General features: G+C 69.2%; 117 protein-coding genes and 1 pseudogene (1 of these 118 cut by a window edge). 42 read left to right on the forward strand and 76 right to left on the reverse strand.

The annotated features are described in order from the left end of the window. Positions 1-38 precede the first annotated feature (38 nt). Positions 39-443, reverse strand: a complete 405-nt coding sequence (locus NMI01S_RS21530; RefSeq protein ID WP_063000010.1) for an RsbRD N-terminal domain-containing protein — start codon at positions 441-443, stop codon at positions 39-41. A gap of 414 nt (positions 444-857) precedes the next feature. Here NMI01S_RS21530 and NMI01S_RS21535 point away from each other — a divergent pair, with 414 nt between their 5' ends. The 3 genes from NMI01S_RS21535 to NMI01S_RS21545 all read left to right on the forward strand — a co-directional run bounded on the left by NMI01S_RS21535 (position 858) and on the right by NMI01S_RS21545 (position 3,172). Then, positions 858-1,769, forward strand: coding sequence for a helix-turn-helix domain-containing protein (locus NMI01S_RS21535; RefSeq protein WP_063000874.1), 912 nt, complete (start codon positions 858-860; stop codon positions 1,767-1,769). Between the two features lie 44 nt (positions 1,770-1,813). Beyond that, positions 1,814-2,638, forward strand: a complete 825-nt coding sequence (locus NMI01S_RS21540; RefSeq protein ID WP_063000012.1) for an SAM-dependent methyltransferase — start codon at positions 1,814-1,816, stop codon at positions 2,636-2,638. A gap of 141 nt (positions 2,639-2,779) precedes the next feature. Further along, entirely contained in the window at positions 2,780-3,172 is a 393-nt protein-coding gene (locus NMI01S_RS21545; protein ID WP_063000014.1) for a hypothetical protein, read from the forward strand. A gap of 75 nt (positions 3,173-3,247) precedes the next feature. On the opposite strand, the gene NMI01S_RS21550 is transcribed toward NMI01S_RS21545, so the two are convergent. Both NMI01S_RS21550 and NMI01S_RS21555 read right to left on the reverse strand, forming a co-directional pair. Next, on the reverse strand, positions 3,248-3,601 hold the full coding sequence (locus tag NMI01S_RS21550; RefSeq protein ID WP_063000016.1) for a PNPOx family protein: 354 nt from the start codon (positions 3,599-3,601) through the stop codon (positions 3,248-3,250). 77 nt (positions 3,602-3,678) lie between these two features. Then, positions 3,679-4,755 (reverse strand): phosphatase PAP2 family protein, encoded by a 1,077-nt coding sequence (locus NMI01S_RS21555; RefSeq protein WP_218021086.1) that lies wholly within the window; start codon positions 4,753-4,755, stop codon positions 3,679-3,681. A gap of 104 nt (positions 4,756-4,859) precedes the next feature. Between NMI01S_RS21555 and NMI01S_RS21560 the strand changes: the two genes are divergently transcribed. Further along, a complete protein-coding gene (locus tag NMI01S_RS21560) occupies positions 4,860-5,591 on the forward strand; it encodes a TetR/AcrR family transcriptional regulator (protein WP_167669927.1) in 732 nt (243 codons plus the stop codon). A 276-nt stretch (positions 5,592-5,867) separates the two neighbouring features. Beyond that, positions 5,868-7,391 (forward strand): MFS transporter, encoded by a 1,524-nt coding sequence (locus tag NMI01S_RS21565; RefSeq protein ID WP_063000022.1) that lies wholly within the window; start codon positions 5,868-5,870, stop codon positions 7,389-7,391. Positions 7,392-7,405: 14 nt separating this feature from the next. On the opposite strand, the gene NMI01S_RS21570 is transcribed toward NMI01S_RS21565, so the two are convergent. From NMI01S_RS21570 to NMI01S_RS21580, 3 genes are read right to left on the reverse strand one after another with little or no spacing between them, the layout of a single operon-like run. Further along, entirely contained in the window at positions 7,406-7,633 is a 228-nt protein-coding gene (locus tag NMI01S_RS21570) for a CDGSH iron-sulfur domain-containing protein (protein ID WP_063000023.1), read from the reverse strand. Then, on the reverse strand, positions 7,617-8,267 hold the full coding sequence (locus tag NMI01S_RS21575) for a HemK2/MTQ2 family protein methyltransferase (RefSeq protein ID WP_063000025.1): 651 nt from the start codon (positions 8,265-8,267) through the stop codon (positions 7,617-7,619). The genes NMI01S_RS21570 and NMI01S_RS21575 overlap by 17 nt, the downstream gene beginning before the upstream one ends. Before the next feature lie 27 nt (positions 8,268-8,294). Next, entirely contained in the window at positions 8,295-9,389 is a 1,095-nt protein-coding gene (locus tag NMI01S_RS21580; protein ID WP_084513147.1) for an iron-containing redox enzyme family protein, read from the reverse strand. A 142-nt stretch (positions 9,390-9,531) separates the two neighbouring features. Between NMI01S_RS21580 and NMI01S_RS21585 the strand changes: the two genes are divergently transcribed. The 4 genes from NMI01S_RS21585 (at position 9,532) to NMI01S_RS21605 (ending at position 12,128) form a co-directional block, all read left to right on the forward strand. Then, complete coding sequence (locus NMI01S_RS21585; protein WP_063000027.1) at positions 9,532-10,179, forward strand: flavodoxin family protein; 648 nt, start codon at positions 9,532-9,534, stop codon at positions 10,177-10,179. A 449-nt stretch (positions 10,180-10,628) separates the two neighbouring features. Next, positions 10,629-10,892: a hypothetical protein gene (locus tag NMI01S_RS21595; protein WP_036503210.1), complete on the forward strand. Its 264-nt coding sequence runs from the start codon at positions 10,629-10,631 to the stop codon at positions 10,890-10,892. Between the two features lie 27 nt (positions 10,893-10,919). Continuing rightward, a complete protein-coding gene (locus NMI01S_RS21600; protein ID WP_063000031.1) occupies positions 10,920-11,477 on the forward strand; it encodes a type 1 glutamine amidotransferase domain-containing protein in 558 nt (185 codons plus the stop codon). Between the two features lie 24 nt (positions 11,478-11,501). Next, entirely contained in the window at positions 11,502-12,128 is a 627-nt protein-coding gene (locus NMI01S_RS21605) for a UdgX family uracil-DNA binding protein (RefSeq protein ID WP_063000033.1), read from the forward strand. A gap of 84 nt (positions 12,129-12,212) precedes the next feature. On the opposite strand, the gene NMI01S_RS21610 is transcribed toward NMI01S_RS21605, so the two are convergent. The 7 genes from NMI01S_RS21610 to NMI01S_RS21640 form a co-directional block, all read right to left on the reverse strand. Continuing rightward, on the reverse strand, positions 12,213-13,358 hold the full coding sequence (locus NMI01S_RS21610) for an acyl-CoA dehydrogenase family protein (protein ID WP_063000034.1): 1,146 nt from the start codon (positions 13,356-13,358) through the stop codon (positions 12,213-12,215). Between the two features lie 152 nt (positions 13,359-13,510). Next, entirely contained in the window at positions 13,511-14,425 is a 915-nt protein-coding gene (locus tag NMI01S_RS21615; protein WP_245716969.1) for a lysophospholipid acyltransferase family protein, read from the reverse strand. 77 nt (positions 14,426-14,502) lie between these two features. Further along, positions 14,503-16,104, reverse strand: a complete 1,602-nt coding sequence (gene hflX, locus NMI01S_RS21620) for a GTPase HflX (RefSeq protein ID WP_084513149.1) — start codon at positions 16,102-16,104, stop codon at positions 14,503-14,505. Positions 16,105-16,198: 94 nt separating this feature from the next. Continuing rightward, a complete protein-coding gene (gene dapF, locus NMI01S_RS21625) occupies positions 16,199-17,080 on the reverse strand; it encodes a diaminopimelate epimerase (protein WP_063000882.1) in 882 nt (293 codons plus the stop codon). A gap of 63 nt (positions 17,081-17,143) precedes the next feature. After that, the gene (locus NMI01S_RS21630) at positions 17,144-17,974 is read right to left on the reverse strand and encodes a TrmH family RNA methyltransferase (protein WP_063000036.1); all 831 of its coding nucleotides are present in this window, start codon (positions 17,972-17,974) and stop codon (positions 17,144-17,146) included. Further along, positions 17,971-18,894 (reverse strand): tRNA (adenosine(37)-N6)-dimethylallyltransferase MiaA, encoded by a 924-nt coding sequence (gene miaA, locus NMI01S_RS21635; protein WP_063000038.1) that lies wholly within the window; start codon positions 18,892-18,894, stop codon positions 17,971-17,973. Before miaA ends, NMI01S_RS21630 begins: the two co-directional genes overlap by 4 nt. After that, positions 18,891-19,652 carry a class III extradiol ring-cleavage dioxygenase family protein gene (locus NMI01S_RS21640; RefSeq protein ID WP_063000039.1) on the reverse strand — a complete coding sequence of 254 codons (762 nt, stop codon included), beginning with the start codon at positions 19,650-19,652 and terminating at the stop codon, positions 18,891-18,893. Before NMI01S_RS21640 ends, miaA begins: the two co-directional genes overlap by 4 nt. A gap of 199 nt (positions 19,653-19,851) precedes the next feature. Between NMI01S_RS21640 and NMI01S_RS21645 the strand changes: the two genes are divergently transcribed. Then, complete coding sequence (locus NMI01S_RS21645; RefSeq protein ID WP_063000041.1) at positions 19,852-21,360, forward strand: DUF349 domain-containing protein; 1,509 nt, start codon at positions 19,852-19,854, stop codon at positions 21,358-21,360. Positions 21,361-21,448: 88 nt separating this feature from the next. Beyond that, a complete protein-coding gene (locus NMI01S_RS21650; protein WP_063000043.1) occupies positions 21,449-21,850 on the forward strand; it encodes a nitroreductase/quinone reductase family protein in 402 nt (133 codons plus the stop codon). Positions 21,851-21,875: 25 nt separating this feature from the next. On the opposite strand, the gene NMI01S_RS21655 is transcribed toward NMI01S_RS21650, so the two are convergent. Then, positions 21,876-22,457 carry an Rv2732c family membrane protein gene (locus NMI01S_RS21655; RefSeq protein WP_063000884.1) on the reverse strand — a complete coding sequence of 194 codons (582 nt, stop codon included), beginning with the start codon at positions 22,455-22,457 and terminating at the stop codon, positions 21,876-21,878. 136 nt (positions 22,458-22,593) lie between these two features. Continuing rightward, on the reverse strand, positions 22,594-24,240 hold the full coding sequence (gene miaB, locus NMI01S_RS21660) for a tRNA (N6-isopentenyl adenosine(37)-C2)-methylthiotransferase MiaB (RefSeq protein ID WP_084513150.1): 1,647 nt from the start codon (positions 24,238-24,240) through the stop codon (positions 22,594-22,596). A 297-nt stretch (positions 24,241-24,537) separates the two neighbouring features. On the opposite strand from miaB, the gene NMI01S_RS21665 reads away from it, so the two are divergent. From NMI01S_RS21665 to NMI01S_RS21680, 4 genes are all read left to right on the forward strand, one after another. Further along, positions 24,538-25,266 carry an amino acid ABC transporter ATP-binding protein gene (locus NMI01S_RS21665; RefSeq protein WP_063000886.1) on the forward strand — a complete coding sequence of 243 codons (729 nt, stop codon included), beginning with the start codon at positions 24,538-24,540 and terminating at the stop codon, positions 25,264-25,266. An 85-nt stretch (positions 25,267-25,351) separates the two neighbouring features. Then, entirely contained in the window at positions 25,352-26,182 is an 831-nt protein-coding gene (locus tag NMI01S_RS21670) for a glutamate ABC transporter substrate-binding protein (protein WP_063000045.1), read from the forward strand. Between the two features lie 66 nt (positions 26,183-26,248). Beyond that, on the forward strand, positions 26,249-26,935 hold the full coding sequence (locus NMI01S_RS21675) for an amino acid ABC transporter permease (RefSeq protein WP_063000047.1): 687 nt from the start codon (positions 26,249-26,251) through the stop codon (positions 26,933-26,935). After that, positions 26,932-27,837: an amino acid ABC transporter permease gene (locus tag NMI01S_RS21680; RefSeq protein WP_063000049.1), complete on the forward strand. Its 906-nt coding sequence runs from the start codon at positions 26,932-26,934 to the stop codon at positions 27,835-27,837. Before NMI01S_RS21675 ends, NMI01S_RS21680 begins: the two co-directional genes overlap by 4 nt. Before the next feature lie 195 nt (positions 27,838-28,032). On the opposite strand, the gene NMI01S_RS21685 is transcribed toward NMI01S_RS21680, so the two are convergent. The 6 genes and pseudogenes from NMI01S_RS21685 to NMI01S_RS21705 form a co-directional block, all read right to left on the reverse strand. Then, on the reverse strand, positions 28,033-28,233 hold the full coding sequence (locus NMI01S_RS21685; RefSeq protein WP_063000051.1) for a DUF6186 family protein: 201 nt from the start codon (positions 28,231-28,233) through the stop codon (positions 28,033-28,035). Then, complete coding sequence (locus tag NMI01S_RS21690) at positions 28,230-28,589, reverse strand: hypothetical protein (RefSeq protein WP_063000053.1); 360 nt, start codon at positions 28,587-28,589, stop codon at positions 28,230-28,232. Before NMI01S_RS21690 ends, NMI01S_RS21685 begins: the two co-directional genes overlap by 4 nt. Positions 28,590-29,098: 509 nt before the next feature. Continuing rightward, positions 29,099-29,737 (reverse strand): regulatory protein RecX, encoded by a 639-nt coding sequence (locus NMI01S_RS36560; RefSeq protein WP_245716997.1) that lies wholly within the window; start codon positions 29,735-29,737, stop codon positions 29,099-29,101. Next, a pseudogene (recX, locus tag NMI01S_RS36005) lies at positions 29,714-30,334 on the reverse strand (recombination regulator RecX); the annotation flags it as partial. The gene NMI01S_RS36560 and the pseudogene recX, both read right to left, overlap by 24 nt. Before the next feature lie 747 nt (positions 30,335-31,081). Then, complete coding sequence (gene recA, locus NMI01S_RS21700; RefSeq protein WP_025351561.1) at positions 31,082-32,125, reverse strand: recombinase RecA; 1,044 nt, start codon at positions 32,123-32,125, stop codon at positions 31,082-31,084. A 216-nt stretch (positions 32,126-32,341) separates the two neighbouring features. Continuing rightward, complete coding sequence (locus NMI01S_RS21705) at positions 32,342-33,376, reverse strand: Lrp/AsnC family transcriptional regulator (protein WP_063920813.1); 1,035 nt, start codon at positions 33,374-33,376, stop codon at positions 32,342-32,344. A 96-nt stretch (positions 33,377-33,472) separates the two neighbouring features. Between NMI01S_RS21705 and NMI01S_RS21710 the strand changes: the two genes are divergently transcribed. After that, entirely contained in the window at positions 33,473-34,882 is a 1,410-nt protein-coding gene (locus NMI01S_RS21710) for an MFS transporter (RefSeq protein ID WP_063920814.1), read from the forward strand. Between the two features lie 86 nt (positions 34,883-34,968). On the opposite strand, the gene NMI01S_RS21715 is transcribed toward NMI01S_RS21710, so the two are convergent. From NMI01S_RS21715 to pgsA, 10 genes are all read right to left on the reverse strand, one after another. Then, positions 34,969-35,442: a nuclear transport factor 2 family protein gene (locus NMI01S_RS21715; RefSeq protein WP_063000058.1), complete on the reverse strand. Its 474-nt coding sequence runs from the start codon at positions 35,440-35,442 to the stop codon at positions 34,969-34,971. A gap of 67 nt (positions 35,443-35,509) precedes the next feature. Then, on the reverse strand, positions 35,510-35,704 hold the full coding sequence (locus tag NMI01S_RS21720) for a DUF3046 domain-containing protein (protein WP_063000887.1): 195 nt from the start codon (positions 35,702-35,704) through the stop codon (positions 35,510-35,512). 46 nt (positions 35,705-35,750) lie between these two features. Then, positions 35,751-36,914: a glycosyltransferase gene (locus NMI01S_RS21725; RefSeq protein ID WP_036503299.1), complete on the reverse strand. Its 1,164-nt coding sequence runs from the start codon at positions 36,912-36,914 to the stop codon at positions 35,751-35,753. Positions 36,915-37,022: 108 nt separating this feature from the next. After that, positions 37,023-37,736: a PIG-L deacetylase family protein gene (locus NMI01S_RS21730; protein ID WP_063000888.1), complete on the reverse strand. Its 714-nt coding sequence runs from the start codon at positions 37,734-37,736 to the stop codon at positions 37,023-37,025. Between the two features lie 170 nt (positions 37,737-37,906). Further along, a complete protein-coding gene (locus tag NMI01S_RS35375) occupies positions 37,907-38,080 on the reverse strand; it encodes a hypothetical protein (RefSeq protein ID WP_030513209.1) in 174 nt (57 codons plus the stop codon). Between the two features lie 211 nt (positions 38,081-38,291). Next, complete coding sequence (pspM, locus tag NMI01S_RS21740; RefSeq protein WP_084513213.1) at positions 38,292-39,041, reverse strand: phage shock envelope stress response protein PspM; 750 nt, start codon at positions 39,039-39,041, stop codon at positions 38,292-38,294. Between the two features lie 746 nt (positions 39,042-39,787). Next, a complete protein-coding gene (gene pspA / locus NMI01S_RS21745; protein WP_036503267.1) occupies positions 39,788-40,600 on the reverse strand; it encodes a phage shock protein PspA in 813 nt (270 codons plus the stop codon). Positions 40,601-40,819: 219 nt separating this feature from the next. After that, positions 40,820-41,191: a helix-turn-helix domain-containing protein gene (locus NMI01S_RS21750; protein WP_063000060.1), complete on the reverse strand. Its 372-nt coding sequence runs from the start codon at positions 41,189-41,191 to the stop codon at positions 40,820-40,822. Positions 41,192-41,338: 147 nt separating this feature from the next. Beyond that, a complete protein-coding gene (locus NMI01S_RS21755) occupies positions 41,339-41,875 on the reverse strand; it encodes a CinA family protein (RefSeq protein WP_439956290.1) in 537 nt (178 codons plus the stop codon). Beyond that, positions 41,872-42,534: a CDP-diacylglycerol--glycerol-3-phosphate 3-phosphatidyltransferase gene (pgsA, locus tag NMI01S_RS21760; RefSeq protein ID WP_439956291.1), complete on the reverse strand. Its 663-nt coding sequence runs from the start codon at positions 42,532-42,534 to the stop codon at positions 41,872-41,874. The genes NMI01S_RS21755 and pgsA overlap by 4 nt, the downstream gene beginning before the upstream one ends. Positions 42,535-42,653: 119 nt before the next feature. Between pgsA and NMI01S_RS21765 the strand changes: the two genes are divergently transcribed. The 4 genes from NMI01S_RS21765 to NMI01S_RS21780 all read left to right on the forward strand — a co-directional run bounded on the left by NMI01S_RS21765 (position 42,654) and on the right by NMI01S_RS21780 (position 44,459). Continuing rightward, positions 42,654-43,196, forward strand: coding sequence for an amino-acid N-acetyltransferase (locus NMI01S_RS21765; RefSeq protein ID WP_063000062.1), 543 nt, complete (start codon positions 42,654-42,656; stop codon positions 43,194-43,196). Between the two features lie 17 nt (positions 43,197-43,213). Next, positions 43,214-43,516: a YciI family protein gene (locus NMI01S_RS21770; RefSeq protein WP_063000064.1), complete on the forward strand. Its 303-nt coding sequence runs from the start codon at positions 43,214-43,216 to the stop codon at positions 43,514-43,516. Positions 43,517-43,580: 64 nt separating this feature from the next. Then, positions 43,581-43,997 carry a nuclear transport factor 2 family protein gene (locus NMI01S_RS21775; protein ID WP_063000892.1) on the forward strand — a complete coding sequence of 139 codons (417 nt, stop codon included), beginning with the start codon at positions 43,581-43,583 and terminating at the stop codon, positions 43,995-43,997. Between the two features lie 36 nt (positions 43,998-44,033). Continuing rightward, the gene (locus NMI01S_RS21780; RefSeq protein WP_063000066.1) at positions 44,034-44,459 is read left to right on the forward strand and encodes a TIGR03668 family PPOX class F420-dependent oxidoreductase; all 426 of its coding nucleotides are present in this window, start codon (positions 44,034-44,036) and stop codon (positions 44,457-44,459) included. Positions 44,460-44,476: 17 nt separating this feature from the next. Here NMI01S_RS21780 and NMI01S_RS21785 read toward each other — a convergent pair whose 3' ends face one another. The 4 genes from NMI01S_RS21785 to dapA form a co-directional block, all read right to left on the reverse strand. Next, positions 44,477-47,068 carry a DNA translocase FtsK gene (locus NMI01S_RS21785; protein WP_063000068.1) on the reverse strand — a complete coding sequence of 864 codons (2,592 nt, stop codon included), beginning with the start codon at positions 47,066-47,068 and terminating at the stop codon, positions 44,477-44,479. A 114-nt stretch (positions 47,069-47,182) separates the two neighbouring features. Then, on the reverse strand, positions 47,183-47,806 hold the full coding sequence (locus NMI01S_RS21790; RefSeq protein WP_036503315.1) for a TIGR03085 family metal-binding protein: 624 nt from the start codon (positions 47,804-47,806) through the stop codon (positions 47,183-47,185). 133 nt (positions 47,807-47,939) lie between these two features. Next, positions 47,940-49,976, reverse strand: coding sequence for a ribonuclease J (locus NMI01S_RS21795; RefSeq protein ID WP_063000070.1), 2,037 nt, complete (start codon positions 49,974-49,976; stop codon positions 47,940-47,942). Beyond that, the gene (gene dapA / locus NMI01S_RS21800) at positions 49,973-50,881 is read right to left on the reverse strand and encodes a 4-hydroxy-tetrahydrodipicolinate synthase (RefSeq protein ID WP_063000072.1); all 909 of its coding nucleotides are present in this window, start codon (positions 50,879-50,881) and stop codon (positions 49,973-49,975) included. Before dapA ends, NMI01S_RS21795 begins: the two co-directional genes overlap by 4 nt. Positions 50,882-51,028: 147 nt before the next feature. Here dapA and NMI01S_RS21805 point away from each other — a divergent pair, with 147 nt between their 5' ends. Continuing rightward, a complete protein-coding gene (locus tag NMI01S_RS21805; RefSeq protein ID WP_063000074.1) occupies positions 51,029-51,475 on the forward strand; it encodes a hypothetical protein in 447 nt (148 codons plus the stop codon). Position 51,476: 1 nt separating this feature from the next. On the opposite strand, the gene NMI01S_RS21810 is transcribed toward NMI01S_RS21805, so the two are convergent. The 10 genes from NMI01S_RS21810 to NMI01S_RS21855 form a co-directional block, all read right to left on the reverse strand. Then, a complete protein-coding gene (locus tag NMI01S_RS21810; RefSeq protein ID WP_245716971.1) occupies positions 51,477-52,508 on the reverse strand; it encodes a DUF8320 family protein in 1,032 nt (343 codons plus the stop codon). Beyond that, the gene (locus NMI01S_RS21815) at positions 52,498-53,766 is read right to left on the reverse strand and encodes a sensor histidine kinase (protein ID WP_063000081.1); all 1,269 of its coding nucleotides are present in this window, start codon (positions 53,764-53,766) and stop codon (positions 52,498-52,500) included. The genes NMI01S_RS21810 and NMI01S_RS21815 overlap by 11 nt, the downstream gene beginning before the upstream one ends. Next, positions 53,763-54,419: a response regulator transcription factor gene (locus NMI01S_RS21820; RefSeq protein WP_063000083.1), complete on the reverse strand. Its 657-nt coding sequence runs from the start codon at positions 54,417-54,419 to the stop codon at positions 53,763-53,765. Before NMI01S_RS21820 ends, NMI01S_RS21815 begins: the two co-directional genes overlap by 4 nt. A 125-nt stretch (positions 54,420-54,544) precedes the next feature. Continuing rightward, positions 54,545-54,997: a flavodoxin family protein gene (locus NMI01S_RS21825; RefSeq protein WP_030513190.1), complete on the reverse strand. Its 453-nt coding sequence runs from the start codon at positions 54,995-54,997 to the stop codon at positions 54,545-54,547. Between the two features lie 30 nt (positions 54,998-55,027). After that, entirely contained in the window at positions 55,028-55,516 is a 489-nt protein-coding gene (locus tag NMI01S_RS21830; protein ID WP_063000084.1) for a hypothetical protein, read from the reverse strand. Beyond that, positions 55,513-56,268, reverse strand: a complete 756-nt coding sequence (dapB, locus tag NMI01S_RS21835; protein WP_167669928.1) for a 4-hydroxy-tetrahydrodipicolinate reductase — start codon at positions 56,266-56,268, stop codon at positions 55,513-55,515. The genes NMI01S_RS21830 and dapB overlap by 4 nt, the downstream gene beginning before the upstream one ends. Before the next feature lie 37 nt (positions 56,269-56,305). Next, positions 56,306-56,506 carry a hypothetical protein gene (locus NMI01S_RS21840; RefSeq protein ID WP_063000086.1) on the reverse strand — a complete coding sequence of 67 codons (201 nt, stop codon included), beginning with the start codon at positions 56,504-56,506 and terminating at the stop codon, positions 56,306-56,308. A gap of 31 nt (positions 56,507-56,537) precedes the next feature. Then, positions 56,538-57,653 (reverse strand): alcohol dehydrogenase catalytic domain-containing protein, encoded by a 1,116-nt coding sequence (locus NMI01S_RS21845; protein ID WP_063000088.1) that lies wholly within the window; start codon positions 57,651-57,653, stop codon positions 56,538-56,540. 99 nt (positions 57,654-57,752) lie between these two features. Next, complete coding sequence (locus NMI01S_RS21850; protein ID WP_063000090.1) at positions 57,753-59,099, reverse strand: pentapeptide repeat-containing protein; 1,347 nt, start codon at positions 59,097-59,099, stop codon at positions 57,753-57,755. 132 nt (positions 59,100-59,231) lie between these two features. After that, entirely contained in the window at positions 59,232-60,437 is a 1,206-nt protein-coding gene (locus tag NMI01S_RS21855; RefSeq protein WP_063000092.1) for an MFS transporter, read from the reverse strand. Between the two features lie 96 nt (positions 60,438-60,533). Between NMI01S_RS21855 and NMI01S_RS21860 the strand changes: the two genes are divergently transcribed. Continuing rightward, the gene (locus NMI01S_RS21860; RefSeq protein ID WP_030513184.1) at positions 60,534-60,878 is read left to right on the forward strand and encodes an ArsR/SmtB family transcription factor; all 345 of its coding nucleotides are present in this window, start codon (positions 60,534-60,536) and stop codon (positions 60,876-60,878) included. Position 60,879: 1 nt separating this feature from the next. Here NMI01S_RS21860 and NMI01S_RS21865 read toward each other — a convergent pair whose 3' ends face one another. The 4 genes from NMI01S_RS21865 to NMI01S_RS21880 form a co-directional block, all read right to left on the reverse strand. Further along, positions 60,880-62,196, reverse strand: a complete 1,317-nt coding sequence (locus tag NMI01S_RS21865) for a M16 family metallopeptidase (RefSeq protein ID WP_063000897.1) — start codon at positions 62,194-62,196, stop codon at positions 60,880-60,882. A gap of 181 nt (positions 62,197-62,377) precedes the next feature. Continuing rightward, entirely contained in the window at positions 62,378-64,663 is a 2,286-nt protein-coding gene (locus NMI01S_RS21870) for a polyribonucleotide nucleotidyltransferase (protein ID WP_063000094.1), read from the reverse strand. Between the two features lie 404 nt (positions 64,664-65,067). After that, positions 65,068-65,337 (reverse strand): 30S ribosomal protein S15, encoded by a 270-nt coding sequence (rpsO, locus tag NMI01S_RS21875; RefSeq protein WP_036503331.1) that lies wholly within the window; start codon positions 65,335-65,337, stop codon positions 65,068-65,070. A 171-nt stretch (positions 65,338-65,508) separates the two neighbouring features. After that, entirely contained in the window at positions 65,509-66,492 is a 984-nt protein-coding gene (locus tag NMI01S_RS21880) for a bifunctional riboflavin kinase/FAD synthetase (protein WP_063000096.1), read from the reverse strand. 236 nt (positions 66,493-66,728) lie between these two features. On the opposite strand from NMI01S_RS21880, the gene NMI01S_RS21885 reads away from it, so the two are divergent. Then, positions 66,729-67,391 carry a metal-dependent transcriptional regulator gene (locus tag NMI01S_RS21885; protein WP_051042822.1) on the forward strand — a complete coding sequence of 221 codons (663 nt, stop codon included), beginning with the start codon at positions 66,729-66,731 and terminating at the stop codon, positions 67,389-67,391. Positions 67,392-67,457: 66 nt separating this feature from the next. Here the strand turns inward: NMI01S_RS21885 and NMI01S_RS21890 are convergent, their stop codons facing one another. Together NMI01S_RS21890 and NMI01S_RS21895 are read right to left on the reverse strand one after the other, a co-directional pair. Next, positions 67,458-68,519: a tartrate dehydrogenase gene (locus NMI01S_RS21890; RefSeq protein ID WP_063000098.1), complete on the reverse strand. Its 1,062-nt coding sequence runs from the start codon at positions 68,517-68,519 to the stop codon at positions 67,458-67,460. Next, the gene (locus NMI01S_RS21895; protein ID WP_063000100.1) at positions 68,519-69,994 is read right to left on the reverse strand and encodes an NAD-dependent succinate-semialdehyde dehydrogenase; all 1,476 of its coding nucleotides are present in this window, start codon (positions 69,992-69,994) and stop codon (positions 68,519-68,521) included. The genes NMI01S_RS21890 and NMI01S_RS21895 overlap by 1 nt, the downstream gene beginning before the upstream one ends. A 149-nt stretch (positions 69,995-70,143) precedes the next feature. Between NMI01S_RS21895 and NMI01S_RS21900 the strand changes: the two genes are divergently transcribed. Genes NMI01S_RS21900 through NMI01S_RS21915 form a run of 4 tightly spaced genes read left to right on the forward strand, consistent with a single transcriptional unit; the run spans position 70,144 to position 72,912 of the window. Beyond that, positions 70,144-71,385: an aspartate aminotransferase family protein gene (locus NMI01S_RS21900; RefSeq protein WP_063000102.1), complete on the forward strand. Its 1,242-nt coding sequence runs from the start codon at positions 70,144-70,146 to the stop codon at positions 71,383-71,385. A 36-nt stretch (positions 71,386-71,421) separates the two neighbouring features. Beyond that, positions 71,422-71,937: a DUF3830 family protein gene (locus NMI01S_RS21905; RefSeq protein WP_063000103.1), complete on the forward strand. Its 516-nt coding sequence runs from the start codon at positions 71,422-71,424 to the stop codon at positions 71,935-71,937. Between the two features lie 29 nt (positions 71,938-71,966). Then, positions 71,967-72,560, forward strand: a complete 594-nt coding sequence (locus tag NMI01S_RS21910) for a hypothetical protein (RefSeq protein WP_063000105.1) — start codon at positions 71,967-71,969, stop codon at positions 72,558-72,560. After that, positions 72,547-72,912 (forward strand): hypothetical protein, encoded by a 366-nt coding sequence (locus NMI01S_RS21915; protein WP_157126307.1) that lies wholly within the window; start codon positions 72,547-72,549, stop codon positions 72,910-72,912. The genes NMI01S_RS21910 and NMI01S_RS21915 overlap by 14 nt, the downstream gene beginning before the upstream one ends. Positions 72,913-72,961: 49 nt before the next feature. Here the strand turns inward: NMI01S_RS21915 and NMI01S_RS21920 are convergent, their stop codons facing one another. Both NMI01S_RS21920 and NMI01S_RS21925 read right to left on the reverse strand, forming a co-directional pair. After that, positions 72,962-74,353, reverse strand: coding sequence for an amidase (locus NMI01S_RS21920; protein WP_245716972.1), 1,392 nt, complete (start codon positions 74,351-74,353; stop codon positions 72,962-72,964). 11 nt (positions 74,354-74,364) lie between these two features. Next, positions 74,365-75,330 (reverse strand): D-2-hydroxyacid dehydrogenase, encoded by a 966-nt coding sequence (locus tag NMI01S_RS21925; RefSeq protein ID WP_063000109.1) that lies wholly within the window; start codon positions 75,328-75,330, stop codon positions 74,365-74,367. A gap of 85 nt (positions 75,331-75,415) precedes the next feature. Between NMI01S_RS21925 and NMI01S_RS21930 the strand changes: the two genes are divergently transcribed. From NMI01S_RS21930 to NMI01S_RS21940, 3 genes are read left to right on the forward strand one after another with little or no spacing between them, the layout of a single operon-like run. Further along, positions 75,416-76,156: a maleate cis-trans isomerase family protein gene (locus tag NMI01S_RS21930; RefSeq protein WP_039779557.1), complete on the forward strand. Its 741-nt coding sequence runs from the start codon at positions 75,416-75,418 to the stop codon at positions 76,154-76,156. 8 nt (positions 76,157-76,164) lie between these two features. Continuing rightward, complete coding sequence (locus tag NMI01S_RS21935; protein ID WP_245716973.1) at positions 76,165-76,911, forward strand: maleate cis-trans isomerase family protein; 747 nt, start codon at positions 76,165-76,167, stop codon at positions 76,909-76,911. Beyond that, positions 76,898-77,572 (forward strand): GntR family transcriptional regulator, encoded by a 675-nt coding sequence (locus NMI01S_RS21940; RefSeq protein WP_063000110.1) that lies wholly within the window; start codon positions 76,898-76,900, stop codon positions 77,570-77,572. The genes NMI01S_RS21935 and NMI01S_RS21940 overlap by 14 nt, the downstream gene beginning before the upstream one ends. Positions 77,573-77,580: 8 nt before the next feature. Here the strand turns inward: NMI01S_RS21940 and truB are convergent, their stop codons facing one another. Both truB and npt read right to left on the reverse strand, forming a co-directional pair. Beyond that, positions 77,581-78,504, reverse strand: coding sequence for a tRNA pseudouridine(55) synthase TruB (truB, locus tag NMI01S_RS21945; protein WP_063000112.1), 924 nt, complete (start codon positions 78,502-78,504; stop codon positions 77,581-77,583). After that, on the reverse strand, positions 78,504-79,142 hold the full coding sequence (gene npt, locus NMI01S_RS21950; protein WP_281186736.1) for a 4'-phosphopantetheinyl transferase Npt: 639 nt from the start codon (positions 79,140-79,142) through the stop codon (positions 78,504-78,506). The genes truB and npt overlap by 1 nt, the downstream gene beginning before the upstream one ends. A gap of 260 nt (positions 79,143-79,402) precedes the next feature. Here npt and NMI01S_RS21955 point away from each other — a divergent pair, with 260 nt between their 5' ends. Then, complete coding sequence (locus tag NMI01S_RS21955; protein WP_062962442.1) at positions 79,403-79,633, forward strand: DUF6374 family protein; 231 nt, start codon at positions 79,403-79,405, stop codon at positions 79,631-79,633. A 12-nt stretch (positions 79,634-79,645) separates the two neighbouring features. On the opposite strand, the gene NMI01S_RS21960 is transcribed toward NMI01S_RS21955, so the two are convergent. The 9 genes from NMI01S_RS21960 to rimP all read right to left on the reverse strand — a co-directional run bounded on the left by NMI01S_RS21960 (position 79,646) and on the right by rimP (position 89,324). After that, a complete protein-coding gene (locus NMI01S_RS21960; RefSeq protein WP_157126308.1) occupies positions 79,646-80,605 on the reverse strand; it encodes a metallophosphoesterase family protein in 960 nt (319 codons plus the stop codon). Between the two features lie 112 nt (positions 80,606-80,717). Beyond that, positions 80,718-82,091 (reverse strand): MATE family efflux transporter, encoded by a 1,374-nt coding sequence (locus NMI01S_RS21965; RefSeq protein WP_063000116.1) that lies wholly within the window; start codon positions 82,089-82,091, stop codon positions 80,718-80,720. A gap of 75 nt (positions 82,092-82,166) precedes the next feature. Further along, the gene (locus NMI01S_RS21970) at positions 82,167-83,183 is read right to left on the reverse strand and encodes a DHH family phosphoesterase (protein ID WP_063000118.1); all 1,017 of its coding nucleotides are present in this window, start codon (positions 83,181-83,183) and stop codon (positions 82,167-82,169) included. Positions 83,184-83,265: 82 nt separating this feature from the next. Next, on the reverse strand, positions 83,266-83,709 hold the full coding sequence (rbfA, locus tag NMI01S_RS21975) for a 30S ribosome-binding factor RbfA (protein WP_063000119.1): 444 nt from the start codon (positions 83,707-83,709) through the stop codon (positions 83,266-83,268). A 23-nt stretch (positions 83,710-83,732) separates the two neighbouring features. After that, on the reverse strand, positions 83,733-84,023 hold the full coding sequence (locus tag NMI01S_RS21980; protein ID WP_063000120.1) for a DUF503 domain-containing protein: 291 nt from the start codon (positions 84,021-84,023) through the stop codon (positions 83,733-83,735). 100 nt (positions 84,024-84,123) lie between these two features. Then, on the reverse strand, positions 84,124-87,099 hold the full coding sequence (infB, locus tag NMI01S_RS21985; RefSeq protein WP_063000121.1) for a translation initiation factor IF-2: 2,976 nt from the start codon (positions 87,097-87,099) through the stop codon (positions 84,124-84,126). 120 nt (positions 87,100-87,219) lie between these two features. Beyond that, complete coding sequence (locus tag NMI01S_RS34315; protein ID WP_084513154.1) at positions 87,220-87,600, reverse strand: YlxR family protein; 381 nt, start codon at positions 87,598-87,600, stop codon at positions 87,220-87,222. A gap of 63 nt (positions 87,601-87,663) precedes the next feature. Further along, positions 87,664-88,692: a transcription termination factor NusA gene (gene nusA / locus NMI01S_RS21990; protein WP_063000122.1), complete on the reverse strand. Its 1,029-nt coding sequence runs from the start codon at positions 88,690-88,692 to the stop codon at positions 87,664-87,666. Next, positions 88,689-89,324, reverse strand: a complete 636-nt coding sequence (gene rimP, locus NMI01S_RS21995) for a ribosome maturation factor RimP (RefSeq protein ID WP_063000123.1) — start codon at positions 89,322-89,324, stop codon at positions 88,689-88,691. The genes nusA and rimP overlap by 4 nt, the downstream gene beginning before the upstream one ends. A gap of 390 nt (positions 89,325-89,714) precedes the next feature. Between rimP and NMI01S_RS22000 the strand changes: the two genes are divergently transcribed. The 3 genes from NMI01S_RS22000 (at position 89,715) to NMI01S_RS22010 (ending at position 91,238) form a co-directional block, all read left to right on the forward strand. Then, the gene (locus tag NMI01S_RS22000; protein ID WP_245716975.1) at positions 89,715-90,254 is read left to right on the forward strand and encodes a hypothetical protein; all 540 of its coding nucleotides are present in this window, start codon (positions 89,715-89,717) and stop codon (positions 90,252-90,254) included. Continuing rightward, the gene (locus NMI01S_RS22005) at positions 90,251-90,682 is read left to right on the forward strand and encodes a ferritin-like domain-containing protein (protein ID WP_063000126.1); all 432 of its coding nucleotides are present in this window, start codon (positions 90,251-90,253) and stop codon (positions 90,680-90,682) included. The genes NMI01S_RS22000 and NMI01S_RS22005 overlap by 4 nt, the downstream gene beginning before the upstream one ends. A gap of 127 nt (positions 90,683-90,809) precedes the next feature. Next, positions 90,810-91,238: a hypothetical protein gene (locus tag NMI01S_RS22010; RefSeq protein ID WP_063000128.1), complete on the forward strand. Its 429-nt coding sequence runs from the start codon at positions 90,810-90,812 to the stop codon at positions 91,236-91,238. A 66-nt stretch (positions 91,239-91,304) separates the two neighbouring features. On the opposite strand, the gene NMI01S_RS22015 is transcribed toward NMI01S_RS22010, so the two are convergent. Further along, positions 91,305-93,062 (reverse strand): proline--tRNA ligase, encoded by a 1,758-nt coding sequence (locus tag NMI01S_RS22015; protein WP_063000130.1) that lies wholly within the window; start codon positions 93,060-93,062, stop codon positions 91,305-91,307. A 58-nt stretch (positions 93,063-93,120) separates the two neighbouring features. Between NMI01S_RS22015 and yaaA the strand changes: the two genes are divergently transcribed. From yaaA to NMI01S_RS22030, 3 genes are all read left to right on the forward strand, one after another. Then, positions 93,121-93,885: a peroxide stress protein YaaA gene (yaaA, locus tag NMI01S_RS22020; RefSeq protein WP_063000132.1), complete on the forward strand. Its 765-nt coding sequence runs from the start codon at positions 93,121-93,123 to the stop codon at positions 93,883-93,885. Positions 93,886-94,097: 212 nt separating this feature from the next. Further along, positions 94,098-95,864, forward strand: a complete 1,767-nt coding sequence (locus NMI01S_RS35655) for a three-helix bundle dimerization domain-containing protein (protein ID WP_218021087.1) — start codon at positions 94,098-94,100, stop codon at positions 95,862-95,864. 68 nt (positions 95,865-95,932) lie between these two features. Next, entirely contained in the window at positions 95,933-96,328 is a 396-nt protein-coding gene (locus NMI01S_RS22030) for an ankyrin repeat domain-containing protein (protein ID WP_063000134.1), read from the forward strand. 25 nt (positions 96,329-96,353) lie between these two features. Here the strand turns inward: NMI01S_RS22030 and NMI01S_RS22035 are convergent, their stop codons facing one another. From NMI01S_RS22035 to NMI01S_RS22050, 4 genes are all read right to left on the reverse strand, one after another. Further along, complete coding sequence (locus tag NMI01S_RS22035) at positions 96,354-97,814, reverse strand: MFS transporter (protein WP_063000136.1); 1,461 nt, start codon at positions 97,812-97,814, stop codon at positions 96,354-96,356. Between the two features lie 132 nt (positions 97,815-97,946). Continuing rightward, on the reverse strand, positions 97,947-99,206 hold the full coding sequence (gene cobA, locus NMI01S_RS22040; protein WP_063000138.1) for a uroporphyrinogen-III C-methyltransferase: 1,260 nt from the start codon (positions 99,204-99,206) through the stop codon (positions 97,947-97,949). A gap of 70 nt (positions 99,207-99,276) precedes the next feature. Continuing rightward, entirely contained in the window at positions 99,277-99,882 is a 606-nt protein-coding gene (locus NMI01S_RS22045; RefSeq protein ID WP_084513156.1) for an LGFP repeat-containing protein, read from the reverse strand. Between the two features lie 155 nt (positions 99,883-100,037). Next, complete coding sequence (locus NMI01S_RS22050; RefSeq protein WP_063000140.1) at positions 100,038-100,445, reverse strand: PPOX class F420-dependent oxidoreductase; 408 nt, start codon at positions 100,443-100,445, stop codon at positions 100,038-100,040. An 86-nt stretch (positions 100,446-100,531) separates the two neighbouring features. On the opposite strand from NMI01S_RS22050, the gene NMI01S_RS22055 reads away from it, so the two are divergent. Then, entirely contained in the window at positions 100,532-101,500 is a 969-nt protein-coding gene (locus NMI01S_RS22055) for a poly(ethylene terephthalate) hydrolase family protein (protein WP_063920836.1), read from the forward strand. Between the two features lie 2 nt (positions 101,501-101,502). Here the strand turns inward: NMI01S_RS22055 and NMI01S_RS22060 are convergent, their stop codons facing one another. Next, positions 101,503-102,843, reverse strand: coding sequence for a DoxX family protein (locus NMI01S_RS22060; RefSeq protein ID WP_084513157.1), 1,341 nt, complete (start codon positions 102,841-102,843; stop codon positions 101,503-101,505). Between the two features lie 390 nt (positions 102,844-103,233). Between NMI01S_RS22060 and NMI01S_RS22065 the strand changes: the two genes are divergently transcribed. The 3 genes from NMI01S_RS22065 (at position 103,234) to NMI01S_RS22075 (ending at position 106,152) form a co-directional block, all read left to right on the forward strand. Next, positions 103,234-104,370 (forward strand): phosphotransferase family protein, encoded by a 1,137-nt coding sequence (locus NMI01S_RS22065; RefSeq protein ID WP_063000144.1) that lies wholly within the window; start codon positions 103,234-103,236, stop codon positions 104,368-104,370. A gap of 8 nt (positions 104,371-104,378) precedes the next feature. Then, entirely contained in the window at positions 104,379-105,509 is a 1,131-nt protein-coding gene (locus NMI01S_RS22070; RefSeq protein WP_063000146.1) for an Rv3169 family protein, read from the forward strand. Positions 105,510-105,642: 133 nt separating this feature from the next. Next, positions 105,643-106,152, forward strand: a complete 510-nt coding sequence (locus tag NMI01S_RS22075) for a hypothetical protein (RefSeq protein ID WP_063000148.1) — start codon at positions 105,643-105,645, stop codon at positions 106,150-106,152. 185 nt (positions 106,153-106,337) lie between these two features. Here NMI01S_RS22075 and NMI01S_RS22080 read toward each other — a convergent pair whose 3' ends face one another. The 5 genes from NMI01S_RS22080 to purN all read right to left on the reverse strand — a co-directional run bounded on the left by NMI01S_RS22080 (position 106,338) and on the right by purN (position 112,009). Further along, positions 106,338-106,718 carry a cobalamin biosynthesis protein gene (locus NMI01S_RS22080; protein ID WP_063000150.1) on the reverse strand — a complete coding sequence of 127 codons (381 nt, stop codon included), beginning with the start codon at positions 106,716-106,718 and terminating at the stop codon, positions 106,338-106,340. Between the two features lie 217 nt (positions 106,719-106,935). Next, entirely contained in the window at positions 106,936-108,561 is a 1,626-nt protein-coding gene (locus NMI01S_RS22085; RefSeq protein WP_063000152.1) for a cobyrinic acid a,c-diamide synthase CobB, read from the reverse strand. Positions 108,562-108,574: 13 nt separating this feature from the next. After that, the gene (gene cobO, locus NMI01S_RS22090) at positions 108,575-109,189 is read right to left on the reverse strand and encodes a cob(I)yrinic acid a,c-diamide adenosyltransferase (protein ID WP_063000911.1); all 615 of its coding nucleotides are present in this window, start codon (positions 109,187-109,189) and stop codon (positions 108,575-108,577) included. A gap of 117 nt (positions 109,190-109,306) precedes the next feature. Further along, complete coding sequence (locus tag NMI01S_RS22095; protein WP_084513158.1) at positions 109,307-111,358, reverse strand: magnesium chelatase subunit D family protein; 2,052 nt, start codon at positions 111,356-111,358, stop codon at positions 109,307-109,309. Between the two features lie 54 nt (positions 111,359-111,412). After that, positions 111,413-112,009, reverse strand: a complete 597-nt coding sequence (purN, locus tag NMI01S_RS22100; protein WP_063000156.1) for a phosphoribosylglycinamide formyltransferase — start codon at positions 112,007-112,009, stop codon at positions 111,413-111,415. A 77-nt stretch (positions 112,010-112,086) separates the two neighbouring features. Here purN and NMI01S_RS22105 point away from each other — a divergent pair, with 77 nt between their 5' ends. Further along, positions 112,087-112,854 carry an EI24 domain-containing protein gene (locus NMI01S_RS22105; protein ID WP_245717000.1) on the forward strand — a complete coding sequence of 256 codons (768 nt, stop codon included), beginning with the start codon at positions 112,087-112,089 and terminating at the stop codon, positions 112,852-112,854. Between the two features lie 79 nt (positions 112,855-112,933). Here the strand turns inward: NMI01S_RS22105 and NMI01S_RS22110 are convergent, their stop codons facing one another. After that, a protein-coding gene (locus tag NMI01S_RS22110) for a GNAT family N-acetyltransferase (RefSeq protein ID WP_039779600.1) crosses the window boundary here: on the reverse strand, positions 112,934-113,377 show its 3' portion. 6 nt of this gene lie beyond the right edge of the window; only the last 444 of its 450 coding nucleotides appear in the window; the start codon falls outside the window, past its right edge; the stop codon is at positions 112,934-112,936.

Genomic DNA, 113,377 nt, shown 5'->3' on the forward strand with positions numbered 1-113,377 from the left:
ACGCCCTACCGGCACCGCGAGCGGCAGCGTGCCGGTGGTCAGCGCGCGGGGTGATTGCGAATTTCCGCGACGTAGGCGCGGGAGACGGTGCAGGTCAGCAGATCCAGCATGTCGACCAGGAAGCTGCGATCGGCCACCGGATCGGTGGTTCCGGTGCCGCCGGCCGGGTCGATGCGGTTCAGGGTCAATTTCACCCCGTCGTGAATCGCGTGCTGCACCATATCGATCGGAACTCCGTCACGCGCCCACACCGCCGCGGCGTATTCCAGTCGCCGCAGCGCGCGCGTCGCCCCGGTGGGCGCATCGCCGAGCAGGATGAGCGCCAGTTCGAATCCCATCCGCATGACTATCGCGGGATCGGAATGCGTTGCACTCCTGGCATTTCCGGAATCGAATCCATCGCCCTCCGCGGATTCCGCATCCCAGGAGTCGTAGGCCGGCATCGCGCTCCTTCCGTGCGCCCGATCCCCATCGCACTGACGAAGGTATCGGTGACGCGCGGTGATTACGAGCAGTCGGCGCGGGTTGGCCCAAACATCCGAACCACAGGGGTCCGACGTTGTGAGATTTCCCAATAATCGGTCGAATTCGGGCCCTGCGTCCGCAATCCGGACGATGCGGTCCGACATTCGGGAGCCGACGGATATTCCGGCGAATCCCTTCGTCACAGCGGCTCCGGCCGCATTCGATTGGCGCCGAAACCGTGATAGCCTGAACGTGATACACGCTAGCGTGATTATCACGCGAAGGAAAGCGATTGGGGCGGAAGAGATTTCGTCGAGCGTATGATCATCACGCAGCAGTGCCTCGTTTCGTCGACCTCCCGGGCCGCGCGTCGCGCCGATACGCTGGCACCCATGGGAGCCCGATTACGTACCGCGCGAAAATTGCTGCTGGGCCGCGAGATCGACCATATGATCAGCACGGCGGGAGTGAATCAGGCGGAGGCCGCCCGGATCATCGACACCAGCCAGAGCCGGATCGCGATGTTGATCAACGGCGCCAGCTCGATCACCGTCGGCGATCTCGAACGGCTCGCGGTCGCACTGGGTTTCACCGACCCCGGTTATCTGGAAAGCCTCGAGGCATTACGCCGGGACAACCACAAACGTGGTTTCTGGAACACCGGCCATCGCCGCGCCTACCTCGAGGAATTACGTCTGCTGGTGGATCTCGAGGCTCATGCCAGCCTGCTGAGGGTCACCGAGGCCGAGATCGTGCCCGGACTGGTCCAATGCGAGTCCTATATCCGGGCCCTGCACGAGCCCCCGCACGACGCGCAACCGGCGTCCACCGATCCCGGTACGGTCACCGTGGAGGATTCGGTACGCGCGCGGCTGGCCCGCCAGGACGTCCTCACCGGCCCCGACGCCCCGCGATTCCACGCCGTGCTCTCGGAATCGTGCCTGCGCCGCGAATACGGCGGCCGTGCGGTGATGGCCGACCAACTGGAATACCTGCTCGAACTGTCGCATCGGCCCAACATCATCCTGCAGGTGCTGCCGTTCACCGTTCCCACCCGGGGCGCGGGGATGGAGGACCGCTTCACGCTGGTGCGGGTTCCCTCCCCCGGCGCGGCGGGCGACCTGGACATGGCGATCGTGGAGAGCCAGGGCGACATCCGCTACATCGACGACAAGCCCGCGGTACGTGCCCGGGAGACCGTCTGGGACCGATTATCCGCGGCCGCAGCGGATCCCGATCGGTCGCGAGCGTTCATCGACCGGATCGCGCGTTCGTTCCGACGCGAGAGCGTCACCGGGACGTGACTCACCGTCCGTAATCTGCAAAGCCTAAGGAGTGCCGGGCAGCTATGAGCGACAACGACTTTCCCTCACGCGATATCGACACGAGCCGGCCCTCGGCGGCGCGGATGTACCACTACTACCTGTCCGGCCAGGCGCTGTTCGACGTCGACAAGGTCTTCGGTGAGCGAGTGTTCGCGGTGTTCCCGCACGCCGATGCCTGGGCGCGGCACAACCGCGAATTCCTGCGCCGCGCGGTCGATTTCATGGCATCACGCGGGATCCGGCAGTTCCTCGACATCGGCGCTGGAATGCCGACAGCGGACAACACCCATGAGATCGCACGTGCGCACGAGCCGCGGATCCGGGTGGTGTACGTGGACAACAACACCGAGGCCGTGGCGCGCTGGCTCGATGTGCTGCGCGACACCGACGCCCTCGCCACCACCGCGGTCCTCGATGCCGATCTGCGATGTCCCGACGATATTTTCGACCATCCCGAGACCCGGCGCCTGATCGATCCGGATCAGCCACTCGGACTGCTCATCGTCGGCGTCTGGCCGTTCGTGCCCGACAGCGACCGCCCGTACCGGCTGATGGCCCAGCTGCGTGATCGCCTCCCGCGCGGCAGCTGCGTGGCGATGAGCCATGCCGGCCTCGACGACGCGTCCGAGGATGTCAAACGCGGAATGGCCGCCGCGGCGGAGCTCTACAAGCAGACCTCGGATCCGTTGACGCTGCGCCGCCGTGACGATTTCGCCGCCTTCTACGACGGCTTCGAGCTCCTGAACCCCGGGATCGTGCACGCCCCCGATTGGCGACCCTCTGCACCGGTGGACATGGAGGATCCGGCACGGCCGTGTAATTTCGCGGCCGTCGGCTACAAGCCTTAGCCGGCACGGTCGGCGCGGCGGTCCGCGCATCGGTGCGCCGGCAGCTTTACTCCGTAGAAAGGGCATCCGATGACGCGGCCACCGACCTTCACCGTAGGCGAATTCCGAAAAGCCTCAGCCAGTTCCCCACACCAGAACTGCGTGCGCATCGCGCGCAAACACGGATGGACCGCCGTCTGGGACGACAAACGCGCTACTGCCGCCACCACCGCCGGCACGGCTGTGACCGGCACCGACATACTGTTGCTGCACGACGAGCAGTTCGACCGATACCAGGCCGGTATCCGCGCCGGGCGCACCGAGCGATTACCGATCACGCAGTTCCGGCGCCCCGACGGACGCTACGTGCTGCGTGCCGAAACCGACCGTCCCACAGCGGGTGTGGAGCTGATCTTCGATCGAGCCGAGCTCGACGCCTTCCACCACGGTGTGCGGACCCACGAATTCGATCTGCACAGATTCACCGCACCGGCACTCGACGACACCGAATGCGGCACTCGCGCAACCGGTCTCACGGCTCGAATACCGGCCTAGCGGTTCACACGTTCCGGTGCCCGCCCACGCGGGCACCGTCACCCTCGAAAACTTCTGCGCCGCAGGGGATCCGGTTCAGTCCGAACCGGGGGCGTCGTCCAGGTGCACCCGCACCCGCACCCGGCCCTTGTCGTCGCGGGTGGCCACGGCGTGGCCGCGTCGGTCGCCACCGTCCAGGTGCAGTGTGATGGGGCCACCCTCGCCGGTGAAGTTGCGCCACCAGCTCTTGCGATCGGGCATCGCGACACCGATGAGGATCGAATCGCCGGAACGCCGATAGTTCACCGGTGTGCTGAACGTCTTACCGGACTTGCGCCCGACATAGCTGATCTCGACGAATCCCTTCCGCATCAGCGGGCCGAGAACCGGCGCCTCCGTCAGCGTGAGTACCACCGAATTGAAGCCGCGCACGGCCGATTTCACGTCCACCTGTTGCCTCCTGACTGGCCGACCGAGAGTTTTCACTCTACCGGCGGCCGGTGACATCGCCCGGCGGGCGAGGCCGTTCATCCCACGCCCGGCCCGGAGCGGGTCTCGGCCCCGAGCGGATGCCCGGCACGCCCCGGGTGCCGGCCGTACCCCCGGCACCCGGCGGCGCCGCGACCCCCGGCGGAGGCGTCGGTGACACGGCCGGTGATCCGCCCCGGGCCGCGAGCGGGCGGCTCCTCGACCGGCTCCGGCATCGCAACCGCCAGACCGGCGCCGATTCCGAGCGCCGGCCCCGCGACCGCGCCCGGCGCGAACGCGGCGACCACCGCACCGCGCCACGCGGGCCACGGGGAATTCGCGCGCAGCATCGCCCACCAGACACCGACGCCGTCGGCGACCGCGTCACACAGACGCAGATACGGTGCGGCGGCGTAGCCGGCGGCGAGGATCAGGGCCGCACCGGCGGCACAGTCGAGCAGGTAGTGGTTGGCGGTCCCGATCACCACGAGCGTGATCACAATCGGATAGCCGACCCCGGCCCACCGGATGAGCGGGGTCCGGCCGAAGCGGTACAGCATCAGCCCGCACCACAGCGCCCAGCCGACGTGCAGACTCGGCATCGCCGCGAAATCGTTGGTGAGCGAATCCAATCCGCGTGGTGTGCTGGCGTCGCCCTGCCACCAGCCCACCGAGGCGTGCAGGGCCATCACATCGATGAAGCCGTGCGAGTCCTCCAGCAGGCGCGGTGGCGCGGTGGGCAATGCCACGAAACCGATCAGGCCCGCGACCGTCGCGATGCCCAGTTGGGTGCGAGCCGCCCGGTACTGCTCACGATGCGCCCACCACATCCAGATCAGGATCGCGGGGGTCACGACATAGTGCAGCGTGGCGTAGGCGAAGTCGGCCGGTATCGCGATCCAGGAATGGCCGGCGAAGATCCGGTTCAGCCACAGTTCCGGGTCCAGCCGCAGCCAGTCCTCGACGCGCAGCAGCGCGTGCGCGTCGCGGCGGGCATGGTCGAGACCACTGCCGACCAGCAGCCGGGCCCCGTCGTAGGCGAAATACACCACGACCACCAGCACCATTTCCCGCAACCAGCCCCCGGCTCGCGCCGGAACCTGCGCGAGCGGACCCGAGATGGTTGTTGCAGTCACGACCCGACCTCCACGACGAGGGCTGACGTACAACGTACGGTACGTCGTACGTGCATACTACAATGGCGTCGAGACCGGATTTCATCCCGACCGGAGACGTTGCCGTGACATCTGAGCCCGCCCGACGAACCCGCACCGGGGGCGGCCGCCGCCGAGTACCGCGCCATACGCTCAGCGCCGAGGCGATCGTGGACGCCGCGCTGCGCATGCTCGACGACACCGACTGCGAGGGCATCTCCATGCGTGCTCTGGCCGCCGAACTGGGCGTCGGCACGATGACGCTCTACACCTACTTCCGCAGTAAGGACGAACTGCTGCAGGCCGCGCGCGACCAGGTGCTCGACAGCTTCCATCCCCCGGCCGTCTCCGGCGACTGGGCCGACCGCGTGCGGGCGTGCTGCCAGGCGCTGTACCGGCTGCTCGTGGAACGCCCGGCGGTGCTTCGGGTGCTGGCGGTGAAACCCGACGGCGACGGCGATTTCGCCGATACCGCCACGGCCGCCCTGGAATTGGTGCTCTCCCAGTTACGGGCCGCCGGGCTCGGCCGGCAGGAGACCGCGCGCGGCTACGTGGTGCTGTTGCAGTACACCTTCGGCTCGGCGCTGCGCCACGTGTTCGTTCCGGCGCGGCGCAACGGCGAGACCATTCCGAGCCGCCTGCAGATGTTGGATCCGGTGGCCCATCCCACGATCGCCGATCTGATGCCGGAGCTGGTGATCACGCACGGCGGCGGCGAGGAGCAATATCTGTACGGCCTGGACCTCATCCTCGACGGGTTGCGCAAGGCCGCCGCGGCAGCCCACCAGCCCTCCCCAGGCGCAGTGCCACGTCGATGATCACCGCCGCGGCATCCGGGCGCCGCGACCGTGGATGTCCGAGTACCGCACCACGTATCGGCAGGCGTCGATCACCCTGTGCCCCCAGCGATTCGGCATGGCGACCGGATCGAATCGGCCACCGGCGACCAGATGTGCGGGCGGGGGCCGATCATCGTGACCGGCGGTCCGCGGCCGGCGTAGACCGCGCGGGTACCGTCCGGGTCGGGTCGTCGAGCCCGGATTTGTAGGATTGCCGGAAAGTAGCAGGAGCTGTTTCGGCAATCGGGAGGCCCGATGATCGACCGGAACCGGACGGCGACACCGGTACGCGGCCGCTGGGGAATGCTGGCGGTGCTGTGCGCGAGCCTGCTCCTGGTGGCCATGGACGCCACCGTGCTCAACGTCGCGCTGCCCTCGCTGATCGAGGATCTGCAGCCGGGCGCGGTCGCCCAGTTGTGGATCGTCGACATCTACGGTCTGGTCCTGGGCGGGCTGCTCATCACCTTCGGCGCGATCGGCGACCGGATCGGCCGCAAGCGGCTGTTCCTGACGGGATTCGCGCTGTTCGGCGTCGCTTCGGTGGTCGCGGCCACCGCTCAGGTCACTGCTCAGCTCATCGGCGGGCGCGTGCTGCTGGCCGTGGGTGGCGCGATGGTGATGCCCTCGACGCTCTCGCTGATCCGCAATATCTTCGACGATCCGCACGAACGTACCCGGGCCATCGCGATCTGGGCGGCCATCGCCGGGGTCGGCGCCGCGGTGGGTCCGATCGTGGGTGGCGTCCTGGTCGAACACTTCGGCTGGGCGGCGGCGTTCTGGATCAATGTGCCGGTGGTGGTGCTCACGCTGGCGGCCGGCATCGGTTTGCTGCCCGAATACCGGGCGCCGTCCACCACCCCGTTCGACTGGCCGAGTGTCCCGCTGTCGGTGCTCGGCATCGTCGGGTTCGTCTGGGGCGTCAAACATCTCGCGCGCGGTGAGGACATCGTGGTGAACGTGTGCGTCCTGCTGGCCGGGCTCGCCATGCTGTTCTGGTTCGCGCGACGGCAACTGCGGCTGACCGATCCGCTGCTCGACATCCGGTTGTTCCGGCGCCCGGTCTTCCTCGCCGCGGCCCTGGCGACATTGATGGCGATGATCGCGATCGGCGCCGCCCTGTTCCTGATCTCGTTGTGGCTGCAGTACATTCACGGCTACTCCCCCGCCGAGGCCGGTATCCGTACGGCACCCGCCGCGGCCGCGACCCTGATCGGCTCACTGACCACACCGGCGTTGCTGCGCCGGACCGGGGTACGCGGGGTGATGGTCACGAGTCTGCTCATCCTCGCCGCCGGGTTCGCGGTGCTGGCGATCTCGCCCGAGCCCACCAGCTACGCCGTGGTGGCGCTGGTACTGGTCTGCCTGGGCATCGGCGACGGGATCGCGGTCACCGCCGCCGCGGCGGTTCTGGTTTCCTCGGTGCCGGCCGAACGCGCCGGACAGGGCGGCGCGGTCGAGGAGACCAGCTACGAATTGGGCAACGGCCTGGGAGTGGCGCTGCTCGGCAGTGTGCACGGCGCGCTGTTCACTCACTACATGAGCGACGTCCCGCTGGCCGGAGCTCAGGGCGAGACGGCTCGTGAATCGGCCGGCGGCGCGATCGCGGTGGCCGGCGACATCGGCGGCGCACTCGGGGCGCGAGTGCACGAGATGGCCTCGGCGGCATTCGATTCCGCGCTCACGATCACCTCGTACGCGGCCGCGGGGGTGGTGGCGGCGGTCGCGGTTCTCACCGCGATACTGATCCCGCGGCACACCAGCGTGACACCGCGGCACTGACGCCTGGTGCGCGCTCAGCCGCGCTTGCGGCGATGACGGCGATGGGTGGTGTCGCAGAGCGGATAGATTCCGGACCGGCGGCAGGTGCACACCGCGACCACGAACCGATCGCAGCGCACGACGCGGCCGTCGTCGGTCACCAGCTCCACCGGCCCCTCGATGAGCGCCGGACCGTCCTTGGTCAGCGTGACCCGGGTGCGACGGCCCGGACCGGGCGTGGGGTCGTCATTCTCGATCGGCACGGATCACCACCAACTCCTCTTGCCGCGCCCCCGGTTCGATGAGGCGCTGTTGCTCCAGCCAGTGCGCGCGCCCCCGCAGAACGGGCCCGAATTCGCACGTTTCGCGGACGACGATCGCGGCCTTGAGCCCACCGTCGCGCAGTTGACGCACGGTGAGATCCGGATCGCACAGCGACGAATGCACGATCAGCGCGATTCCCTTGGCCCGCAACAGCTCCGGCATCAGCCGGCACAGCGGATCCAGCAGCGCCCGGCCGTGCGGTCCGCCCTCCCAGGCCCGCGCCCGGCCGTGGGCCGGAATGCTCGCAGGGCCCGGCACATAGGGGGGATTGGCCAGCACCGCGTCGAAGGTCCGCCGACGCAGCACCCGGCCGAAATCGCCGTGCAACAGTTCCAGCGGTACTCCGTGCAGCCTGCTGTTGAGCCACGCCGAGGCCAGCGCCCGGCGCGAGATGTCCACCGCGGTGACCGCGGAAGCGCCGGCCCGTCCCGCCTCGATAGCCACGGCACCGGTACCGGTACACACGTCCACCACCTTGGACCCCTCCGGGATGGCGGCGGCGCCCAGCGCTCTGATCAGCAGTCCGGTATCGGCTGTCGGGGCGTAGACGCCCGGTGCGCGGAACAGTTTCATGATCGCCGAATACCCGCCTTCCGATGATCAACCCGCGCGATCTCGCGGGATCGCCTCCGGGTCGCGCAGCGAGCTGTGCCCGGCCGACCAGCTGTCGAGCATGGTCCGGTCGATGGCGTTCTCCAGCAATGTCGTCGCCTGGATACCGAAGACCATCGGTGCGATCAGCTCGGGCTCGCGGGCCGACAGGTCACCGATGACGTCGCGGCGCATCACCTGCTCGTGCACCGCGTCGGCCTCCACATGCTCGGCGTAGAAGCGCACGCACGCCGGATGCGCGTCCAACCGCCGCAAGGTGTCGACCATCCGGCGCGACGCGGGCGGCGAGCTGATCTCCACACTCGCGAAGTGCCCGACCAGCTCGCCCCGGAACTGCCGGTGCAGGCCGAACAGCGACATCATGTTCACCAGCGCCAGCATCGGCGCGGGGACGGCGTCGAGGTAGTGCAGGTAGGTGTCGTCGAGGCCGGCGCCGGCCAGCAGGTCGGCGAACAGCTGAGCGTGGACGTCCTCACCACGACCGGCGCCGAACTCGTCGTATTCGACCGCGACCAGCGCCGCCTTCGCCTGACCGCGCAGCCGGGGAATCACCCACGCGTACGGGTCGGCCTCCTTGTGGTGGTAGATCGAGCGGTGCGCGAAGTATTCGCACACCTGCCACCACTGGCCCTGCTCGTTCAGGAAATGCCCGACGCCCGCGCCCTCGACCGGCTCGACGAGCAGATCGTCGAGTTCGCCGTCGAGATCGTCGCCGCCGGGCACGTCGCGTCGCATCGCGGCCAGGAACCGGTCCTCGAGGTGGGCGCGCATGCGCAGCAACTTCGGGTCCCATTCCCACCGGGGGTCGACGGAATCGAAGCCGCGGTAATGCAATTCGTAGCACAGGTGCAACGCCAGCTGCAGGTCCTCGCCGTATGGATCGGTGCTCGCGGTGTCGAAATCGACATGGCAGGCGGTGCCGCTGAGCAGGGCGCAGATGCCTGCGGAGAGTTCGCCGCGCGGCTCCGGCAGCGGTGGCGCGCCGGTATTGGCCGTCACCGGCGCCGGGGTGGGCCGATGCCGGGACGCCGAGCGAGGGCGGTGGCCGGATGTTCGGCGCACGTCGGGGTGCGGAATCTCCATAGGCGCCGCATACCCGGTGCCTGGCGCCTCAATCGGCGGCCCGCGCCGGTTCGATCGGCCGCGCCGGCCGGCCGGGTTCGAGCGCGGATCGGCGGGTATGCGCGAAACAGAGCATCCTGTCGCCCGTCGAAAGGAGCAGATTGTGAACGACCCGACCGGTTCCCGAGCTCCCGGGGACGGCCTCACCGCCATCGCGATCAGTTGCACGTTGAAGAAGTCGCCGGATCGATCGAGCAGCGAGCTGATCGCCGAGCAGGTCCTGCGCGAACTGTCGAACCACGGGGTCACCGGCAAGACCGTGCGTGCCGTCGACCTCGATATCCGGCCCGGCATCACCGCGGACGAAGGCGACGGCGATCAGTGGCCGCAGCTGCGCGAGCAGATCAGCGCCGCCGATATCGTGCTGATCGCCACGCCCACGTGGCTGGGCCACATGTCCTCGGTCGCCCAGCGTGTGCTCGAACGCCTCGACGCCGAACTCTCGGTCACCGACGACGAGAACCGGCCCGCCATGGTGGGCAAGGTGGGCATCGCCGCCGTCGTCGGCAACGAGGACGGCGCGCACAAGATCTGCGCCGATACGTTCCAGGCGCTCAACGACATCGGCTTCACCGTGCCGGCACAGGGCTGCACCTACTGGAACGGCGAGGCCATGAGCGGCGTCGACTATCTGGACTTGGACAACACTCCCGAGGCCGTCGCGACGACCACCGCGGGCATGGCGCGCAATGCCGCGCACCTGGCGCGGACCCTGAAGGCCGCGCCCTACCCCGCCTATCCGTCGTCGTAGCGCGCCGGCCACCGCGCGGCCGACCACCATCGTTCGAGGAGTCGACATGTACACCGACAACGCCGGACCGCGACTGCGTGCCGGCGAACCTCCGATTCCGGAACCGGTTCCACCGCAGCCGGTTCCGGATCCCACACCCGAACATCCGATTCCGGCGCCGGACCCGGATCCGCGCCCGCCGATTCCGGAGCCCGATCCCGTTCCGGGCCGGCCGCCCGAGCCGGGCCGGCCGATTCCGGGGCCGAGCCCCGATCCGATTCCCGGTCATCCGCCGCCCGATCCCGGCCGGCCGGTCCCGCCGGAGCCGACCCCCGAGCCGCCTCCGGACCCCGGTCGGCCCATCCCCGGACCCGCACCCGATCCCGGCCCGGATGTACCCGGCCGCGACCCGCGGCCGCCGGTTCCACAGGCCGGTGTTTCGCCCGCTGCCGGCCGGGCACCCGCCGGACATGACATCCGATGAGCAGACCCCTGGAACTCATCCGCAGGTCACCGCCGAGGATCTGCGGATGCTGCTGGACGCGGGCAGCCCCGGCACCCGACTGGTCTTGTCGGAGGGCCGGGTGAGACTCGCCACCGACAGCGGCGAGGACGGACTGGAGTTGATCCGGCGTCCCGAACTGGCCGACCGCATCGGCAACCACCCCGATCAGCACGAACTGGCCGAACAAGCCGAACTACTCAACACACTGATCCGCCTGCAGGGCGCCTGAACGCCCGTGAGCCGAGAAGGAGACGAGATGAGCCGACCCGACCGAGAGCCCGCCGTCCTGGTGGTGACCTCGCAGACCGGTGTGGAACGTGACGAACTGCTGGAACCGCTGAAACAGTTGCGCGACAATGGCATTCGCGTCACCCACGCCGCCCCGTCCACCGACGCGGTGCAGACCTTCGTCCACGACACCGACGCCGACGTCACCGTCGACCCTGACACCGATCTGGCCTCGGTGTCGGTGAGCGATTTCGACGCGCTGGTGGTGCCCGGCGGCACGGTCAACGCCGACAAGTTGCGCACCACGAAGGAGGCCGTCGACCTGGCGCGCGGATTCGCCGACGCCGGAAAGGCGATCGCCGCGATCTGCCACGGCCCGTGGCTGCTGGTGGAGGCCGACCTGGTTCGCGGCAAGACCATGACCTCGTATCCGTCGCTGCAGACCGATGTGCGCAACGCGGGCGCTCAGTGGGTCGACGAGCAGGTGGTCCGGACGCAGGACGGCTGGACGCTGATCACCTCCCGCAATCCGCGCGATCTGGACGCGTTCTGTTCCGCGATCGAGAGCGAAGTAGGCGCGAGGTGACGAAAGAAAGGTGAAGGCGCGGTCATGGTAAAGGTCCCGGGCGCAGCGGAATTCGTGCCGGACACCACGGATCTGGCGCGATTGCGCGAGGCCGCCTGCGGATGTCACGGCTGCGACCTGTACCGGCATGCGAACCGGACCGTCTTCGGTGAGGGCCCGCCGAACGCTCCGATGGTGATGATCGGCGAGCAACCCGGCGACCGCGAGGATCTGGCCGGACATCCGTTCGTCGGCCCCGCCGGAGCGCTGCTGAACCGCGCCCTCACCGACGCCGGAATCGACCGCGACGCCGTTTATCTCACGAACGCGGTGAAACATTTCAAATTCACCGAGCGCGGTAAGCGCCGCATCCATCAGAAGCCCGGGCGCACCGAGATCGTCGCGTGTACGCCCTGGCTGACCGCCGAACTCGACGCGATCCGTCCACAGTTGGTGGTCTGCCTGGGTGCGGTGGCGGCGCAGGCCGTCTTCGGTCCCGACTTCCGGATCACCCGCGACCGCGGGCGGCTGATCGCGCACGATGATCTCCGTGCGCTGGCCACCATCCATCCGGCCGCCGCGCTGCGCGCTCCCGATCGTACCGAGGCCTACGACGGTCTGGTCGCCGACCTCACCGAGGCGGCCACCGCACTGTCGGGAACGAGCTCATAGGGCGAAAATCCTTGCGGCACACCACGGCCGCCGCCGGTTGTCCGGCGGCGGCCGTTGCTGCCGGGGACGGTAAGCGCAGGTGCGTCAGCTCAGCTTCAAGGAGCGGCCGATGATTTCCTTCATGATCTCCGTGGTGCCGCCGTAGATGGTCTGCACGCGTGCGTCCATGTACGCCTTGGCGATCGGGTATTCGCGCATGTAGCCGTAACCGCCGTGCAGCTGCAGGCATTTGGTGATCAGGTCGAGCTGTTCCTCGGTGCTCCACCACTTGGCCATCGCGGCATCCTCGGCCGAGAGAGTGCCGGCGTTGAGGGCCTCGATGAAGCGGTCGACCAGCACGCGCACCGCGGTGGTCTTGGTGGCCAGCTCGGCCAGCACGAACCGCGTGTTCTGCTGGGCGCCGATCGGCTTGCCGAAGGCCTTGCGGTCGCGCACGTACTGGATGGTGGTCTCCAGACAGCCCTCCATCGCGGCGGCGGCCATCACAGCGATCGACATCCGCTCCTGCGGCAGGTTCTGCATCAGGTGGATGAAGCCCATGCCCTCGGTGCCGAGCAGATTCTTGGCGGGGACCCGCACGTCGGTGAAGCTGAGTTCGGCGGTGTCCTGGGCCTTGAGGCCGATCTTGTCCAGGTTGCGGCCACGCTCGAAGCCTGGCATGCCGCGCTCGACGACCAGCAGCGAGAAGCCCATCGCTCCCTTCTCGGGATCGGTCTGCGCGACCACGATCACGATGTCGGAGTTGATGCCGTTGGTGATGAAGGTCTTGGCGCCGTTGATGACCCAGTCGTCGCCGTCCTTGACCGCGCGGGTCTTGATGCCCTGCAGATCCGAACCCGTGCCCGGCTCGGTCATGGCGATGGCGGTGATGATCTCACCGGAGCAGAACCCGGGCAGCCAGCGCTGCTTCTGCTCGTCGTCGGCCAGCTCCAGCAGATACGGCGCGATCACGTCGTTGTGCAGCGAGAAGCCGAGGCCCGAATACTGCCCCTTGGTGGTCTCCTCGGTGATCACCGCGTTGTAGCGGAAATCCTTGACGCCGCCGCCGCCGAACTCCTCGGGCACCGCCATGCCGAGGAACCCCTGCTTACCGGCCTCCAGCCACAGCTGCCGATCCACGACCCCGGACTGTTCCCACTCGGCATGGTGCGGCGCGACATGCTGATCCAGAAATTTACGGTAGGACTCCCGGAACAGATCGTGTTCGGGCTCGAAAAGGGTGCGCTCCACGCCAACCTCCTAGTGACCACATCGGCAACTCGCCTGCCACATACGGTACCCGGAAGGGGAATCGCGGTTCACTTCAGATCCGAAAAAAGTCGCGTACCTGTGCGAAAAGCTTCGGAGCGCGGTCTCAGCGCATCCTGAACGCGGGTAAACCTCTACAGCCCCACGGCGCCGCGCACCCGGCCCCAGAGCGTGCGGCCGCGGTCACGATCGCGCTCGGCCAGCAGAGCGGTGATCTCCTCCTCCAGCGCCTTGTGCACCACCTGCTGCAACTCCTCGGCGGCGGCGTCGAGATCGGTGGCGTCCTGCCACGGCGTGGTCTCGATGGGCGTACCGATCGAGTAGTAGAACCGTTCGGGCCGCGGCACCACGGTGGGGCCGATGCCGCGCATGAGCGGCGGGGTGAGGTTGGCGCGGATGCCGAGCGCCTCGACGGTCCAGCGCAGCGGGCTCATCACCGGATGATCGCCGTCGAAGACCACGTCGAATACGTCGTCGGCGCCGATCATCGCGGTCGGCAGGATCGGCGCGCCGGCCTCGATCGCCATCCGCGCGAAGCCCGTGCGGCCCTCCCACTTCAGGTGGTACTTCTCGCCCTTGCGGCGCATCGCCTCGCGGCCGCCGCCCGGAAAGACGATGACGGCCTCGCCGTTGTCGAGCAGAGTGCGGCAGTTGTCGCGCGAACCGCGCACGCTACCGATCCGGTGCACGAGCTCGCGCACCGGCGGTACCCGCATCAGCACGTTCTCCGCCAGGCCACGCACCACCCGGCCGGTGCGGTGGTAGATCTCGTGCACCAGCAGCGGCGCGTCCACGCCGCCGAGCAGCGTGTGGTTGCCGACGAGCATGACCGAGCCCGTCTCGGGAATGTTGTCCAGACCGTGGAAGACCGGACTGTTCCACAGCCGCACCGGCGTCGACAGCGCGTCGAAAATCCGAAGATCGATGGCGGGCACCGTCATTCGCAACGGCGCGCCGTCACTGAGCTGCCGCACGGACTCCACCGGCGAGCGCTCGGCGGTGGAGTCGTCGGGCATGACATCGACAGGTGTGGACTCGTTCCCGGACATTTGCACCCTCCCTGCAGCCGTTCGGTGAAAGACGCGATTCTACCGAAAACGACTGTGGCACACAGACTACGAAAGCTTCAGCGCGAAGGCCCCGCTGCTTCCGCACTGCCGATGGTGCCCGCGTGCGCATACTGCGACAGGGTCGGCGCGAGCGCCCGGGGAACCCGGGCCCGCACCCGCGTACCACCCTCCTCGTGCGAGGAACTGATGATGCGGCCGTCGGAGTGGATGCGCGCGAGCAGATCACCACGAGTGTACGGGAGCAGCACACTCACCTCGACATCGAGCCCGCCGAGGATCTCGGCCAGCCGTTCGCGCAACTGGTCGATTCCACGTCCGGCGCGGGCCGAGACGAACACCGCCCCGGGCAACTGGGCACGCAGATGCGCCAGCTGCGTCGCGTCCAGCGCGTCGATCTTGTTCACCACCAGCAACTCCGGCGGTCCGGACCCCTCCCCCTGCTCACGCAGCACATCGGTGATCACCTCACGCACGGCCTTGATCTGCTGATCGGGCAGCGCATCGGAACCGTCGACCACGTGCAGCAGCAGATCGGCGCCGGTGACCTCCTCGAGTGTGGACCGGAACGCCTCCACCAGCTGAGTCGGCAGATGCCGGACGAATCCGACCGTGTCGGTGAAGACGACCTCGCGGCCGTCGTCGAGCGCCGCGCGCCGGGTGGTGGGATCCAAGGTGGCGAACAGGGCGTCCTGCACCAGGATGCCCGCACCGGTCAGGGCGTTCATCAGGCTGGATTTTCCGGCGTTGGTGTAGCCGACGATCGCGACCGCCGGAATGCCGCTGGAGGTCCGCCGCGATCGTTTGGTGTCGCGTGCGGTCTTCATCTCCTTGATCTCGCGGCGCAGTTTGGCCATGCGCTCGCGGATCCGGCGGCGATCGGTTTCGATCTTCGTCTCACCGGGGCCACGGGTACCCACACCGCCACCCGCACCACCGGCCCGGCCACCGGCCTGCCGCGACATCGATTCACCCCAGCCGCGCAGTCGCGGCAGCATGTACTCCATCTGTGCCAGCGACACCTGCGCCTTGCCCTCACGGGAGGTGGCGTGCTGGGCGAAGATGTCCAGAATGAGCGCGGTGCGGTCGATGACCTTCACCTTGACGACCTTCTCCAGCGCGTTCAGCTGCGCGGGGGTCAGCTCGCCATCGCAGATCACCGTGTCGGCGCCGGTCTCGAGCACCACCGACCGCAGTTCGTCGGCCTTACCCGAGCCGATATAGGTGGCCGGATCGGGCTTGTCGCGGCGCTGGATCAGCGCGTCGAGCACCTGAGAGCCGGCGGTTTCGGCGAGCGCGGCCAATTCGGCCATGCTGGCGTCGGCCTGCGCGGCGCTGCCCTCGGTCCACACGCCGACCAGCACGACCCGCTCGAGTCGTAGCTGCCGGTACTCGACCTCGGTGATATCGGTGAGCTCGGTCGAGAGCCCGGCGACACGACGCAGCGCGCTGCGTTCGTCGAGTTGCAGTTCACCGACCGTGGGCTCGGCGGCCCAGCCGTTGCCGGAAAAACCGCTGCCTTCGGTGTCGTCGGCGTCGTAATCGGTCACGCCGGTGTCGGCGTCGTCATCGCCGATGCTGTAGTCCTGGTCCGCGTAGCCGTCCGTGTCCGAGTCGAGCTGCTCGATCGGGGTGAACTCGTACGTTTGTGATTTCCTCATACACCTCCATGGTCCCACGCCACAACCACCGGGCGCACTCGGATATTTCCGGCCCCGGCCGGGCAGGGCCCGATACGGCGCACCTCACACGGATTCAGGCGCCGGCCCACCACTCCCCGGCGAGGTGTCCGGAACCGACCAGCACCGACGGGCCGCGCAACCACGCCTGCCCGTGATCGATGCCCACGGTGACCGCGCCGCCGGGCACCCGGACCCGTACCTGCGCGGACTCCGTCGCCGGATCGATCCCCGCGCGCGTGAGCGCCGCGGCGGCCGCGGCGACCGTGCCGGTGCCGCAGGAGCGGGTTTCGCCGACGCCCCGTTCGTAGACCCGCATATCCACCGCGCCGTCCTCGCCGAGCGCGGTCAGGATCTCCACGTTCACGCCCTGCGGGAATAGCTCCGGATCGAATCCGGGCGGCACGGTGAGGTCGAGTGCGGCCAGACCGTCGGCGGTGAGCCCGGGATCGACACAGGCCAGATGCGGATTGCCGACGTCCACCCCGACCCCGGGCAGCGCGCTGCCGGCGACGGTGGCGGTGGAATCGCCGAGCATCCGCACCGAGCCCATACCGACGGTCACCTCGCCGAGTACCTCGTCGAAGGAGTGCACGACCACCGAACGCGCGCCCGCACGAGTGCCGACCACGAATTCGGTCTCCCGCTGCAAACCGGTGGCGAGCAGATAGTGGGCGAAGACGCGGACACCGTTGCCGCACATCTCCGCGATCGACCCGTCGGCGTTGCGGTAGTCCATGAACCAGTCCGCCGCGGCCACACCGTCGGGCAGTCCGGCCAGCTCGCCCCGCTCCACTAGCGCCCCTGCCCGGGCGACGCGCAGCACACCGTCGGCGCCGATGCCCTGGCGCCGGTCACACAGCACGGCGACGGTGTCGGGCGCCAGGCGCAGGCGCGCGTCGGAGTCCGGCAGCACCACGAAATCGTTCTGGGTCCCGTGGCCCTTGCTGAACTCGATGTCGGCCGCGCCGGACACCCGCTGCTGCTCGCTCATCGACGTCGATCCTCCACCTGTCCCGCACTATTCGCCGACAGCGCCGGCGTTCATCCTCGATACCGACACCCGGCGCTGCCGGGATATTTCGTACAGCACGACCGATACGGCGCAGGGGGTGACCGGCATCGCGCCCGCCGGAATCCGCACCATCTCGTCGCATGCGTCGCGCCAGCGCGCGTCGAGCTCGCCGTCGTCGGCGAACACCATGATCGTCGCATCCGCGAAGGTGTGCGCGTCGACCGGCCGGTCCCCGGGTTCGGTCGCGACACCGACGAGCCGAGCGGGGACGTTCGCACCGGTCCGCAATTCGGCGACGCCGGCCGGGCCGGACACTCGCACCACCGGCACCGCGAACAGCGCACCGGCCGAGGCGCGTACACATCGTGGGTCGTATTCGTCCGCCCCGGATCCGCTGATCACCACCGCGGCGGCACCGAAGGCCTGCGCGGTGCGCAGCACGCTGCCCAGCCGCAACGCGGAGGACGGACGATCGATCACGACCACCGGATGTGCCGGATCGAGGCGAATCCGCGACGGGTCCCGCGCGCGGGTGTGCGCCAGGGCCACCAGTTCCGGTGTGCCGGTGCCGGGTTCGGCGAGTTCGTCGAGGGCGTCGCCGACCAGTCCGATCGCCGGCACCGCGTCGTTGTCGAGTACCTCGCGCGCCCACGGCGGCAGCGGGGCGCCGAGGCGGTACAGCACCGCTTCCAGGGGCCAGTTGTTCGCGACTGCCGCGGTGATCGGTTCCCGGCCGTGCACGAGAAAGCGGCCGTCGCTACGGCGCCGGGCGCGGTTGCCGAGATAGGCGCGCCACTCCCCCACGGAGGCGTTGCGGGTGGTCGATGGGCGGGTCACTGCCGAATCGATTCCTGTTCGTCGAGCACATGGGCCAGTACCGAATCCGCCAGCCGCGGATCGGCGCCGTCGACCCAGTGCACGCGCGGGTCGCGGCGGAACCACGAGCGTTGCCGGCGCACGTAGCGGCGGGTGCCGATCAGCGTGCGCTCACGCGCATGACTCAGGTCGTATTCGTTGTCGAGGTGAGCCAGGACTTGTGCGTATCCGATCGCGCGACGTGCCGTCAGGCCCCGGCGCAAGCCGCGGCCGATCAGTTCTCGCACCTCGTCGACGAGACCCTGCGCGAACATGGTCTCGGTGCGCGACTCGATGCGCGCGTCGAGTTCGGCCGTCTCGCGGTCGACGCCGATGATCGTGGTGTTCCAGCGCGGTATGCCGCGTTGCGGCTGGGAGGCGGCGAAGGGGCGGCCGGTGAGTTCGACCACCTCGAGCGCCCGCACGATCCGCCGACCGTCGGTGGGCAGAATGGTCTGCGCCGCAACCGGATCCGCGGCCCGCAAGGCGGCGTGGACGGCCGCGACACCCTCGCGTTCGAGAATCCCCTCCCACTTCTCACGAACGCGGATGTCGGTGGCCGGGAACTCCCACTCGTCGAGCAGCGCCTGCACGTACATCATCGAACCGCCCACGATGACCGGCACCCGGCCGCGGGCGAGGATGTCCTCGACATCGGCGGAGGCCGCGGCCTGATATGCGGCGACGGTGGCCGTTTCGGTCACCTCCAGCACGTCGAGCTGGTGGTGCGGGATGCCGCGGCGCTGCGGCGGCGGCAGTTTGGCGGTGCCGATATCCATGCCGCGATACAGCTGCATGGCGTCGATGTTGACGATCTCGCCGCCCAGGCGACTCGCCAATTCCAGTGCCAGATCGGACTTTCCGGTCGCGGTCGGGCCGATGACGGCGATGGGCGCCGTCATCGCGCACCCGCCGGGTACCAGACCGACGCGTGATATCCGACACCGAAAGGCGCTGCGCGATACAGGGTTTCGACCTTCGGATCGGCGGTGTCGATGCCGAACAGGCCGGCCAGCACCTGAAAGCCGGGACGGCCGGCCACCTCGAGTTCGGCGCACAGCCTGGGGTCCAGCGCGCCGAGTGCCGCGCGGTCACCGGCGTCGAGGGCGTCGTCGATCCGCCGCTGCTCGCCCTCGGCCCGGGGATCCAGATATCCGGGGGAGGTGGTGGACAGGGTGGCGGCGCCGTCGGCGACGACCAGCACACCATGCGGACGAGGGTCGGCGTCCAGCTCACCGCGCAGCCGGGATCCCAGTTCCACGCAACGCGCCGGCTCGGCGCCCGGGTCGACCGGCAGCGCCCGCGCCTCGATGTCGTCGCCGTCCTCGGCCTCGACCCGGCCGCGCAGCCAGGCGCCCACCAGCAGTGCGGCCGGCCAGTCGAGTCGCGGTTCACCGCCGGGTTCGGTCGCCGACAAGGTAACCCGGACGTCCGCGCCGAAGCCCCGCAAACTACCCACACCGGTCGGCGGCTCGGTCCCCGCGCCGACGATGGTCCAGTGCCGGGCCTGCCGGGCCAGCATCCGCCCGGCCGTCAGTACGGCCTCGCGCAACTGCGGCACCTGCGCGGCGGGATGGGTGGAGTCGGTCAGCGGCGTCGCACCGCTCAGTTCGGGAATCAGCACGAGCGGCGAGGGAATCAACGCGGCGACACGAAACACTCGTCAACGGTAGCGGCCGCCGGGAAAACGGCGGCCGAGGCCGTCGCTCACCGCGGGTGAGCGGGTTCCCACCACCCTCAACCGTCACTCGCTGCACGCCACCGTTCGCAAGAGAGGGCAATTCTGTCTATTGGCTGGTTGAATGGGATCTGCTAGGGCGTAACCAGGCAGCCGTGACGCGCGGCAGGGATGAGGAGCGATGACCGACAACAGCGGAACCGAGAAGGCAGTGCATCCGGAAACCGGCGCGGCGCAGCAGTCCAGCAATCCCGCCGCGAAGCGTCCGACTCCGGCCGACGCCGCCCCGAAACCCGGCGCGGCACCACGACCGGGAGTACCCAAGCCGGGGGCGCCCAAACCTCCCGCGGCGCAGCGTACCGAACCGGCGGCGAAACCCGCGGCGACGCACCACGTCAAACCGGCTCCCGTCCCCGGCCCCGCCCACGAGCATCCGCATCCGGTGGTCGTGCCGACGGTCAGCGATCCCAGTGAGTGGGGCCGGGTCGACGACGACGGCACCGCCTGGGTCAAGACCGCCGGCGGCGAACGCGTCGTCGGCTCATGGCAGGCCGGTGACGCCGCCGAGGGGCTCGCGCATTTCGGGCGTCGCTTCGACGATCTGGCCACCGAGGTCGCGCTGCTCGAGGCTCGCCTCGCGGCCGGCACGGACGCCCGCAAGACCAAGGCCGCGGCCGTCGCGCTCGCCGATTCCCTGCCCACCGCGGCGGTGATCGGCGATGTGGACGGTCTGGCCCAGCGGCTGCAGGCGATCATCGAACATTCCGACGAGGCGGCCGCCCACGCCAAGGAGGAGAAGGAACGCACGCGGCACGAGCACACCGAGCGCAAGGAGGCGCTGTGCGCGGAGGCCGAGCAGATCGCCGCCGAGTCCACGCAGTGGAAGGCGGCCGGTGACCGGCTGCGCGAAATCCTCGAGGAGTGGAAGTCCATCCGCGGGGTGGACCGCAAGGTCGACGATGCGCTGTGGCGGCGCTTCTCCAAGGCGCGCGAAGCGTTCAACCGCCGCCGGGGCGCGCACTTCGCCGAACTCGATCGCGAACGCGCCGCCGCGAAGGCGCGCAAAGAGGAGCTGTGCGCGCGCGCCGAGGAGCTGTCCGATTCCACCGACTGGGTGGGCACCGCCGCGGTCTTCCGCGATCTGCTGACCGAATGGAAGGCGGCCGGGCGCGCGCCCCGCGAGGCCGACGAGCAGTTGTGGCGGCGGTTCAAGAGCGCCCAGGACGTGTTCTTCGCCGCGCGCAATGCCGCCGCGTCCGAACGCGATGCCGAATTCGGGCAGAACGCGGCGGCCAAGGAGGAGCTGCTGCACCACTACGAGGACCGCATCCCCGAGCACATCGAACCCGATTCCGCGACACTGGATTCCGCCCGTGCGGCCCTGCGCGAACTGCAGGAGCGGTGGGACGCGATCGGCAAGGTGCCGCGCGAGCGCATGCACGAACTCGAGGGCAGACTGCGAGCGCTGGAGAAGCGGGTGCGCGAGGCGGTGGATGCCCAGTGGCGGCGCACCGATCCCGAGGCCATGGCTCGGGCGGCGCAGTTCCGTGAACGGGTCGCCCAATTCGAGGAGCAGGCGGCCAAGGCCGAGGCCGCGGGCCGGCCACGCGATGCCGAGAAGGCGCTCGAACAGGCCAAACAGTGGCGTGAATGGGCCGATGCCGCGGAGGGCGCGGTCAGCCGGCGCTGAGACGTTCGTCGCCGGTCGGTGGTGTCGAATTCGCCGCCGACCGGCGATGTGAGCCCCTGCCCGCAGCAATCCGGACGAGGAGCCGACCATGGATGTCCGCGAGATCAATCGAGGCGTCATCGAGCAGTTCCGGGCCGGGGGCCCGATCGAGGGAATGCACCGGGAGCGTCTGGTGCTGCTCACCACCACCGGCCGCCGGTCCGGGACGCCGCACACCACGCCGATGATGTTCCATCCCGACGGCGACCGGCTGCTCGTCGTCGCCTCGAACGTAGGCGCCCCGCAGCATCCGGACTGGTATCTGAACCTCGTCGCCGATCCGGCGGTGACGGTCGAGGTCGATCGGGAGACCTATCCGGCCACCGCCGTACCGTTGCGGGGCGCCGACTACGACCGGGCGTGGAGCGAGCTCACGGCGTTGTATCCATTCTTCGCCGAGCACGCGACCAAGACCGCGCGCACCATCCCCGTGGTGGCGCTGCGGCGCTGACAACGCCGCCGAGAGCCGGCCCCGGCTACTTGTCGTCGCCGAACAGCCGGCGCCGGTCCTGCTCTTCCTGTTCGGCGGCCGCGATGCGCCGGCGCTCCTCGGCCTCGAGCTGCAGCGCGGTGCGGCTCCACACCACGCGGATCCAGTGGAAGGTCAGCACGACGATCGCGATCGTGGCCAGGATCAGTCCGATGCCGGGGCCGGCGCCGTGGTAGTTGCCGAGACCGGGGGTCTGGCGGTGCCAGATCGAGAGCACTCCGAACACGCTGCCCACCGCGGATCCGGCGACCGCCACCCACGCCAGCGCCCAGCGGCGGGTGACCAGCGCGAGCGACGAGAACCCGATTCCGAAAATCACCACGAACCATTCGAAAACCCGCGAGGGCAGCCCGATGTGCTCGTCCTGCGCGTGGGTGTCGAAGGCCAGCACGTCGAGACCGCGGGCGGCGCCGGCGTGCGGCAGGATCAGCGACAGCAGCAGCACGAAGACCGCGATCGCGACCACCATGGCGCGCGTCCCGGGGTCGATCTCGCCGGCGATCTTGCGTTCGACGGCCTCGAGGTCGCCGCGGAACTGCTCGAAGACCTTCGACTCTGCGGGGTTCATGCTCTCCTCATTCGGCTCGGTCGCATCCTTCGGCTCGTCCGCCGGCTGGTGCGGGTGCTGCGGCGCGGGCGAGGCGTCCCCGGAGCGCTCCGGCGTGACGTCGCGATCGGCATCCTCGTTCCCGCGTTCGGGCATGTCAGACCCCGCATCCGGTGTCACAACCGGCGGCCGCCGGCAGAGTCTCACAACCGGCGGCCGCCGGCAGAGTCTCACAACCGGCGGCCGCCGGCAGCGGCTCCGGCGCGCCGATCCGCGGCAGGCCGAGCCCCACTCCGATCGGTGCGGTCTTGGGCAGCACACCGCGTTCGTGCGCGTCGCCGGCGCGGGTGCGGCGATGGCTGTGGATCGGGCCGTCGGCGATCAGGTGGTGCGGCGCCGCTTCGGTGATGTCGACGGTGACGATATCGCCGGGCCGGATCGCCGCCTCGCCGGGCCGGAAGTGCACCAGGCGGCCGTCGCGCGCCCGGCCGCTCATCCGCGCGGTGGCCGCGTTCTTCTTGCCGGCGCCCTCGGCGACCAGCAGTTCGACCTCGTTGCCGATCAGCGCGCGATTGGCTTCCAGGGAGATTTGTTCCTGCAGTTCGATCAGCCGGTCGTAGCGCTCCTGGACGACCGCCTTGGGCACCTGATCGGCCATGGTGGCCGCGGGCGTGCCGGGACGGATCGAATACTGGAAGGTGAAGGCGCTGGTGAATCGGGCCTGCCGGACCACATCCAGGGTCTCCTGGAAATCCTCCTCGGTCTCCCCGGGGAAGCCGACGATGATGTCGGTCGTGATCGCGGCGTGCGGCATCGCGGCGCGCACCTTCTCGATGATGCCGAGATAGCGGTCCTTGCGGTAGGACCGGCGCATCGCCTTGAGCACCCGGTCCGAACCCGATTGCAGCGGCATGTGCAGCTGCGGGCACACGTTCGGAGTCTGTGCCATCGCCTCGATGACGTCGTCGGTGAATTCCGCCGGATGCGGCGAGGTGAACCGCACCCGCTCGAGCCCGTCGATGCTGCCGCAGGCGCGCAGCAGTTTCGCGAAGGCGCCGCGATCGCGGTGGTCGGGCGCGAAATCGGCCGGATGTCCGTGCGGCAGTGCGGGTTCGGCGAAGTTCACACCATAGGAGTTGACGTTCTGCCCGAGCAGCGTCACCTCGAGCACCCCCTGATCCACCAGCGCCTGCACCTCGGCCAGCACATCGCCGGGCCGCCGGTCGACCTCCTTGCCGCGCAGCGAGGGCACGATGCAGAACGTGCAGGTGTTGTTGCAGCCCACCGAGATCGACACCCAGCCGGCGTAGGCGGATTCGCGGCGAGCGGGCAGGGTGGACGGGAACGCCTCCAGCGATTCCAGGATTTCGACCTGCGCCTGCTCGTTGTGGCGGGCGCGTTCGAGCAGCACCGGCAGCGACCCGATGTTGTGGGTGCCGAAGACGACGTCCACCCAGGGCGCCTTGCGCACGACGGTGTCGCGGTCCTTCTGCGCCAGACAGCCGCCGACCGCGATCTGCATACCGGGTCGCTCGGCCTTGATCGGCGCCAGATGCCCGAGCGTTCCGTACAGCTTGTTGTCGGCGTTCTCGCGCACCGCGCAGGTGTTGAACACCACCAGATCGGCGGTCTGCCCGCCTGTGGCCTTGGTGTATCCGGCGTCCTCGAGCAGGCCCGACAACCGTTCGGAGTCGTGCACGTTCATCTGGCAGCCGTAGGTGCGCACCTCGTAGGTCCGCGGGGACTGCGGATCGGTGGCCGAACCGGGGGCGCGTCCCGCAGCCGAATGCGCTGCAACCTGCATGGACGAATTCACGGGTCCAGGGTAGACGCTGTGCGAAATCGGGCGCCCACCCCGGTCGCCACGATCGGGCAGCCGGTGACGCCGGTCACGTGGCCGGGCGCCCAGGTCACCACCGGGTTAAGCGCAGGCGGCGACGGTGCGACGCACACGCCAAAAGTGCGCATTTCGCGCAGGACCGCTCTAGGGTCGACTGTCATGACCGATGCTGCCGACGCAACACCCGGCACCGCCAGCGCTGGGAACACCTCCGACCTGGGCGCTGCCACCGCGGCCGCTGCGCCCGCCACCGTTGCGCCGATGATCTCGATGCGCAACGTGGACAAGCACTTCGGTGATCTGCATGTGCTGCGTGATGTGAATCTGGAAGTGCCACGCGGGCAGGTGGTGATCGTGCTCGGCCCGTCCGGGTCCGGCAAATCCACGTTGTGCCGCACCGTCAATCGGCTCGAGCCGATCGATTCCGGCACCATCGCCGTCGACGGCGTCGAGTTACCCGCCGAAGGTCGCGCTCTGGCGAAATTGCGCGCCGACGTGGGCATGGTGTTCCAGTCGTTCAATCTGTTCGCGCACAAGACGATTCTGGACAACGTGATGCTCGGCCCGGTCAAGGTACGCCGCGTCGACAAGAAGCAGGCCCGCAGGCGGGCGCTGGAACTGCTCGATCGGGTCGGCATCGCCGATCAGGCCGACAAGTACCCGGCGCAGCTGTCGGGCGGTCAGCAGCAGCGCGTGGCCATCGCCCGGGCATTGGCGATGAATCCGAAGGTGATGCTGTTCGACGAGCCCACCTCCGCCCTGGATCCGGAAATGGTCAACGAGGTGCTGGAGGTGATGGTCGCCTTGGCCAAGGAGGGCATGACGATGCTGGTGGTCACGCACGAGATGGGATTCGCCCGCCGCGCCGGAGACCGCGTGCTGTTCATGGCCGACGGCCGGATCGTCGAGGACGCGGCGCCCGAAACCTTCTTCACCGCACCCGCATCCGAGCGAGCCAAGGATTTCTTGGGCAAAATTCTGAGCCATTGATCGCTGTGCACGACCGCGGCGGGAGCGATGACCGCTCCCGGCACCGCGGAGGACCCTTCACACTTCACGAGAGAGAAGGCATTCGATGAGGATCACCCGAGCGCTGCGGTTCGGCATCGGCGCGCTGGCCATCGCGGTCGTCGCGACCGGATGCGGCGGCGGCAGCAACAAGACCGCCACCGAACACGCGTCGGAAGGCAAACTCACCATCGGCATCAAATTCGATCAGCCGGGTCTGGGCCTGCGCAATCGGGACGGGTCGTTCTCCGGATTCGACGTGGACGTGGCGACCTATGTCGCCGGGAAACTCGGCGTGAGCCCGGACAAGATCACCTTCAAGGAGGCGCCGTCCGCGCAACGTGAGACGCTGATCCAGAACGGGCAGGTGGATTACGTGGTCGCCACGTATTCGATCACCGATCAGCGCAAGCAGAAGGTCGACTTCGCCGGGCCGTATTACGTTGCGGGCCAATCCTTGCTGGTGCGCGCCGACAACACCGATATCACGGGTCCGGAATCGCTGAAGGGCAGCAAGAAACTCTGCTCGGTGAAGGGATCCACACCGGCGCAGAACATTCAGAAGAATTTCGCCAACGATGTGCAGCTGCAGGAATACGACACCTATTCGCTGTGTGTGGAGGCGTTGAAATCCGGGGCGGTGGACGCGGTGACCACCGACAACATCATTCTGGCCGGTTACGCCGCGCAGTCACCGGGCCAATTGAAGGTGGTCGGGCAGCCGTTCACGACCGAGAACTACGGCATCGGCCTGAAGAAGGGCGACAAGGACTCTCGCGACAAGATCAACGATGCGATCGAATCGATGATCAACGACGGGTCCTGGAAGGCGTCGCTGGAGAAGAACTTCGGCAACAGCTTCCCGATCCCGGCGCCGCCGCAGGTCGACCGCTACTGAGCCGGCACGGGTTCCGGCCGCGCCGGAACCCTGTCCGGCACACAGAAATAGGAGGGCGCGTCCACCGTGTTCGACTTGATCTCCCGATACGACAATCAGCTGTGGGACGCCTTCTGGGTGACCATCAAACTGACCGTGTTCTCCGCGATCGGGGCGCTGATCATCGGCACCCTGGTGGCGGCGATGCGGGTGTCGCCGATTCCGGTGGCGCGGTGGATCGGGACGGCGTATGTGACCATTTTCCGCAATACCCCGCTCACCCTCATTCTGGTGTTCTGTTCACTCGGCCTCTACACCACCCTCGGCATCAAGCTCGCGAGTGAGAGTTCGGGACTGGATTTCCTGCCCACCAACAATTTTCGCTTCGCCGTCCTCGGCTTGAGTGTGTACACGGCGTCGTTCGTCTGTGAATCGCTGCGGGCGGGAATCAACACCGTGCCGCTGGGGCAGTCCGAGGCGGGACGGTCACTGGGCCTGACCTTCGGCCAGAATCTGCGACATGTGGTGTTGCCGCAGGCCTTTCGGTCGGTGATCGCGCCGCTGGGCAGCGTACTGATCGCGTTGACGAAGAATTCCACCATCGCGTCGGCGATCGGCGTGGCCGAGGCGGCGGCGCTGATGGCGTCCATGAACGAGACCGAGGCCGATATCCTCGCCATCGGCGCGATCTTCGCCCTCGGTTTCGTCATTCTCACACTGCCCACCGGATTGCTGTTCGGCTGGCTGGCCAAGCGATTCGAGGTGCAGCGATGAGCGCGAACACCTCGGTCCTCTACGACGTCCGCGGCCCGAAGGCCCGCCGGCGGCATGCGTTGTATTCGGTGCTGGTGCTGGCGGCCCTGGTGGTGCTCGGCTGGCTCGTGTGGCGGGCGTTCGACGAGAAGGGCCAGCTCACCGCCGAGAAGTGGAAGCCGTTCGTAGAGTCGGAAGTCTGGCAGACCTACATCCTGCCCGGCTTGCGCGGCACCGTGATCGCCGCCGCGCTGGCGATCGTGTTCGCGATGGTGATCGGCGTGATCTTCGGCTTGCTGCGCCTGTCCGACCATCGCGTCGTGCGGTGGGTGGCGGGTGCGATCGTCGAGGTGGCCCGAGCCGTCCCGGTGCTGATTCTGATGATCTTCCTCTACAACTGGTTCGCCAAGGACAATCTGTTCGCCTCCGACCAGCTGGCACTGGCGGCCGTGGTGATCGCGCTGACTGTGTACAACGGGTCGGTGATCGCCGAGATCGTGCGCTCGGGGATTCGGTCGCTGCCGCGCGGGCAGACCGAGGCGGCGCAGGCCCTGGGATTGCGCAAGGGTCAGATGATGCGGATGATCCTGCTGCCGCAGGCGGTGACGGCGATGCTGCCGGCGCTGATCTCGCAGATGGTCGTGGCGCTCAAGGACACCGCGCTCGGCTACCAGATCACGTATCAGGAGATCGTGCGCCAGGGGCAGCAGTTGGGCGCGGCCGAACAGAACACCGTGCCGGCGCTGATCGTGGTCGCCGTCATCATGATCGCCCTGAACTGGGCGCTGACCTTCCTCGCCACCCGCGTGGAGCAGCGGTTGCGGTCGCGGCGCCGGGGACGGACGGTGCTGGGCGCGGATTCGATACTCACCGATGCCGCACCGGGCGTGGATCTGTCGCTGAGCCGGACCACCTCGCCCTAACCGGACAGTTCGGCGATCGCGGCGGATATGCGCGGGCAGGGCGTCGGTGCCGACGTCCCGCACGGGACGAGTTGCGCTCGCACCGAGCACAACCCTCGCACTCGCCGGCTCGATGGTCGATCCTTGGTCACGCACCGCCCCGGTCGCCGGGCCACGCCACTCGCCGCGACCGGGGAGGGGTGTCCAACCGGCGACTCATCTGGCCAGGAAATGCCAGCCCAGCCAGGCCCACAACACCACCGCGACGATCCGGACGGTGCGGGTACGGGTCAGTGCGCGCACCGTGTCACCCAGGCCGGCGAGCCACGTGCGCCGCAGGCATGCGACGAGCGCCGCGAGGATCATCGCGACGACGAGGACTCCGAATCCGGTGATCACCACCGCGCGATCGGTCATTTCCGTACCAGCCACCATCCGGCCCCCAGCCAGATCAGCCATCCGGCGAAACGCCCCGCCCCGTCTTCCAGCGCGGGGCTGATCAACGTCGACAGAGTGGGATGGGCGGCATCCGGCACGAGCAGCGCGGGCTGGGACAGCCAGGCGTAAAGCTCCCACGCCAGCACCGCTGCCAGCAGGATCGACCACACCACCACCGCGCGGCGAACCGGTGGAGTGAACGAGACAGGGCGCGTTCCGAGCGCAACGGCGCGGACGGCGACCACGACAGCGACACCGGCGATCAGCACCGTCGCGGCCAGACCGAACGGACGTGTGAACGACCCCGCCACCGCCACCCCGACCCAGACAGCCACCGGACCGACACGTCGGTGCCCACTACCGCCACTCCGAACGTCGGTGGTCACCAGCGCAGCATAGGAGCTCCGCCGGGTACCAGCCGAGTCACGCGGCGTGTCGCACCGGCGCCCGAGGGCCGGTCCGCGATGGCGCAGCCCATGGTTTCCCGTCGTTCGAGCGCATCGATCTCGATGTCCGGTGCCGTCGACTGCCTGAGTTCGGCTGGGTGGTGTGGGACGCAGCCGGTGCGGTGTCAAGTCGCCCATTCGATGAGGCGGGGCAGGGCGAACTCTTGCCGGAAGGCGTGTGCGTGAGCTGTAAGGGTCAACGGTCGTGTGCGTATGGCATTCTCGTTGTCGCCTCCAGGGCATTCGCGGTAGTAGTTGGCGCGGTGGTGTAGCGCGGCGGACGTGGACAGGAACAGGGCCCGCTTCAACAGCTCCGGTCCTGACTCCGTCGCAGGCCTGGCGAACGTAGCCCTAGTTCTAGGCCACGAAAAAACGGGAACGGGGTGGGCCCGCGCTGTTCAATCGGGCGGGTAACCCTGCGCGAGCTCGGCGCGGACGGCGGCGTAGGCGGTCGACTGGCGAAATCCCTGGCGGGCGAGCATGCCGATCAGGCGGTTGACCACCTTGTCCTCGGACAGACTTCGCGGCATCGTGCGCATTTTGCGGCGTACCAGTTCCGCGGCTCGCTCCGCCTCGTCGTGATCGGAATCCGCCGCTACCGTCTCCACGTCGGCGCCGTCCTCGGCGACGTCGGCCTTCTCGGTCCGGTTCGGCTGTGGCGCAAAGGATTGCGCGGTCGCGGCATATTCGTCCTTCACCACGGCATACGCCATGGACCGCGGGTAACCGCGGCGGGCGAGCATGCCGACCAGTCGCGCCATGGCCTTGTCCTGCGGGATGTCACGGGCCAGCGACGCGAGCTTTTTCCGTACCAGCTGGGCGGCGTGCTCGGCGTCGTCGGACGCGGACTGCCGCGACGCCGAGCCGGTCGCGGTGCGGCCGGATCCTTCCGCGCGCTGGGCCTTCGGCGAATGTCGTTCCGCTACAAGGGGACGGATACCGTCGGCCGGTTCGTCGACCGCGACGTGATCGGTGTGCTCAGAACCGTCGGGACCGCAGCTCGTGGTGGCAACGGCGGCGAGTTCGTCCTTGACCACGGCGTAGGCCATGGACGGGTTGTAGCCGCGACGGGCGAGCATGCTGACCAGCCGGTTGGTCGCTTTGCCGGTAGGGAGGTCCGGCGGCAGAGTGGTGAGTTTACGGCGGACCAGTTCGGCGGCGCGGGCGCTTTCGTCGGCGGGAGTGATGGCGGCCAGTGCGGGCCCGGCATCGGCGTCGGATACACCCTTGCGTCGAAGTTCTTGCGCGAGAACCTTTTTCCCCTTGCCGGAGAAGGTGTGGCGCGAATGCACCCACTGTTCGGCGAAGGCGGCATCGTCGATCAGTCCGACCTCGGCGAGGCGGTTCAGTGCCCGTTCGGCGACCTCGGGTGCGAACCCTTTGGCTGCCAGTTTGTCCGCCAGTTCGGCGCGACTGCGCGCCCGATCGGTGAGCAGCCGCAGGCAGATGTCCTTGGCCTGCGCCTCGGTCCCCGCCTTCGGCGCAGCGGACTGCGCAGCGTCGGAACGCTTCCCACCGTCGGTGCCGGATCGAGGCCGCGCACCCCGGCGCCCTCCCCCGTCGGCGCCGTCTCGGCGTGACCGCCTCCTCGAGCCGCGGTCGTCCGCCCCGTCGTCCGGCCGCGTGTACGCCACGGGGCTGTCGTCCGGAACGAACGAGCCACTGTCGCCACCCTTCGGCCGCCCCTCCGCCCGGTGGGCGCGGCCGGCCCGATGATCCCCGTCAGCACGCTCGCCCCACCCCCGCTGCAGCGCGTCGGCCTCGGCCTGCAGTGCACGAATCCGATTGCGCGCCTGGGAGTCCTGTGTCGCAGAGCCATCACCGGGACGACCGGAGATCGCGGCTTCGACACTCGACCGCGTCCGCTCCTCGAGCTCGGAAACGACCCGCTCCTCGAGCCTGCCGCGAGGCTGAGCGTCAGGCTCGGAACCGGACGGAACCTCCGGCCTACCGGGAGGTAGAGCCTCGGTCTGGGAACCGAAGCGAACATCGGGCCCCCCATGAGATCGACCGTCTGGCCGAGAAGCAGAGTGAACCTCCGGCTCGATGCGGGACGGCAACTCGGGCTCGAGGACCGGCCGGTCCGCGGGTCCGGATGTGCCCGTGTCATCGACCGAATCATGCTGGGGCACCGGGCCGTCATCGGAACGCCATACACCGGCGGGCGAATCCCCGGCGTCCGGCTTCGATCGTCGGCGACGGGGCGAACCGCCCTGTCGGCGAACGGGTTTCGACCACGACTCGTCGTCCGGGTCGCCGGTGTGCCGGGAGCGGGATTCGATTTCTTCCAGTTGTCGCCGCAGGCGTTCGACCGCGTCGAGCCGAGAGGCGCCAGGGTCCGGGAGGGGGGTGGACCCCGGCGCTTCCCGGTGCGGCATCGGTTAGAAGTCGACGGGCGCCTCGGCACCCGCGTCTGCGGTGACGTCGGCACCGATGCCGAGCTTCTCCTTGATCTTCTTCTCGATCTCGTCGCGCACGTCGGTGTTCTCCAGCAGGAACTTGCGGGCGTTCTCCTTGCCCTGGCCGAGCTGATCGCCCTCGTAGGTGTACCAGGAACCGGACTTACGGATGAAGCCCTGATCGACACCCATATCGATGATCGAGCCCTCCTTGGAGATGCCGGCACCGTAGAGGATGTCGAATTCGGCCTGCTTGAACGGCGGCGACACCTTGTTCTTGACGACCTTGACGCGGGTGCGGTTACCCACCGCGTCGCTGCCGTCCTTCAGCGTCTCGATGCGGCGCACATCCAGACGTACCGAGGCGTAGAACTTCAATGCCTTACCACCCGTGGTGGTTTCGGGCGAGCCGAACATCACGCCGATCTTCTCGCGCAGCTGGTTGATGAAGATGGCGGTGGTGCCGGAGTTGTTGAGCGCACTGGTCATCTTGCGCAGCGCCTGGCTCATCAGGCGGGCCTGCAGACCGACGTGGCTGTCGCCCATCTCGCCCTCGATTTCCGCGCGCGGCACCAGCGCCGCGACGGAGTCGATGACGATGATGTCCAGCGCGCCGGAGCGCACCAGCATGTCGGCGATCTCCAGAGCCTGCTCACCGGTGTCGGGCTGCGACACCAGCAGGGCGTCGGTGTCGACGCCGAGTTTGCGGGCGTATTCCGGATCCAGCGCGTGCTCGGCGTCGATGAAGGCCGCGAGTCCGCCGTTGGCCTGCGCGTTGGCGATGGCGTGCAGGGCGACCGTGGTCTTACCGGAGGATTCCGGACCGTAGATCTCCACGACGCGGCCACGCGGCAGACCGCCGATGCCCAACGCCACATCCAGCGCGATCGAACCTGTCGGAATGACCGAGATGGGCTGATGCGCCTCCTCGCCCAGGCGCATGATCGCGCCCTTACCGAAACTCTTCTCGACCTGCGCCAGAGCGAGCTCGAGCGCCTTGTCACGGTCGTAGGCCTGTGGTGCCATCGTCTGTTCCCCTTCTGACGGGTAAGTCTCGTTGTGTGGTTGGCGCCCACGGTAGAGGGCGGCACCGACAAGTTCTGATGGCAAGCTTAGACGAACACGTGTTCGAGGCAAGCGACGCGCCCGCCGACACGCACGGCAGCCACACAGCCGCACCCCGTCCCCGGCAATCGCCGCGCTATCGGGCCGGTCACGCGGCCCCGATCCGGTCGTGCTCCGTCATCGAGTCGCCGTCGGCACCACCGCGATCCGGTCGGTCTGCATCAGCGCCTGCGCCTGTTTCAGCATCCGCAGCGTCGGCGTCACCTCCACGTCGACGATCCCGTCCAGCGCCCCCAGCCGCTCGGTGAGGTAGCGGTACAGATGCGAGCTGTCGCGGCAGACGACGGAGGCGACCAGATTGGTGGGCCCGGTGGTGGCCGCGACGAACGCCGTCTCCGGATGGGTGGCGATCGCCCGGCCGATGGCGTCGAGCTCGGCCGGATGCGTCCGCACCCACAGCGACGCCCGCACCGCGTACCCCATGCGCTCGACGGCGAAATCGAGATCGAAATACAGCACACCGGCCGCCGTCAGTTCGGACATCCGCCGCGCGACCCGGGTTGGGCTCCAGCCGGTTTCGGCCGCCAGCCGGGCATAGGAGGCGCGCCCGTCGCGGGCCAGCAGGGCGAGCATCGCCTCGTCGGCCGCGGACAGCTCCATCGGCGCGTCGGGGCCGCGCTGATCGTTCATCGCGGGCCTCGGCCCCAGCTGCCGCAACTGTTGCGCGGTCAGCAACCGGCTGTACCGCGGCCACTCCTCCACGAGCGGGAATCGGTGGATGATCTCGTAGGCCATCAATCCGGTGACCTGGCTGGCTCGCGGAAGGACGTTGAGCAGCAACGCGTCTCGCTGTTCGATCGAGCGCGGGCGGCTCACGCAGGTGACCTCCGAACCGGTCGACAGCAGCGCCACCCAGCTCACGTCCGGCAGCCGCGCCAGTGATTCGGCGAGCCGCAGCGCCTTGTCCGGGGTCGACCGCACCCGCAGCATCCAGCGGGTATTCCCCAGCGGCATGGCGTTGACCTGACCGGAGACGTGCAGGATGCCGCGTTGGCGCATCGACCGAAAGCGGCGGGCCACGGTCTGTTCGGACACACCGAGGATCGCACCCAGGGTGGCGAACGGGATGCGGGCATCGGTGACCAAGCCGTGCACGATCTGTTTGTCGAGCGGATCGAGAATGGAGGATTCGAGTTCGTCTTCGGGGTTCACAGGCGGAATCTCACATCGACGGCCGGATAGTTGGATGGATATTCAAACATCTCGCACGCTTGGCGTCGATATCATTCGCCCTACCCGGAGGTCGCCATGCGGAAATGGCTCCCCTTGTTCGCGGCGTGCCTCGGCACGCTGATGCTGCTCATCGACGTCACCATCGTCAACGTCGCACTCCCCGACATCGCCGCCGATCTCGGCACCGGACTGTCGGGCCTGCAGTGGGTGGTCGACGGCTATGCGCTGGGCCTGGCCGCACTGCTGCTGGTCCTGGGCTCGTTCGCCGATCGGTTCGGCGCCAAGCCCACCTATCTCGCCGGCCTCGTGGTTTTCGCCGCCGCCTCACTGGCCTGCGGACTGGCCCAGTCCTCGACCCTGCTGGTGGCGGCGCGGGCCGTGCAGGGCATCGGCGGTGCGGCCATGTTCGCGACCACGCTGTCGTTGCTGCACGCCACCTACACCGGCCGTGATCGCGGCACCGCGTTCGGCGCCTGGGGCGCGGTCGCGGGTGCGGCCGCCGGCATCGGTGTGGTGCTCGGCGGGGTGCTGACCGACCTGCTGTCCTGGCGCTGGATCTTCCTGGTGAACCTGCCGATCGCGGCCGTCACCATCGCGCTGTCGCTGTACGCCTTCGGTCCCTCGCCGCGCCGCCCCGGCCGCGGCGTGGACCTCGCCGGGATGGCCGCCTTCGCCGTCGCGGCGACCGCGCTGACCTACGGCATCATCCGGGGCGGGGAGGACGGGTGGGGCGACGGCGCGTCGGTCGCCACGCTGATCCTCGGCGCGATCGCGATCGGCTGCTTCGTCCTCGTCGAATCACGCAGCGCCACACCGATGTTCCCGCTCGCGCTGCTGCGCAACCGGGAGTTCGCGGCCACCCTGGTGGCGGCGGCGGGTTTCAATTTCGCCGCCTTCGCGAGCAGCCCCCTCATCTCCCTGTGGCTGCAGCAGCCGTTGCAGCTCAGCCCGCTGCGCGCGGGTCTGTCCATGCTGCCGATGGCGGCGACGGCGTTCGTGGTATCGGGCGCGTTCGGACGGTGGCTGCACGACGCGGCACCCCGCTGGACCATCGGCGGCGGCTTGGTGATCACCGGCATCGGCGCGGGATTGCTGGGCGTGATCGATGACGGATCGACCTGGAGCGCACTACTTTTCGGCTACGTGGTGATCGGCATCGGCATCGGTGTGCTCGCGCCGCCGCTGGTGGCGGTCGCGATGGCCGCGGTGCCCCCGCAGCAGAGCGGAACGGCGGCCGGAGCGGTCAATACCGCCCGCCAACTGGGCCTCGCCCTCGGGGTCGCGGTACTCGGCACGGTATTCCGCAGCGCGGCCGGCGAGGGCCGGAACACGGTGTCGCAGTTCGTATCCGGGCTCGACGCCGCAGTCGCCGTGGCGGCGGGTGTGGGCATCGTTCTCGGCCTCCTCGCCTTCGTCCTGTTCCGACCGCGTACCCGGAGCGCCGAGACGGCGGAACCGGCCGCCGCCGAGATCCCGGTCCGCTGAATCTGCACCGCCGCGGCGCGGTACCGATTCCGCGCCGCGGCGCAGTACCGATTCCGCGCCGCGGTGCCCATCCGGTGAAGGTGCGCTCACCCTTCGGGGCCGAGCCCCGCCGGCAGTCGCGGCGGGGTTCCCTGAGTCCAGGTGATGCGCAGCGACGACGCCCGGATCCGCCAGCCGTCGGCCGTCCGGGCCAATTCGTTGTCGGCATGACCCGCGGAGATGAACACCGCCTCGGAACCGTCGGCGAGCACATGGGTGCTGAGCTGAGCGCCGCGCGCCGTGGCGCGGTCGCCGTCGAGTTCGATCACCGCGTTGGTCCCCAGATGGACGGTCCGGTCGAACAGTGCCATTCCGCGCCGGATGTGCGCGAGTACGGCGTCGCGGCCGCGGACGGTGCCGATCGGCATCTCCGCGACCGCGTCCTCGGTGTAGTAGGCCCGCGCCCACCGATCGTCGAATACGCCGTCGTCGAGCGACCGCAGATAGCGGTCCAGCAGGTCGGTTATCTCGGACCGGTCCAGTAGTTCCCGAATCCGGTTCTCGGTGATCTCGGTATCCATGTGACCACCCTGCAACCTCGAGCGAGCTCGAGGTCAAGGCCGCTGTGACGCAGTCGACCGCTACCGGTCACCAGCGGTTCTTCGGTACGTCGAATTCGGCGCACAGGGCACGCCAGACCTCGCGGGGGTCGACACCGTCCTCGATCGCCTGGGAGCCGGTACGGCCGTTCATCGAGGGCAGGACATGATCGGCCAGCAGCAGGTCGCCGCGGGCGACGCCGAATTCGGTATGCAAGAGTTCCTGAAATTCAGTCAACCGCACCGTGCCGAGGGTACCGGTCGCCTGCGCACCGTCGACGGTGGCGCGGTCAGCTCGCGCGCGCTCGGTCCAGAGTGCGGTGACAGATGTCGATCGGATCGGCGACATCGGAGGCGGTGGCCGCGGCCGCCGCAGCGGCCTTGCGATAGGACTCGTCGCCGAGGACGGTGCGCACCGCCGCGCGCAGCGATTCGGGAGTGAAGGGCCGCACCAGCAGCGAACTACCTTGACGGACGGCACGATTGGCGAGCTCCCATTGGTCGCCACCACCGGGCACGGTCACGATCGGCACGCCGGCGAGCAGAGTTTTGGCCAGCAACCCGTGCCCTCCGCCGCCCACCACCACGGCGGCATGGCGCAACAACTCGTCCTGCCGTCCCAGCCCTGCCGTCGCCCACGGCGGAAGGTCCTCCGGCGGCGTATCGAGCATCGAGATCGCGACGCGCACATCGCTGTCCGCGAGCGCCTCCAGCGCACCGGTCGCCAGATCACCGAATCCGGTCCGGGCCGTGGACGGCGCGACCACGACCAGCGGCCGGTCACCGGGTGGCGGCGCCAGCACCTCCGACGTCGGCTCCCACAGCAGCGGCCCCACCACGTGCGCGTCCTCCGGCCAATCCGGCCGATCGACCTCCAGAGCGGGCAGTGTGGCGATCAACCGGGCATCGGGGCCGGGATCCAGCTCCGGCAGCCCCACGCTCGCCCGCGCCGCCCCTCGCTGCCGGTCGCCGCGGGTGATCGCGCGCGCGGTCAGCCCGCGCAGCACCGTATCGCGCATCCGCCCACGCAGACCCTCACCCGGAGCGAGCCCACTGCCGATGGGCGGCAACGCTTTCGACGGCAGATACAGCGGATGCGGCGACAGCTCGACCCACGGCACCCCCAGCCGCTCGGCGGCCATCCCCCCGCCGGCGGTGAGCACATCCGAGACCACCAACTCCGGCAACATCGCACTGAGGTCGGGCAGGATCTCCGAGGAGATATGGGCCGCTCGGTCATGGATGCGCGCACCCGCGTCGGCGTCGTCGTCCTGCGGGCGCGGCGCCAAACCCTTCAACCGCCGCACCGCGATCCCCGCCTCGCGCGCCGCGTCGAACCAGCGCGGACTGGTGAACAACACCGGATCATCGCCGGCCTGGAGAAACCGCAGGCACAGCGCGATCGCCGGAAACGCATGACCCGGATCCGGACCCGCGACGACAGCCACTCGCATGCGCCCCACCATGCCATACCCCGTCACCACCCGATGCCGGGCGGGCACAGCTACCCGACGGTCATGAACGCCGCCCGAGCCGATCGTGGCCGCTCACAGTACCGGCGATCAGTCGGCGAAGTGGTAAAGCTCGAACCCGACCGCCCGCTCGGCGGCGAAACCGGCGTGCGGCCCCGTGGCCCGATCCACGATGGCGCGAGCCTGATCGGCTACCGGCTCGTCACTGAGCGCGCTCAGGTAGCGGCTGTGCTGCATCAGCGAATCCACCGCCGCCCGAACGGTATCGGTGACGTCCACGGCATGCGTCACCACCGGACCCACCACCGCGGCCCAGCGCGGCGTCCAGATCGGCAATTCGTTCAGCTCCGGAAAGATCCATTCGTTGCCCGCATCCGAGATAGCGTCCAGCGCACTGCGCCCCACCGCGCGATGATCGGCGCTGTTCGCATGTCCGGGCGCCCACGTGTCGCCGAAGTTGAACAACACCACCATCTCCGGACGATGCCGCCGGATCGCCGCGGCCAGATCGCGGCGCAGACCGAGCCCACCCTCGATGCGCCCGTCCGGATAGCCCAGGAACTCCACCTTCTCGACACCGACCGCGCGCGCCGAAGCGATCTCCTCCTGCTGCCGCAACGGGCCGCACTCGGCCGGCGGCAGGCCGGCGATCCCGGCCTCACCGCTGGTGGCCAGCAGATACCGGATGTCCTTGCCTTGCTTCGTCCAGCGAGCCACCGCGGCCGCGGCACCGTACTCGATATCGTCGGGATGGGCGACGATCACCAGACCGCGCTGCCAATCCTCGGGTAGTTGGGGGGTAATCTCGGCCTCCGTGTTCGATTGCGTCGGCTCCGTCGCCGCGGGTTCTCGGCCGCGAACCACGAGGGTGCACCGGCAGCGAAACGCTAGCACGACGTGGGTCACCGCTCCGCCATCGCGAAACAGCAACGGGCCGTTCGGCTTTCGTACCGAACGGCCCGGGTGGTGACTCGCTACAGTTTGGTGACCGTCGACTTGTTCGAGCCGGAGACAGCCTTGTACAGCAGGTACAGGCCGAAGACCACGACGCTGATCATCAGGATCGGGAACAGCGCCTTGACCAGCGCGCCGATCACGATCAGCGCCAGCCACACGAGCGCGACGACGCCCAGAATCTTCCAGAACATGTCCATTCCTCCCGAAGGTTTCCGAACCGCCGTCAGCGCGATCCGACTCCTCCATACTGTCAACTCGGCGCCGGAAAATCACCAGGTCACGACCGATATCCGGGAAATCTCAGGGTGAACCCCTAGCCGGATCACCCGCAAGGATCGGTCCGCGAACCGGATATCACCCGTCGCGGCCGCGAAGGACCGGATGCCGCCGGGGCGGCCGCGTTCAGTGCCGGTCGGCGAGGTCGGTGAGCGCCTGGGCCCAGCCGTCCAGGCGGTCGGCCGCCTCGCGCAAGGTGAACATGGCCCAGCCGAAGTCGTCCGCCGGTGCCGCGACTTCGCTCGCTCCGGCCGCCAGCATCTGACCGGCCGCGGCGACGAGCCGCTCGTACTCGGTCACGCCGGCTTCCAGCCGCTCGACCATCGCGCCCGATTGCTGCCGCAACCCCGCCCCGGCATGCGAGGTCGCGACCACCTCGAGCGCCTTCTCCATCGCCGCGATGTCACCGGCGAGAGCATGCAGCGCGGCCGCCCCGGAGTCCGCGGTCGCCACGGTGTCGGCGAAATCGTCGGCCGGCACTCGGCCGCTCGCCTCGATCTGACGGCCGAGAGCGTGAAAAGCCCGTTCCGCCCGGACCAGCCGGGCGATGGGCGCCCGCGCCGCGGACTGCACCGCGGGCAGCCGGCGCGGTACGAACGCCGCGGGCGGCAAGGGGTTTCGACGCAACTCCAGGTATCGGCGGGTACTCACCGCAGCGCCGGTCACCAGCGCGGCCGCCCCGCCGCCGACCACGACAACCGCCCAGGCTGGTGCCGAGATCGCCACCAGTCCGGCCGTTCCCAGCGCGGTCACACCCGAGGCCGCGCTCCAGCGAAGGCTGCGCCGCCGCACCCGCCGCCGGCGGCGAAGTTCCCGCTCTCGCGGGTCGGCCCACTTCCGGACCGCGTGCAAGGCGAATTCCCCGGCGTCGCGCAATGCGCCCGGAACCCGCCTGGCGCGTGCGAGCTGATCGTCCTCGGTCGGGCTGTGGGTCGAAGGATTCCGAAACGCGCTCGGGCCGGACGGACGACGGCGCTCGCGCGGGTTTCCACCGGCTCCGCGTGGTCCGGTGTGCGACCCGGCGGCGGGTCCACTGTCCGGTTCATGGGTTTCGTGGATGACGCCGTGAACGCGGGGGCTGGCCGTGTCCGATGCGCGATCGACTGTCGGTCGGCCGCCGTCGGATTCGATATCGGGGGCCATACCGCGCCGGCGAGACCGGCGGCCGGGCGGCGCCGGCCGACGACCGCGCAGCATCCCGCGGCGCTCGGCCCGGGAGCGCCGGTCCGCGCCCGTATCGTCCCCTGCGCCGGATGCGACCTCGGATGAGCGACGTCGCGCGGCACCGCTGTCGGGCCGCGCGGACACAGCGGACCCGGTCATGCCCGGCGGGGAAGGATCCTCGACTCCGGTCGCAGCGCTTTCCGTGGGAGCCGGCGTAGGCGGGACCGTACCGGAAACCCGATGCCGCTCAATGGATTCGGCGATCGACTGCCACGCGGCCGCGTCGGCGACGGGTGGAGCGGTCCGCGCCGCATCGGCCGACGGCGCGGCGGAGGCGGGCGGCGCGGACGCGGCGCTGCGAGCAGATCGCGACCAGGGCCGCGCACGGGTCGGCGCGGGCTCGTTACCTGCCCGCGTACGCCCCATCTGCCCAGCCTTCCGATCGACCCGCGACGCGCTTACTGCTGCGCGGCCTGGCCCTTGTTCACCTGCGGCTGAGCCGGGTTGGCGATGGACTGACCGGCGGAGTCACCCGACGGCAGCGCGTCGCCGCGCATGGAGGCGCGAATCTGCTCGAGGCGGTTGTGGCCGGCCATCTGCACGCTGGCCTGCTGCACCTCCATCATGCGGCCCTGCACGGTGTTCTGCGCGAGCTCGGCGGCGCCCAGCGCGTTGGCGTAGCGACGCTCGATCTTCTCGCGCACCGCATCCAGGCTGGGGGTGCTGCCGGGGGCGGACAGCGTCGAATCCATCTGCTGCAGCGAGGCGGAGACCTGCTCCTGCATCTTGGCCTGCTCGAGCTGGCTGAGCAGCTTGGTGCGCTCGGCGACCTTCTGCTGCAGCAGCATGGCGTTCTGTTCGACCGCCTTCTTGGCCTGGGCGGCGGCCTGCAGCGACTGGTCGTGCAGCACCTTCAGGTCCTCGACGGACTGTTCGGCGGTGACCAGCTGGGCGGCGAACGCCTCGGCGGCGTTGGTGTACTGGATCGCCTTGTCGGTGTCGCCGGCGGCGTTGGCCTGGTCGGCCAGCTGGACGGCCTGGCGGGCGTTGGCGTTGAGCTTCTCGACCTCGTCGAGCTGACGGTTGAGCTTCATCTCCAGCTGGCGCTGGTTACCGATCACCGACGCCGCCTGCTGCGACAGGGCCTGGTGCTGACGCTGGGCTTCCTCGATAGCCTGCTGAATCTGCACCTTCGGATCCGCATGCTCCTCGATCTTCGAATCGAAGAGGGCCATCAGGTACTTCCAGGCCTTCACGAACGGATTAGCCATCGATTGATCCCGCCTCCATCTGACTACGCCGCGCCCCAGCACGGCGGCGGTGCGCGACCGTCACGCACCCCTGTGTCCCTATCCTCCACGGCGTCGGATCCGGGCTGCCGAACCACCCGTAACCGACGCTTACAGAGAATCTATCGGTTTCCGCTCCGTCGTACAGCCCTGCCGGCGCCCATCCGGCGCCGGCAGTCGTGATCGCCGGTTCGCGGCGAGTCACTTCGCTTGCACCAACACCAGTTTCTCGGCCTTCGGGGCCGGAATCACGATCCGGGTGTCTCCGGCGATCCCGGCGCGCGCCGACACGCTCGCCGCGGGTGTGGCGGCGGCCGTCTCCGGCGCGGGTGCCGGGGTGTCGGCGTCGGCCATGGTGGCGCTCACGTCGACCAGCACCTGCGACAGCGGCACGTCCAGCGCCTGGCAGATCGCGGCCAGCAGTTCGCTCGAGGCTTCTTTCCGGCCGCGTTCGACCTCGGACAGATAGCCCAGGCTCACGCGTGCCGACGTCGACACCTCGCGCAGGGTCCGGCTCTGGGCGATCCGAGCGCGCCGCAGACTCTCGCCGATGGCCTCTCGTAGCAGCGTCATCTCGTTCTCCTCACGTTCTCGCCTCACCGGGCCGAGCGCGACCGCCGTCGAGCGTGACGCACCCCTCCGTCTACAGTGCCAACGTCGCACGCCACCCCGTTGGTTCCCGGGGGCGGGAACCGATCGGCATCCACCGGGCAGCCGTCGTCAGCCGGTGCCGTTCGGGTCGCCGCCACCGACGCGGCGCAGCAGCTCCGCGACGGCCGTGCGCACCGCGTTCATCCTGATCGTCCACCGATCCCCGGCGAGCTGCAACCGCATCACCTCGGTCCCTCCGGGGCCGCTCAGCCCGAGGAAGACGGTGCCGACCGGGCAGCCGTTCTGCGCGTCCGGCCCGGCGACACCGGTGAGCCCGATCCCCCAGTCGGCCTCGCACTCCGCGCGGGCGCCGACGGCGAGCTGTTCGGCGGTACCCGCCGCGACCGGCCCGTCCGCGGCCAGCGTGTGTTCGCTCACGCCGGCCAGGCGGTGTTTGAGGTCGGTGGCGTAGACGATCAGCCCGCCGCGCAACACCACGCTCGCGCCCGGCACCCCCGCGATCGTGGCCGCGAGCAGACCGGCGGTCAGGGATTCGGCGGTGGCCACGGTCTGTCCGGTGCGGGTCAGCGTCGCCACCAGCTCGACGGCCTCGGGAACAGCGCTCAGCGGATCGGCGGCGGCCACGTCGGTGCCCAGCGTGGTCACCGCCGCTCGACCGGCCGCGCCCACAACCGGGCCGCCTGCACCACGTAATCCAGTCCGGTGACCACAGTCAGCACCACCGCGACATACATCAGCGCCATGCCCGCGCTCGCCCACGCGTCGGCGAGCGGCAGCAGCAGGACGCCGATCGCCACCGACTGCACCAGCGTCTTGGCCTTACCGCCGCGGCCGGCGGGTATCACGCCGCGGCGCACCACGGCCAGCCGCAGCAACGTCACGCCGATTTCGCGGGCACAGATCACGGCCGTGATCCACCAGGGAAGGTCGCCGAGTGCCGACAACCCGATGAGGGCAGCGCCGATCAGCGCCTTGTCGGCGATCGGATCCGCCAATTTGCCGAAGTCGGTGACCAGTCCGTACTTGCGCGCGAGTTGGCCGTCGATGCGGTCGGTGACCGCCGCGATGCCGAACAGCGCGGCCGCGGCGATCCGCCATCCGGTGTCGTGGCCGCCCCCGGCGAACAATGCCAGCAGGAAGATCGGCACGATCAGGATACGCAGGACCGTGAGGATGTTGGCGATGTTCATCAGTGGCACCGCGGAGGGCTCGACCGTCCGGTTCGGTTGCGGCGGAACGAGATTCGCCCGCGCTCTGCCGGCTTCGGCCCAGGTCCGGTCCATATCGTCGCTCTGCACGCTCACCGGCACCCCCGGCCGGAACGCACGCAGCCGCGGCCCCCGGCGGATCGAGGCAGGCGGGCGGACGAGATGTGCGGCACTCCACCAGACTATCGGTTAACGACCCGACTACTGTGCACCCCATGACCACGCGGGCACATCACAGTGATTCGATCGGCGCCACCGACCCCGGCACCGTGCGAGTCCGACGCGCCCGCACCTCGGATGTGCCCGCCATCAAAAGCCTCGTCGACGTCTACGCCGGCCGCATCCTGCTGGAGAAGAATCTCGTCACGCTCTACGAGGCGGTGCAGGAATTCTGGGTCGCCGAGGTCGGCGAGAGCCTCGTCGGATGTGGCGCATTACACGTACTGTGGGCCGATCTGGGCGAAGTGCGCACCGTCGCGGTCCACCCCGACGCCAAGGGTCGCGGCGTCGGGCGGCTGATCGTGGACCAGCTGATCGCGACCGCCCGCGAACTCCAGCTGCAGCGGCTGTTCGTGCTGACCTTCGAGGTGGAGTTCTTCTCCCGGCACGGGTTCGCCGAGATCGACGGCACGCCCGTCACCGCCGAGGTCTTCGCCGAGATGTGCCGCTCCTACGACACCGGTGTGGCCGAATTCCTCGACCTCAGCTACGTCAAGCCGAACACCCTCGGCAATACTCGGATGCTGTTGACCCTCTGAACCTTTCGGGAGCGCCCGTGCCGATCTTCGCCGTCCACTACACCTATTCCGACGCCACCGTCGCCGGGCGCGACGAGCATCGGCCCCGGCATCGGGAATGGCTGTCGAATCTGGTCGACCAGGGTGTGGTCCTCACGACCGGGCCGTATGCCGACGGATCCGGTGCGCTGCTGCTGTTCCGCGCCGCCGATGCCGCGGCATTGGAGGAACTGCTCGCATCCGATCCGTTCGCGCAGGAGGGGCTCATCGATGCGAAGCGCTTCCTGGAGTGGACCCCGGTGATGGGCGCCTTCTCGGCACAGGAGGCGCCGAACCCCTAGGCGGGGCCGCGAGAGCCCGCTACGATGCTCGGCATAGTCAACCAGTTGCATATGCGAGGTGGCGATGCAGGCATTCCGACAGGCCGTGGAGGCACGTGACAGCGCGGCGATCGAGGCGTTGCTCGCCGAGAACGTCGTGTTCACCAGTCCGGTGGCGTTCAAGCCCTATCCCGGCCGGGCCCTCACCGCGGCGATTCTGCGCGGCGTCCTGCGAGTGTTCGAGGACTTCCGCTACGTCCGCGAGATCACCGACGCCGGCGGGCACGACTCGACGCTGATCTTCGAGGCGACGGTCGACGGGAAGCACGTGACCGGCGCCGATTTCATCCACACCGATGAGGCGGGCCGGATCGACGACCTGATGGTGATGGTGCGCCCGCTCTCGGCGGCCAATGCCCTGGCCGCGGCGATGGGTGCGCAATTCGAGCGCATCCAGGCCGAGGCCGCCGAGCAGATCGAGCGGGAGAACGCGCCGCTGTAGGCCGCACCGTCGCGTCCGGCGATCTACCGTGAACCGGTGCGCTTGGATCCGAATACCGCGCTGGCGCGAGCACGCGCGGCGCGCGTGGCCCGGCTGGGTACGACCGACCCGACGGGCCGGCCCCACCTGGTGCCCGTGACCTTCGCGCTCTCGCCCTCGGGCCGGATTCTGGTGACCGCGGTCGATCAGAAACCGAAATCGACGACCGACCTGCGGCGGTTGCGCAATATCGCGGTCGAGAACCGGGTCTCGGTGCTGGCCGACGACTACGACGAGGACTGGACCCGGCTGTGGTGGGTCCGGCTCGACGGCACCGCCGCCGTCGCCACCACCGATACCGAGCGCGCCGAGGCGATCGCCTGGCTCACCGCGAAATACCCGCAGTACCAGGACAACGCCCCGCGCGGACCGGTCATCCGGGTCGAGATCCGGACCGTCACCGGCTGGGCGTACACCGGGTAGGGCCTACGCCGGGAACCCTAGGCGTCGATCGCATCGGGTTCGGCCGCTTCCTCCGCCTCTCCCCCACCGCGGATCGAATACAGCAGTCCGTCCAGCTCATCGGGTTTGACGAGCACGTCGCGCGCCTTGGAGCCTTCGCTCGGGCCGACGACACCGCGAGTCTCCATCAGATCCATCAGGCGGCCCGCCTTGGCGAATCCGACGCGCAGTTTGCGCTGCAGCATCGAGGTGGAGCCGAACTGCGAGGTGACGACCAGTTCGACGGCCTGCAGGAAGACGTCGAGATCGTCGCCGATATCCGGGTCGACGTCCTTCTTCTCCCCGGCCTTCGCCGTGGTGACGCCCTCCTGATACTCGGGTTCGGCCTGATTCTTGGCGAAGTCGACGACGGCCTGGATCTCCTCGTCGGAGATGAACGCACCCTGCAGTCGGGTCGGCTTGGACGCGCCCATCGGCAGGAACAGGCCGTCGCCCATACCGATCAACTTCTCCGCACCCGGCTGATCCAGGATGACCCGCGAGTCGGTGAGCGAAGAGGTCGCGAACGCCAGCCGGGAGGGAACGTTGGTCTTGATCAGACCGGTCACCACGTCCACCGAGGGCCGCTGGGTCGCCAGCACCAGATGGATACCGGCCGCGCGCGCCTTCTGGGTGATACGCACGATGGCGTCCTCGACGTCGCGCGGCGCGGTCATCATCAGATCGGCCAGCTCGTCGACGATCGCCAGAATGTAGGGGTAAGGCCGGTATACGCGCTCGCTGCCCAGCGGTGTGGTGATCTGGCCCGATTTCACCTTCTTGTTGAAATCGTCGATGTGGCGGACCTTGCTGGCCTGCATGTCCTGATACCGCTGCTCCATCTCCTCCACCAGCCAGGCCAGCGCGGCGGCGGCCTTCTTCGGCTGGGTGATGATGGGCGTGATCAGATGCGGAATGCCCTCGTACGGCGTGAGTTCCACCATCTTCGGGTCGATGAGGATCATCCGCACCTCGTCCGGGGTGGCGCGGCCCAGCAGCGAGACCAGCATCGAGTTGACGAAACTCGACTTACCCGAACCGGTGGAACCGGCGACCAGCAGATGCGGCATCTTCGCCAGATTCGCGGAGACGAATTCGCCCTCGATGTTCTTGCCGAGTCCGATCACCAACGGGTGGTGGTCGTTTCGCGTGGAGGGAGCCTTGAGCACATCCGCCAGCCGGACCAGTTCGCGGTCGGCGTTGGGCACCTCGATACCGACCGCCGATTTGCCCGGAATCGGGGCTAGCAAACGCACATTCTCGGTGGCCACCGCATAGGCGATATTGCGCGCCAGGGCGGTGATCTTCTCGACCTTCACGCCGGGCCCGAGTTCGACCTCGTAGCGGGTGACCGTCGGACCGCGCACGAAACCGGTGACCGCCGCGTCGATCTTGAACTGCACCAGCACCTCGGTGATCGCCTCGATCATCGATTCGTTGGCGGCACTGCGCTTCTTCGGCGGATCGCCGTCGGTCAGCAGCGTCAGCGGCGGCAGCTGATAGTCGCCGTCGACCTCGCGGTCGGTGACGAATTCCAATTGCTGCGCGGGCGGCGGCTCGGGTGTCTGGTCGACGACCTTGGGCGCCTTGCGCGTCTTGGGTTTGGTTGCGGGAGGCGGGATTTCGTCCGCCTCGGCGATATCCTTCGCGTCACGCAGCGGCGGTTCGCCGAGGACCTCGGTCACCGCGTCGGCGCCGCCGAATTCGTCGGCCGGGTAGTTCTCCTCCGGGGTGCGGCCGCGCCGCGACGAACGGCTCTTGTGCACCGGAAAACCGTCGGCGTCATAGTTTTCCGGGTCGTAGAGCCCGTATTGCCCGTCGTCGTCGGCGAATTCGGCATCGGGCAGGCCGAACAGTTCCCGCAGCCGATGCGGAACCTCACGCACCGTCGTACCGGTCACCAGCAGCAGTCCGAAGAGCATGGCCAGCAACAGCAGCGGCACCGCCAGCCACGCGGTGAGCCCGTTGCGCAGCGGCCCGCCCAGCACGTAACCGACGAAACCCGCCGCATGGGCGCGCCCGTGCGCGTCGGCCGGCGCGCCCGCGAAGATATGCCAGATTCCCAGCGCCGACAGACCCACCAGCACCCCGCCGAGGACCAGGCGGGGCCGGATCTCGGGCCGCGGTTCGGTGCGCATCAGCACCACCGCGATACCGGAGGCCACGAAAGGCAGCACGGCCGCGGCGGATCCGGCGATCGCCCGCACCGCGGTGTCGACCCAGTGCCCCACCGGGCCGCCCGCCGACAACCAGACCGCGGCCGCGATGACGACGCTGAAAGCGACCAGTGCCAACGCGATTCCGTCGCGGCGGTGACCGTGTTCGATCTCCCCCGCCCGGCTGATGGTGCGGGTGGTGGCGCCGAATCCGCGCGCCAGCACCGACCAGCCGTTGCCGATACCGCGGCCGAGCACGGCCAGCGGTGCGGTCTGCGGTGACCGGCGCACCGGCCTGCGGGTCGCGGTGGTGGTGCGGCCGCGCGGCGCCGATCGGGCGCGCGAGCCTCCCGAGCGAGTCCGCGCCGGAGCCCGCCCCCGGGTGGATCCCGCCCGCGAACTCGACGTCGTGGTGCCGCGGGACTTACCTGCCATGACCTCAGGCTAGCCGCAACAGCCCCATCGGGACCATCCGCAACACCCATCCCAACCACATCATTGCCGACCTCACAACGCCGTCAGCGGCCGGAAACGACGCGCGCGACGGCCTCAGACGCTGCGATCGGAGGCGAAGACCGCGGCCACATCGTCGACACCACCGGCAGCGTCGACGCGGACCTCGTTGCGGCCGAACGCGTGAAGCAGCAGTTCGGAGGGCTGCCCGGTGAGGACCACCGCATCGCCGCCGACGTTGTGCGCCGTCACGCGTTCGCCCTCCGGCGTCGCCAGCACGACGGTGACCGGCGATTTGCGATACGCCATCCGCGCCATCCGCCGCGTCGCCGACCACAACTTGCGCTCGTCCTCGGCCGGCAGCGGGCGCGGCTTCCATTCGGGGTCGGCGCGGCGCACGTCCTCGTGGTGGACGAACATCTCGGTCAGGTTGACCACGGCGTCGACCGGCTTCAGCGGCGACCACCACGGCGGTCCGGTGCGAATCTGCTCCAGCAGTTCGGTGAACGGCTTCTCCGACACCTTGGCCTGCACCGAATCCAGGTATCCCGCAAGGGGTTTCAGCAGGATCCCCGGTGCGGCCGCGGGATGACGCTCGCGCACCACCAGATGCGCGGCCAGGTCGTGCACCGTCCAGGTGCCGCACAGGGTCGGGGCGTCGGGACCGACCGCCGTCATGGTCGACACCAGGGCCCGGCGTTCCCGTTGAGCCATACTCATGGGCCGAGCGTAATGGGTCGGGGCCGGAGGAGGTAGCGAGTGCGACTACGCAGGTGTTCCGCTGCGATCCATCGGCACTGCGTAGCGGCCCCGCCCGAATCCATCACTGTGGGCGGGGCCACATCCAGCAGTCTCAGACGCCCATGACGGTCGGCACGATCATCGGGCGGCGGCGGTAGGTGTCGGCAACCCAGCGACCCACCACGCGCCGCACACCCTGCGCGATGCGGTGCGTATCGGTGACGCCCTCGCCGGCCAGCCGCAGCAGTTCGGCCTCCACCAGCTCCTGAGCACCCAGCAGCGCACCCGGATCGTCGGAGAAACCGCGGCCGCTGACCTCCGGCGTGCTGACCGCCTTACCGGTGGTCTCGTCGACGACCACGGTGATCGCGATGAAACCGCCCTCACCGAGCACCAGGCGGTCCGACAGCGTCGATTCACCGACGTCGCCGACCGACAATCCGTCGACGTACACCTGCCCGACCGGATAGCGGCCGACGATCGAGGCGATTCCGTCGACCAGGTCGACCACCACACCGTCCTCGGCGAGCATGACCCGTTCCTCGGGCACGCCGGTCGCGACCGCGAGCGCGGCGTTGGCCCGCAGATGCCGCCACTCCCCGTGCACCGGCATGGCGTTGGTGGGGCGGACCGCATTGTACAGATAGAGCAGCTCGCCGGCCGAGGCGTGCCCGGAGACGTGCACCTTGGCGCTCTGCTGGGTCACCACGGTGGCGCCCAGCCGGGCCAGGCCGTTGACCACCGCGAAGACCGCGTTCTCGTTACCCGGGATCAGCGAGGAGGCCAGCACCACGAGATCGTCGGCGCGGATGTTGATCTGGCGATGGTCGCCACGCGCCATCCGCGACAGCGCCGAGAGCGGTTCACCCTGCGAGCCGGTCGAGATCAGCACCAGTTTGTGCACGGGCAGATTCGCGGCCTGGTCCAGATCGACCACGATGCCCTCGGGAATGTTCAGGTACCCGAGATCCTGCGCGATCTGCATATTGCGGACCATCGAACGACCGACGAAGCACACCCGGCGGTTGTAGCGCTGGGCCACATCGACGACCTGCTGGATGCGATGGACGTGGCTGGCGAACGAGGCCACGATGACGCGACCCTTGGCTTTGCCGATCACACTGTCGAGGACCGGGCCGATCTCGCGCTCCGGGGTGACGAAGCCGGGCACCTCGGCATTGGTCGAATCGACCAGGAACAGGTCCACACCCTCGTCGCCGAGACGGGAGAACCCGGCCAGGTCGGTGAGGCGGCCGTCGAGCGGCAGCTGATCGAGTTTGATGTCACCGGTGTGCAGGGCCAGCCCGGCCGGCGTGCGCACCGCGACCGCGATCGCATCGGGAATGGAGTGGTTGACCGCGAAATACTCGCAGTCGAACGGGCCGTGGGTGGTCCGCTGGCCCTCGGTGACCTCGATCAGCTTGGGCTGCAAGCGATGTTCGCGGCATTTCGCGGCGACCAGCGCGAGGGTGAATTTCGAGCCCACGACCGGGATGTCGGGCCGCAGCCGCAGCAGGAACGGCACCGCGCCGATGTGGTCCTCGTGGCCGTGGGTCAGCACCACGGCGGCGACCTCGTCGATCCGGTCCTCGATGGGCCGGAAGTCGGGCAGGATCAGATCGACGCCGGGCTGCTGATCCTCGGGGAACAGCACACCGCAGTCGACGATCAGCATCGCGCCGCCGTATTCGAACACGGTCATATTGCGGCCGATTTCGCCGATGCCGCCGAGCGCGTAGACGCGCAGGCCCTGCTTCGGCAACCTGGGCGGCAGACCGGCCGGCAATCCCGCCGAAACAGGTTGCGGCGCGGACTGTTCCGCCCGCCCGCGGCTGCCCGACTGGCGGCCACGGCCGGAACGGCGGGAACGACCCCGGTCACCGGCCTGTTCGCCACGCTGGGCGGCGGGAGCCGCTTCACGCTGCGCCGCGGGAGCGGCTTCACGTTGCGCTGCGGACGTGGTCTCGCGTTGCCCGGCGGCAGCGCGACGCTCGGCGGCCGGTTCGGCACGCGCGGGCTCCGGCGGCGAAACCTGTTGCACCGCAGGCTTTTCGGGCTCCACCGGCGGCGCGGGCGGCGGCGCCGGAGCCGGTGCTCCCGCCGCTCGGCTCGCGGTCCGGCGCGGACGACGGTTCACCGGTTCACTCATGCGAGCACCCCCGCCAGTCGCAGTTCGGCGACGATCGATTCCAGATTCACACCTATGGGCATCAGCTGCGGCAGCCGCGGCTCGCCGACATCCATTCCGAGCAACCGCAGCGACGACTTGATCAGGGCCACGCCGCCGACCCGGGCCATCGCGCGGTTGACGGGCAACAGGCCGGCATTGATGTCGCGAGCCAGCGTGACCTCACCGGCCGCGTACGCATCACGCAACTGCACCAGCCGCTCCGGCACCAGATGGCCGATCACACTGATGAATCCGACCGCACCCACCGACAACCACGGCAGATTGAGCACGTCGTCGCCGGAGTAGTAGGCCAGCCCGGTGTCGGCGATCAGTTCCGCTCCCGCGCCCAGGTCGCCCTTGGCGTCCTTCACCGCGACGATGTTCGGGTGTTCGGCCAGGCGCCGCAGCGTATCCGGGGCGATCGGCACGATCGAGCGCGGCGGAATGTCGTACAGCGTCACCGGCAGATCGGTCGCGTCGGCGACGGCAGTGAAATGCGCCAGCAAACCTTCCTGCGACGGGCGCGAGTAGTACGGCGTCACCACCAGCAAACCGTGCGCACCCGCACGCTCGGCGTTGCGGGCGAGCTCGATGCTGTGGGCGGTGTCGTAGGTGCCGGCGCCCGCGATGACGGTGGCGCGGTCGCCCACGGCGTCGACGACGGCGTGCAGCAGGTCGAACTTCTCCGATTCGGTGGTGGTCGGCGATTCTCCGGTGGTGCCGGAGATGGCGAGCAGGTCGACACCGCGGTCGACCAGGCTTGCGGCCAGGGCGACGCCGGCATCGACATCGAGCTTGCCCTCGGCGGTAAAGGGGGTCACCATCGCGACACCGACCGTGCCGGACGCGCGCAGCTCCGTTCGCGTCGATTCACCGTTCGTCATGGTCAGAAAGGCTACCCGGTCGCGGATACGACACCGAACCGTCGTCCGTGATATCGGCGGACATTCCGGTCACATTCCAGCAATGACAGCGACCGTGACGGCATTTCGGCGCTGGCGCGATGTCATTGATGACGTCATACTGATGTCATGGACCTGAACAAGTACACCGCCCGGCTGCGCGACGATCTGATCGCCGCGGCCGCCCTGGGCGACGAGAAGACCCAGGCCACCGCCGCCGCATTGGCCGCCGCCACCGAGAATTCGCTGCGGCTGACGTTGCTGGCCGCGCTCTCGGATCTGGCGAACGAGGTCAACGCGACCCTCGACGATCGCACCGTGCACGTCTCCCTGTCGGGGACCGACGCCCAGGTGGAGGTGCGCCGCACGGCATCCGAGGAGTCGCATCCGACCTTCGAGGAGATGACCGGCGACATCAGCCGCGTCACCCTGCGCATGGTCGAGAATTTGAAGGCCCGCGCCGAGGAGGCCGCTACGCAGAGCGGTCAATCGCTGAACTCCTGGCTCGCCGGTGCGGTACAGGGCGCCCTGCGCGACCAGATGCGCAAGGGCGGCCCCGGCCGCTGCGACAGCTGAGTCAGTCCATCACCGTCACGGTGCCGGTGGGACCGATCTCGATGCGGCGGTCCCGATCGGGCGCCTGCGCGAGGACAGTCGACAGCGCCCGCCGCCCCGGCGGCAGGATGCGCACCGTCACCGAGCCGGCGTTCGCCGCGTCCAATTCCCTTGTGGCGACGTCGATGACGCGCTCGCGCAACCATTTCGGCGCGTCGGTGAAACCGCCGTCGTCGAGGAGCACGACCTCCACCCCGCGCGCTCGCGCACCCCGCGCGGCCCCGCTGAGTCCCTCGGTCACCAGCTGCGGGGCGCGCAGTCCGTCGCGCAGTTCCGCCTCCAGCAGCCGGCACTGCTCGCGTTCGCCGACGGTGAGGACCGCGCCGTCGGCGATGCGTTCCAGAATCGGGCGAGCCACCCGGTCCAGGCGCTCCAGCTGCCGGGCGCGTTCGCCGTCGGCCGCCGCCATCGTCGCCTCGGCGGCGGCCTGGGCGCTCGCCTCCTCGCGCAACATCCGCAGCGAACGCTGAGTGGGCCGCATGATCTGCGCGAACACCGAGATGGCGATGACGGTGCCGATGGGAACGATCGCGGCGACGATCGCGCTCGCGCTCAGCCACGCCAGCGCGCCGCCGACACCGATGACGACCGCGACTCCGGCCACGCCCAGCCACGCCGTGCCCATCCGGCCCCGCAGCACCAGCACGGCCAGCACATACGAGGTCGCGAAGGTGGTCCACACCATGTGCCGGGTTTCCGGCGTGCCGGGATCGGCCGAGGTCAGCGCGGTGGCGACCGGCCCGGCGGCGGCGACGAAGATCGTGACGGTCCAGGGCAGCGGATCACCGGGGGCCACCAGCACCAGCGCACCGGCCACCACCATCACGATCAGCGCGGTCACCGCCGACAGCGCATTCGTGGTGTCGAGGTTGCGGACCATATAGAGGGTGATGGTCACTTCGAGAAGGACCAGGAACAGCCACGCGGTACCGCCGCGCAACCCCAGCATCTCCCCCAGTCCGAACGCCTGTTCCCGACCGGTTTCAGTGCGCACCGTCACCACCCCAGACCAAGGTCACCGCGGTGCCCTCCCCCGGTTGCGATTCCACGAATCCGGCGCCGCCGGCCAGCTGGCGCATGCGGCCCAGAATGCTCACCGAGATGCCGAGCCGGTCCGCGGAGACCGCGTTCACATCGAATCCCGCGCCGTCGTCGGTGAAGACGACCCGGATGCTGCCCGCGCTGATCGTGCAGGTCACCGTGCGTGTCACCGCGCGACCGGGCACCGGGGCGTGGCGCAGACTGTTGCGGACCGCCTCGGCCAGGGCGGCGGCGAGGGTGCGCGCGGCGGCGGCGGGCATGCGCAGGTCGTCGAAGCCCGGCCAGGTCCTGGTGGTGAAGCGAATGCCGGCGTTCACCTCGTGCACCGAGGCGCGCAGGAAGTTCACGGCCGCGGGGGCATCGAGCACATCGGGTTCGCGCGATTCGACCCGGATCTCGTCGAGTTGGTCCAGGGTGCGTTCGGCCTGCCGTCGCAACACGGCCGAGGGTTCGCTGCCGCGCGAGGCGTCCAGCAGCGTGGACAGGACGGCGTCGTGGATGAGGGCGGCGAAGCGGGCGCTCTCGTTGTCGCGCGCCGCGGCCGCGGCGGCTTCGGCGGCCTGCCCGCTCGCCGCCACCGATTCGCGATCCACCCGGGCCGCGGCCGACAGCGCCGAGACCACACACCACAGGAACAGCGCCGACAAGCCGACCGCGCGGGCGAACGCGCTGAGCGCCGACGCCGCCGTGAACTGTTCCGCCAGATAGATATTCGTCAACGCGACGGCCGCCGAGCCGATCAGCAGATAGGCCCCCGCGACGAGCGTCGGCCACGCCAACGTGGCCGCGAGCACCCCCAGCGGCAGCATCCGGTACAGCCATACCGAATTCGCGCCGATGCTGTGGGTGTCGAGTCCGATCAGCATGGTCGCCACCGCGGACAGGAAGGCCACCGCGGCGCAGCCCGACACCAGCCGGATGGTGCGCGGCCTCGACCGGATCGAGAGCAGGGCCAGTACCGGGAACAGTCCGAATGCGAGCGCGCCGGCGGCCGGGGTCCACCAGGCGGGCGTGAACTGCGCCTGCTCGGTGATCTCCGGAACGTCGGCCAGGCCCATGATCACCCCGCCCGCGCCGACCGAGAGCCCCAGCCGGCGCATGACGCGCTCCACCGCGGGAGTATCGGTGCGCACCTGGGCGCGGCCGGGAACCCGGAGGCGGGCCGCGGCCGCGGTGCGCGCGAAGACTCCGGGCGCGTCGATCGCGATCATGCCTGGTTGTTGCGCTCGGGCACCGGCAGCCACCCGTCCTCCACCGCACGCTTGTAGAGGTCGGTCTTGGTGGGCGCCGGGCGACCGGCGTCGGCGTACTTCTGGCGGATCCGGCCCAGGTAGTCGTTGACGGTCTGTTCCGAGAGCCCGGTCAACCGCGCCACCCGCGAGGCCTTCTCGCCGGAGGCGTAGAGGGTCAGCACCTCCTGCTGGCGTGGACTCAGGCCCACATCGGGCAGCTGCGGATCCCCGTCGATGGCGGCGGCCCAATCGGTGGTGACCACCTGTTCGCCGCTCGCGGCGGCGCGCACCGCGGCGACCACGGTCTGCACATCCTCGGATTTGCGCACCACGCCCAGCACTCCGGCCCGCGCGGCCGAGCGCACCAGGAACGGATTGTCGGCGCCGGTGAACACCAGCACCTCGAGCCCGCGATCGCGCAGGGCCTGCACGTTGGACTGCGGGGTGGAGCCGTCGGCGAGCCGCAGATCCAGGATCACCAGATCCAATTGCGGTGCCGCCGAGAGCAATTCGGACACCGTTGCGGCGGTGATGACCAGTTCCAGATCGCTTTCGCCGGCCAGCATGCTGGCCAGCCCGAGCGCGACCGACTCGTGGTCCTCGACCAGACCGATCCGCCGCGATGGCGTCATATGGTCCTCACCCTTCCCCAAACCCGAACACAACACCGCGCCCCACCCGGGAGGGCGGCGTCCTGCCGTCGAGTATGACGGTGCCGGTGATCTCCGTGTGAGACACCAGAAATCGGGTCACGGGCTCACGCGGTCAGCTGCGCCGCGATCGTGGCCCCCAGTTCCCAGCACTTCTCCCGGTCGTCCTTGCCGGGCTGACCGGTGACGATCACCGGTGCGGCGGCCTGCTGCCATCCCATCCCGGTCGTCACGGTCGTGATGCTGCGCTCGGCGCCCTCGGTGCCCTGATTGCCGTGGATGTACACCCCGAACGGCCGGCCACGGGTGCTGTCCAGACACGGGTAGTAGAAGGTGTCGAAGGCGTGTTTCAGCGCGCCCGACATGTAGCCCAGATTGGCCGGCGTGCCCAGGACGTAGCCGTCGGCGGCGAGCACATCGCTCGCGGTCACCGCCAGCGCCGCCCGCCGCACCACCTCGACCCCCTCGATCTCGGGGTCGGTCGCGCCCGCGACCACCGCTTCGAACATGTCCTGCAGGAACGGCGAAGGCGTGTGGTGGATGATCAGCAACGTCGGCACCCAGGCGAGCCTAGTGGGGCCGACCGGGTGTCAGGACCCGGTCCGGCGTTCGACCCGCTCGAGTTCCACCGCGCGGCGCATGGTGTCGCGGGCGCGGGAGCGGTCGCCGGCGTAGTCGTAGGCGCGGGCGGCGCGGTAGTTGGTGCGCCAGTTGTCGGGATCGGCTTCCCACTCCTTCTTGACCTGTTCGAACAGCTCGTCGGCCGCGGCCTTCTCCAGCCGGCCGGAGGGGCGGCGGGGCAACTCGGAGACGTCGAGTTCGAGGCCCTCGTCGTGGATGCGCCGGGCCAGATGCTGGTGGGCGAGGGCGGCGCGAATGCTGGTGGCCACCACCCACACCCCGAGGATCGGCAGGATCAGCACGCCCACGCCCATCGCGACGGCGGCCGCCTTGCCCGAGGTCATCAGTTCGATCGCGATGCGCCCCAGCAGCAGGAAGTAGAAGGCCAGCGCGATGACCAGGAAGGCGATGAAGGCGACGATGCGCAGCACCTGCCGCCCGCTGTCGCGCTCGTTCACAGGTCCAGCAGCGGATCGAGCCCGACGGTGAGTCCGGGGCGGGCGCCGATCTGCCGCACACCCAGCAGCACGCCCGGGGCGAAGGAGGTGCGGTCGATCGAGTCGTGGCGGATCGTGAGCGTTTCGCCCTGGGTGCCGAACAGCACTTCCTGATGCGCGACCAGCCCGGCCAGCCGCACCGAATGCACCCGCACCCCGTCGACGCTGCCCCCGCGCGCGCCGTCGAGTTCGGTGGTGGTGGCGTCGGGGCTCGGGCCCACACCGGCCTGTTTGCGGGCCTCGGCGATGATGCCGGCGGTCCGGTAGGCGGTGCCGGAGGGCGCGTCGGCCTTGTTCGGATGATGCAGTTCGATGACCTCGACCGATTCGAACCAGCGCGCGGCCTGTTCGGCGAACCGCATCGACAGCACCGCGCCGATGGCGAAGTTGGGGGCGATCAGCACGCCCACCTCGGGATTGTCCGCCAGCCAGGAGCGCACCTGCGCGAGCCGGGATTCGTCGAATCCGGTGGTGCCGACCACGGCGTGAATACCGTGCTCCACCAACCACTTCAGATTCGGCATCACCACATCGGGATGAGTGAAGTCGACCACGACCTGGGTGCCGGCCTCGGTGAACGCCTCCAGCGCGTCGTCCCTGTCGACGCCGGCGACCAGCTCCAGATCGTCGGCGGCCTCGACCGCCGCGCAGATCGCCTGTCCGACCTTGCCCTGCGCGCCGAGTACGCCCACCCGGATCCGGTTCGTCGCCACCGTGAACTCCTCACATACCGTTCGATGCCCGTTGCGCTCAGAGCCTATCGGCAGGGCCGCCGGCCGCCGCCACACCGGTCACCCGGAAGTCGCCTACGTCACCCGCCGCGACCACCGAGAGCCGATCCGGCAGCCGTGCGGACGACGGCGCCGCGTCGTCGTCTCGACCGATCGGCGAGCCGCAGCGTCGTCCGGCGACGACCACGCGGTGAGGGCGGCGACGGGCGACCTTCGACATGCGAGGGCACCACGGGCGCGAGGCCCGCGCCTCAGTCGAAAATGATGACCTGGCGCAGGGCGTGCCCGGCGGCCAGCTCGTCCATCGCGTGATTGATCTCGTCGAGCCGGATGCGCGAGGACACCAGGCGTTCGACGGGAAGCCGCCCCTCCCGCCACATCCGCACATATTCCGGGATGTCGCGCGCCGGGACCGCGGAACCGAGGTAGCTGCCCACGATCGAACGCCCCTGCGCGACGAGCCCGAGCGGTGAAATGCTCGCGCGCGCTTCCGGATTCGGCAGTCCGACGGTCACCGTGGTGCCGCCGGGCGCGGTGGCGGCCACCGCGGTCTCGAAGGCCCGCACATTCCCCGCCGCCTCGACCACGACCTCGGCCGCGATACCACGCTCGGCCACCTCCGCCGGTGTGTAGACCTGGGTGGCGCCGAGTTCCTTTGCCAGCGTGAGCTTCTCGGGGACGGTGTCGACGGCGATGACCTCTGCGCCGAGACTTTCCCGCAGCGATGCGGCCACCAGCACGGCGGCCATACCCACGCCACCGAGACCGACCACCATGATGCGGTCCCCCGCGCCGGGCCGGGCCGAATTCAGCAAGGCCCCACCGCCGGTGAGGACCGCGCAGCCGAGAACGGCGGCGACTTCCGGCGGCACGTCGTCGTCGACCGGCACCACCGACCGCCGATCGACCACGGCGTGGGTGGCGAATCCGGAGACGCCGAGATGGTGATGCACCGGCCCGTCCGCGCCGCGCAGCCGCCGCCCGCCGCCCAGCAACTCGCCCTCGTTGTTGGCCACGCTGCCCGGGACACACGGGGTGCGGCCGTCGGTGGCGCAGCCCTCACACTGCCCGCAACGCGGCAGGAAGGTCATCACGACGCGCTGGCCGACCCGCAGATCGCTGTCACCGGGGCCCACCTGCTCGACCCGTCCGGCCGCTTCGTGTCCCAGCAGCATCGGCACCGGCCGCACCCGGTTTCCGTCCACCACCGACAGGTCCGAATGGCACAGCCCGGCCGCCTCGATCCGGACCAGCAACTCCCCCGGCCCCGGCTCCGCCAACTCCAGATCCTCGATCACGATCGGGTTCGAATCGGCGTAGGGAGCCGGGTCACCGATCCGCTCCAGCACAGCACCACGAATCTTCATGGCACCGACGGTACCGGGCGAGCGCGACGCCGAGTATCACTCGGCCGGCCGCGATCATCCGGAGCCGCCGCGGGCACGGTGAGTACCGGCCGCGGCTACTCATGCGTCCGGTTGTCCCGCGACGACAGGGCCGGCGCCGTCAGGATCTCGCACTCCGTCCGGTGTCGGCGTCTCCTCCGGCGCCACGGGGCCGAACGGGCAGCCGGGGATCGCAGCACCCTCGGTCGACACGCTGCCTCGAAAGGTGACGCCACGAAAATCGGCCGGCCGCGAATCACCGTCGGCACCGATGCGGGCGTTGTCGAACACAGTGCGGGAGGCATCGAAACGGGTGCCGGCGAACGTGATGCGCGAACCGCCGATCACGGCGTCGTCGAAACGGGTGTCCGCGCCCGCGAAGCGGACGTCGTCGAAATGCGTCCGGCCCCCCTCGAAACGGGCCTGCCGGAAATCCGTCATGTCGGCCCCGAACTTCGCGCCACTGAACGACGTCGGTTCCCCGGCGAAGCGGGCGCGCAGGAATCGTGTTCCCGGACCGAGGAATTCGGCGCCGGTGAAGTCGGCGCTCCGATGGAAGACGGCGTCCACGAAACTCGTTCCGGCCCTGGCGGTGTGGTCGGTGTAGGCGGTGGTGGCGAAGTGCGCGTTGTGGAACAGCACGTCGTTGTCGAATCGCGCGGCATGAAAGGTCACATGCTGGCCGACGAACTTGACGTCGGTGAAGTTGGCCGAGCGGCTCCCGGTGAAACGGGCGCCGCGCAGATGTGTGTGCCGGCCGGCGAAGACCGCCCCCCGGAAGTCCACATCCTCGAGCACCGCGTCGTCGAAGTTGAAATTATGTGTGGACCACGATATTTCGGCCGTCGGGCGCAGCCGCGAGGCGATCACCGAGACGATGGTGCGACGCACTTCACGATCGTTCTGACGCAGTTGATAGGCCCGCTCCACCTGGGAGCTCCCCGCCTCCTCGGTGACCTTGCGCGAGCTCAGGTGGGTGGCGCCCTCGTCGGGGTCGTAGGGCAGTCGCAGATAGCCGCACAGGACGTCGATGCACTGCTGCCGCATGCCGCGCGTCGCGAACTCGTCCGCCACACCGGCCATCGCGTAGACGCCGGCGATCCGCACCGCGACATCGGCATTACCCAGTTGCGCCGCCGCTGCGCCGAACAGTTGCGCGAAGCGGCCGCGTTCGTTGTCGCGCTGCTTGCGATAGGCCACGACCAGCGCCACCGCACCGCCGACGCCGGCCGAGACCGACAACGCGATCTTCGTCAGATCCAGCTGATTCGGCGTATCGGCCTTCGCGCCGAGCGCGAGCCACAGCGCCCACCACGCGACACCCGCGATCGCCAAGCCGCCGAGCACCACCGTGACGACCGATACCAGCAGTGCCGAGCGCTGTATCCGCTGAGCCTGCCGGTGCAGAAATGTCCCCCGCCGAACCATGTGCGCATAGTAACGAGAATTCGAATCCGCCACAGCTCCCGCGGGATTCGGCCCGGCCGCGACGCGGCGATGCGGTGCACGCCTTTCCGGTGCGCACCGCATCGTTGTGTCCGGCAACCAGTTTCGCGCCGATCAGGCCGCCGCGCGACTCCCTCGCACACCGATCGCGGCCGCGGTCAGGCACGCCAGTGCGACCACCACCACGAACCACGGGAAGATCGTGCCCATCCCCCACTGGGTGGCGGCCCAGCCGGCCAGGACGGTCGGCAGCGCCATCGCGGTATACGCCAGCAGGTAGTAGGCGGACATGGTCTCGCCGCGCTTGTGTTGCGGCACCACATTCGACAGATGTCGCAGGGATCCGCCGAAGCCCAGGCCGAAGGTGGTGCCGAGCAGGACCCCGGCCAGCAGGACGACCACCCAGTTGTGGGTCGCCAGCGCCGGAATGGTCAGCAGCAGGGCGATCGCCATCCCGGTGTCGCCGCCGACGGCCGCGCGACGCGCCGGAATCGCGGTCGCGAACAGCTGAGCCAGCGCCCCGGCCGTCGCGGTGGAGGCGACCACGGCGCCGCCGAAGACCAGATTGTGCACGCCGGTCTTCTCCGCAGCCAGCGAGGGATACAGCGACAGCAGCACACCGAGCACCGACCAGGCCGCCATCACGCCGAGCGCCGAGAACCAGAAGTCGGCCCGGATCTCCTGCGGCACCGCCGGTTTCGCGATCCGGATCGGACCCGACATCCGCGCGGTGTGGGTTTCGGTCATCACCACCACGCCGACCCCGATCAGCAGGCAGAACACCGTGATCACCACATACGGCGTGCGCAGCGGATGCGGGACGTACTGTGCCAGCAGCGCCGAACCCAGAATGGCCACGGCCATACCGACATTGAAGGCCACACCGGTCAGCTGTCCCGATCGCGCACCGTGCTGCGGACGCAGATCCAGCAGAGCCGCCGCCCCGGCGACCACGGTGGCGCCGACGGCCACTCCGTGCAGCGCCCGGGCCACCAGCAGCATCGCGACATTGTCGGCGAACAGGAAGACGATCAGCCCGATCACCATCGTCGCCAGCGCGCCCAGCAGCACCGGCTTGCGGCCGACCACATCGGAGATCTTGCCCGACACCAGCACCGCGGCCAGGGCGGCGACGGCGTAGACGGCGAAGACGATGGTGGTGGTCAGCGGCGAGAAATGCCATTGCTTCTGGTACAGGCCGTAGAGCGGGGCGGGAACACCGGACACACCGAGCGCTACTCCACTGGCGACCAGAATCAGTGCATAGGCCCAGGACTGCGTGGTCCGCTGAGCCGGTGCAACCGTGACAGTTGCGGCCATCGATTCTCTCCATCAGGTAAGTTTGATTGCGATCGAACTCAACCACCGTAGCGATGGTTTGATTCCCATCAAACTGAATTTCCCGTGAGAAAGATCATGAGCGATAGCAACAAGACCGTGGAATCTCATCCGGTCGCCACCGTGCAGGAGGTGCTCGGTGCCCTGCACGACCCGGTCCGGCTCGAGATGGTGCGCAGGCTCAGCAATGCCGGCGGCCCGGTGCGCTGCGGCATGCTCTACGACACCATCAACAAATCGACCGCGACCCACCACCTGAAGATCCTGCGCGAGGCCGGGGTCACCGAACGCATCGTCGCCGACGGCCAGACCTATGCCCGGCTGCGCTCCGAGGAGGTCGAGCACGCCCTGCCCGGACTGCTCGCGGCGGTGGTGGGCGCCGCCAATCGCGCGGGCGACTCCGGCGCCGCACCGCGCGACTGACTCAGTCCACCAATCGCTTCACCGCACCGGGCAGATCGCGCGCCCGCCGATACGGCCCCGCCACCGAGGCCGCGTACGGCCGCGCCAGCAGGGTGCGGGCGATCGCTGAGACCTCAGCGGTGGTGACGGCGTCGATGCGCGCCAGCGTCTCCGAGACGCTGCGGTGATTGCCGTAGCTGAGTTCGCTGCGGCCGATGCGGTTCATCCGAGAGCCGGAATCCTCGAGGCCCAGCACCAGCCCACCACGCAACGAGCCCTTGGCCCTTGCACATTCGGCGTCGGTGATCCCGTTCGCGGCCACCTCGTCGAGCACCTCGCACGCCAACGTCGTCACCTCGGCCAGGTTTTCCGGCTGACATCCCAGATAGACCGAGAACGCGCCGGTGTCGGCGAAGGTGTCGACACTGGAGTACACCGAATACGCCAGGCCGCGCTCCTCCCGAATCTTCTGGAAGAGACGGGAACTGAGCCCGCCGCCGAGCACGGTGTTCAGCACCGACAGCGGCCAGCGCTTATGCCCTTCGTGCCGGCCGAACGCGCGCACCCCGAACACCAGATGCGCCTGTTCGCTGTCGCGGTAGGTCCACTGCAGCTGCGGTGACGTGCGCGGGCGGAAGTGGCCCTCCCGGCGCGGCGCCGGTTCCCGCAACGGATCGAGCCGGTCGGCGAACGCACGCTGCACCAACTCCACGGTGTGTTCGTGCTCGATATTGCCGGCCACCGCCACCACCATCCGGTCCGGACGATAGCGCCGCAGGTGGAACCCGCGCAGCTGCGCGGCCGTCATCTGCTCGATCGAATCGACGGTGCCGATCACCGGCCGCCCGATCGGATGATCGCCGAACAGCGCGGTCAGGAACGAGTCGCCGACCAGGTCCTCCGGATCGTCGTCGCGCATCGAGATCTCCTCGAGCACCACCTGACGTTCCACGTCGACGTCGACCGGACGGCACAGGCCGTTCAGCACCACATCGGAGACGACGTCGACCGCGAGCGGCAGATCGTCGTCCAGGACGTGCGCGTAGTAGCAGGTCTGCTCCTTGGCGGTGAACGCGTTGAGTTCTCCGCCGACCGCGTCCACGGCCTCGGCGATGTCCAGCGCCGTCCGAGTAGGGGTCGCCTTGAACAGCAGGTGCTCCAGGAAATGCGCGGCGCCGGCCACGGTGGGGCCCTCGTCGCGCGAACCCACACCCACCCAGACGCCGATCGATGCCGATCGCACGCCGGGCACATGTTCGGTGACCACCCGTAATCCGCCGGGCAGTACCGTACGCCGCACCCCCGTGTCGGAGAACGAACCGTCCTCGGCGAGCACCAGCGAAGAGCCCCCCTGCTCGAGCGCGAGCAAGGGGGCGTCGGCGCTGGGGGGCTTCGCCGGAGTCCTCGCGCGCGAGGCTTGCTTCGTCTTCGGCGCGCGAGCTGTGCTGCCCGGCGCGCGCGTCGAAACCGAGGGCTTCGCGGCGCGCGCCGAGGACTTCTTCTTCGTCACATCCAACTATTTACTCGGCCGCGGCCTCGGCTGCAGCCGGAGCCTCGTCGGCGGCGGGGGCGGATGCCTCTGCGGTGTCTTCTTCGGCGACCGGGACCAGCGAGATCTTGCCGCGGTTGTCGATATCGGCGATCTCGACGCGGATCTTGTCGCCGACGTTCACCACGTCCTCGACCTTGCCGACCCGCTTGCCGTTGCCCAGCTTCGAGATGTGCACCAGACCGTCGCGGCCCGGCAGCAGCGACACGAACGCGCCGAAGGCGGTGGTCTTGACGACCGTGCCCAGGAAGCGCTCGCCGACCTTCGGCAGCTGCGGGTTGGCGATGGCGTTGATCGCGTCGATCGCGGCCTGCGCCGACGGGCCGTCGGTCGCGCCGACGAACACCGTGCCGTCGTCCTCGATGGAGATGTTGGCGCCGGTGTCCTCGGTGATCTGGTTGATGACCTTGCCCTTGGGCCCGATCACCTCGCCGATCTTGTCGACCGGGATCTTGATCGCGGTGACGCGCGGCGCGTAGGGGCTCATCTCGTCCGGGGTGGCGATGGCCTCGGCCATCACGTCCAGGATGGTCAGGCGCGCGTCGCGAGCCTGGTTCAGCGCACCCGCCAGCACCTTCGACGGAATGCCGTCGAGCTTGGTGTCCAGCTGCAGCGCGGTGACGAAGTCGCGGGTACCGGCGACCTTGAAGTCCATATCGCCGAAGGCGTCCTCGGCGCCGAGGATGTCGGTCAGCGCGACATAGCGGGTTTCCGACTCACCGTTGTCGCCGGCGACCTCGTCGGACACCAGACCCATGGCGATACCGGCGACCGGCGACTTCAGCGGCACACCCGCGTTCAGCAGCGACAGCGTGGAGGCACACACCGAACCCATCGAGGTGGATCCGTTGGAGCCCAGCGCTTCCGACACCTGACGGATGGCGTAGGGGAACTCCTCCTGGCTCGGCAGCACCGGCACCAGCGCCCGCTCGGCGAGCGCGCCGTGGCCGATCTCGCGCCGCTTGGGCGAGCCGACGCGGCCGGTCTCACCGGTGGAGAACGGCGGGAAGTTGTAGTGGTGCATATAGCGCTTGCTGGTTTCCGGCCCGAGCGAGTCGACCTGCTGGGCCATCTTCACCATGTCGAGGGTGGTGACGCCCAGGATCTGGGTCTCACCGCGCTCGAACAGCGCCGAACCGTGCGCCCGCGGCACCACGGCGACCTCGGCGGACAGCGCCCGGATGTCGGCCAGGCCACGCCCGTCGATACGGAAGCCGTCGGACAGGATGCGCTGGCGCACAAGCTTCTTGGTGACCGAGCGGAACGCCGCGCCGATCTCTTTCTCGCGGCCCTCGAAGTCCTCGGCCAGCGCCGAGAGCACCTCGAGCTTGATCTCGTCGATGCGCTCGTCGCGCTCCTGCTTGCCGGCGATCGAGAGCGCCTGGCCCAGCGGGGTCTTCGCGGTGCCCTCGACGGCGGTGTAGACGTCGTCGGCGTACGGCGGGAAGAGCGGGAACTCCTCGGTGGGCTTGGCGGCGAGCGCGGCCAGGTCGGCCTGCGCCTTGCACAGCCGGGCGATGAACGGCTTGGCGGCCTCGAGGCCTTCGGCCACAACGGTTTCCGTCGGCGCCTGGGCGCCGCCCTCGACCAGGGCGATCACCTTGTCGGTGGCCTCGGCCTCGACCATCATGATCGCGACATCGCCGGATTCGACGACGCGCCCGGCCACGACCATGTCGAAGACCGCGTTCTCGAGCTGCTCGACGGTCGGGAAGGCGACCCACTGGCCGTCGATGAGCGCGACCCGCACGCCGCCGACCGGGCCGGAGAACGGCAGGCCGGAGATCTGGGTCGACGCCGAGGCAGCGTTGATGGCGACCACGTCGTAGAGATCGTTGGGGTCCAGGCTCATCACCGTGACCACGACCTGGATCTCGTTGCGCAGGCCGTCTACGAACGACGGGCGCAGCGGACGGTCGATCAGGCGGCAGGTCAGGATCGCGTCGGTGGAGGGGCGGCCCTCGCGACGGAAGAACGAGCCGGGGATACGACCCGCGGCGTACATGCGCTCCTCGACGTCGACCGTCAGCGGGAAGAAGTCGAACTGGTCCTTGGGGTGCTTACCGGCCGTGGTCGCCGACAGCAGCATGGTTTCGTCATCCAGGTAGGCGACGACGGAGCCGGCGGCCTGCTTGGCCAGACGCCCGGTCTCGAACCGGACGGTGCGGGTGCCGTAGCTCCCGTTGTCGATCAGGGCCACCGATTCGAACACACCGGGTTCGACCTCGATGGCGGAGCTCGTCTGGGATTCGGTCATATTTCTGTCTCAACCTCTCGTCTCGCCGGATCGAACGCCCTCGCGGCGCGATCCGGCTGGGTGTCCCTGCGCTGTTAATCCCTGCCCGAAGGCAGCGGCTTCCCTGCACAGGGGCAGCCGTACCCGGGTTCGGGCGCGCGACAGCCCTCCTGGCTGTGGCGCGACACCCGGCCGATCCCCCATGGAACCGGCGACGCGGAGGCGGTCATCGATCGAAGCCCGCCGGCAACTCTCGCCGAAAGGCCACTACCGAAGACCGACGCCACGCGTGCGGGTGCATACGGCTGGTGCGGTGCCGATATACGACTAGCCGACGGGGAGATTCTATGCCTCCCCATCGGCTGCGCGTTAACTACCTGTGATTGTCAGCGCGTCTGTCTCGCGTCCGTGCGGGCGCGAACAGATCAACGCCGCAGTCCGAGCCGCTCGATCAGCGAACGGTAGCGCTCGATGTCCTTGTCCTGCAGGTACTTCGACAGCCGCCGGCGGCGACCGATCAGGCCCAGCAGGCCGTGGCGGGTGTGGTGATCGTGCTTGTGCACCTTCAGGTGCTCGGTCAGATCGGAGATCCGCTTGGACAGCAGCGCGATCTGGGCCTCCGGCGAACCGGTGTCCTTCTCGTGCAGGCCGTACTCCTTGAGGATGGCCGACTTCTGCTCGGTGGTCAGAGCCACGAAACACTCCTTGATTCTCAGTCCGCGCTCGAGGAAACCGGGAAATCCCGGGCGGGCGCCACCGCGGACCGCAGCAGACCCGACGAGCCAGCCTACCGGATCGGCGCGGCCGGACCGAATCGGGCCGACCCGGACCTCGATCCGGCCGGCCCGTCCATGCAGCGGATTCGCTCAGCGCTGGGCTTCGCTCGCCTCGGCGGCGGCGAGCACCTGCCGCGTCTGCTCGACGTCCTCGCCCATGGCCCGGACCAGATCGTCGATCGAGTCGAAGCGGCGCATACCGCGCAGATGCTGGACGAAATCCACCGCCACATGCTGGCCGTACAGATCCGCCTCGGTATCGAGGACGAAGGCCTCGACGGTGCGGGTGCGGCCGGAGAAGGTCGGATTGGTGCCCACCGAGATCGCAGCCATGGCCCGCTTGCCCGGATGCGTGACGCCGACCGTCTCACCGGCGGCCAGCACGGTGAACCACCCCGCGTACACACCGTCGGCCGGGATCGCCGCATGCATCGGCGGAGCCACGTTGGCGGTCGGGAAACCGAGTTCGCGACCGCGACCGTCGCCGTGGACCACGACACCCTCGACCCGGTGCGGACGGCCGAGCGCATCGGCCGCCGCGGCCATGTCACCCGCGTCGACACAGGCGCGGATGTAGGTGGAGGAGAAGGTGACCGCGTGTTCGCCGACCAGCCTCACACCGTCGACCTCGAACCCGAACCGGCCGCCCAGCTCACGCATGGTCTCCACGGTCCCGGCAGCCTTCTTGCCGAAAGTGAAGTTGTCGCCCACCACGACCTCGGCGACGTGCAACTTCTCGACCAGCAGGTCGTGCACATAGCGGCCCGGGGTGAGTTTCATGAAGTCCTGGGTGAACGGCATCACCAGGAACACATCGATACCGAGTTCCTCGACCAGTTCCGCGCGCCGGGTCAGCGTGGTGAGCTGCGCCGGATGCGATCCGGGACGCACCACTTCCATCGGATGCGGGTCGAAGGTCATGAGAACCGAGGGAACACCGCGCACCGCAGCGGATTTCACCGCACGGCTGATCAATTGGGCGTGACCGCGGTGCACACCGTCGAACACGCCGATGGTGAGCACACACCGGCCCCAGTCCGGTGGCATTTCCTCGAGACTTCGCCATCTCTGCACACACCGAAGCCTACGCAAGCACGGTCACGAACCGGGATTCGGCGGGGCGGTTGTTCACCCGACCGTCACCCGCCCGCGGCGGCCTGCGGGGTTACGCAGGCTGCCTCCTCCGGCCGCGTCGCTCCCCCCGCTAAGCTCGATACGTGCCCGGAAAACGTGATGTCGCCACCCGGCGTGAGCTGGCAGATTCCGCTGCGTCACAACCCGATGGGGGTGCGGCCGGGCGCGCGGCGAATGTGGCTCCCTCGCTGTCGTCGGTCGCCCAGGATTATCTGAAGGTGATCTGGAGTGCGCAGGAGTGGTCGCAGGAGAAGGTGTCGACCAAACTGCTGGCCGAGCGGATCGGCGTGTCGGCATCGACGGTGTCGGAAGCGGTGCGCAAACTCGCCGATCAAGGCCTGGTCGAACACGCCCGCTACGGCGCCATCACCCTGACCGACAACGGCCGGCGGGCCGCCGTCGCCATGGTGCGCCGCCACCGGCTGATCGAAACGTTCCTGGTCAGCGAGCTCGGCTACGGCTGGGACGAGGTGCACGACGAGGCCGAGGTGCTCGAGCACGCGGTGTCGGAGACGCTGGTCGAACGCATCGACGCCAAACTCGGCCATCCCGACCGCGATCCGCACGGCGACCCGATTCCCTCCGTCGACGGCGCGGTCCCCACTCCGCCCGCCCATCAGCTCAGCGACTTCCAGGCCGGACAGTCCGGCCGGGTGGCGCGCATCTCCGATTTCGATCCCGCCATGCTGCGGTATTTCGATTCCGTCGGCATCGCACTGGATACCGTGATCACCGTGGTGGAGCGGCGCGATTTCGCGGGCACCATCGCCGTGCGGATCGGCGAGCAGACCATCGACCTGGGAAGCCCTGCGGCAGAAGCGATCTGGCTGACATCCTGACCGGCCGGCGACACGCGCCGGCCGCCGCGGCGCCCAGGACGGAATGGCCCTCGCGTATCGCCGCCCCTAGCGCGTGACGAGCGCCGCGGCCCGCTCGGCCACCGCGGTGCCCAGGTCGGCCGTCGTCGCCGTACCGCCCAGATCCGGTGTGAGGACCTCCCCCGCGGCCAGCACATCGCAGACCGCGCGGTCGACGGCCGCGGCCGCCGCGGATTCGCCCAGGTGGCCGAGCATCATCGCGCCGGCGAGGATCTGCGCCACCGGATCGGCGATACCCATTCCCGCGATATCGGGCGCGCTGCCGTGCACCGCCTCGAACATCGAGGGCGCGTCGCGCTCGGGATTGATGTTCCCCGACGGAGCCAGTCCGAGCCCTCCGGTCACGGCGGCGGCGAGATCGGAGAGGATGTCGCCGAACAGATTCGAACCGACGATCACGTCGAGCCGATCCGGGTGCAGCACGATCTCGGCGGCCAGCGCGTCGACGTGCATCTGCCGCGTCTCGACGTCCGGATACTCGGCGGCGATCCGCTCGAACACGCTGTCCCAGTACGGCATCGAATGAATGAGCCCGTTGGATTTGGTGGCCGAACACAGTCTGCGGTCGCGGCGGCGCGCCTGTTCGAAGGCGTACCGGATGATGCGTTCACATCCGGTACGGGTGAATATCGATTCCTGAACCACGAATTCGTCGGGACGCCCGGGATTGTGCATTCCTCCGATCGCGGAATACTCGCCCTCGGAATTCTCCCGCACGATGAGAATGTCGAGATCGTCCGCGCCGCGCCCGCGCAACGCGGATTCGGTGCCGGGCAGCAACCGGACCGGGCGCAGATTCACGTACTGCCCGAAGGCACGGCGCAGCGGGATCAGCAGGCCCCACAGCGAAATATGGTCGGCGACACCGGGAAAGCCCACGGCGCCGAGCAGAATCGCGTCGAAATCGGCCAGCTGCTGCGGACCGTCGTCGGGCATCATGGCGCCGGTGCGCAGATATTGCTCACAGGACCAATCGAATTCGGTCCAGGCGATGCCGGGCAGCACCGCGTCGAGAACCTTGACCGCCTCGGCCGTGACGTCCACGCCGATACCGTCGCCGGGAATGGTGGCAATGCGATACATCGGCATCACAGTGCCACACCGATGTATTTGGTCTCCAGGAATTCGTCGATGCCGCCGAAGCCGCCCTCGCGTCCGAGACCCGATTCCTTCACCCCGCCGAACGGCGCCGCGGGATTCGATACCACGCCCTGATTGAGTCCGACCATTCCGGTGTCGAGCGCCTCGCTCACCCGCAATCCGCGCCGCAGATTCTCCGTGAACACGTACGCCACCAGTCCGTACGGGGTGTCGTCGGCGCGTTCGATCACCTCGTCCTCGGTGTCGAAGACCGCCAAACCCGCCACGGGACCGAAGATTTCGGTGCCGAACATCGCGGCGTCGTCCGGCACGCCGGTCAGCACCGTGGGCGGATAGAAGTATCCGGGCCCCTCGGCGGCGGTTCCGCCGAGCAGAACGGTGGCGCCGCGCCGGCGCGCGTCGGCGACCAGTTCCGACACCTTCGCCACCGCGGCGGCGTCGATCAGCGGTCCGACCACCACGCCCGGGTCGGCACCGCGTCCCATCGGCAGGGCCGCCATCCGCTCGGTGAAGCGGCGGGTGAACTCCTCGGCGACGCCGCGCTGCAGATAGATCCGGTTCGCCGCGGTGCACGCCTGACCGATGTTGCGCATCTTCGCCGCGAGCGCCCCCTCGACCGCGGTGTCGAGATCGGCGTCGTCGAACACGATCAGGGGGGCGTTGCCGCCCAATTCCATCGAGGTGCGCATGACCGATGTCGCGCACTGTTCCAGCAGGATCTTGCCGACCGCGGTCGATCCGGTGAACGACAGCTTGCGCGAGCGCGGGTCGGCGATCATCGCGCCGGTCACCGTCGCCGGATCGGAGGTGGTCACGACATTGACCACCCCGTCGGGGACGCCTGCGGCGGCGAGTATTTCCGCGATCGCGAGAGTGCACAGCGGCGTCTGCTCGGCGGGTTTGACCACACAGGTGCAGCCCGCGGCCAGCGCCGGGCCGATCTTGCGGGTCGCCATAGCCATCGGGAAATTCCACGGGGTGATCAGGATGCTGGGCCCGACCGGACGCCGCGTCACCACGAAGCGGGACCCACCGGCCGGCGCCGGCATGTATCCGCCGTCCAGCCGCACCGCCTCCTCGGCGAACCAGCGGAAGAACTCCGCCGCGTACGCGACCTCGCCACGCGCCTCGGCCAGCGGCTTGCCCATCTCGGCGGTGGCGATGCGGGCGAGCCGCTCGGTGTCGTCGAGCATCGTCCGGTGGGCGCGCATCAGGATCTCGGACCGGGTTCGGGCGGGCACATCCGCCCAGGCGGCCTGCGCCGCCGCGGCGGCGGCCAGCGCGGCGACGCCGTCCTCGGGCGTGGCGTCGGCGACAGCGGTCAGCTTCTGCCCGGTGGCCGGATCCTCGACCAGCAGCCGCGCGGTGGTCTCGTGCCATCGGCCGCCGATGAACAGGCCGGTCGGCACGCTGTCGATCGCGGCGATCGTCGCCTCGTCCGATTCCGTCACGGTGTGCGTCATCGCTCGCCCCTCAGCTCGGAACAGCATCTCGGATCAGCGCTGTCATTGCCGTCACCATCGCGGTCATGTTATACACATTGTCAACAATCCGACAATAAGAATTCGGCCGTCGCAGGCCGGATTTCCCCGTCGCCGGGAGGCGGATCACCATGACTGCACTTTCCCCCGTTCTCCGGCAGGCCACGCCGGTCACCGTCGACCACGGCGAGGGCTGCTACCTGTACGGCACCGACGGGCGCCGGTATCTCGACTTCACCGCCGGGATCGGCGTCACCAGCACCGGGCACTGTCATCCGCGGGTGGTGGAGGCCGCGCGCGAACAGATCGGCAGCCTCATCCACGGTCAGTACACGACGGTCATGCACCGGCCGCTGCTCCGACTGACGGAACGACTCGCCGATGTGCTTCCCGCGCATCTGAATTCGGTGTTCTTCGCCAATTCCGGAAGCGAAGCGGTGGAGGCGGCGTTGCGGCTGGCACGGCAGGCCACCGGCCGGCCGAACGTGGTGGTCTTCCACGGCGGCTTCCACGGCCGCACGGTCGCCGCCGCGACCATGACCACCTCCGGAACCCGGTTCTCGGCCGGCTTCAGCCCGCTCATGGGCGGGGTGCACGTGGCGCCGTTCCCCACCGCCTACCGCTACGGCTGGTCGGAGGAGGAAGCCACCGACTTCGCGCTGCGCGAACTCGACTACATCCTGACCACGCTGACCGCGCCCGCCGAAACCGCGGCGTTCGTCGTCGAGCCGGTGCTCGGCGAGGGCGGCTACATCCCGGGCAACACCCGGTTCTTCCAGGGCCTGCGCGAACGCGCCGACCGGCACGGCATCCTGCTGATCTTCGACGAGATCCAGACCGGCTTCGGGCGCACCGGAAAGTTCTTCGGACATCAGCATTTCGATGTGCGGGCCGACGTCATCACCATCGCCAAGGGGTTGGCGAGCGGATTTCCGCTGTCCGGAATCGCCGCACCCCAGGAACTGATGGCCCGGGCCTGGCCCGGGTCCCAGGGCGGCACCTACGGTGGCAATGCCGTGGCGTGCGCGGCCGCGGTCGCCACGATCGACGTCATCGAATCGGAAGGGCTGGTGGACAACGCCGCCGCCCGCGGCACGCAACTGCTGGCCGGAGCACGGGCCGGGGCCACCAAGGCGATCGGCGACGTGCGCGGGCTGGGACTGCTCGTAGGATGCGAATTCACCACGGCCACAGGAGAACCCGACACGGCGACGGCGACGGCCGCGCAGCAGCTGGCGGCTCGGCGCGGCCTGCTTCTGCTGACCTGCGGCGCCTACAGCAATGTCGTGCGGATGATCCCGCCGCTGATCGTGACCGCCGAACAGGTCGACGAGGCACTGGCGCTGTGGAACGGAGTCCTCGACGAGCTGTAGCGCCACACCGGCATCCGATCGGAACAGGAGAACCCGATGGCCCGTTACCTCACCATCACCCTCACCAAGGCCGGCGTGCGCTGCCGGGCGCGACTGCTGGACGAGCAGGCGCCCCGCACCTGCGCGGCGGTCTGGGAGGCCCTGCCCCAGGAGGGCGACGCGTTCCACGCCAAATACGCGCGCAACGAGGTGTACACCCTGGTACCGCGCATCACCGCGGCACCGCATCGTGAAAACCCCACGGTCACACCGATTCCCGGCGACGTCTGCCTGTTCGATTTCGAACCGTGGGAGATCGGCAATCCGGCCTACGGCTACGAACCCGGTTCGGCCGCGCACGCCGAGCAGGGCGCCACCGATCTGGCCCTGTTCTACGACCGCAACAACCTGCTGATCAACGGTGATATGGGCTGGGTGCCCGGGAACGTCTTCGCGACCATCGACGAGGGCCTGCCCGAACTGGCCGCGGCATGCAACGCACTGTGGCTGCGCGGCGTCGAGGGCGAAACCCTGTCCTTCGCACGGTCTCTCGACACAGGCCAAGTCATCTGATCCGAACCGCCACGCCGGCAACCGATTTCGTGACCGGCCCGGAAATTCGATTGGCGGACCTCGCCGACAGTCGTACTCTGATCCGTGTAGTCACCGCAGGGGGCGGTGACGACATGGATCGGCACCGATCGGTGCTCGATGGAGGGGTACGCAAGTTGAAGATTCGTGTATTCGTCATGGCCGCGGCCGCACTGGCCGCCCCGATGGTGCTGTCCGCACCCGACCCGGTGGCCCACGCCTCGTCGCCCTGGGGCGCCTGCGGGATCAGGACGGACGAGTCGAAGGTGGTCAGTACCTACGGCGATTGGAAACTGTTGTGCGGGAACAAGAATTACGGTTACCGCCATATCCAGGATAGGCACCAGGCCGAGTGGGAGGGGCTTGCGGATATCGAAGGCCGCAACTGGCGCGACATAGCCGATATGGCCATCGCCAAGGCACACGACGCCCCGGACTGGCATGGCCCGCAAGGCTCCGGCAAGTACTGTTACACCGGCCAGATCTATCTGGTCAACCATGTCACCGGAGCGATCGTGAAGACGGTCCAGCCCACCGTGATCGTGGCGGAGAACGGGCAGGTGGTCACCGCTTTTCCTGGAGGAGCATGCCGTGGACAAGTCTGAACCGAGTGCTGACGACCTCGTGGAGTCGGTGATTCGTGCCGGTGCGGAAGCCGGGTATCGGGTCGACCGGGATGAGGCGGGGCGATTGCGAATCACGGCGGTCCGCGAGGCGCCGATCGACCCGGCCTTGGTATTCAGGGTGACCGACGGGGAGTTGCGCGATTACTACACCCGGTTGTCGGCGGAATCGGGTGGACCGTTGGGAGCCCGAACTCCGTGGGAGGCATGGATGCTCCTGATGTCGACTCATCTCGACGAGGCCGTCTACGAGGCAGGACGGTTGGACGGTCCTGGCGTGATCGTGATCGGTGACACGGGTTTCCGGGCGGTGTCTCGGTCGACCACCGACTAGGAGCACAGCACGGCACCAGCGCTTGCGACGAAGCCCGCTCGCCCCAGATTCAGGCCAGGACCAGTTCGGCGAAGCGGGCCAGCGCCAGGACGAAATCGTCGGAGTGGCGCGGCCCGACGATCTGCAGTCCCACCGGCATCCCCGCCGCGGTCGTGCCCGCCGGAATGCTGATCGCCGGTTGCTGAGTGAGGTTGAACGGATAGGTGAACGGCGTCCATTGCGGCCAGCTGTCCATCGAACTGCCCGGCGGCACATCGTATCCGGCCTCGAAGGCGGTGATCGGCATCGTCGGAGTGATCAGCACGTCGTAGACGGTGTGGAAGGCGCCCATGGCGATTCCGATCTCGGCGGCCACCGCACGGGCGTTCAGATAGTCGACCGCGCCGAGCGCCAGACCACGATCCCACATGGCCCCCAGTCCGGGATCGACGCGGTCGCGCGAACCCGGCGGGAAGGTCGACAGCAGGGTCGCCGCACCGGCCGCCCACATCCGTTCGAACGCCTCCCGCGGATCGGCGAAGCCCGGATCCGCCTCCACCACCCGCAAGCCGGCCTCGTCCAGTTTTCGCACGGCCGCAGCGACGACCGCCGCGACCTCCGGATCCACCTGGGCGAAGCCGAGATTCGCCGAATAGCCGACCGTCGCTCCGCGCACCTCGCGCTGTAGTTCACCCCGGAACGTCGTCAGCGGCGGTGCCCCCGCGGTCGGATCCCGCGGATCGGGCAGCGACAGGATGTCCATCAACAGCGCCACATCCTCCACCGATCGGGCGATGGGCCCCGCATGTGCCAGCGGTCCGAACGGACTGGCCGGATACAGCGGGATGCGGCCGTGGGTGGGCTTGAAACCTACGACACCGCAGAACGACGCGGGAATCCGCACACTGCCGCCACCGTCGGTGCCTATCGACACCGGCCCCATCCCGGCCGCGACCGCCACCGCCGAACCGCCGGACGAACCGCCGGACGTGGTAGCCGGATCCACCGGGTTGCGGGTGATGCCGGTGAGCGCGCTGTCGGTTGTCGCCTTCCAGGCGAGTTCCGGCGTGGTGGTCTTGCCCAGGAAGACGAGCCCGTCCTCGCGCAGCCGCGCGGTCGCGGGGCTGTCGACCGGCCACGGCGCGTCCGGCCGGATGGAGGTCGAGCCGCGCAGGGTGGGCCATCCCTGAGTGAGGAAGACGTCCTTGATCGAGATCGGCACGCCGTCGAGCAGTCCCTGCGCATGTCCGTTGTGCCAGCGGGCCTCGGATTCCTTGGCCTGGATCAACGCTCGCTCGGGATCGACCAGGCAGTACGCGTTGAGGGCGGCGTCGCGCGCGGCGATCGCGTCCAGCGCCGCCTGCGTGGCCTCGACGGGAGACAACGCCCCGGTCGAATAGGCGGAGGCCAACTCGGCCGCGGTCATCGCCGCGGGGTCGGTCCCGGTTCCGGGGTGGGCCATCGTGACTCCCTTCAACTGGGCACGTAACCCAGCTTCTTGTCGACCACATTCTGTAAGGGCTGACCGGTGATCCAGCGCTGGAAGTTGTCGGTGAACGCGGCGACGATCTCCGATCGCCAGCCGATGAAGTCGCCGCTGTTGTGCGGGGTGACAACCACATTCGGCAGATCCCACAGCGGATGACCGGCCGGCAGCGGTTCCGGATCGACCACGTCCAGCGCCGCACCGGCGAGAGCGCCACCGCGCAGCGCGGCGACCAGATCGTCGGTGACGACCGACTCCCCCCGGCCCACATTGATGAAACGCGCATGCGGTTTCATCGCCGCGAACGCACTCGCGTCGAACAGACGCCGGGTCTGCGGCGTCAGCGGCGCCACGCAGATCACGTAGTCGGCGCCCGGTAGTTCGGCGCGCAGATCGGTTGCGACGGTACCGAAGTCGGGATCGTCGGTGCGGTCGGTGCGGCCCAGCCCGCGGACCCGCATACCGGCGGCCCGCAGCAGGCGTGCGATGGCGCGCCCGATGGAGCCGGTGCCGACCACCAGCGCCGCGGCTCCGGCGACGCGCTCGGATTCGCGATGGTGCCATTGGTGGCGCTGCTGCAGACGCAGCGATTCGGGCAGATCCTTGGCGAACGCGAGGATCTGTGCCAGCACGTATTCCGCGATGGGCTGATCGAACAGACCGCGGGTGTTGGTCACCAGCACATCGCTGTCGATCAGTTCGTCGAACATCACGGCATCGACCCCGGTGCCTCCGACGTGAACCCAGCGCAACCGATCGGCGCGATGCCAGGCACCGGGCAGGGCGGTGCTCTGAAAGTCGTAGACGAACAGCGCCTCCGCGCCGGGCAGCGCGCCCGCGAGGTCCGCACCGTCGGCGAAGCGAACGGTGGCCTGCTGCGACACCGGACGCAGATATGCCGCGTCGGGCTCGACGCCGTCGTGCAGGACGGTGACAACTGGGCCCGCGTTCATATTGACAGGCTAAAAACCCATCGTATGCTTGTCAACAATCCGATTGTGTGCGGAGGTTCGTCGCCCGAACGCGAGAGGGGCCCTCGTGGAACTGAACTTTCCCGAGTTGGACGGACCTGTCGCGCAACGAGGTATCGGGATCATCGCGCCGTTCGACCTGGCGCTGGAACGCGAACTGTGGCGGTGGGCGCCGCTGGAGGTCAGCCTGCATCTCGCCCGCACGCCGTACGAACCGGTGCCGGTCTCCCTCGAAATGGCCGAATTGGTTTCCGACGCAGCGCATCTCACCGCCGCCACCCGCAACGTCCTGCACGTCGAGCCCGAGGTCATCGCCTATCTGTGTACCTCGGGCAGTTTCATCAAGGGGCTGGCCTACGAGCGGTCGCTGCGCGACACCATCTGCCGGGCCGGCGCCCGGGACGCGATCACCACCTCCGGCGCGCTGATCGAGGCGGTACGCAAACTGCAGCTGTCCCGGTTGTCGGTCATCACGCCCTACGACGACATCCTCACCGGGAAACTGCACGAGTTCCTGCACGAAGCCGGCTGTGAGGTGCTGCGGTCGGACCACCTCGGACTGGGCGGCGGCATCTGGAAGGTCGGCTACCGCACCATCGCCGAACGCATCATGGCCGCCGACGATCCCGCCGCCCAGGCCATCTTCGTCAGCTGCACCAACCTCCCCACCTACGACCTGGTCGAGCCGCTGGAACGACTTCTCGGCAAGCCGGTCCTGACCGCCAATCAACTGACCATGTGGGCCTGCCTGGGACGGATGAAACTACCGATGATGGGTCCCGGCAAATGGCTGCAGAACGTTTTCTAGGAGGCGCTGTGCAACGGATACCGACCGTCGGGTTCATCTACCCCGACCACGCCGCCGAGGACGAATACCCCTGGGCCGCAGCACAACTCGGCGTGGATCTGCGAGTCGCGCACATCTACGGCACCGATCTGCACGCGGTGCCGGAGCTGCTCGACCTCGGCAGTCCGGAGAAGTTGCGCGAGGGTGCGCGACTGCTCGCGCCCTGCGCACCGCGGGCGGTGGTGTGGGCCTGCACCTCGGGCAGTTTCGTCTACGGCCCGCAGGGGGCGCGCGATCAGGTGGACCGGCTCGCCCGCGACTGCGGAGTTCCCGCGTCGAGTACCAGTTTCGCGTTCGTGGACGCGGTGCGCGCGATCGGCGTCCACGACGTCGCGGTATGCGCCAGCTATCCGGACGAGGTGGCCGCCCTGTTCGTGGACTTCCTCGCCGCGGCGGATATCCGGGTGGTCTCGATGTCGAGCGCCGGAATCGACACCGCCGCCGAAGTGGGCACCCTCACCCCGGAGCAGGTCCTGACGCTGGCGGCGGCGAACGATCATCCCGACGCCGAGGCGTTGCTCGTTCCCGATACCGCGATGCATACGATACAACTGCTTCCGGAGCTGGAATCAGCGCTCGGCAAGCCGGTACTCACCGCGAACCAGGTCACCGTCTGGCAGGGGTTGCGACTGGCGGATCTGCCCGCCGCCTCGCCGCCGTCCGGACCGGGGCTCGGAACGCTCTTCTCGGAAAGGCCGATTCATGTCGGTGATTGAGTTCGAACCCGTGAATCGGCAGTCCACGGCGGAAATGATCGCCGACCGGCTGCGTACGGCGATCATGCACGGCACGGTCGCGCCCGGTACCCAGCTGGTCGAGGCCGATCTCGCCACGCAATTCGACGTTTCCCGCGGACCGGTGCGCGAGGCCATGCAGCGACTGGTCTCGGAGGGGCTGCTGCACAGCGTCCGCCACCGCGGCATCTTCGTCATCGAACTGAGTCTCGACGACGTCGTGGACATCTACCGGGCCCGCACCGCGATCGAGGGCGGGGCGCTGGATCTGATCCTGGACGACCGCCGCGAGATCGCCTACGCGGCACTGGAAACCAGTGTCGCCGACATGCAGGACTGCGCCGCGCGGGGTGATGCCACCGGCGTCACCGAAGCCGACCACGCCTTCCACCAGGCCCTGGTGACCAGCGCCGACAGTCCCCGGCTGGTGCGCGCGGCACAGACCCTCCTGATCGAGACGCGCATGTGCCTGGGCGCGTTGCAGACCACCTACACCGACCTCGGCGAGCAGGTCCGTGAACACATCGCCCTCCGCGAGGCGATCGCCGCCGGCCCGCCGCACGAGGTTCGCGAATTGCTGGCCGGACATATGCGCGACGCCGTCGAACGACTCCGGCAGCAGGCCGGCGGCGGCGAGGAGTAGCCGCGGCCTCAGTCGATGAGCCCGCGCGGGCGCACCACGAAGACCGGCGAGGAGCGCTTCCCCTTCTCCTCCAGCAGGGCGATGGTCCGGCCGTCGGCGGTCGTGGCCGCGTGCACACCGCGCAGGCCGACCGGGTCCAGCCAGCGACCGTCGCGCAGCGATTCGGCCTGGCCGGCGTCGATCTCCCGATGCGGGAAGGCAAGGCGCACAGCGGCATCGACGTCGAGGTTCAGGCTCGGATCGTCGGCGAGCTGATCCAGGGTGCGGGCGTGTTCGAGCGTGAACGGGCCGACCCGGGTACGGCGCAACGCGGTCAGATGTCCCCCGACCCCCAGCGCGGTGCCGAGATCCCGGGCCAGGGCACGAATGTAGGTGCCCGAGGAACAGTCCACCTCGACGTCGAGATCGACGAATGTCGTTGCGCCGGTGTCGATATCGCGACGCCTCAGAATGTCGAACCGGGAGACCGTGACCGGCCGGGCGGCCAGTTCCACCTGCTCGCCGGCCCGGACGCGCGCGTACGCCCGTTCACCGTCGACCTTGATCGCGCTGACCGTCGAGGGCACCTGCTCGATATCGCCGGTGAGCGCGGCGACGGCGGCGGCGATATCGGCGTCGTCGACATGGGCGGCGGGGATGGTGGCCAGCACCTCCCCCTCGGCATCGTCGGTGACCGTGGCCTGGCCGAGACGAACGGTCGCGGCATAGGACTTGGTGGTCAGGCTCAGCAGGCCGAGTAGTTTGGTGGCGCGCTCGACGCCGAGCACCAGCACGCCGGTGGCCATCGGGTCGAGGGTGCCGGCGTGGCCGATCTTCCTGGTGTGCAGGATCTTCCGGCAGCGCGCGACCACGTCGTGGCTGGTCTGCCCGCCGTCCTTGTCGATGATGAGCAGGCCGCCGAGCGGATCGACGACCCTCTCGCGGTCGGCCATCAGCCGGCCACGATCGCGGTCAGGATCAGCCCGTCGGTGATCGTCCAGCGTCCGTCGAACGCGGTCAGCGGCGCACCGCCGTCGACGGTCTGCCCGGGAACCAGCAACGCACTGTGGAAGCCGCCGGCGGTACCGGTGTCGTCGACGGTGAAGGTGATGTGAGCGTCCTCGAAACCGAGCCAGCGCTGCGTGAGCGGGAACCACGCCTTGTAGGTGGCCTCCTTCGCGCAGAACAGCAGCCGGTCCATATGCAGTCCGGTGGCGGGGATCGCGCCCCGCAGCCAGTCCCGTTCGGCGGGCAGGCTCACCGAGTCCAGCACGCCCTCGGGCAGCGTGTCGTGCGGTTCCGCGTCGATGCCGACCGACCGCCAGCGCAGCCGATGCGCCAGCACCGCCGCCCGGTAACCGTCGCAGTGGGTGAGGCTGCCGACCACCCCGCGCGGGAACAGCGGCATCCCGCGCTCGCCCTTACCGATCGCCACCGGCGGCTCGCCGAGCTGGGCCAGCGCCAGCCGCGCACAGTGCCGGGCGCCGATGAAATCGCGCCGCCGCTTCTCGACGGACTGCGCGATCAGATGTTCCTCACCGGGATGCGGTTTCAGATCCTCCGGATACCGCAACAGCTCCGCCGCGGCCACTCCCGCGGGCAGAATGCTGCCGATGACGCGCGCCTGTTCCTCGATGACCGCCTCCTGAGTCGACCCTGTCTGCGCTACGAGCCTAGCGGTGCGCGCGGTACCCGGACTCGGCCAGCTCCGGGCAAGCGGCCTCGGCCGGGCCGGACCGGGCCGACGAACGGGACCATGGTGCATCGCTTCCGCTGAACCGACGGGTGCGCGCCGCTCGCACACCGAGGCGGGTATCGAAAGTATGTTCGAAGTGGAGTAGTCTGCCGCGCATGGAGCTCACCCCGCTGGAGTACGCACGACTGAACCTGGAACAGGTACGAGCCCAACTCGTCGACGCGGCGGCCTTCGACAAGGCGCTGACCCCCGATCAGCTCGAGCGGGCCGCGTGGAAGATTCGCGAGGGCCTGCGGATCTATCGCGAGCACACCGAAACCCACCCCGCGAGCCGCCCCGGCGGCGCCTGCCTGGACTATCGGGGAGCGCGCCGGCGGCCGTGGTGACGCCGCGCCGGCTCAGCGCACGCCGCGGCGGCGGTCGGCGAGACGGCGCATCTCCGCGGCGGCTTCCCGCATCTCCGCAGTGATCTTGAAGTGGCCACCCCATTCGTTGAGGTCGTCCGGGCCGTATTCGGGGGCGGGCAGGATCTGGCGCAGCAGCTTGTCCGGAAGCCCGCGGCGCTGCCATTCGCGCGGATAGCCGAGCGAAACCTCCTCGAACCGGACACCGTCGTAGAAAGTGGTGCGCGGAATGTGCAGGTGGCCGTAGACCGAGCAGACGACGTTGTAGCGGGTGTGCCAGTCGGCGGTGTCCTCGGTGCCGCACCACAGCGAGAATTCCGGATAGAACAGCATCCGGGTGGGTTCGCGCAGCATCGGGAAGTGATTGATCAGCACCACCGCTGTGTCGGGCTCCAGCGCGTCGAGCCGGCGCCGGCTGTATTGGACCCGGGCCCGGCACCAGGCGTCGCGCGTCAGATAGGGGTCGCTGGCCAGCAGGAATTCGTCGGTGGCGACCACATTGCGGTCCCGGGCGATGGCCAGCGCCTCGGCCTTGGTGTGCGCGCCCTCGGGCATCCACGAATAGTCGTAGAGGATGAACAGCGGCGCGATCGTCACCCGGCCGCCGTACTGTTCGGCGCCCGCACCCTCCCAGACCGGGAACTCGTCCTCCGGGGTCACCACATCGAGGTCGCGGCACAGGGCGACCAGGTAGTCGTAGCGGGGCGCACCCTTGATCTGCACGGGATCCTTGGTGGTCGTCCACAATTCGTGATTGCCCGGAACCCAGATCACCTTGGCGAAGCGTTCACGCAAGGTGCGCAGCGCCCAGCGAATGTCGTCGGTCTTCTCCCCCACGTCGCCGGCGACGATCAGCCAGTCCTCCGGTGAATCCGCGCGGATCTGCTCGACCACCGGTTTGTTCCCCTGATGACCGACATGGATATCGCTCACCGCCATCAACTTAGGCATCACCGTTCCACCATCCCATGATCATCGTCGTGCGAGCACACCCGGCCCTCGCGTGCGGGCATACCCGGCTCCGGAGTCGGCGAACAGGCGGCGCGGCGATCGACCGGGTGTGCGGTCACGCCGACCGGGGAATCTCGGTTCCGGTGCGGGCCCAGCGCCCCGACAACGCGCGTGCGCCGACCGCGATCATGCGCAGCAGGATGAAGGCGCTCAGCCCGGACCAGATTCCCGCGATACCCCAGTCGAAGCTCAGCGACAGCCAGATGGCGGGCAGGAAACCCAGCAGCGCAGCGGCCATCGTCGTGTTGCGCAGATACGAGGCGTCGCCCGCGCCCAGCAGTACGCCGTCGAGTGCGAAGACCACTCCGGCGGCGGGAATGAGTGGCACGAAGAACCACCAGATGACGTGCACCCGATCCAGAACCGCCGGATCGCCGGTGAATATCTGGGGTACGACGGTGTATCCGGCGGCGAAGACCACCGCGAGCACCACCGCGAAGAGGGTGGACCACAGCGTGATCCGGCGTGCCAGCACGCGCGCGCCGGAGGCGTCACCGGAGCCCAGCGCCGCACCGGTGAGGGTCTGCGCCGCGATGGCCAGCGAATCCAGTGTCAGGGCAAGGAAATTCCACAGTTGCAGCACGAGCTGGTGGGCGGCCACCGAGGCGGCGCCGAACCGGGCGGCGACCGCGCCGGCCGAGACGAAACAGGCCTGGAACGCCAGACTCCGGACGATCAGATCCCGGCCGAGCACCAGCTGCGCGCGCATGACCCGCGGATGCGGGCGCAGCGGCACCCGCCGGCGCACCAGCGCGGCCACGAACAATCCGCCCGAGACCATCTGCCCGGCCACATTCGCCACCGCCGAGCCGGCCAGTTCCATCCGGGGCGCGCCCAGCAGGCCGTGCACCAGCAGCGGGCACAGCAGTGCCGAAACAACCAGTCCCGCAATCACATACACCAGCGGCCGCCGCGTCAGCTGCACTCCGCGCAACCAGCCGTTACCGGCCATGGTCAGCAGGATCAACGGAACCCCGAACAGCGCGATCCGCAACCAGCGCAATGCCTCGTCCGCGATCTCGTCGCCGCCCGCGATCACATTCACGACGGGTCGTGCGAACACCTGCAGCACAACGACGATCGCCAGCCCGGCGGCCACGGCGAGCCAACTCGCCTGCACCCCTTCGGCGACCGCGCCCCGTTCGTCACCGGCGCCGTGGCGGCGGGCGGAGCGGGCGGTGGTCCCGTAACTCAGGAAGGTCAACTGGGTGCTGACCTGTCCGAGGATCAGACCGCCCACGGCGAGGCCCGCGAGCGCCAGCGCCCCCAGCCGGCCCACCACCGCCATATCGAACAGCAGGTAGATCGGTTCTGCGACAAGCACTCCCAGCGTGGGGATCGCGATGCCGAGAATGCGGCGCGGACCCGCATCGTGGGGCGCGGCGCCGGCGACGGCCGTGACACCGTCTTCGGGATGTATCTCGACCATGCCGTCAGATCCGACCCCGGAGACCGCGGCGAACGTCCACGGGGACCGCTGCCGGCCACCCGCCGCGTCCCATGCTCAGCTCTTCCGGCCGGGGGCCAATTCCGCGAGCAGATCCGCCACCACGTCGTCGGACGTCCCGTAGGTCGTATAGCCGGCGGCGTAGCGGTGGCCGCCTCCGCCCAGGCCGGTCGCGACGCGGGCGACGTCGACGGCATCACCGGTACCGACACCGCTGTCACGCGAGCGCAGCGACACCGTCCAGCAGCCGGCATCGGTGCGGGATTGCTTGAATACCGCCGCCACATCCGCCTCGGCGGTGGTGCGGACGACGTCGATGACGCTTTCCACCTCCTCCGACCGCAATCCGTCGGAGTCGTCGCTGTGAACGAAGGCGTAGACGAGTCCGGCGCCACCGGCCGCGCGCGGTTCCAGCCGCGCCGATCCGAGCACCCGCGACAACATCGGCAACCAGCCGAAGGGATGGGTGTCCATCAGCGTGCGCGTGATTCCCGCACCGTCGATTCCGGTGGCCAGCAAACGATCCGCCAGCAGATGGGTGCCGGGGCCGCCCCAGCGGAAACACCCCGTATCGGTGACCAGACCGGCGAACAGGCAGTGCGCGATGTCCCGGTCGATCTCCTCACCCCAGGCGTCGAACAGCCGCGCCAGCACACTGGTGGTGGACTCCGCGGTCTCGTCGATCAGGTTCACATCGCCGAAGCGGGTGTTGGAGCGATGGTGGTCGATCACGACAGTGGTTGCGGCGCCGTCGATTCGGTCCGCGAGCGCGCCGAGGCGCCCGACGCTGCCGCAGTCGACCGTGACCAGCACATCCACCCGCGCCGCGACCTGTTCGGCCGGCACCAGATGCTCCACGCCCGGCAGCGAGCGCATCGATGCCGGAAGTTCGGCCGGCTCGGCGAACGACACCTGCACCGGCACCCCGCGCCGATGCAGCACCTGCGCCAATGCCAGTCCGCTACCGACGGTGTCGGCGTCCGGCTGCACATGACACAGCACGGTCACCGATCGCGCGGCCGCCAATACCTCGACGGCCGCGGCCGGATCCGCCGACGACGTCACAGCTGTCATCTCCAAGCTCGATTCTCCGGCGACAGAACCGGGACACCGCCTCGCGACCCCGGCCCGTCCGCCGCATCGACCGCCGTGGCGGTCAGTCTTCCTCGTCGGGGTCGGGTTTGTAGGGATCGGCGTCGCCGGCATGGGTGGCATTGGCCGCGACCTGCGCCACCTTCTCGTCGAGCGCGCGGGCCTTCGCCAGCAGCTGTTCCATCTCGCGCGCCGCATCCGGCACGGTGTCGAGGACGAAACTCAGCGACGGCGTGAACTTGATCCCGGTGGCCGCGCCCACCTTGGAGCGCAGTACCCCCTTGGCCTTCTCCAGTCCGGCCGCGGCGCCCGCGAAATCCGGTTCGGCGGCGAGGGTTTCACCCATCACCGTGTAATAGACGGTCGCCTCCCGCAAGTCACCGGTCACCTTGGCATCGGTGACGGTGACGAAACGCAGCCGCGGATCCTTGATCTCGTATTCGATCGCCGTCCCGACGATCGAGACGATCCGCTTCGCGAGTCGGCGTGCCCTGGCCTGATCCACCATGGCGGGCCCTCCTCACTTGTCATTCAGTCTTCGGGTCCGAAGATGCGGCGGCGTACTGCCAGCAACTGTAACTCCGGACGGGCCGCCACGTGGCGTTCACACTTGTCCAGCACCGCTGTGAGATGTCCCATCTCGGAGCTGACCAGCGCGACGCCCAACTGTGAGCGGCGGTGTTGATCGTGATCCCCGCCCTCGACCGCGCTGACGCCGAAGCGCTGCAGTTCGGCCAGTATCGGACGGATCACCGACCGCTTTTCCTTCAACGAGTGCACATCGCCGAGCAGGATGTCGAACTCCAATGCACCGACGAACAACGGCTCACCTCTTCACATGTCGCAACGGGCGCCCGGCGAAACGAACGTCACGTTCGGTCGATGTCTGCACCGAACGTGACGTTCGTTCACTATGGACGACTCAGTCGCGCGGCTTCTCCCGAAGCTCGTAGGCCTCGATGATGTCGCCTTCCTTGATGTCGTTGTAGCCCAACGTCATACCGCATTCGAAGCCCTCGCGGACCTCGGTGGCGTCGTCCTTCTCCCGGCGCAGCGACTGGATCGTCGTATCGGCGATCACCACGCTGTCGCGCAGCAGGCGGGCCTTGGCGTTGCGCTTGACCGTCCCGGAGGTGATCATGCAGCCGGCGATGTTGCCGAACTTCGAGGAGCGGAACACCGCGCGGATCTCGGCGCGACCCAGTTCGGCCTCTTCGTAGATCGGCTTGAGCATGCCCTTGAGGGCCTTCTCGATCTCGTCGATGGCCTGGTAGATCACCGAGTAGTAGCGGATGTCCACACCCTCGCGGTTGGCGAGTTCGGTGGCCTTGCCCTCGGCCCGGACGTTGAACCCGATGATGATCGCGTTCGACGCCGAGGCCAGGTTGACGTTGGTCTCGGTGACACCACCGACACCGCGGTCGATGACCCGCAGCCGGACCTCGTCGCTGATCTCGATGCCGAGCAGCGCCTCTTCGAGGGCCTCGACCGTACCGGAGTTGTCGCCCTTGAGGATCAGGTTGAGCTCCGAGGTCTCCTTCAGAGCGGCGTCCAGATCTTCCAGGCTGATCCGCTTGCGGCTGCGCGCGGCCAGAGCGTTGCGCTTGCGCGCATTGCGCCGGTCGGCGATCTGGCGGGCGATGCGGTCCTCCTCGACGACGAGCAGGTTGTCGCCCGCGCCCGGCACCGAGGTGAAACCGATGACCTGCACCGGACGCGACGGCAGCGCCGCGTCCACATCCTCGCCGTGTTCGTCGACCATGCGGCGGACGCGACCGTAGGCGTCACCGGCCACGATCGAGTCGCCGACGCGCAAGGTACCGCGCTGCACCAGCACGGTGGCCACCGGACCACGGCCGCGGTCCAGATGCGCCTCGATGGCGACACCCTGGGCGTCCATATCCGGGTTGGCCCGCAGGTCCAGTGCCGCGTCCGCGGTCAGCACCACGGCCTCGAGCAGGGCTTCGATATTGGTGCCCTGACGCGCCGAGATGTTGACGAACATGGTGTCGCCGCCGTACTCCTCGGCCACCAGGTTGTATTCGGTGAGCTGCTGGCGGACCTTCTCCGGATTCGCGCCTTCCTTGTCGATCTTGTTGACCGCCACCACGATCGGCACGTCCGCGGCCTGCGCGTGGTTGATGGCCTCCACCGTCTGCGGCATGACGCCGTCGTCGGCGGCGACCACGAGGATCGCGATGTCGGTGGCCTTCGCACCACGGGCACGCATGGCGGTGAACGCCTCGTGACCCGGGGTGTCGATGAAGGTGATCAGGCGCTCTTCGTCGTTGACGTTGGTGAGGACCTGGTAGGCGCCGATGTGCTGGGTGATACCGCCGGCCTCGCCCTCGCGGACGTTGGTCTTACGAATCGTGTCCAGCAGTCGGGTCTTACCGTGGTCGACGTGACCCATGACGGTCACGACCGGCGGACGGACCTGCAGGTCCTCCTCGTCGCCCTCGTCCTCGCCGTAGCTGAGGTCGAAGCTCTCCAGCAGCTCGCGGTCCTCGTCCTCGGGCGAGACCACGTGCACGACGTAGTTCATCTCGCCGCCGAGCAGCTCGAAGATCTCGTCGTTGACCGACTGGGTAGCGGTGACCATCTCACCGAGGTTGAACAGCACCTGCACCAGCGAGGCCGGGTTGGCGTTGATCTTCTCGGCGAAGTCCGACAGCGACGCGCCGCGGGCGAGACGGATGATCTCGCCGTTGCCGCGCGGCAGCCGCACACCGCCGACCGACGGCGCCTGCATGTTCTCGTATTCGGCGCGTTTCGCCCGCTTCGACTTGCGGCCCTTACGGGGGGCGCCACCGGGACGGCCGAAGGCACCCGCGGCACCGCCGCGACCGCCGCCACCACCCGGGCGACCACCGCCGCCACCGGGACGACCGCGGAAACCACCGGCCACGGGCGCACCCGCGCCACCGCCGCCACCGGCACCGCCGCCACCGCGGTAGTTACCGCCGCCGCCACCACCGGGACGACCGCCGCCGCCACCCGGCGCACCGCCGGGACGACCCGGACGACCCGCCGACGGGCCCGGACGGGCCGCACGAGCGGGCATCGCACCCGGATTCGGCCGGGGCGGCATCGAGCCGGGAGACGGACGCGGGCCACCGGGACGGGGACCGCCCTGACCGGCCGGCGGACGCGGCGCGCCCTGACCCGGGCCCGGACGCGGACCACCCTGGCCGGGACGCGGACCGCCCTGACCCGGACGCGGCGCACCCTGACCGGGCCCCGGACGCGGGCCGGGAGCCGGACGCGGCGCCGGGCGCTCGGGGGCCGACGAGAACGGATTGTTGCCCACCCGCGGGGCCTTCGGACCGGGCTTGGGGCCGGGCGCCGCCGGACGCGGCGCACCCTGCTGCCCACCCGGAGTGCGCGGCTGGCCGGGACGCGGCGCGCCCTGGGCCGGACGAGCACCGGGCTGCTGCGCCGGAGCCGACGGGGCGGACGCCGACGGCGCCGCACTCGCGGAGGCCGCCGGAGCGGCCGGCTTCGGACCCGGCTTGACGGCCGGTCCGGGCTTCACCGCATCGGGACGTGCTGCCGCCGCGGGGGTTTCGGCCGCGGGGGCCGAATCGGCCTGGGCCGCAGCCGGAGTCGCAGCCGGAGCCGGACGCGGACCGGGACGCGGGCCCGGGGTCGCACCGGCGGCCGGCTTGGCTGCCGGACGTGCCTGGGCGGGACCGGGTTTCGCGGAGGATTTCGCGGAGCCGTTGGACGGGGCGGACTTCGCCGCGAACGACTCCCGGAGCCGACGCGCGACGGGTGCCTCCACCGTCGACGACGCCGACTTCACGAACTCGCCCTGCTCCTTGAGCGTTGCGAGTAGTTCTTTGCTCGTGACACCGAGTTCTTTAGCCAACTCGTGCACGCGGGCCTTGCCTGCCACTGCTCTCCTCACTGAGAGGTCGAGCGCGACAGTCTCTTGCTCCCCGTTCAGGGGTCAGGACGCCCGCACGACCTCGGGTTATCTTCGATGGCCGTTCATCGTTGGTACTTCACGGTGTGCTCATGAGTGCTCGTGCCTGTTCTCGACGTAGTGCTCCAGGGCTGAGATATCCAGTTTTCCGGACACTCGTAGCGCTCTGCCGAACGCTCGGCGCCGCTCTGCCATGCTCAGACAAGCCGAAACGGGGTGCAACCAGGCACCCCTCCCGGGAAGTCTGCGCCGCGGATCGGGAACGATCGCGACGACGGCGTCCCTGTCGGGAGCGCTGCCGGGCGATTGCGCCACGACCCGCAACAGATCGGCGGCCAGCTCGCGTTTCCGGCATCCGACACAGGTCCGGGCCGGGCCGGGAGTTCGGGTTTTCACCCGAGCACCGACCTGGGCGGAAAGTGCGGATACCGAAGACTCGCGCTGAGCCTGTGTCCACTGTACCGCTGCCATGTCCCGATCTCCGCATCCAGCCCCTGGTTGACTTCCGCACTCGCGCTGCCGTCCCGGCGCGGCCTACCCGTGCTGGGCGTGCGGCCGCGGCGATCCGGCCACGTCGGGGGCGGCGTCGGAGCGGATATCGATGCGCCAACCGGTCAACCGCGCGGCCAGCCGGGCGTTCTGACCTTCCTTGCCGATCGCCAGCGACAGCTGGAAATCGGGGACCACGACCCGGGCGGCACGGGCCTCCGGATCGACGATCGTGACCGACACAACCTTCGACGGGCTCAGCGCATTCCCGACGAAGGCGGCCGGATCCTCGGCCCAGTCGATGATGTCGATCTTCTCGCCCGCCAGCTCGCTCATCACGTTGCGCACGCGCTGCCCCATCGGGCCGATACACGCGCCCTTGGCGTTCACGCCGGGCACCGTGGAGCGCACCGCGATCTTGGAGCGGTGGCCGGCCTCGCGGGCCACGGCGACGATCTCCACCGACCCGTCGGCGATCTCGGGCACCTCGAGCGCGAAGAGCCGGCGCACCAGATTCGGGTGCGTGCGCGACAGCGTGATCTGCGGGCCGCGCGCGCCGCGGGAGACGCCGTAGACGTAGCACTTGATGCGGTCGCCGTGCTCGTAGGTCTCGCCGGGGACCTGCTCGGCCGGCGGGATCAGTCCCTCGGCGCCGTTGGCCTCGCTGCCGATGCGCACCACGACCGTGCCGCGGGCGTTCATCCGGGCGTCGCGCTGGACGACGCCGCCGACGATATCGCCCTCGTGCGTCGAGAACTCACCGAAGGATTTCTCGTTCTCGGCGTCGCGCAGCCGCTGCAGCACGACTTGGCGCGCGGTGGTGGCGGCGATGCGGCCGAAACCCTCGGGAGTGTCGTCCCATTCGGAGACGACGTTGCCGTCGGCGTCGGTCTCGGTGGCCATCACGCGCACCACGCCGGTCTTCTGGTTGATGTCGATGCGTGCGTTGGGCTCATGGCCCTCGGTGTGCCGATAGGCGGTCAGCAGAGCCGACTCGATCGCGGAGAGCACTGTCTCCATCGAGATTCCCTTATCGGCGACGATCGCACGCAGGGCTTCGATTTCGATGTTCATTCCACGATCCCTTCGGTCGGCGCAACTACTGAGTGTTCTTCACGGGCGGCGGGTGCGGCCGGATCGACGGCCTGATCGGCGGCGCCCGGTTCCGGACGGCCCGCGGCCACGCCCCCGGCGAGTTCCATTTCCGCCGCACCGGGTGCCGAGAACTCCACCTGGACGACCGCGGATTCGATATCGGCCAGCGGCACGCTCACCCGGTGGGGCGCACGTTTGCCGCCGAGCACCAGGGCCACCTCGGTATCGGTGCTCGCGCCGACCCGGGCGTCGAAGCTGGACGGGCCGTCGGGGGTCTGCGCCCCGGACCGCATCCGCACCCGCACCTTGCGACCGCGAGCCCGTCGCCAGTGCCGCGGGGCGGTCAGCGGGCGCTCGACACCCGGGGTGGTGACTTCCAGCAGATAGGGGGTTTCGCCGACATCGGCGGCCTCGTCGAGCGCTTCGGAGATCTCGGAACTCACTTCCGCGATCGTGTCCAGATCGACGGTTTCGTCGCCGTCGACGGTCACCGTCACCCGCGCCTGCGGCCCGCCCGCGGCCGTGATGTGCACGCCCTCGAGGTCGAGCCCTCGGCGTTCGACGAGCCCAGCAACGAGCTGGCTCACCCTTTCCTCGGTCGGCATCGGCATATGGGGCGGCTCCTGGTTCAGTTGTGACGCGGTATCGGTCCTGGTCCGGCGTGGTCGGCGCGCATGTCCCGCGGATTGTTCCGCCGGAGGTCTAGCGTAACGCGCTGCAAGAGTGTAAAGGACCAGCCAACCCGGTCGAGTCGGCCCGGGTCGAGTTCTGCTGCGCGCCCGCGGTCCGCCGGACCGCCTCGGGCACGGCGAACGGACCGGCCGACGGACCACACCCCTTCCGGACGGGACCATTCCCCGGCGAGGCCGGGGCGCGCACCGACGACAGCACCCGGGCTCAGCTGGGCGGACGGAAGGCGGGCCCGGCGCGGACGGCCGCGAGCGCGGCATGCCGGCGGGCTGGGCGCGGGGGCGAATGATGATCACTGGCACGATGTAGGCGTGCCCAGCCGTCTCGATGTGATTCCGGTGCCGCCGGATCGGACCGTTCCCCCGCGCCTCGACCGTCGCTCGCTGTTGCGCTCGGCCGGAGGCGGCGTGGTCGCGCTCGTCGCCGTGAGCGCGGTCGCGGCCTGTTCGGACGACAAGCCGTCCGCGCCGGATGTGCTTGTGTCGCAGGAGGAATCGGCGCGCACCGACGCCGTGTGGGCGAAGGCGGCGATCGCCGCCGCACCGGAACACACCGCCGCGCTGACCGTCGTCGCCGCACAGCGCGCCCAGCACGCCGATGCGCTGCGCACCGAAATCGACCGCGCGGTAGGCGTGTACGGGGACGGCACGAAACCGAAATCCGCGACCCCACCCGTCGCCGAACCGCCCGCTCCCACCCCGCCACCGACCGTCGCCGCGCTGCGGGCCCGGCTCACCGACTCCCAGCACTCCGCGGCCGAGGTGGCCACGACCCAGACCGGATACCGTGCCGGCCTGCTCGCCTCGATCAGCGCCTGCTGCGGCGCCCACGTGGCGGTGGTGCTGGCGTGAGTACCGATCAGCAGGCGCTGCTCGACGCGCTGAACGCCGAATACACCGCCGTCTACGCCTACGGCCTCATCGCGGCCTACGCGTCCCCGGAGCGGGCGAAGATCGTCGCCGAGTTCACCGCGACCCACCGCGCCCGCCGCGATGCCACCGCCGACGCGCTGAAGGCGGCCGGTGCGAGCGTCCCGGCGCCCGCCGCGGCCTACACCCCGCCCTTCGCGGTCGACGATCCCATCCCCGCGGCCAAACTCGCGGTCACCGTCGAAACCGACACCGCGGTCGCCTGGCGTGCGGTCGTGGAACACTCCACCACCGCGGATCTGCGCCGCACCGGTACCGAGGCCCTCACCGAATGCGCCACCCGCCTGGCCACCTGGCAGTCGATCCTCGGCGTGAATCCCGCGACCACACCGTTCCCGGGCCGGCCCTGAGCCCGGGCCGGCTGCCCGGCCGCACGATCGCCCCCGGTATCCGCGCACCCCGCGCGGACCCGGCACACCGGTAGCGTGCTGCGGTATGCGGTGTACGCCGCGGGGATACGTCGAAGGGAGAACGGGAATGGCCGTGGGGATACGACGGATCGGTGCGGCGGCGGCCGCCGGGGCGCTCGGATCGCTGCTCGCCGTGAGCGTCGCGGACGCCGACGTCACGGGCGTGCGTGTCGACGCCGGGGCGGACGGGTTGCGAACCGGATGTTCCGCCACGCTGACCGCGACGCTCGACACCCCGGTGCCGGATGGCGGCGCGGTGACGTTCATCAACAGTGGCGGCTCGGTCCCGGGTAACGGCGAACCCATCGCGGGCACTCCGGTTTTTCACCCCGAGAACGGCACGGTGACCATGGCGTGGACGCCGAAATACACCGGGCGGCAGAACATCACGGCACAGCAGTTCACGCCCGGAAGTTACACGTCCAGCAGCTATATCACCGTCGACGTCGTGGGCAGCGGCCTGAACACCGGCAGCTCCTGCCTTCCGCTGCCGTAGCGCGCGTCGCCGGCACCGGGACCGCAGGGGTGCACCCGGTCGTGACGACCGGGTGCACGCGAGTGATCAGCCGCGAATCTTCGCGAGCACGGTGTCGACGGCCGCGGCCGCCGGAATGTCCTCGGATTCCCCGGTGAAGCGGTTCCGCAGTTCCACCTTGCCGTCGGCCCAGCCCCGGCCGATGACGAGAACCCAAGGCATGCCGAGCAATTCGGCATCCTTGAACTTGACGCCGGGTGAGGCGGTACGGTCGTCGAACAGCACCTCCAGGCCCTGGGCGTCCAGACCGGCGACGACCTCCTCGGCCCCGGCGCGGGCCGCCTCGTCCTTGTTGGCGATGACGACGTGCACGTCGAAGGGGGCGACCTCGGCCGGCCAGCGCAGGCCCTTCTCGTCGTGCATCTGCTCCGCGATCACCGCGACCATCCGGGAGACGCCGACGCCGTAGGAGCCCTGGACGAGCCGGACCGGTTTGCCGTTCTCACCGAGCACGTCCACCTCGAACGCATCGGTGTACTTGTAGCCGAGCTGGAAGATGTGGGCGATCTCGATACCGCGCGCCGAGTGCAGCACGCCGCGGCCGTCGGGCGAGGGGTCACCGTCGCGGACCTCGGCGGCCTCGATCGTGCCGTCGGGGGTGAAATCGCGGCCCGCGACGAGTCCGACGACATGTTTGCCGGAGGCGTCGGCACCGGTGATCCACGACGTGCCGGCCACCACACGCGGGTCGACCAGATAGCGAACATCGTTGTCCAGCAGCGCCTTCGGACCGATGTACCCCTTCACCAGGAACGGGTTGGCGGCGAAGTCCTCGTCGGTGAGCAACTCCACCTCGGCGGGCTCGAGGCTCGCGCCGAGCCGCTTGGCGTCGACCTCGCGATCACCGGGCACGCCGATACCGACGATCTCGGCCTTGCCATCGGGGTGGCGCAACTTCACCATGACGTTCTTCAACGTGTCGGCGGCGGTCACCGGGCGGCCGTACTGTTCGGCGATCCCGGCGTCGTTGGCCCAGTCGACGAGCGACGCGATGGTCGGTGTGCCCGGGGTGTCGTGCACGACGGCGGCCGGCTGCCCCTCGATCGGAAGCTCCGGCGGCGCGGGCGTCACCACGGCCTCCACATTGGCCGCGTACCCCGATTCGCGGCAGGTCACGTAGGTGTCCTCGCCGATCGGGCTGCTGGCCAGGAATTCCTCGGAGGCGCTACCACCCATCGCACCGGAGGTGGCGGCGACGATCACGTATTCGACCCCGAGCCGGGCGAAGATGCGCTGATATGCCTGGCGGTGTGCGGCATAGCTGGCCTTCAGGCCGTCCTCGTCGAGATCGAAGGAATAGGAATCCTTCATGACGAATTCGCGGCCCCGCAGAATTCCGGCGCGCGGCCGCTCCTCGTCGCGGTACTTGGTCTGAATCTGGTAGAGCGTGACCGGCAGATCCTTGTAAGAGTTGTATTCGCCCTTGACCGTCAGGGCGAACAATTCCTCGTGGGTGGGCCCGAGCAGCATGTCGGCGCCCTTACGGTCCTGCAGGCGGAAAAGGCTGTCGCCGTATTCGGTCCAGCGATTGGTGGTTTCGTACGGCTCGCGCGGCAGCAGTGCGGGCAGCGAAATCTCCTGGCCGCCGATCGCGTCCATCTCCTGGCGCACCACGTCCTCGACCTTGCGCAGCACCTTCAAGCCCAGCGGCAACCACGAATAGACGCCCGGCGCGATCCGGCGCACATATCCGGCGCGGACCAGAAGTTTGTGGCTGGGCACCTCGGCGTCGGCGGGATCGTCGCGCAGGGTGCGCAGGAACAGGTGCGAGAGACGGGTGATCACGGATGCACAGACTAGCCGCTGCTGCGTGGATGCCTGCAGGGCATTACCGTATCGGCTCGTGCTGGTGATTCTGCCTCCTTCCGAAACCAAGTCCGACGGCGGAACTCTCGGTCCGCTCGATCTGGATTCCCTGTGGTTACCGCAGCTCACCGCCGTACGGGACAAGCTGATCACCGAGCTGATCGAATTGTCCGCGGACCCGGAGGCGGCGCGGGCGGCATTGGGGTTGGGGAAGGCGACCGGCGCGGGCGCGGAGGGTTTGCAGACCGCACTCGCCCGCAACGCGTCGCTGCGGACCGCCGCGACCACACCCGCCCTGCGGCGCTACACCGGAGTGCTCTACGACGCACTCGACGCAGGTTCGCTGACCAAGACGCAGCGCGCTCGCGCCGAGCAGCGGCTGGCGATCGGTTCAGCGCTGTTCGGGGTCGTCCGCGCGGGGGACGCGATTCCGGGATATCGGCTCTCGGGCGGTTCGAAGCTGCCGGGACTGCCGACGCTGGCGTCGCTGTGGAAACCGGTGCTGGCCCCGGCATTGCGGGAAGCGACGGCCGGTCAGCTGGTCGTAGACCTGCGTTCGGGGACCTATCAGCAGTTGGGGCGGTTGCCCGGCGCGGTGACCGCGACCGTACTGACCGAACGCCCGGACGGCAGCCGCACGGTGGTGAGCCATTTCAACAAACATCACAAGGGGCTGCTGGCGCGGGCCCTGGTATCGACCCGCGCCGAACCCGGCGATATCCGGGCGCTGGCGCGGATAGCCGAAAAGGCCGGGCTGCGTGTGGAAATCGCGTCGTCGAGCGAACTGCTGGTCCTCACGTGAGTGAATTCTCGGTGACCGCCGACGTAATTCGAGCCGAATGCGACCTGCCCAACCACGGGAACAATCGCCGAAAAATGCCGCTCCACCAGCACATTTCAGGGAAGCAGGGCCGAAACATGGCCGCACGGAACGGGCATTCCGGCTCGCTATCGTAACCTCGGCGCGGCCGGCCGACCGCTGCCGTTGGGATGCGATTGGGCGAGGAGTTCGGCGTGGGTGACGCCACCGACCGTGAAGAAAAGGCACTGCGTCAGTTGACCGATCGACTGGTCGGCCATTACGGCAGCAGCCATTCCCCGGAATTGGTACAGGAATTGGTCGGCCAGGTGCGCCGGCGCTTCGACGGCCACGCCGTGCGCGATTTCGTGCCGATTCTGGTGGAACGCATCGTGCGCCGCGAATTGCAGCACACCCCACCGCAGCCCAAGGCCGAGGACTACTCGCACGAGCTCGAATACGCTGCCGCGCCGGTAGTTCCGGAACGGGTCTCGGCTCCCTCGATCGAGGAGGACATCTCCGACGCGTCCGCCTCCGAGCCCGGGCCGCCCGCCGACCGCGCCGCATCCGCCGACAGCCGCGACGCGGGCGCAGACCAGTCGGTTACCGACCGGACCGAAAGCGCTACACCTCAACGCCATTCGCTTCCCGACGCGGCCGCCGAGGTTCCGGTCGAGACCACGGCGGACGAGCGCGAAGACCTCGAAACGCCGGCGGTTTCCGCGATATCCGACGTCGCGATCGCCTCCGCCCACTCCCCCGTCGAACCGTCGAAACCGACGACCGTGGCGCAGACATCGCCCGCGAGTGACGCTCCGCCGGAGCCGGATCGCGAGACCGCGCCGAGCCCGGCCACCGACCCAACGGCCACACCGGGCCTGGTGACCACGTTGCGACAGCCTCGGATCCTGGCCGTAGCGGCAGCGGTGGTCGTCGTGGTCGTCGCGCTGGTGGTGGCCTTCGGCTTCCGCGGCGGCGACAACGCCACCCCCGCCCTGGCTCCCGCGCTGACCACCGCGCACGGCGTGGTCGGGTCGGAGAAGATGGGCTTGTTCACCGACCCGCGCGTAGTGGACGCCTTGGCGCGCAAGGGAATTCGGCTGGAGGTCGACCCGGCCGGATCGCGGCAGATCGCGACGTCGGTGAAGCTGGACGGTGACGACTTCGCCTTCCCGTCGAGCAGCCTCGCCGCCGAACGGATTCAGCGCGAACGCGGGATCACCGCGAAATACACGCCGTTCTCCTCGCCGATGGTGGTCGCGAGTTTCCGGCCGATCGTGGATCTGCTCGCCCGCGCGGGAATCGTCCGGCAGGGGCCGGTACCCACGTTCGATATGCGGCGGTATCTCGATCTCACGCAGCAGGGCACGCAGTGGGATCAGCTGGAGGGCAACACCGCATACCCGGTGCGCAAGAACGTGTTGATCTCCACCACCGACCCGCGGAGCTCCAATTCGGCGGCGATGTATCTGGCGGTGGCCGCCTACGTCGCCAACGACGATGCGATCGTGCAGGGCCCGGCCGCCGAGAATTTCGTCCTCTCGAAGGTGTCGCGACTGTTCACCAGACAGGGATACACCGAGAACTCGAGCGCGGGACCGTTCGGCGAATATCTCGCCGCCGGAATGGGTCCCACACCCATGGTGTGGGGATACGAATCGCAGTTCGTGGAGGCCGCCGTCGCCGGCAAACTGCCCCCCGACGCGGTGATGCTGTACCCGTCCCCGACGGTGCTGTCCCGGCACACGCTGGTCCCGCTGACCGCCACCGGCGACCGGGTCGGACAGCTGCTGAGCACCGATCCCGAATTGCAGCGACTGGCCGCCGAGCACGGCTTCCGCACCGCCGATCCGGCCCAGTTCACCGCCGTGACCGCCGAACACCACATTCCGGTCGCCCCAGGTGTGGTCGACGTCGTCGACCCTCCGACCTACGACACCCTGGAACACCTTCTCGACGGGGTCGCGCGCTCCTACAACTGATCGAGCGCCGATCGACGGACAGGTCGCCGGTCCCCCGGGCCGTCGCCCCGCCATGGTAGTAATGGCCCGTGGCTACCGACGGCGTGGATCCGGACCTGGTCGAGCTGGCGACCAAGCTCTTCGAGCTGGCCCGCACGGGCGAGGCCGCGACGCTCGCGGCGTATATCGACGCGGGCGTCCCGGTGAATCTGACCAACGACAACGGCGACACCCTGCTGATGCTGGCCGCCTACCACGGCCATCGGGCGGCCGTGACCGCACTGCTCGAACGCGGTGCCGATCCCGACAGAGCCAACGACCGCGGCCAGACACCGGCCGCGGGAGCGGTATTCAAGGGTGCGGACGACATTCTGAAGGCCCTGCTGGCGGCCGGGGCCGACCCGGACGCCGGCACCCCGTCGGCCCGGGAATCGGCGACCGTCTTCGGCAGAACCGAACTGCTGGAACTGTTCGATCGCCGCTGAGCCGATATCGACCGCCCAGAGGGCGCTACACCTGCTGCGCTTCCTCCTGCGCGTGCTGGGCCTGGGCGAGCTGCTGTGGCGTGTAGCGCAGTGTGAGCACCAGCAGACCGATGATCACGGCGCCGATCGCGCAGATGAGCAAGACGAACGTGTAACCGCTGGACAGCGCCGAGACCTCGGTGGGCGTCAGATTCGACGTCCGGTCGGTCCGGCCGCCGAGCGAGAGCGTGCGCGAGGCCGCCAGCGGCGTCAGCAGGCCGACCGCGAAGGGGGTGCCGAGAGTGAGGATCATCTGGCCGATCGCCGACAGCGGGCCCACCTCGTTCACCGGTACGCCCACCAGCAGGCACAGCGGCCCGACCACGATCACGAAACCGATCGCCATACCGACCACCGCCAGCAGCACCAGCAGGGTCGGCAGATATTCGACGGAGCGGTCCAGGGTGGAGCCGAAGAACAGCGCCCCCGCCAGGACGGCCGCGGCACCCGCGAGCAGCCAGCGCGGCCGGACCATCAGCGCGGCCTTGGATGCCGCGCCGGTACCGATGCCGGCGCCGATCGTGAACGGGATCGAGGCCAGACCGGCGACGAGCGGGCTGTAGCCGACGACGTTCTGCAGGAACTGCGCGACGAAGTAGGTCATCGCGCCGAGGACGCCGGAGCCCAGCAGCAGCGCGATGAACGTGATCGAGCGGTCGCGATCGCGGAAGAGGGTGAGCGGCAGCAGCGGATTGACGGCCGACCGTTCGGCCAGCACGAACGCCACCAGCAGCAGCAGACCGGCGATCAGCGCGCCGATGACGTACGGGCTGGTCCAGCCGAGGTCGGGGCCCTCGGTCGCACCGAACACCACGCCGACACAGCCGAGCGTGCCGAGGAAGGCGCCGCGCACGTCCAGGGGCAGCCGGTGGAGGGCCGAATCGTGCAGCTGGAAGGCCGCGCCGAGGAGGATCAGGAGCCCGATCGGGACGTTGATCAGGAAGATCAGCCGCCAGTTCCATTCGGCGAGAGCGCCGCCGACGACGAGACCGCCGACCGAGCCCACACCCATCATCGAACCGAAGATGGCGATCGCCTGGTTGCGCGGCGGTCCGGGTGCGAAGGTGCTGACCACCAGCGCCATCGCCACGGGTGCGGCGATCGCGGCGCCGGTGCCCTGCAGGGCCCGCGCGCCGATCAACATGGCCTCGTTCTGCGCCAGCCCGCACAGCAGTGAGGCCAGGGTGAAGAACGAAACACCCAGCAGCAGCATCTTCTTGCGCCCGAACGAGTCGCCGAGGCGGCCACCCAGCAGCATCAGCCCGCCGTAGGTGAGACCGTAGGCGGTGACCGTCCACGCACTGCCCGAACTGGTCAGGCCCAGATGACGTTGCAGGGCGGGCAGCGCCAGGATCACGACCGTGCCGTCCAGGACGACCATCAACTGCAGGCCGGACAGGACCAGGATCGGCAACCCGAAGGCCCGCTTCGTCACCGGATATTGCATCGTCGCAGCGGGGTTATCGAGCACAGTGACTCACTGTAACGGATATCGGCACCGGCCAGCCGAACGCGTACTCGCGTTGTCCGCGCGACACTCGACCGGGCCGTGCCCCTGTCCCGGGCACGCACCGCGGACCTAACCGGCCTGCTCGTCGGCATCCGGCGCGCCCGCGGTGAAGCCCGCGGTCGGGCCGATGACGATGATCGCCGGGGGCCGGATGCCCTCGACGCGTACACGTTCGGCGACCGTGGACAGCTCCGCGCGCACGATCCGCTGGGTGCGCAGGCTACCTTCCTGGACGACGGTGACGGGCGTGTCGGCGGCGCGGCCACCGTCGACGAGCGCGGCGGCGAACTTCTCGATGCGTTCCACACCCATCAGCAGGACGAGGGTGCCGCGCAGCCGGGCCAGCGCGGGCCAGTCCACCAGCGAATCCGGGTGATCGGGCGGGATGTGCCCGCTCACCACCACGAATTCGTGGGTGACGCCGCGGTGGGTCACCGGAATACCGGCCAGGGCGGGCACCGAGATCGCGGAGGTGACGCCCGGAACCACGGTCACCGGTACCCCGGCGTCCACGCACGCCTCGAGTTCCTCGTAGCCGCGGCCGAAGACGTACGGATCACCGCCCTTGAGCCGGACCACGAATTTGCCGGCCTTGGCACCCTCGACGAGGGCGGTATTGATCGCCTCCTGCGCCATCGCGCGGCCGTACGGGATCTTCGCCGCGTCGACGACCTCCACGTGCGGTCCGAGTTCGGCGAGCAGTTCCGGCGGCGCCAGCCGGTCGGCGACGACCAGATCGGCGCGGGCGAGCAGCCGGCGACCCCGCACGGTGATCAGATCGGGGTCGCCCGGCCCGCCGCCGACCAGCGCGACGCCGGGCGCCACGGGTTCGGAGTCGTCGGTGACCACACCCGATTGCAGCGCTTCCAGCAGTGCGGTGCGCACCGCGGCCGATCGGCGGTGCCGTCCACTGGCCAGTACCGCGAGCGTCAGCCCGTCGTAGCGGGCGCTGGCGGGAGTCACGGCGGTGCCGAGGCGGGCGTTGTCGGCGCGCACGCAGAAGATACGGCGGCGGGTGGCCTCCTCGACCACGGCGGCATTGGTCTCGGGCTCGTCGGTGCAGGCGATCGCGTACCAGGCGCCGTCGAGATCACCGTCGGCGTAGGCCCGCTGGGAGATGCGCAGCTGACCGGAGGTGGCCATACCCTCCACCGCGGGGGTGACCGTCCGGCTGATCACCTCGATATCGGCCCCGCTCGCGATGAGCAGTCCGAGTCGGCGCTGGGCTACGGAGCCGCCACCCACGACGACGACGCGGCGGCCGGCCAGATCGAGCCCGACGACATAGTTCGGGTCACCGGATTGCTGGTCGTCTGTCGTATTCGGCACAAGGTTTCAGCCTACGGCGTGGCCGGGCGAATTCCGCAATCACCCATCGCGACGCCACAAGCAGGGGTTATCAGGGCTTCCAGGTGATCCTGCCGCCCTGGAAATCCTGGGCCTTGCCGCCGTTGTAGTCGTATTCGTCGCTGGTCGGCAGGCCGTAGCGGCCGCCGTCGGCCTTGCTGCCTTCCCACATGCCGAGAATCGATCCCCACACCGGGTGCGCGCCGGTGTTCGCCGACCACACGATGACGCCGCCGGGGAATCGGGTGAAGCGGCCCTGGCCGTCCTTGCCCGCCTTGGCCTCGTCGGTGAGCGGGAAGCCCAGCGGGCTGTTCTCCCAGCCCATCGAGCCCCACTTGTCGCGGATCAGGCCGCAGATCGCGTGGGCGTCGGTGCCCACGGACCAGTAGATCGAGCAGCCGCGGTCGAAGACCTGGAATTTACCGCCGTTCGCGTCGGATTCCGGTCCGGTCGGGTTGCCGAAGACGGCGGTACCGCCCGCGCGGTCGTATTCCTTCTCGATCGCCCCGCCCACGTCGAACGCGCCGACCGGACGGGCGGCGGCGACACCGGCGCCCGTGCCGGTGAGCGCCGCCAGTGCGGCGGCGGCCGCGGCTGCCGTGCGCAGCCCGGCCCGGCGCGCGGTGCGTCTACTCTGTCTGCGACCTGACGAAGCCAAGTGAAACTCCCTCTACCTGCGAAGTTGATGCGACGGAGGCTGCCGCTCCCGCCATCCTGCAGGGGTTACACCGGCTCTGCAACGATCGCCGTATCACAGTCGAGACTCATCTCACAGAATTACACGACGTGAATTCGGTCGCATCGGGAGTCGCCTCAGAGGCGGCCGTTGACCCATTCCGGGGTCACCCGGACGATCACTCGCTCGGCGTCGTCGACGGAGGCGGGATTGAATTCCACGTACGGCAGGCCGGTGTATTTCGCCGACAGCCGGTCGGGCAGGGCCTTGCCGGGGTCGGGCGTGACGGTGGCGGTGCCGCGGATCTCCGCGTAGGCGTACGGATTGTCCGGCGGGTTGATCATGATCGTCACCCGCGGGTCGCGCACCACGTTCTTGTACTGCTGCCGCGAGACTGTGGTGGAGTACACCAGGTCCTCGCCCTCGCGCAGGAGCCAGATGACGGTCAGATGCGGCTGCCCGTCGCGGCCGATCGTCGCCAGCGTGGCGAAAACCTTTGTGTCGTCGAGGATCTTCTTCAGGTCGTCGGAGAGTTCAGCACCCATGCCACGACACAACCGGGCGTCGCGCACACTCATTCCCGCTCGCCGCCGTGCGTCAGAGTGCGCTCGGCGCGTTCTATGCTGCGAACATGCGACGAGCGGTGTTGCAGCTTCTGACCGTGCTGGTGACGGTGTCGGTTGCCGCCGCGGTGGCCGCCACCGCGTATGCGCAGGACCCCTATCGCGCGAGCGGTCCGACCGAGGCCCGCTACTCGGAGCCGGGGCCGTGGCAGGTCACCGAGCACTACGGATTCGGCTGCTGCGACAGCACCGGCGCCGCCTACGACATCTGGTATCCGACCGATGTCGCCGCGCGCGGCCCTCGTCATCCGATCATCACCTGGGGCGATGGCACGGCCGCGCAACCTCGGCAGTACGCCTATCTGCTGCGGCATCTGGCGTCCTGGGGTTTCGTGGTGATCGCGACCGAGAATCGCAGTACCGGCTCCGGCGTCGACATCGCCGGTGCGGCACGGTATCTCATCGAGCGGGCCGCCGATCCCGCGAGCGTCTTCCACGATCGGCTCGACACCTCGGCGATCGGCGCCGTCGGACATTCCCAGGGCGCCACCGGGGCGCTCAACGCGATGATCGAGTCCGGCGGGCTGATTCGCACCGCCGTGCCGATCGAGTTGCCCGCCCAGTCGTTCTGCTCGAACCGGTTGAGCTGCACCGACACTCGCCGCCTGGCGGGCGGTTCGGTGTTCTTCGTCAACGGCTCCGACGACGCGCTGATCTCGCCCTCGCAGAAGTTGTGGGCGCTTCCGGGCCTGCAGTCCAACCAGGATTACTACGAGGCCACGCCGGCTTCGGTGACGAAGGCGTGGGGCACACTGGTCGGCCCCAACCACAACGATGTCCAAGGCCAACCCGGCTGCGCCCGGGCCTCGTCGCCGTGCACCGACGGCGTGTACGGCTACCTCGGCTATCCGACGGCGTGGCTGGCGGCCCGGCTGTGGGGATGCGCCGGGGCGGCGGCCGCCTTCGCCCCCGGCACCGGGGAGTTCTATGCCCCGAATCCGCACTGGGGCAATCAGATCGGCGCGACAGCCGGCTGACCTCACCCCTCGGGTGCGTCCTGGATCCAATGGAAGCCGCGGCTGCGTTGCGGGAAGGCGTCCGGGTCCTGGCGCCGGAAGGTCACCGTGACCGGATGCCCGTCCAGGTCGCCGGTGAACCGCAGCCGGTCCGGTCCCTGCTGTTCGTAGGCGAAGCCGCCGGAGGTCACGGATTGCCGATCGCCACCGGGCATGGCGTGCAGGTCCAGACGATGGGCGCCGGTGTCGACCGTCACCTGCACCGGCACGAACGTCGCGTCCATCCGCTGATATCGCATGACCCCGTCGAAGTCGAATACCGCGCGCTGCCACCGGTCCCGGTCCGTGAGCAGCGGCGCAACCGGCTGCCCGTCCCGGCTGAATTCGTCGACCTGCCAGATCCCGTACAGCGGCGGTTTCGTGCGCCCCGGGCCCTCGTCCCACAACTGCAGGCTCACGTGGGTCAGAGCCACCGCCACCCAGATCCCGATCCCGATCTGCGCCAGCGCCGCGAACCAGCGGGCCCGGCGGGTGCGGAACGGGTACGGCGCCGTCGAGCGGCCGACCGGGCGATCGAGCACCAGCACGTCCAGCAGCCGCCGCGCCTGCGGAGCGAGCAACACCATCGACATCAGCATCAGATGTCCGGACAGGATCTTGACCGGCACGTCGAAGGTCATGTTCAGCACGAAGACCTGCGCCATACTCACCAGCGTCAGCATCGCGCCCACCGTCGCCGTGCGCGGAATGAACAGCAGAATCCCGGCCAGCAGTTCCGCGGCGCCGAGCAGGATCTCGTAGGTCGGGCTCATCCCGACCTGATTCCACAGCACCCCCATCGGCGTCAGGTTGCCGTACGGCTCCAGCAGCGTCGACAGCATCGGTTCGGGCATCTGGGTGGGGATGACCTTGGCGAAACCGTAGTTGAGCATCTGACCGGCCACACACAGCCGGAGAAGCAGCAGAAACCACCCGGCCGGCCGCCGGTAATCGGCGCGACGGCGGTCCAGCAGCGTCCAGATCAGCGTGCCCGCGACGGCGACGACCAGGATGCAGAACACCAGCACCCACAGAATCGTCTGATCCCCGCTGCCGTTGGGACTCAGCACCGGATGCACGCCGAAGACCGTGCGCCCGACCCACTCCAGCACCGGGCGCAGCAACCGCGGTTGCCACAGCACCGCGTCGGCGTCGAGCCAGCGGCCGAACCAGCCGGTGAAGGCGAACACGATCTGCGGATAGATCAGACAGAACAACCCGAAATACAGGAAGGTGAACCGGAAGGCCACGCGGGTCAGGAGATTCCAGCCCACCGCCGTCTCGGATTCGGGTTCCAGCCGCGGCGTTTCGGCCTGCGCCACCATGACACTCACTACCCACTCCTCTCCCCGGCGGACCCGGCGCACGGCTGCGTCGCCGAACGCCCTAGCGAACGGGGTGCGCGGATCGGTGCACGACGTTACGAGGGCCCGCGGCGAAAGTCCTCAGGGCCGGACCCCGATTCCGCGCTACTCCGCGCGGCGTACGTGGCAGCACGAATCTCAGGGGTGGCCCTCGCCCCCCGATCGTGCGCACCGTGGGCAAACCGGATCCCGGTGAGCGGAACGATGGAAAATTCGCCGCCGATTCCGCGCCACCGCGCACTAGAACGCGTTACATTTCATCCACACGCCACCCGCGCCGGGCCGGATACCGCCGTGCCCGAACGTAATGAGTTGGCGCACAGACGTTTTCATCCCGTCAGGAGGTCCGATATGTCGGGCGAATCCGATACCGACCCCGGGCAACGGCGGCAACTGACCACCAGCGCTCGCGATCTCGACGAACTCGCCGAGCGACTCACCCAGTGGCTGGCCGGCAAGCTCACCGGCACCACCGCGCCGGTGATCACGGAGCTGTCGCGGCCACAGGCGGGCGGTATGTCCAGTTCCTCGATCATGTTCGAGGCGAGCTGGGAGCGCGACGGCCGCACGGAGGGCGGCTCGTATGTGGCACGCATGCCTCCCGAGGAGGGCTCGTTCCCCGTCTTCGAGAACTACGACCTCGACACCCAGTACGCGGTCATGGCCGGCGTCGGCGCGCACAGCGATGTGCCGGTGCCGCGGCTGTGCTGGTTCGAGCCGGACGAATCCGTCCTCGGCACACCGTTTTTCGTGATGGAACGGATCCACGGCCGGATTCCGGAGGACAATCCGCCGTACGTCTTCATCGGCTGGGTCTTCGACGCCACACCACAGCAGCGCATGCGGATCACCCGCGCCACGGTCGACATCATCGCGAGAGTCCACGACATCGCCGACCCGGCGGCGAAATTCCCCGCCCTGGCCGGGGAAGGATCGTCGCTGCGCCGCCACTTCGACGCCCAGCGCCACTGGTACCGGTGGGCGCTCGCCGACGACGGTTATCGAATCCCGTTGCTGGAGCGCGGTTTCGACTGGCTCGAACAGCACTGGCCCGCCGATCCGGGACCCGATGTACTGAACTGGGGCGACGCCCGGCCCGGCAACATCATCTTCGACGAATTCGACCCGGTCGCGGTCCTGGACTGGGAGATGGCCACCCTCGGCCCGCGCGAACTCGACGTGGCCTGGCTGATCTTCATCCACCGCTTCTTCCAGGACATCGCCACCCGCTTCGATCAGCCCGGCCTGCCGGACTACCTGCGCCGTGACGACGTGGTCGCGCGCTACGAAGAGCTCACCGGCCATCGGCCGCGGGATCTGGAGTGGTATCTCGTCTACGCCGCGCTGCGCCACGGCATCGTGATGGCGCGCATCAAACGGCGGATGATCCACTTCGGCGAGGACACCGACACCGACGACCGCGACGACTACGTGATGCACCGAGCGGCCCTCGAGGCCCTGCTCGACGGCACCTACCAGTGGGATTGAGGAGATTGATGGCAGGCATCGACGGACATCCGGCCCACCAGGCGCCGGTTCCGCTGGACGAATATCCGGTGCACCAGACGCCGCTGTCGCTGGCGCGCGCGGCCACCACCGACCGAAACTTCTACGACCGCAGCTACTTCAACGCGCACGACCGCAGCGGCGGCACGATGCTGGTCACCGGCTTCGGCGTCTATCCGAATCTCGGCGTGATCGACGCCTACGCCGCGGTCCGCCGCGGCGATCGCCAGCGCACGGTCCGATTCTCGGACGCGCTGCCACCGCGCGATCTGAACATGAGCGTCGGCGGCTATCGCATCGAGGTGATCGAACCGCTGCGGCGCGTCCGGGTGATCTGCGAGCACGACGATCTGTCGTTCGACCTCACCTGGGACGGGTCGTTCCCCGCCGTCCAGGAGCAGCCGCATCTCATCCACACCGGCAGCCGGCCGATCATCGACGCCTCCCGGTTCGCCCAGGTCGGTTCCTGGTCGGGGACACTGCACGTCGACGGTGACGACATCGCCGTCGATCCGGAGATCTGGATGGGGACCCGAGACCGGTCCTGGGGTATCCGGCCGGTCGGCGAGACCGAACCACCCGGCCGCGACGCGAGCGAACCGGCGGCCGGATTCTGGTGGCTCTACGTGCCGCTGCGGTTCGACGACTTCGCGATCGTGGTCATCGTGCAGGAGAATCCGGACGGCTTCCGCACCCTCAACGACGCCGTGCGAGTGTGGCCGGACGGGCGCGTGGAACAGCTGGGCTGGCCGCGCATTCACCTCGACTATCGTTCCGGTACGCGGATTCCCGTCTCCGCGCGGCTGGACATGACCGCCGGTGACGGCTCGCCGCTGACCGTCGAGGTGCGTGCGCACACCTGCATTCCGCTGCATATCGGCTGCGGTTACGGCGGCGATCCGGATTGGCTGCACGGGCAGTGGAAGGGACGCGACTGGTCGTCGAGCAGCAGCTACGACCTGACGGATCCGGCGGTGGCCGGGCGAATTCCGTGGGGTGTGATCGACCACGTCGGACAGGCGCGGTGCGGCGACGCCGAAGGCTGGGGACTGTTCGAACACGGCAGCCTCGGCCGTCACGACCCGACCGGCTTCGCCGATTGGACCTCGGTCGCACCGTAACCCGATCGCTCCGCGAGCCGCATAATCAGCGCCGCTCCGCGAGCCGTGCCCGATGTGAGCTGGATCTCAGGTAGCCTGCGACGGATCGACGCCGGGCCGCCGGCCCGGGACGGCACAGCGAGAGGCAGGCACGATGAGCGGTTTCCGTGTTTCGCGTGGTACCTCCCCGGTTCTCCCCGGCCCGGCGCTCTCGTCCGGGCGGGCGTGGCGCGCCCGCACCCGCGCCGGGCTCGTCCTGGCGGCCGGAACGCTGGCGGGCGCACTGCTCCCGATCGTGGGGGCGGCCCCGGCCGAGGCGACGGTCGCGCCCACGATCGCGGTATCGATGTCCGGGTCGGCACTGAGCCCGGTCAGCGGGGCGCTGGTCGGCTGTGCCCAGAACGCGGTGGCGACGGTGCGCAACCCCGACGGCAGCCCCGTCACCCACGGCACGGTCGACTTCTTCAGTCACCTCTCGGGGATCAGCGGCAACATCGTCGGCACCGCGCCGGTGGTCAACGGGGTCGCCAGCATCGGCTGGATGCCCGACCGGGCGGGCGAACACATCGTCAGCGCGGTGTACTACGACGGACTCCCGGAACTCTCACCGGTCGCCGGATACACCATCGTGACGACCGCGGGCCTCGGCGGCGCCTGCGTATAAAGCGTTGCGGGACAGCGTCTTTCGTATCATCCCGGCCGGATCCGCACATCAGCGGATTCGGCCGGTTTCGTTCGGGCCTCCCATCCGCCGGGTTCGCCACAGCGGCCGGACCACGAGCTGATCAGAGACGGGCGCTCATAGCACCGTCTGCGGACAGAGCCGAGAGTACGGCGGGCGTCCTGCGTTCATTCCTCTTCCGCGACGGCGACCGCGACCGCGATCGTGCCGAACGCCGTCTTCGGCACGATCAGGCGCCCGCGCCGACCCCAGCGCCCCCAGGCGAGCAGCGCGGCCGCTTCGGCGACACTCGGCGTCCCGACCGCGACGGCTGCCCGGTCGCCCGGATGCGGAACGTCGACGTGAGCCAGGTCGTCCGCGCCGAATCCGATCACCGGCACAGCGAACGCGGCCGCGGCCGCCACCACTCCCCGCTCCTGCGCCCGCCGATCGATCGTCGCCAGACACCGGATCGCGCCCTCTCCCAGTATTTTCCGCACAGCCGCCACGATGGCTTCGGCCGCCGGGTCGGGCCGTGACCCCAGTCCCACGACGACCGCCCCGCTCATCGGTCCCCGTTCGCCCGGGCGGTGATCGAAACCCGCAAGGGTGCGCCGCGACGATCCATTCCGATCGGGGGCGGGAGTGATGCCGGCAGCTCGGGCACGGCGGCGTAAGTCGGTACGCATGGGCGCCCGCCGAGGACTCGTCGGCGGACGAGATCCGCCGCTGCCCGGTTCGGCCGTCCGGTGCCGGGTCGTTTCGAGGATCGCTCGCGCATCGCCGTCACACGCCGGCGTGCGCCGCGGCGAACTGTCCACACGCGGCGACGAAACGGACTGTGGCCCTGGGATTTCCGGCGGGGTGAGTGTGCAGATAGGACGCATGCACCCGGTGGGCCACCGCGCCTTCCCGGACCGCTGCCTCCTCGGTGCGCCACCCCCAGGCGGGTGGGTTCGATCCCGTAGTGATCAAGCGGGTGCGGTGGAATTCATGGCCGCGCACACGTTCTCCGGTGGCCCACAGCACCGAATCGGCCAGTGCCACCGCATCCCGGTAACCGAGGGTCAGGCGCGGCCCGAATTCGGCGGTGGCATCGAGGACTCCGGCCATGCGGTGCCCGTCCAGCGAGCGGGTCAGATAGAGCAGGCCCGCGCATTCGGCATGAATCGGCATACCTCGAGCGGCGGCCTCGGCGACCGCGGTCAGCAGCGGTGTATTCGCGGCCAGATCGGCCGCATGTTCCTCCGGGAAGCCACCGGGCAGGACCAACCCCGCTGTCCCCAGAGGCAATTGCTCGTGCAACGGATCGAACACCGCCACCCGCGCTCCGGCCGCCGTCAGCAGTTCCCGATGTTCGGCGTAACCGAAGGTGAACGCCGGCCCGCCCGCCATCGCGATGATCGGCGCGGGCTCTCGCACTCCGCTGCCCGAGGCGGACATCGGTATCGGGGTCTCCGGCTCGCCGGACTGTTGCCGCCCCGCCGTCCCCGCCGGGATCCGCGACCCGCCGATCGCAGGCGCTGAGCTGTCCGACCTGCCGCCGGTAGGCGCCGTGCTCTCGAGGAGCAGCGGGGCTCCGGCGGAACCGGTGTCCTCGCCCGGCTCCGGACCGTCTAGGGCGGTCCGGTTCACACCGGGCCGCCGCCACCGTAGGTGGGTGGCCGCCGCGACCTCACCGATCGGATCCCACGCGGGCCCGTCCACGTCGGCGGCGGCCAGTCGCGCGACCGCACCCACATCGATGTGCGCGCCGACGAGTTCGGTCATGGCCTCGACCGCCGCATGCGCCGCGCAACCGTGCTCGACCGCCGGTACGAGGCCGAGATGCCGTGCGGGAACCGATAATTCGTCCATCCGCGGCAGCGCACCGAGCACCGGCAGGCCGACCCGGGCGCAGGCGGCGCGCAGGACCTGTTCGTGGCGCGGGCTGCCGACGCGGTTGAGGATCACGCCGCCGAGCCGGATCCCGCTGTCGAAGGTCGCGAAGCCGTGCAGCAGGGCGGCCAGGCTCTGACTGTGGCCGCGCGCGTCGACGACCAGCAGCACCGGGGCGCCGAGCAGCGCGGCGACCTGCGCGGTCGACCCCTCGGCGACCGGGGCGGGATTCGCGGCATCGATCCGGCCGTCGAACAGGCCCATCACGCCCTCGACCACGGCCACATCGCAGCCCGCGCTGCCGTGCCGGTACAGCGGCACCACCCGCTCGGCACCGACCAGCACCGGATCCAGATTGCGTCCCGGCCGCCCGGCGGCCAGACCGTGATACCCGGGATCGATGTAGTCGGGTCCCACCTTGAACGGCGCGACCCGATGTCCGGCGCGGCGCAGCGCTCCGATCAAACCGGTTGCCAGCGTGGTCTTTCCGCTGCCCGAGGCGGGTGCGGCGATCACCACGGCCGGAGTGGTCATCGGCCGCCCGCCGTCACCACTCGATACCCCGCTGACCCTTGCGCCCGGCGTCCATCGGATGTTTCACCTTGCTCATCTCGGTGACCAGATCCGCCGCGTCGACCAGCGCCTGCGGGGCGTCGCGGCCGGTGATCACCACATGCTGGTTGCCGGGCCGGTTCCGCAGCGTCTCGACCACCTCGTCGACGTCCACCCAGCCCCATTTCAGCGGGTAGGTGAACTCGTCGAGAACGTAGAAGCGGTGCTGTTCGGCGGTCAGCCGGCGCGCGATCTCCCGCCATCCGGCCAGGGCCGCGGCGGCGTGGTCGTCCTCGCTGCCCTGTTTGCGGGTCCACGACCAGCCCTCGCCCATCTTGTGCCACTCCACCGGGCCGCCGGTGCCGGTCTCCTCGTGCAGCCGGCCCAGGGTGCGGAAGGCGGCCTCCTCGCCGACCTTCCATTTCGCGCTCTTCACGAACTGGAAGACCGCGATATCGAATCCCTGATTCCAGGCCCGCAACGCCATCCCGAACGCCGCGGTCGACTTGCCCTTGCCGGGACCGGTGTGCACCGCGAGCACCGGCTGATTACGCCGCTGGCGAGTGGTCAGCCCGTCGTCGGGAATCGTGTCCGGAACGCCCTTCGGCATCGCTGCATCCTCCTGGTCGAGCACCTACGCATCACATTCCCACATCCGCACATCCGGTCGGCCGCGTGGGTCCGGCCGCCCCCGCCCGACCGGTCACGCACGGTGTGGCGCGAACGCTCACGCCGCCAGATGATGCGGCAGCCCGGACTTCACCGCGGCGGCGACCGAATCGCCGGTGAGCTCGCCGAGGCGCAGATAGGTGGCGCGCAGTTCCCGGGCGAATTCGGCGGCCAGGCCCAGCCGGACCATGCCGCGCTCGCAGTCCACGACCACCCCGGCCACACCGTCGCGGGCGAGCAGGCGGGCGGCGGCGCGGGCACGCGGGATCGGGTCGGCACCGCCGGTGGCGCGGCCGTCGGTCAGCAGCACGACCATCGCGCGGCGCTGCGGATCGCGGACGTGTTCGCGGGCCACCACCTCGCGGGCCTTCAGCAATCCTTGTGCCAGTGGGGTTTTGCCGCCGGTGCGCAGATCGGCGAGGCGGCGCACCGCGATATCCACCGACGAGGTCGGCGGCAGTACCAGTTCGGCCTCGCTGCCGCGCACGGTGATCACGGCGACCTTGTCGCGGCGCTGATAGGCGTCGCGCAGCAGGACCACCACCGCCCCGGTGACCGCCGACAGACGATCGCGGGCCGCCATCGACCCGGAGGCGTCGACCACGAACACCACCAGATTGCCTTCGCGCCCCTCGCGATACGCGCCCCGCAAATCGGCCGCCTCCAGTGCCAGCGGGCCGTCGACGCGGCCGCGGGCATGCTGATGGGGTGCGGCGGCGAACAGGGTGCCCAGCAGATGCAGGCCGGTGGAGGTATCGGTCACCGACCGCACCACCCGGCCGTGCCGGGTGTGGGCGCGAGATCGGCGTCCGGGAGCGCCCTCCCCGACCCCCGGGATCTCCCAGTGGGGCGGGCGGGCGACGGAATTCGCCGGGGCCGCCGCACTGCCCTCGCGGGCGCCGCCACGTGGGCCGCCGCCCGGTGAGCCGGGACCGTCGTCGTCGGGGCCCTTGTCGTCGGGACCGCCGTCGGAGCCGTTGTTCTCGGGAGCTCCGGCGCCGGAATCCGGTTCCCGCTGGTCCTGATCGACTTCGCGCTGCGGATCGGACTCCGATCGCGCTGCGTCGCTTCGCGTTTCGTCTTCGGCGGCTCGACTCTGCTCGGTGCGGGCCCGCTCGGCCTCCTGTTCGGCATCGCGCATCGCCTCGTCGAGTTGTTCGTCGGTGATGCCCGGTTCGTCGAACGGATCGCGCCGACGACGGTGCGGCAGTGCCAGTTCCGCGGCGATACGCACGTCGTCGGCGGTCACGCACTCACTTCCACGCCACGCCGCGTGGGCCGTCGCGGTCCGCGCCACCACCAGATCCGCGCGCATGCCGTCGACGTCGAAGGATGCGCACAGCGCGGCGATCCGGCGCAGTTCGATATCGTCGAGCGCCACCTCGGCGAGGCGTTCGCGCGCGGCGAGAATGCGCTCGGCGACGTCGCGATCGGCAGCGGTGTAGGCGGCCGCGAAACCGGCGGGATCGGCCTCGTAGTCGAGGCGGCGGCGCACCACGGCCATCCGCACGTCCACATCGCGGGAGGCCGCGACGTCGACGGTGAGGCCGAATCGGTCCAGTAGCTGCGGGCGGAGTTCGCCCTCCTCCGGGTTCATGGTGCCGACCAGGACGAACCGAGCCGGATGCGAATGCGACACTCCGTCGCGTTCGATGTGCACCCGCCCCATCGCCGCCGCGTCGAGCAGCACGTCGACCAGGTGGTCGTGCAGCAGATTCACTTCGTCGACGTACAGCACACCGTGATGGGCCGCCGCCAGCAGTCCGGGCCGGAACGCCTGCTCCCCGTCGCGCAGCACCCGCTCCAGATCCAGCGATCCCACGACCCGGTCCTCGGTCGCGCCGACCGGCAGCTCCACCAGCCGGGCGGGCCGCTGCCCACTCTCGTCGGCCACCGGCGGCAACAACTGCGCAAGCGCCCGCACCACCGTCGATTTCGCGGTCCCCTTCTCCCCGCGCACCAGGACGCCGCCGATCCCCGGATGCACCGCACACAGAATCAGCGCCAGCTGCAGCTGCTCCTGCCCCACCACCGCCGAGAACGGAAATCCCGCCTCACCGTCGTGATGCGCGGACACAGCCGATGCGGTTTCACCTCGGAAATCGGACACGCCCCCACTGTATGCGCGCCCCTTTCCGCACCCGCATCGGGCTGCCCTGTCGCGCTAGAGTCGCTGCCCCGCAGCGATCCGCCGCACCACCAGTGGCAACACCACATGTTCGGCCTCGAGCACGCGCGCGGCAAGGGTTTCGACGGTGTCGTCCGCGAGTACCGGAACCTCGCGATGGGCGATCACCCGGCCGGTGTCGTAGTCGCCGTCGACCAGATGCACCGTGGGCCCGGTGACCGTGACGCCGGACGCCAGCACCGCGTCGTGCACGCGACGGCCGAACATGCCGGCGCCGCCGAATCGCGGTAAGGGCGCCGGGTGGATGTTGAGGATGCGGGAACCGAAGTGCCGGCGCGTTCGCGGTCCGAGTTTCTTCATGTAGCCCGCCGTCACCACCCAGTCGGTCGCGTGCTCGGCCAGCGCGGCGCGGATCGCTTCGTCCAACGCGTCGGGATCCGGATGTGTCGCGCCCGAGAGATGCCGTGTCGGAATGCGATTCTCGCGGGCGTAGGCCAGACCCGCCGCATCGCTGTTGTTGCCGATGACGACCGCGATCTCGAAGCGCGCTCCGGGTTCCAGGGAGGACCGGTAGAGGGCGCGAAGATTCGAGCCGTGGTGTGAGACGAGCACGCCGACTCGCAGATTGCGCACACCTCGCAGTGTTTCACAGCTGTACGAAGAATTCGGCGCGCTGCTCACCCGCCGAATACGCTGGGCGGGTGCGGGATATGGTGCGGGGCTTCGGGTATCTGATGCGGGGGCAGCGGTGGGCCGCGGCGCATCGGCGGGAGCTCGGGCTGGGATTGCTGCCGGGCGTGCTCTCGACGGTGCTGTATCTCGGGCTGCTGGTGGCGCTGGTGTGGTTCGCGGGGGATCTGGTGGCATGGGCGACGCCGTTCGCGGCGCACTGGTCCTCGCCGTGGCCCGATGTGCTGCGTGGCGGCCTCGCCGTGCTGCTGGTCCTGCTGGGGCTGTTCCTGGCGGTGATCACGTTCACCGCGGTGACGCTGGTGATCGGCCAGCCGTTCTACGAGGCCCTCTCGGAACGGGTGGATCGGTCGCTGTCGGCCGACGGGCGGGCGCCGGAATCGGGACTGCCGCTGTGGCGAGAGGTGTGGATCGGCGTCCGCGACGGGGTGCGCATTCTGATCCGGGCGGCGGTGTGGGGCGTGGTGTTGTTCTGCGCCGGATTCCTGCCGCTCGTCGGGCAGACCGTCGTCCCGGTGCTCGGGGTCTGCGTGGCCGGGTTCTTCCTGGCGCAGGAACTGACCGCCGTCGCGATGCTGCGCCGCGGAATCGAGTTGCGCGAACATCTGACGATGCTGCGTTCGCATCGAATGCTGGTGTGGGGATTCGGCATTCCGCTGGCGGCCGCATTCCTCGTGCCGTTCGTGGCGATCTTTCTGATGCCGGGGGCGGTCGCCGGCGCCACGATGCTCGCCCGCGAACTGTGCGGAGCGGACAGCGATCCGGCACCGAATCCGTTGCGGAACTGACAACCCGCGCCCCGGAACGAGAGGGCCCCGCATCCCGGAACGGGATACGGGGCCGAAATCTCCGTGGTGGGGCCGCCACTCAGCCCCGGCGCATGGGGATGTGCGCGATCCCGTCTTCCTCGTACTCCTCGCCGTCGGGCTTGAACCCGTGCTTGGTGTAGAGGTCGACCAGATAGGTCTGGGCGTTCAAACGCACTGTCGCCGAACCGGCTTCGGCGATGGCCGCCTGCAGCACACGGGTGGTGTAGCCGTGACCGCGCGCCTCGGGGGTGGTGCACAACCGGCCGATGCGGAACGACTTCACCCCGTTGTGGTGCTCCTCGAGCAGCCGCAGGGTGCAGATGATCTCACCCTCGTCGTCGAGCCAGAAGTGGCGTGTCTCGGGGAGCAGATCGAGCCCGTCCAGTTCCGGATAAGCGCATTTCTGCTCCACGACGAACACTTCGACGCGCAGTTTCAACAGCTTGTACAGCGTCGCGGTATCCAGATCCGCGGCCCACGACCGTTTGAGCGCAACCGTTGA

It is taken from the genome of Nocardia mikamii NBRC 108933, from assembly GCF_001613505.1.
Lineage (GTDB): Bacteria > Actinomycetota > Actinomycetes > Mycobacteriales > Mycobacteriaceae > Nocardia > Nocardia mikamii.

Excerpts from the sequence above, each read along its gene's own strand:
- NMI01S_RS21530 (WP_063000010.1), bottom strand. The coding sequence starts at position 443 with ATGCCGGCCTACGACTCCTGGGATGCGGAATCCGCGGAGGGCGATGGA.
- NMI01S_RS21535 (WP_063000874.1), top strand. The coding sequence starts at position 858 with ATGGGAGCCCGATTACGTACCGCGCGAAAATTGCTGCTGGGCCGCGAG.
- NMI01S_RS21540 (WP_063000012.1), top strand. The coding sequence starts at position 1,814 with ATGAGCGACAACGACTTTCCCTCACGCGATATCGACACGAGCCGGCCC.
- NMI01S_RS21565 (WP_063000022.1), top strand. The coding sequence starts at position 5,868 with ATGATCGACCGGAACCGGACGGCGACACCGGTACGCGGCCGCTGGGGA.
- NMI01S_RS21575 (WP_063000025.1), bottom strand. The coding sequence starts at position 8,267 with ATGAAACTGTTCCGCGCACCGGGCGTCTACGCCCCGACAGCCGATACC.
- NMI01S_RS21580 (WP_084513147.1), bottom strand. The coding sequence starts at position 9,389 with ATGGAGATTCCGCACCCCGACGTGCGCCGAACATCCGGCCACCGCCCT.
- NMI01S_RS21595 (WP_036503210.1), top strand. The coding sequence starts at position 10,629 with ATGACATCCGATGAGCAGACCCCTGGAACTCATCCGCAGGTCACCGCC.
- NMI01S_RS21600 (WP_063000031.1), top strand. The coding sequence starts at position 10,920 with ATGAGCCGACCCGACCGAGAGCCCGCCGTCCTGGTGGTGACCTCGCAG.
- NMI01S_RS21605 (WP_063000033.1), top strand. The coding sequence starts at position 11,502 with ATGGTAAAGGTCCCGGGCGCAGCGGAATTCGTGCCGGACACCACGGAT.
- NMI01S_RS21615 (WP_245716969.1), bottom strand. The coding sequence starts at position 14,425 with ATGTCCGGGAACGAGTCCACACCTGTCGATGTCATGCCCGACGACTCC.
- hflX (WP_084513149.1), bottom strand. The coding sequence starts at position 16,104 with ATGAGGAAATCACAAACGTACGAGTTCACCCCGATCGAGCAGCTCGAC.
- miaA (WP_063000038.1), bottom strand. The coding sequence starts at position 18,894 with ATGACGGCGCCCATCGCCGTCATCGGCCCGACCGCGACCGGAAAGTCC.
- NMI01S_RS21645 (WP_063000041.1), top strand. The coding sequence starts at position 19,852 with ATGACCGACAACAGCGGAACCGAGAAGGCAGTGCATCCGGAAACCGGC.
- NMI01S_RS21650 (WP_063000043.1), top strand. The coding sequence starts at position 21,449 with ATGGATGTCCGCGAGATCAATCGAGGCGTCATCGAGCAGTTCCGGGCC.
- NMI01S_RS21655 (WP_063000884.1), bottom strand. The coding sequence starts at position 22,457 with ATGAACCCCGCAGAGTCGAAGGTCTTCGAGCAGTTCCGCGGCGACCTC.
- miaB (WP_084513150.1), bottom strand. The coding sequence starts at position 24,240 with ATGCAGGTTGCAGCGCATTCGGCTGCGGGACGCGCCCCCGGTTCGGCC.
- NMI01S_RS21665 (WP_063000886.1), top strand. The coding sequence starts at position 24,538 with ATGATCTCGATGCGCAACGTGGACAAGCACTTCGGTGATCTGCATGTG.
- NMI01S_RS21670 (WP_063000045.1), top strand. The coding sequence starts at position 25,352 with ATGAGGATCACCCGAGCGCTGCGGTTCGGCATCGGCGCGCTGGCCATC.
- NMI01S_RS21680 (WP_063000049.1), top strand. The coding sequence starts at position 26,932 with ATGAGCGCGAACACCTCGGTCCTCTACGACGTCCGCGGCCCGAAGGCC.
- NMI01S_RS21685 (WP_063000051.1), bottom strand. The coding sequence starts at position 28,233 with ATGACCGATCGCGCGGTGGTGATCACCGGATTCGGAGTCCTCGTCGTC.
- recA (WP_025351561.1), bottom strand. The coding sequence starts at position 32,125 with ATGGCACCACAGGCCTACGACCGTGACAAGGCGCTCGAGCTCGCTCTG.
- NMI01S_RS21710 (WP_063920814.1), top strand. The coding sequence starts at position 33,473 with ATGCGGAAATGGCTCCCCTTGTTCGCGGCGTGCCTCGGCACGCTGATG.
- NMI01S_RS21715 (WP_063000058.1), bottom strand. The coding sequence starts at position 35,442 with ATGGATACCGAGATCACCGAGAACCGGATTCGGGAACTACTGGACCGG.
- NMI01S_RS21725 (WP_036503299.1), bottom strand. The coding sequence starts at position 36,914 with ATGCGAGTGGCTGTCGTCGCGGGTCCGGATCCGGGTCATGCGTTTCCG.
- NMI01S_RS35375 (WP_030513209.1), bottom strand. The coding sequence starts at position 38,080 with ATGTTCTGGAAGATTCTGGGCGTCGTCGCGCTCGTGTGGCTGGCGCTG.
- pspA (WP_036503267.1), bottom strand. The coding sequence starts at position 40,600 with ATGGCTAATCCGTTCGTGAAGGCCTGGAAGTACCTGATGGCCCTCTTC.
- NMI01S_RS21750 (WP_063000060.1), bottom strand. The coding sequence starts at position 41,191 with ATGACGCTGCTACGAGAGGCCATCGGCGAGAGTCTGCGGCGCGCTCGG.
- NMI01S_RS21765 (WP_063000062.1), top strand. The coding sequence starts at position 42,654 with ATGACCACGCGGGCACATCACAGTGATTCGATCGGCGCCACCGACCCC.
- NMI01S_RS21775 (WP_063000892.1), top strand. The coding sequence starts at position 43,581 with ATGCAGGCATTCCGACAGGCCGTGGAGGCACGTGACAGCGCGGCGATC.
- NMI01S_RS21785 (WP_063000068.1), bottom strand. The coding sequence starts at position 47,068 with ATGGCAGGTAAGTCCCGCGGCACCACGACGTCGAGTTCGCGGGCGGGA.
- NMI01S_RS21790 (WP_036503315.1), bottom strand. The coding sequence starts at position 47,806 with ATGAGTATGGCTCAACGGGAACGCCGGGCCCTGGTGTCGACCATGACG.
- NMI01S_RS21795 (WP_063000070.1), bottom strand. The coding sequence starts at position 49,976 with ATGAGTGAACCGGTGAACCGTCGTCCGCGCCGGACCGCGAGCCGAGCG.
- dapA (WP_063000072.1), bottom strand. The coding sequence starts at position 50,881 with ATGACGAACGGTGAATCGACGCGAACGGAGCTGCGCGCGTCCGGCACG.
- NMI01S_RS21805 (WP_063000074.1), top strand. The coding sequence starts at position 51,029 with ATGGACCTGAACAAGTACACCGCCCGGCTGCGCGACGATCTGATCGCC.
- NMI01S_RS21815 (WP_063000081.1), bottom strand. The coding sequence starts at position 53,766 with ATGATCGCGATCGACGCGCCCGGAGTCTTCGCGCGCACCGCGGCCGCG.
- NMI01S_RS21820 (WP_063000083.1), bottom strand. The coding sequence starts at position 54,419 with ATGACGCCATCGCGGCGGATCGGTCTGGTCGAGGACCACGAGTCGGTC.
- NMI01S_RS21840 (WP_063000086.1), bottom strand. The coding sequence starts at position 56,506 with ATGTCGAAGGTCGCCCGTCGCCGCCCTCACCGCGTGGTCGTCGCCGGA.
- NMI01S_RS21845 (WP_063000088.1), bottom strand. The coding sequence starts at position 57,653 with ATGAAGATTCGTGGTGCTGTGCTGGAGCGGATCGGTGACCCGGCTCCC.
- NMI01S_RS21850 (WP_063000090.1), bottom strand. The coding sequence starts at position 59,099 with ATGGTTCGGCGGGGGACATTTCTGCACCGGCAGGCTCAGCGGATACAG.
- NMI01S_RS21855 (WP_063000092.1), bottom strand. The coding sequence starts at position 60,437 with ATGGCCGCAACTGTCACGGTTGCACCGGCTCAGCGGACCACGCAGTCC.
- NMI01S_RS21860 (WP_030513184.1), top strand. The coding sequence starts at position 60,534 with ATGAGCGATAGCAACAAGACCGTGGAATCTCATCCGGTCGCCACCGTG.
- NMI01S_RS21870 (WP_063000094.1), bottom strand. The coding sequence starts at position 64,663 with ATGACCGAATCCCAGACGAGCTCCGCCATCGAGGTCGAACCCGGTGTG.
- NMI01S_RS21890 (WP_063000098.1), bottom strand. The coding sequence starts at position 68,519 with ATGCCGATGTATCGCATTGCCACCATTCCCGGCGACGGTATCGGCGTG.
- NMI01S_RS21895 (WP_063000100.1), bottom strand. The coding sequence starts at position 69,994 with ATGACGCACACCGTGACGGAATCGGACGAGGCGACGATCGCCGCGATC.
- NMI01S_RS21900 (WP_063000102.1), top strand. The coding sequence starts at position 70,144 with ATGACTGCACTTTCCCCCGTTCTCCGGCAGGCCACGCCGGTCACCGTC.
- NMI01S_RS21905 (WP_063000103.1), top strand. The coding sequence starts at position 71,422 with ATGGCCCGTTACCTCACCATCACCCTCACCAAGGCCGGCGTGCGCTGC.
- NMI01S_RS21920 (WP_245716972.1), bottom strand. The coding sequence starts at position 74,353 with ATGGCCCACCCCGGAACCGGGACCGACCCCGCGGCGATGACCGCGGCC.
- NMI01S_RS21925 (WP_063000109.1), bottom strand. The coding sequence starts at position 75,330 with ATGAACGCGGGCCCAGTTGTCACCGTCCTGCACGACGGCGTCGAGCCC.
- NMI01S_RS21940 (WP_063000110.1), top strand. The coding sequence starts at position 76,898 with ATGTCGGTGATTGAGTTCGAACCCGTGAATCGGCAGTCCACGGCGGAA.
- truB (WP_063000112.1), bottom strand. The coding sequence starts at position 78,504 with ATGGCCGACCGCGAGAGGGTCGTCGATCCGCTCGGCGGCCTGCTCATC.
- NMI01S_RS21955 (WP_062962442.1), top strand. The coding sequence starts at position 79,403 with ATGGAGCTCACCCCGCTGGAGTACGCACGACTGAACCTGGAACAGGTA.
- NMI01S_RS21965 (WP_063000116.1), bottom strand. The coding sequence starts at position 82,091 with ATGGTCGAGATACATCCCGAAGACGGTGTCACGGCCGTCGCCGGCGCC.
- NMI01S_RS21970 (WP_063000118.1), bottom strand. The coding sequence starts at position 83,183 with ATGACAGCTGTGACGTCGTCGGCGGATCCGGCCGCGGCCGTCGAGGTA.
- rbfA (WP_063000119.1), bottom strand. The coding sequence starts at position 83,709 with ATGGTGGATCAGGCCAGGGCACGCCGACTCGCGAAGCGGATCGTCTCG.
- NMI01S_RS34315 (WP_084513154.1), bottom strand. The coding sequence starts at position 87,600 with ATGGCAGCGGTACAGTGGACACAGGCTCAGCGCGAGTCTTCGGTATCC.
- nusA (WP_063000122.1), bottom strand. The coding sequence starts at position 88,692 with ATGAACATCGAAATCGAAGCCCTGCGTGCGATCGTCGCCGATAAGGGA.
- rimP (WP_063000123.1), bottom strand. The coding sequence starts at position 89,324 with ATGCCGATGCCGACCGAGGAAAGGGTGAGCCAGCTCGTTGCTGGGCTC.
- NMI01S_RS22010 (WP_063000128.1), top strand. The coding sequence starts at position 90,810 with ATGGCCGTGGGGATACGACGGATCGGTGCGGCGGCGGCCGCCGGGGCG.
- NMI01S_RS22035 (WP_063000136.1), bottom strand. The coding sequence starts at position 97,814 with ATGCAATATCCGGTGACGAAGCGGGCCTTCGGGTTGCCGATCCTGGTC.
- NMI01S_RS22050 (WP_063000140.1), bottom strand. The coding sequence starts at position 100,445 with ATGGGTGCTGAACTCTCCGACGACCTGAAGAAGATCCTCGACGACACA.
- NMI01S_RS22055 (WP_063920836.1), top strand. The coding sequence starts at position 100,532 with ATGCGACGAGCGGTGTTGCAGCTTCTGACCGTGCTGGTGACGGTGTCG.
- NMI01S_RS22060 (WP_084513157.1), bottom strand. The coding sequence starts at position 102,843 with ATGGTGGCGCAGGCCGAAACGCCGCGGCTGGAACCCGAATCCGAGACG.
- NMI01S_RS22065 (WP_063000144.1), top strand. The coding sequence starts at position 103,234 with ATGTCGGGCGAATCCGATACCGACCCCGGGCAACGGCGGCAACTGACC.
- NMI01S_RS22070 (WP_063000146.1), top strand. The coding sequence starts at position 104,379 with ATGGCAGGCATCGACGGACATCCGGCCCACCAGGCGCCGGTTCCGCTG.
- NMI01S_RS22075 (WP_063000148.1), top strand. The coding sequence starts at position 105,643 with ATGAGCGGTTTCCGTGTTTCGCGTGGTACCTCCCCGGTTCTCCCCGGC.
- NMI01S_RS22080 (WP_063000150.1), bottom strand. The coding sequence starts at position 106,718 with ATGAGCGGGGCGGTCGTCGTGGGACTGGGGTCACGGCCCGACCCGGCG.
- NMI01S_RS22085 (WP_063000152.1), bottom strand. The coding sequence starts at position 108,561 with ATGACCACTCCGGCCGTGGTGATCGCCGCACCCGCCTCGGGCAGCGGA.
- cobO (WP_063000911.1), bottom strand. The coding sequence starts at position 109,189 with ATGCCGAAGGGCGTTCCGGACACGATTCCCGACGACGGGCTGACCACT.
- NMI01S_RS22105 (WP_245717000.1), top strand. The coding sequence starts at position 112,087 with ATGGTGCGGGGCTTCGGGTATCTGATGCGGGGGCAGCGGTGGGCCGCG.